This window comes from Mangrovimonas futianensis (assembly GCF_021245805.1).
In the GTDB taxonomy this organism is placed as follows: Bacteria; Bacteroidota; Bacteroidia; order Flavobacteriales; family Flavobacteriaceae; genus Mangrovimonas; species Mangrovimonas futianensis.
On sequence record NZ_JAJJNF010000004.1, the window covers coordinates 288,358 to 403,700 of the forward strand.

Here is a 115,343-nt window from a genome sequence, read left to right on the forward strand (position 1 = left end):
GTAAAAGCTAAATGAATCCATTCATTTGTGGTTGGATCCACATCAGCGGCTGAACCACCATCAAACCAAGATTCACCATCACCAGTACCCACATTCAATTTGAAACGTTGCATACCTCCTGCATCTTCTCTGAAGAATCTGAATCCGCTTGTTCTGTTATTTTGGGCATCTGGATTATCCTCATCTGGAGGTCCAACTGTAAGTATACCAGCTCTGTTTGGATTTGCATCTACTTTATACCAAAAAGAAGCCGTAAACTGGCTACTTAATAAGCCTTCAGTAGGAACCGTCAAATAAGAATCAGTAGCTCCGGCATAGGCATTATTCCCTGCATAAGATTCACCTGCAAAACCTGGAGATCCCACTGTTGTGGCAGGCATAGAATTCACTAGGTTAGTATAGTCCCCATCAAAAGGCATGTATAGCATTTCACCTTCATATAAAGGCACATATGGTGGCTCTTTTGTGAAATTTGCCGTTACAGTTGTTGTATTTCCAACAAGGTCTGTTGCAGAAACTGAAACAACATGGTCTCCAATAGTTACATTGTCATATGTTAATTCTCTAGTTACAATACGATAATCGGTAAACTCATCATAACTAGCAATTTGATTGCCGTCAACCGAAACGGTTACTAATGCAAGTTCAATGTCATCTTCTGCCTCTAATTCAATATCAACTGAAGATGTTGGATTTGGATCTGAAATAGCCAACCCCTCTGTTGGCTTAACAATGGTAACAATTGGCGCTCCCTCATCTTGACCTGGATCTACTGCCGTAATCGGATCTATTCCATCATAACAGGAATACATGAGGATTCCAACAAAAAGAACTGTAGTATATCTTAATATTTTTTTCATATCACTGTAAGTTTTATTCTATTAATTTTCTAGAGGTAACGCATCTACCTGTCCTTGCGGATAAGGCAATAATTCCTTATCTGCAGTAAAGGTTCTACCATCATAACTCAATTCATCATACCAGTCTAACCTGATCATATCGAAATAACGCACACCCCATTCCATTGCTAACTCAGCTAGTTTTTCATCCATAACTGTCTCAGTGGTAACACCAGAAATATTTCCTAAACCGGCTCTAGATCTCACCATATTTACAGCTTGATCAGCTGACATTCCATTACCGCTAGCCCCATGAGTTAAGGCCTCAGCATACATTAAAAGAATTTCTGCATATCTAAAAACAATATAATTTTTACCAGCTCCATAATTATTTCTTCCTTGAATAATTTGATTGGATGGTAAATAATGTTTACCACTAAAGAAATCAGCACGAGGAGAATTATTAATAACATCTCCATCTGGAGTGGTATTAGTAACAAACCCTGGAAGGTCAGCATAATTTGGATCACTTTGAATTTCATTGATTCCATCAGGAGTAAACAACACGCTAGTTTCAAGTCTAACAGTTTCCCCTCTATCCAACATAAATTTTATATACTTCATACTAGGCTCAAAGAATCCCCAACCACCAGAAGCATCTGGTCTCGCTGGCACATAAGCTGTAGGTCCAAAAGGTGCATATAAATGATAGAAGGTATCTCCAGTAGCATTTCCGAAATCGGAGAACTGAATTTCCCAAAGGTTTTCATTGCTTACTTCACCATCTGTTTTAAACAAATTATAATAATCAGGATAAAGCATAAACTTGTCTGAATTGATAATCTCACCAGTGACATTGGCCACCTCTTGATAATTCTCCAATTCTTGATAGGCCATTGCCTGTAAAGCCATTGCAGCATATTTGGTAATACCTCCATAAATGTCCATTCTTTCATTAGGGCGTGCATCCAAAAGGTTTGGAATTGCTTCATTCATCTCTGAAATCACATATTCCATGACACCATCTTTACTAACGGTTCCATTGATATATTCTGTATCAGGCTCTGTGGTGTTTATAATAAATACATTTCCCCAGTTTCTGGCTAAATTAAAATGCAACCACGCTCTCATGACTTTAATTTCTGCCAAATATTGGTCAGCTTCGTCATAATAACTAGGGTCTGCATAGCTTCGGTATTGATTGATCAATTCCATTGCGGTATTTAGACCTACTATATCAGAATAGTGTAAAGCAAATAGAGAATTGTACATCCAATAATCTTTGTTGTAGATAAATTGGTCTGTATCCCAGAATGGTTGTTGGTCTCCCAACCCTCCAGAGTTTACATCATCTCCACGCACAGATAACAAGAGTGGTTCCTCCCATCCTCTGGTACCAAATATCTGATAGGCTCCCACAAGTGGATCAATCATATCTTCGGTATTTGTATAATCTAAATCGTCGGCATTTAACTGCCCCTCTTGTTCATTAATCTTATCCGAACAGGATACCATTCCAAGGGACAAAAGAATGGCCCAAATGGTTTTGTTTATTAATTTTTCTATTCTTTTCATATCTCTTTTTTTATATTTTCACATTGATACCTACCGTATATACTGCTGGAATTGGATAGGTTTGTCTATCCACACCGTTTGGAACTTCAGGATCAAATCCATTGTACTTGAAGAATGTAAATGGACGATCTGCAGTTAATGTCAAACGAGTTTCTGGAAATTTCCCATTAAGTAATTTACTTCCCTTGATAGTATAAGACAATTGAATATTTTGAATTCTGAAGAAGTCCCCATCTTCAATCCAAAAATCACTTAATCTTTGGTTCCATGATTTTCTCAACCCAGCAGATGACGGATATTCATTACTTGTACCTTCCCCGTGCCATCTATTTTTTGCTAAATCAGCATCCATATTGGTATCATTGGTAAAGATGATTTCTCCTCTTTTACGGTTTAGGATTTTGTTTCCTGATTGACCATAGAAACTAGCAGAGAATCCCCAATTTTTATAATTGACTTCAATATTTCCACCATAGGTAAACTTAGGTAAGAAAGAGCCAAGAACAACTCTATCCTCATCTGTAATTTGCCCATCACCATTCTGGTCTCTATAAATTAAATCCCCTGGTTGGATATTTTGTCCTGCATCGATAGCTGCCTGAGCCGTAGGATCGGCATCAATTTGAGCTTGATTTTGATAAACTCCAATTCTTTCATAACCGAAGAAAGCCAAGATAGGTTCTCCTTCCATCGTTCTTTGACGGAATTCAGCAGATCCAGAATCAATATATCCTCTTGAATCTTCAATGCTTATAGTTTCATTTTTCAAAGTGGTAAAATTGGCACCAATACTATAACTGAAATCCTCATTTACAGATTCATTCCAGTTAAGGACCAATTCTAAACCTGAATTTCTAATTTGACCTGAGTTTCTCTGTAAAGTCACATTAGCAATTGGAATGTAAACAGGCATAATAGCATCATGAGTGTCTCTGATGTAGTAATCTGCATCAATTGACAGCCTGTTATTTAAGGTTATCATGTTTAAACCAAAATTCTTTTCTTCAACGACTTCCCATGTATTATTGGTAAAAGTACTTGTAGCTGTAACTCCAGATAATGGATCGTTACCAGCAGCGATAATTACTTCGCTTGTGGTATTGGCACCAGAACTTGGAGCCACATTATCATTACCTAATTTACCCCAAGCAGCTCTTAATTTTAAGAAATCGAAAATGCCATTATTTTGCATAAACCCTTCTTCTGAAATCACCCAACCGGCTCCAACTGATGGGAAATATCCCCATGGATCTTGAGTAAATTTAGATGAACCATCTGCTCTAATCGTACCATATAACAAATACTTCCCTTTGTAGTTATAGGCCGCTCTAGCAAAATAGGACATCCCATAATAACGTCTTCCGTTCTCAGATACAGTACGAGTTTCTGGATCTGGATCTGAGAAATCCAAATACCACGAAGACTCTAATTGAATACCTCTAATATCACCACCAGAACCTGATAAACCATTGTATGCTTCATCTCTAAAAGAGGCTCCTCCTAACAAAGTAATGTTGTGATCCCCAAAATTATCTTCATAAGTAAGCGTGTTATCCCAAATTTGATTAAAATAGGTATTGTCAGATCTTGAAATACTAGAGATTCGTTGATCTCCATAACCTATATTGAATGGGAGGTTCACGTTTCTTTGTTCAATAGCAGCTAGATTGGCGTTATATACCGTTTTAAAGGTTAATTTTTCAGGAATAATTTCAGTTTGCACATAAAAATTAGTCTGAACTTTTCTAATTTTCTGTCTGTTATTATTATATCTCAAATCTGGAAAAGGGTTTTGAGAACTTCTATACCCAATTGCTCTTGCATTTGCAAAAGGAGTTGGAGTCGCATCTGTATTTTGAAAATCATAAACAGGCAAAATAGGCACTGCAAAATACGCCTTGAACCAAGCAGAATTCTCTGGCAGGTATTTAGTGGCATTACTAAAAACCAAGTTTGAACCAATTTTGAATCGATCTGACAAATCCACATCCACTTTAGTACGGATGTTAAATCTTTCGTACTCATTTTTCATATCCAAGATACCCTCTTGAGAAAGATAATTGGCCCCAACAGAATAAGCCACATTCTCTCCTCCACCACTAGCACTGATACTATGGTTAGATATCAATCCCTCTCTCATTATCTCATCATACCAATCGGTATTTACATTAGGAACATTTGGATTTACTCTACTACGCCCAAAACGTTGCATAGCGTTCAATACAAATTGGATATCTGCTTCAGATCCCGATTCGTAGGCCATGGTCACAAATTGCTCAGCATTGGCCATTTGAACCACATTTTGAGCAAATTGAACTCCAGAGTAACCATCATATTCAAAAACTGGTTTTGAATTTTTTCTACCCGTTTTGGTAGTAATCAACACCACCCCATTGGCTGCTCGAACTCCGTATATTGCGGAAGAAGAGGCATCCTTAAGGACATTAATTGATTCAATATCTTTTGAGTTTAAGAAATCGATGTTATCATAAAACATTCCATCTACTACATATAGTACATTAGTCCCAGACCCAAAAGTCCCAAGACCTCTAATCCTAACTGTAGGAGAATCCCCTGGAGTACCAGCGCTTACAATTTGCACCCCTGCCACTTTACCTTGCATGGACTGCATAACGTTGGCTGCAGGTGTTTTTTCAATTTCTTCAGCTTTAACAGTTGCTATTGACCCTGTTAAATCTGCTTTCTTTTGGGTTCCATACCCAACTACAACCACTTCATCTAATGCCGCTACATCCGTTTCCAAAACCACATCAATTGTAGAGCTACTCCCTACAGTGACCGATGCGCTTTTAAAACCTACAAAACTAAACTCAAGGACATCTCCCTGATTAGCTTTTAAAGTGTAGTTCCCATCAAAATCTGTACTTGTTCCTCGAGCTGTTCCGCTAATAATTACACTTACCCCTGGTAGAGGCATATTATCTTCATTGCCCGTCACGGTTCCACTCACTTGTATTTCTTGAGCAAAGCCGATTGAAGATATCATAAGCAACATTAAAATTAGCCTAAATCTTGTTTTCATACGTAGTTTGAATTTTGAAAATAATTAGTCGAATCTAAATTAAGATGTATTTGAAACTGAGTGAAATAATCAATTACATTTTAATTACGCCATTTTCCAAAAAAGTACCCAAAAGTGAAGCATGACGTACTTTAAATATACATAAAAATGCTTCTAACTCGTTACGAAAACGTTAGATGACGTATTTTTGACGTAGTAAAAACTACGATTTTAACATAAAAGCGAAGTGTTTACTGAATATTCATCAAATAATCAGTCAAGGATTTGTCATTATCTAAATCAAGCTTCTTTTTAAGCCTGTATCTATGTGTTTCTACGCCCCTTACAGAAATGTTCATTAATGGCGCTATTTCTTTAGTAGTTAAATTCATCTTAATGTAGGCACAAATCTTGAGATCTTTTTGCGTAAGTACCGGATGCATCCTTTTCAATTCTTTAAAGAATTCTTCATGCACTTGATTGAAATTATATTCAAAAATTTCCCACTCATCATCATGACCTATGGATCCGTCAATACGCTTCACCAACTTTTTATATGCAAAGACATTTCCAAATTCCTTTTTATTAGCCCCTAACTCCTTTTTAAGATCTTGGAGTGTTTCATTTTTCTTGACCAAGGCCATTGCTGTATTTGCTAATTGTTTGCTTTTCAATTTAACTTCATTCTTCAATGTTTGATTTTTTAACTCTACCAAGTTCTTTTCATTTTCTAATGCCTTCTCCTTTAACAGCTGCTCTTGTTCCAATTCAAACTTTTCCTGCATTAATCTCTGTTCCTTCGAGACTTTTCGACGATGGAAAAAAATGATAAACCCAATTATGACCAAAATGAGAATGACGTACAATCCAAACCCTATAGAGCTCTTATACCAAGGAGGAAGTATGACAAAGGAGACTTCAACAGGTTCCGATTCATCTCCAAAACTATTTACCGCTTTCACAAGAACGGTATGCTTCCCATCTGGTAAACTTGAAAACTCCAAAAGCTGATTTTCCAATTCGTACCATTGATTTTCATCATTGTTTACCCATTTATAAGCGAAGAAATAATCCTTTGAACGTGGAGAGGTAAATGCCAACGAGATATTAGATTTAAACGGAAAATCAAAATCCCCCTTATCAACATCAACTAGTTCTCTGTTGACGCTAAGTGTTTCTAATTGCGGTTTATCAACATCATGATTGGCTCTAAATTGTTGCTCATTTATCATTAAAAATCCATCATTCAAATTAAGAGCGGAAATGGAGTCATTTATTTTTGAAATCTTCTCATAGCCCACAATTAATCGATTTCTCAAAAAAGAACTGGTAATAGAAAGTTGATTTGCCTCTCCTAAAATAGATTTGAAATGAATGACATCCCTTCCATCTTTGATAACCAAATCCTCTTGATCATCTTCGGAAATAATATAGGCATCTTGACCCAATTTATCTTCCAAAACTTTATAGGGAACAATAGAATCTAACAAAGGTTCATATTTCTGCCAACCACGATTGGTCTTAAAAAAAATATCATTTTTAATCCTATAAATCCTTACATTATAATCAGAAAGTAAACCTTTATTACTATAATCCGTTATATTTTCTATGGTATCAAAAGCACTATCAAATTGGACCTTATATAATCCTTTATAAGCATGAGCGACCCAAGCACTATTTGAATTTTCAAATACTAGAAACCTCGTAGGAATGGTGGTCCTTCCTAAATGTTTCACATCCCATTTTTCATCACCAAGCCTCCTATATCGGACTAGACCCGTGTAAGTACCTTGTATATATAAATCATTTTTTTCAGGTACCTTTTTAATTACCCACCCCCCAGTATGATTTGATAAGGGAATAATAGTCTTATTGTCTACTAAAAAAGTTCCATTATTATGACCACAAAATAGTTGACCTTCAATTTCTACAAGATCCCAAACTTGACCTTGGGAATCTTCAATAAATACCAATTCCCCTTTCTCATCTAAATAAAATAGCCCTGTATTACTACCTACATATATTACGCCCTCATGCTCAATGACATCGTATACAGCACCAAGTTTTCCAGTTATATCCTTATAAAAATAAGCATTGGCATTAAGTTCAACATAAGACAATCCATTATCCAACCCGCACCACAAACCAAAGCTACCATCATAATCCAAGCTTAAAACGGTATTATTAATAAACCCATTTTCTTTATTAATATGAAAAAGCACGTTCCCCCTATCATCGGTTATATAAAGGCCATTTTTTATTGTACCAAAAATCATTTGACCGTTGGTATCTTCCGTAAATACATTTAACTGATGTTGCTCCAATAAATCATTGATTTCTGAATTCCATGGTTTAAGAACTCCGTTGGAATAAATGAAACAACCTTTGAGTCCAGTAAATAGATATAATGAAGCCCCTTTCTTTAAAATGGAGATCACTTTGGTATCAACCAACAAAGGGTCAAAAATTTCAGGCACCAGAACATTATTATCCAATATAAAAACACCTCTTTTTAACGTTGAAACATAAACTTGACCCTCAACAATATCCATTGATATTAGAGTGGAACTAGCATTTTTCTTATCAACCTTAATTAATTCACCATCTTTATAGATATATATGTTGGTAAAGGATTGAAATAGCACCTGACCATTAATCGACAAAATCTTCCAAAATTCCTGATCTTTATAAGTTTCCTCCTCCAAGGAAGAACTTAAGGAAGTATAGGCCAACACTCCAAATTCATTCTTTTCCCAATAACCAAATTCCTCATACGATCCAGTGAAAATTTTACCATCAGCAACATGAACAGACCTTATAATGGTTTTGTTGGGCATCTCATAAAATTTCCAAACCATTCCATCAAACTCTAACAACCCTTCATTATTTGCTACATAAAGTTTACCGCTATTCCCTTTTGCAACTCCCCAATTTTGATTACCAGCACGATAGTCTGAAATAGAATAGTTTTTAAAGTAAGGCGTATACTGAGCATGAGAAAAAATGGAAACCAAAAACAAACTAAAAGTAACCAGACACAATCTAAAGTTCATTTTATAATTTGATGTCAATGCTAACATTTTACAAGGATATTATTAAAGAATGGAATGAATTTATATATATGTTCAATTTAAAAAAAATCAATTGAAAATTCTTCGTAAAACTAATAATCCTCTCCCTTATAAACCCCTTATTCTCTCTTGTTTGTTCAAATAATTATTTAATTTTGCACATCAAATTTTTTTCAATGTTTAGAAGTCATACTTGTGGTGAATTAAGAGCATCACATATTAATACAGAAGTGACCCTATCTGGATGGGTCCAAAAAGTCAGAGACAAAGGATTTATGGTTTGGGTAGATTTAAGAGACCGCTATGGCATCACCCAATTGATTCTTGACGAAGAACGAACTCCTGAATCCATTATGGAAAAGGCTCAAAAATTGGGTAGGGAATTTGTTATCCAAGTAACGGGGACCGTTATCGAACGAAGCTCAAAAAATCCAAATCTGGCTACTGGTGACATTGAAATTTTAGTTAAAGAATTAACCATATTAAATCAAGCAAATCTTCCTCCATTTACTATTGAGGATGAAACAGATGGTGGTGAGGAATTACGAATGAAATATCGTTATTTAGATATTCGTAGAAATCCTGTCAAGAATAGCTTGATTTTTAGACATAAAGTAACACAGGAAGTTAGAAATTATCTTTCTAAAGAAGGTTTTATTGAAGTTGAAACGCCATATCTAATTAAATCTACTCCAGAAGGCGCCAGAGACTTTGTTGTTCCGTCAAGAATGAATCCTGGTGAGTTTTATGCTTTACCTCAATCACCACAAACCTTCAAACAATTGTTAATGGTTGGTGGCATGGACAAGTACTTTCAAATTGTAAAGTGTTTTAGAGATGAAGACCTACGAGCCGATAGACAGCCAGAATTCACCCAAATAGACTGTGAAATGGCTTTTGTGGAGCAAGAAGACATTTTAGATGCTTTTGAAGGTTTGACTAGACACCTACTTAAGGAAATTCATGGTATAGAAATAAATAAGTTCCCAAGAATGACTTATGACGAAGCCATGAAAAAATATGGAAACGACAAACCAGATATTCGATTTGGAATGGAGTTTGGAGAGCTGAATGAAGCTTCCCAACACAAAGATTTCAATGTTTTTAACCAAGCTGAATTGGTAGTAGGGATTGCAGTTCCAAATGGCAATAGCTATACCCGCAAGGAAATCGATAAACTTATCGATTGGGTAAAACGACCACAGATTGGAGCCCTAGGAATGGTTTACTGCCGTTACAATGAAGACGGGACTTTTAAATCGTCAGTCGATAAATTTTACGATGAAACAGATTTCGAGCAATGGGCTCAATTAACGGGAGCCAAACCAGGCGACCTAATCTGTATTCTATCTGGTGACAAAAATAAAGTAAGAGCGCAAATGAGTGCCCTAAGAATGGAATTAGCAGAACAACTTGGATTAAGGAATCCAAAGGAATTTGCTCCATTGTGGGTTGTTGATTTTCCGCTATTGGAATGGGATGAAGAAACCGAAAGATTCCATGCAATGCACCACCCATTTACATCTCCAAAACCAGGACAATTGGAATTATTGAAGACAAAACCTGGAGAAGTAAAGGCCAATGCCTACGACCTTGTTTTAAATGGAAACGAAATTGGAGGAGGATCCATCAGAATCCATGATAGGAAAACACAGTCCCTAATGTTTGATTATCTGGGATTCACTGAAGAAGAAGCCAAGGCTCAATTTGGCTTTTTAATGAATGCTTTTGAATATGGCGCACCACCTCATGGAGGTTTAGCTTTTGGATTAGACAGATTAGTTGCTATCTTAGGGGGACAAGAAACAATTAGAGACTTCATCGCATTCCCTAAAAACAATGCCGGTAGAGACGTAATGATTGATGCTCCTGCTCCTATTGACAACATGCAACTAGAGGAACTAAGTCTAAAAGTTAAACATCATGAAAAATAAGGTACATAAAAAACTAAATGAGCTAGAATCAACAGCCATTTGTGGAAACGATATTAGCTCATCTGTTTTATATGTATCTGCTTTAGCCATTGCTTATGCTGGACAATATGCCTGGATTACCTTGCTTATTGTTTCGTTGGTCCTATTTTTATTCCGCCGAATATATGGTGAAGTCGTTGGAGCCCTTCCTTTAAACGGAGGAGCTTACAATGCCCTTTTGAACACCACTAGTAAATTCATGGCATCTTTTGCAGCAACGCTCACCATACTTTCATATATGGCTACAGCCGTTATTTCTGCAAACGAAGCCATACATTATTTGCACCATTTGGTTCCCGCAATGCCCATTATACTATCAACCGTGGGTTTGTTGGGAGTCTTTGCATTATTAACTATTGGAGGTATTACAGAATCTTCCAAGGTTGCTATTGGCATCTTTCTTTTTCACTTGATTTCTTTACTGATTCTTACTGGTTTTATAGCTTTCTATTTATTTCAAAATGGCATTTCCATATTTTTTGAAAATTGGAATTTTGAATTAGCCGGAGGCAGTATTTGGATTGCTATTTTTCTTGGATTTTCTGCATCCATGTTGGGTGTTTCGGGGTTTGAAAGTTCTGCAAACTTTGTTGAAGAACAACAAAAAGGAGTCTTTCCTAAGACTTTAAGAAACATGTGGGGTATTGTTAGCATTATCAATCCTCTTATGGCTTTGTTTGCCTTGGCATTGTTTACAATCCCCGTTTTGAGAGGTGATGATTATCAAAATACCTTATTAGTTGAAATGGCTAATTTAGTTGGAGGGAATTGGGTCGCCATTCTCATTTCTATTGATGCCTTTTTGGTTTTGAGCGGAGCTGTTCTTACAAGTTTTGTGGGTGTTTCTGGATTGTTGGAGCGTATGACCCTGGACAGAATCATGCCTCAGTTCTTCCTCAAAAAGAATAAAAAAGGAAGTTCTTACCGAATCATTATTATGTTCTTTCTACTTACCGTTTCGGTTTTAATGATAACCCAAGGCGAAGTAAGTCTTTTAGCCGGTGTATATACAATTTCCTTTTTATCTGTTATGGCCTTGTTCGGGATTGGAAACATTTTATTAAAGGTTAAAAGAGAATCCCTTCCTAGGCCAGAGAAGGCTCGATGGCCGGCGGTATTCATTGCTATTTTAGGTGTTCTAATAGCCTTACTTGGGAACATTTTAATGAATCCAAAGGAAGGAAATCCAAGCAACGTAAACGTATTTTTAAGCTATTTTATACCCTTCATGATATTCATCATCTTCATGTTGAATAGAACCTTAGTTTTAAAATTGCTACTTAAATTTATCCACTACATGTTTGACCCAATTAGAAGAGGCGTCTACAAAATGGATAGAAATATTCTCAACTTCATAGACAAAATAAACCAGCAGGAATTTGTCTTTTTTACCAGGGGAGATAACATTGCCGCTTTAAACAAAGTCATGCTCTACATTACAAAAAATGAGCACACTCGAAAAATCAAAATTGTTCATGTAGTGAAACCGGGACATCAAGTTCCAGAAAACTTGGCCGTTGAAATTGACTTTTTAGATAGGGAATATCCTAAAATCAAATTGGAACTAATCATTGAAGAAGGAGAATTTAACCCTGAACTCATTCAAGAATTATCAAAGCGCTGGAAAATCCCAGTCAACTTTATGTTTATTGGTTCTCCTGGAGACAAATTCAGTTATAAGGTTGAAGAATTAGGAGGCGTAAGACTAGTGATTTAAATATGGCACAATTCTTTAAAAAAACCTTGACAACCTTTTTGTTTTGGAGAATCAAGCATATCTCTAACAAACAGTTCATATACCTTTTAAGCATGCTGGTGGGGTTTACCTCAGGAGTAGGTGCCGTCTTATTGAAGAACTTCACCCACTTTATACAACATATATTAGAAAGTAATATCATTCAGTATTACCATCATGCCTTTTATTTCTTGTTTCCAATAATTGGGTTCGCATTGGTTTACCTTATCATAACTTACGTGATTAGAAATCGGGTAAGTCATGGTATTCCTTCAACCCTTTATGCTATTGCAAAGAGAAAAGGTATTATGAAGCAATACCAAATGTTTGGTTCCCTTCTTACAGCTCCAATAACAGTAGGGTTTGGTGGATCGGTGGGATTAGAAGGACCAACTGTTGCCACTGGAGCAGCTATTAGCTCCAACATTTCCAGATTATTTCACATGAACCAAAATGCTAGGAATTTGCTAATTGGTTGTGCCGCAGCTGGAGCACTTTCTTCCATTTTCAAAGCCCCTATTGCTGCCATCATATTTGCGATTGAAGTTTTTAGTCTTGATTTAACCATTACCTCCTTACTTCCATTACTTTTAGCATCCTTGTCAGCCATTTTAACTTCCTATTTCTTTTTTGGCAATGATGTTTTGTTGCCGTTTAGAATTACTGAAAACTTTGATTTGAAAGACATCCCCTTTTTCCTCATCCTAGGTATCATAAGCGCTTTGGTTTCCATGTATTTTACAGAAGTATATGACCGAATACAGAAGCTCTTTGATCAGATTAACTCTAATGTTATGAGACTCATCATTGGGGGGGTGATTATTGGAGTTTTAGTTTACTTCATTCCGCCACTTTATGGTGAAGGTTTCGACGTGATGAACAATTTAATTGCTGGTGATCCAGAAAAAGCACTTCAAAACAATTTTTTAGGCCTGGACCTGACTGAATTTTGGGTTGTTATTTTCCTAATGGCTGGATTGGTTATGTTTAAAATTATTGCTTCAGCGGTAACATTTGGAGCTGGAGGTGTTGGTGGAATTTTTGCCCCTACCCTATTTATGGGAAGTATTATGGGAAATTGCATAGCGCGTATTATTAACAAATTTGAGATTTTCGGATTACAAGTATCAGAAACCAATTTCACATTGGTAGGAATGGCAGGACTGATGGCTGGTGTCTTACACGCGCCACTTACCGCTATATTCTTAATTGCTGAAGTCACTGGAGGATATGAGTTATTCATCCCCTTGATGCTTACTTCAACGATTTCTTTTGCCTTGACCAAATACTTCTATCCACATTCTGTTTACACCATGGAATTAGGCAGAAAAGGAGAGTTAATAACTCACGACAAGGATCATGCAGTATTGAGTTTGATGGACATTGATAAAGTAGTAGAAACAAACTTTATCCCAGTTACGGGCGACATGACCTTAGGACAAATAGTTCACGAAGCTGTTATTAAATCTAACCGTAATATTTTCCCTGTGATTCACAGGGACACTAAAAAATTAAAAGGCATCATCCTCTTGGATGACATACGCCCAATCATGTTTGATCGATCACTTTATGAAGAGGTGATTGCTAAGGACATCATGCAGATTCCTCCAGAAGTTATTGACCTTAATAAAGACAAGATGATATCCATTATGAAAAAGTTTCAAGACAGTAATGCATGGAATCTCCCTGTCACAAAAGATGGCGAATACATTGGCTTTATTTCCAAGTCGAAATTACTTACTGTTTACCGAAGAAAACTAATTGATATTACCCATTAAATGAAACCCATTAAAATCATCACTTTTATCTTTTTTGTAGCCTCCTTGACAAGCATTCTATGTGGCTTTATACTAGATGTGGATTATTCCCAAAAATTAATTGGATTTGGATGCCTTGGGTTATTTTTTATTGTCTTTCCACTCTTCTCTTATTACCGATGGAAGGACAAGAATATGAAAGACTATATGCTGACCAAAGAAAATATTGACAAAATGCGGGAATCGCAAAGAAGAAATAAACACTAATTCAAATTTCTTTTTTCTATAAAAAACCGCTTCATCAATTTTGCCGCTTCATCAGCCAGAATACCTCCTTCCATTTTGGTTTTAGGATGTAATTTCGTTTTTAGATTGATACACCCTCTTTCTTCATCCCGAGCACCAAAGACAATATGACCTATTTGGCTCCAATATAGAGCTCCTGCACACATTTGACATGGCTCAAGGGTCACATATAACGTGCAATTGTGAAGATATTTACCTCCAAGGAAATTTGATGCCGATGTGATGGCCTGCATTTCCGCATGGGCAGTCACGTCATTTAATAACTCAGTTAAATTGTGGGCTCTAGCAATAATTCTATTCTCTATTACAATAACCGCTCCAACAGGTATTTCACCTTTTTCAAAGGCGACTTCAGCTTCTTGAAGTGCTTTCTTCATGAAATATTGATGATCAAACAAACCTTCCATAGGATAAAAATAAAAAAAGGCAGCTAAGAATAAGCTGCCTTTTTTATAAATCTAAAGTTCAATTTACTTTTTAACGATCTTCTTATTTACATTTAAAGAAGTACCTTTTATATTCAATATATAAATTCCAGATTGTAATTGACTCATATCCATATGAGCTGCATCTACTAAATTAGCTTGTTGCGTCAAAACTGATCTACCATTCATATCTGTTAAGGTAAGGGTTACATTACCTACGCTTGTGGCAGTTTTAATGTAAAGCATGCCATTAGTTGGATTAGGATACACATTAAATTGATTAAAGTTGAAATCTTCTACACTTAAGGAAGTACAGTTTTGAAGCGTTTCATCATTTTCATCAGGCATTGAGAAATCTTCAACTTGATCTGTCATCAAGAAAGGCAGCCCTTGTGAAGCTCCTGCTCCCAATCCTCTATTAGCAAACACTTCCCAAATCAAACATTGATCTTCACCTCCAGTAAGAGCCATATCAGCTTGTAAAATAGCATTTCTTCCAGTAACAAATCCAGGATTACAAGGCTGTAATTTCATTCCATCCATTACTACTTGCATCACTTTATTATTTCCACCATCACCATTCATTAGGTCAGGATCAAATCCATACTTGTCCACATATGCCCATGTTAAATCCCATAGCATCGTAGCCCATACAAAACCTATATTATGAACAATCTCATTCCAGGACACTTCTTCTCCGTTAATGGTACCAAGAACTGTATCATCATTAGTAGCGCCATAGGTAAAGTCATTAATAGCAAAATCTGTACTGTATGGAGCTGGTCTCAAACCACTACCATCTGTATCTTGAGCCAAAACAAAAGTAGCAATAGCCTTTGCATCTGTTGGTTGATCTGTTGACGTCATTGTCATCATCAATGCTACCCAGTCAGACCATCCTTCACCCATTTGTTCCGCATTACCTAAACAACCTGTGTTATTAGCTCCACCTGTAAGTCTATTTGAAATTCCATGACCATATTCATGTGCCATAACGCCATTATCAAAGCTACCGTCAATATTAAATACCTCATCCAATACGATTGTAGCATTGATAGTTTCTCCTCCTAACAAGGCATCAATAATTGGCTGACCATCTGCATTGTTAACAAAGATTGAAGGAATCGTGAACGCAGGAACAGACTGTCCAGCCATTGTTACATATTCTACATAATCTGGATCATTAGTTGGATTGTTATGATTTACCATAATCACGGCAACCGCACCAGCATCTTGAGCGTTTTGAATTTTATCAACAAACGTACAGTTACCTCTTTTGATAACCGCAATTTTACCTGTAACATCAGCTCCATTTACTAAGGCATTACATCCCTCTGTAGGAGCCCCAGTACCATCATCAACAACTACAAGGTCTGCTGTAACTGGAATAGAACTTGGTCCTGTAATGTTGTTTCCTGGTCCCGTAGCTGGTAAAGCAGCAATGTAACCTCCAGCTAAATCACCGGTATTAATAGTAAGTGGTTGGGGAATGGCATTATCTGCACTATCCCATAAAAACATTCTCATAGAAGGATTGGATCCATCTGGAGGTGTTCCAAATGTAGCATTGTTCATTCCAGAACCATCTTGACCATCTGCAAAAACATAATCATTACCTGCTCCTCCATTTCCGTAGTTATTACTTTGGAAGTTTCCACTTGCTTCATCAAAACCATAATGATACCAAACATCGTGCATCATATTATTGGCGTAAAACAAATTGGTAATTGCAGCGTCTACATATCCTGCAGGTTGTTGCTCAAAATCAAGTGGAAAATCAAAAGATAAGGTTTCCAATCCATCAGGAGCGTATCCCGTTCCATTATTACCATCTTGATCCTCTTGGGCCCAAACATTGTTTCCTCTAGTAATTGTGTATTCTGCACCAGCAACACCATCGGTATCATGCCATCCATAAGGAGATGCAATATCATTAGAAGGCTCAGACAATAAACTTCTTGAACCATGATTAGGGCTTTCTACAGGGTAAGGATAAACATTATATTCAGATCCATCTGCAGTTAAAGTTGCTGCCTTAAATAATGAGAAGGCCTTTTCGTTTGTTCCTTTTCCATGAGCAGCGGCACTGTGATTTACATGCTCTCCAAAATTACAGCTTAAAACCCAATCAGCAGTATCCAAAATACTTCCATCCTGTGCATCTACACGAATACTCCACCAGTGATTACCATCCAAAGCTTCAACACTTACATCCCAAGCCAACTTTAACTCATTTGCTTCTTGGTTGTAGAAGTATACCAATTTCACTGGAATGTTAGATCTAGAAATTCCTGCATTATTGAAAGTAATCTCATTTTCCAATGCTCCTATCTCTTCAAGTCCTTGTAAATTCCCAAGGTTAAATTCCATAGCTACTTTTTGCAAAGCTGCCTGAGCATTAATGCTTGGATATTGTGCATTAATTTTTTGAGCAATGTCCCCAATTAAATTATTTGCATAATAAAAAACTGAATTATCCCTTAATGCAACACTAGAAATGGCATTAAAAATTTCAATTCCCTGATATCTTTGATTAAGATATAAATGCGTTAAATTAGATTTTTTAGAATATACCTCATGATTGATGTATAAATCAGAAAAATCATTGGCTGTAAATCCATATTCACCCTTAATGTTTTCTAGGTAAGAATTTACAACCGCATTGTAACGGGAATCCGCTAATCTCTTTTGTCCAAATGTCAGATTAAAACTGAGGCATATCAACAAAAAAGAAAAGAATCTTAAGTAACTTTTTTTCATTTTTAATTTTGTTTTGTTCCTTTTTTAGTTGAGAATGAGCAAATATAAGGGATGATGTATCTAATTTTATAATTTCTTAACAAAAAATATTCAAATTTAACTTTAATCCTTTTATTAGACTTCCCCTAAATTTGCATTTACAATTATCCATTGAAACCAAATGATTTTAAATCAACTTCATAATATTGAAGATTTAAGGAATCTTTCAAAAGATGAACTTCCTACCTTAGCCAAGGAGCTCAGACAATATATTATACATGCAGTTGCCACCAAGGCAGGTCATTTGGGTGCTAGCCTAGGAGTAGTTGAGTTAACCATAGCCCTCCATTACCTGTTTAAAACACCTAAGGATAAATTAATATGGGATGTAGGCCACCAGGCTTACGGACATAAAATACTAACTGGAAGAAAAAATGTATTTGATACCAACAGGCAACTACATGGTATCAGTGGTTTTCCTAAAATATCAGAAAGTCCCTTTGACGCTTTTGGAACAGGCCATTCATCAACTTCTATATCTGCCATTCTTGGAATGGCAAAAGCAGCCCAACTAAGAAATGAGAATAGACAACATATCGCTGTCATTGGAGATGCTTCCATTGTCAGTGGAATGGCATTTGAGGCTTTAAATCATGCTAGTGTGTCTGGAGCCAATGTACTAATTATTTTGAATGACAATGGCATTGGGATTGACTGGAGTGTAGGTGCTCTAAAAGAGCATTTTAAAAACTTATCCCCAAACTCCGATCAAAACATTTTCAAAGCACTTGGGTTATTTTACACTGGGCCAATTGATGGTCATGACCTACCTGTATTAATGACGGCACTGGAAGATTTAAAAAATATTCCAGGCCCTAAATTATTACATGTCAAAACTGTAAAAGGAAAAGGCCTAAAGCAAGCTGAATTAGACCAAGTAACCTATCATGCTCCAGGAAAATTTGACTCGGTCACCGGTGAATTATTTCAAAAGTCAAACCTTCCAACACCCCCCAAATTTCAAGATGTTTTTGGCTATACGCTGTTAGAACTCGCCAAAACTAATGAAAAGATTATTGGAATCACCCCAGCAATGCCTTCAGGCAGTTCTCTAAAATATATGATGGCTGAAATTCCTGAAAGAGCCTTTGATGTAGGGATTGCTGAACAACATGCGGTCACCTTTTCCGCTGGTTTAGCAGCAGATGGTTTCATACCCTATTGCAATATTTATTCAACATTTTTACAGCGAGGATACGATCAAGTCATTCACGATGTAGCCTTACAAAATCTTCCAGTAATATTTTGCTTGGATAGAGCTGGACTGGTAGGAGAAGATGGAGCAACCCACCATGGTATTTTTGACATAGCTTATCTAAGAAGCATTCCGAATTTAATATTTTTTGCCCCTAGGAATGAAGAAGAACTACGCAATATACTTTTCACGGTCCAGTTGGAGTTAAAAGCTCCCATCGCCATAAGGTATCCTAGAGGAAGAGGAAGAAATATTAATTGGGAAAGCCCCTTCCAATCCATCGAAATAGGAAAAGGAATTTGCTTAAGGCAAGGAGAAAAACTAGCTATCATATCTTTAGGAACTATGGCATACAATGTGGAGGATGCCCTTTCTGATTTAACCAATTTGAATATCGGTCATTATGATATGCGTTTTATAAAGCCTTTGGACACAGACATTTTACATGAAATATTCAATAAATTTCAATCCATTATCACTGTTGAGGACGGCATTATATCTGGAGGATTTGGTAGTGCCATTTTAGAATTTGCAAATGAACATGACTATACCAATCGTATAAAAATTTTGGGAGTTCCAGATCAATTTATTGAACAAGGAACGATTCCAGAACTCCAAAAAATATGTGGTATTGATACTGAATCCATTAAAAACTGCATCTTGAAAGAACTAAATTACAAATAAGTTCCTTTTATCTTTTTGTGAGTCAGAATGGCATTACTATCTGATAGTTTTGCTACATAATTACAAACCATCATCAACATTTCATAAGTTGTCATGTTCTCATGTAATGAAAGATGTTTTTCTAAAGTCTTTAGAATAAGTTTATCATAATTGGATGTTTCCCCTTTCATAAAGTTATCTAACGCCTTGGTGTAGACAGTTAAAAGATCATTCAAAACTTCATACCCTGCTATCTCCTTCCCGATAACTTCCTCGGATTGATAAACTTGTTTTACACTTAATTTAATAATGTCGGAAATTTGGGCTTCATATTGACATTTATCCAACAGGGAAACACCGAACTCATTTTTTAATATGCTTTCCTCGTTTTTCACAAAGACATCCACGGCCTCATTGATAAGTGTATTAATTGCTAACGCTCTTAAATAACTAACCCGATCCTTGGTATTGGTTAGTTGGTGGTACTTATTGGCATTTATGGAATCCCTGACCAAATTAATCAAATATTCCAAAGCATATTCTTCTTGAATAAGCCCCATATTTATTCCATCTTCAAAATCAATTATAGTATAGCAAATATCATCGGCTGCCTCAACTAAATATGTTAATGGGTGGCGTCCAAAACTGACTGTGGAACCAGTTCTAGTTTCAATCAAACCTAAATCACTTGCCACATCCATAAAGGCGTCTTTTTCGCTCTGGAAAAAACCAAACTTTTTATCTGCGATATGCTTAGTAGGCCTTTTAGGTAGAGATTCTTTTGGGTACTTCATAAATGCACCCAAAGTAGCATAACTCAACCGAAGGCCTCCTTCCCTACCGGCTCTACTTTCAGTTAGTATCTTGAAACCATTGGCATTTCCTTCAAAATCACATAAATCTTGAAACTCCTTATCACTTAATACCTCTTTAAATCGAAATCCCTTACCAGTTTTAAAAAATTCCCCGATAGCCTTTTCACCCGAGTGTCCAAATGGTGGATTCCCAATATCATGAGCCAAAGCGGCAGCTGCCACAATAGCACCAAAGTCATTCGCTTGATATCCATGTATAGTAGTAAGATGGGGGTACTTTTCTATAATCTTTGCTCCAACTCTCCTACCCAGGGTTCTTCCTACCACGCTTACCTCCAAACTATGAGTCAATCTGGTATGAACAAAATCTGTTTGTGACAATGGTATCACTTGGGTTTTATCTTGAAGACTTCTAAACTCTGATGAAAATATAATACGATCATAATCCACTTCAAATCCCAACCGGGTTTCATCCTGCTCATTCCTGAGCCTTTTATTTGTGTCTCCAAAACGTTTTAAAGAAAGTAATTGCTCCCAGTTCATATTAAAGATTTAATGCATCGCAATATAGCCATTACCATGTTAAAAAATTGTTTCGAAATTTAAAAAATATAGGCTTTACCTAACCTTTAGGTAACATTTTAATGAAGGATGTTTAACCTGTGATTAACTTAAACTTTACATAATCGAGGTTTCTTTGCCCCATGAAATTAAACCGAGAAATGAAACGACTTATATTCGTATTTACCTTATTAACTTCCATATTTACCTACGCTCAAGAATCAGGTTCTATCGTTGGTAAATTGACTGATAAAGAAGCTAATGATGAGCCATTGGTTTTTGCCAATGTATTAATTAAAGGGACCATTAAAGGAACAACTACTGATTTTGATGGTTTATATGCTTTAGAAAACATAGATCCTGGAACCTACACCTTGGTGTTTAGTTTTGTTGGTTATGAATCACAAGAAATCACTGTAACTGTTGAACCTGGAAAAGTAACAGAACTAAATGTACCTATGGGAGCAAATGCTGCTGCCCTAGACGAAATTGTAATCACTACAACAACAAAAAGAGAAAGTGAGGTTGCCTTACTTTTAGAGCAAAAGAAAGCTGTTGAGATTAAGCAAAGTATAGGAGCCGAAGAACTTTCAAGAAAAGGGGTGAGCGATGCCGCTGCTGCTGTTGCTAAAATATCTGGTATTTCTAAGCAAGAAGGTTCAAGTAACGTTTATGTGCGTGGTCTAGGCGACAGGTACCAAAACACCACAATGAATGGTTTGGCATTACCATCAAATGATGTTAACAAGAAAAATATCAATCTAGATCTTTTTTCTTCAGATATTATTGAAAATGTATCCATTAGTAAAGCTTATTCAAGCAAGTACTACGGCGACTTCTCTGCAGGTAATGTAGATGTTACTTCTAAAAACTACAAAGGCGATGGCATGCTAGAAGTATTTGTTGGAAGTGGATTCAATTCTAATGCCATCGATAAAAGCTTTGTAAGAAGTGAAGGAACAGGATATTTTGGATACTACGGAAGATACGAACACAATCCATTTGCCATTATTCTTTCTCATGGTATTGACCCAGTAGATGCAGGAACCCCAATTAATGTTACCTATGGTGCTTCGGGAGGTAAATCATTCGACTTTAAAAACGGTTCACGCTTGAGCTTGTTTGTTACCGGTTCTTTTGGAAACAATTTTGAATACCGTAAAGGTTCTAACATTGATTATACCTTAACAGAGAAAAAAGCCTTTGAAGATAGTGCAGAAGAGTATGAATATACCACAAACACTACTGCTATGGCAAACCTTAATTACCGTATTGATGACAACAATAAATTATCCTATAACTCTTTATTTATCAACAGTTCTTCAGACGTTGTTGGATACTATGGAATAGATGGTTTAGGAAGAAACCGTGATGGTATTGCTGATACAGATAAAGGATTTTATCAAATGAATGTTCAATTTGACCAAAATCAAATTTTTGTAAATCAAATCTTAGGAGAGCACACCTCTGGAAAAGTTGATTTAGATTGGGGATTGGGCTATAATGTTGTTTATGCCAAACAGCCAGATAGAAAACGTATCAGTTTAGAAAACTATGATTATGCTTTGGACAATGATCCAACTACTAATCCCATCTTCTATAGCAACGTTGCATTTGACAACCAACGCTACTTCCAAAACATTGAAGATGAAGAGTACAATGGTCGATTAAACCTTGCTTACAACATTTCTGACAAATTCAAATTAAACTTTGGGTACAATGGAAGAAGCAAAACAAGAACATTTAATAACATACGCTACGGATATGACATTCTAGATAGTAATTATCAAATTACCAATGTAAATAATTTCAATGCCATTTTTACCTTAGATAACTTGAGAATTAATCCTGCTTCTGAAGAAGGCATATACGATATCAATGTTTTAAATCCTTACCCAGGATTATCAAACACCAACAGACCAGGTTTACCAGAAAACACTTATAAGGGTCTATTGAATATTCAATCTGGTTATTTAAATGCAGAAATCAAGGCTGGAAAGTGGTTATTTGTTCCAGGTGTAAGACTAGAATCTATTGATCAAAGTATTGAATACGATGTGATCAACTTAGGTTCAAATGGGGAAGACACAAAATCATTTTATGATAATTTCTTTCTACCTAGTTTAAATATTAAATATGCTTTAAATGATGATATGAACCTTAGACTTACAGGAAGTCAAACCATATCCTTACCAGAATTTAAAGAAGTTGCTCCATTCGTTTATGAGGATGTATCAACGAGAGTTGGTGGTAACCCAGATCTTTTAGAAGTAGGTTATTCAAAAGTTTACAACATCGACTTAAAGTACGAATGGTTTTTCAGTAAAAGTGAAATCTTTTCTATGGCAGGTTTCGCCAAAGAAATCAACGACCCCATCAACTTAGTGGTTGGTGCAGACGCGACAGGTACTCAACGTTACTTTAGAACTGGTGATAAGGCCCGCGTATATGGTGTTGAATTAGAGGTGAAGAAAAATTTAATCGCAGATGCTGATGATGAATCCATTCTATCTATGGGAATGAATGCCACCTACATGCATACACAACAAGATTTGTATTCTGAAATTGACGGCGACACCTATAATGTTGGATTCTCAAACCGTACTGAAGACGAACTACAAGGAGCCTCTCCGTTCATTATTAATGCAGACATCAGTTTTTCACCTAATTTCAGCGCAAGTTATAAACCGGTTGCCAATTTAGTATTCTCATATTTTTCTGATAGAATTGATGCATTAGGATCTGGTCAATTAGGAAATGTTATCGAAAAAGGTGTTCCTACTTTAGACTTTATCTGGAAAAACACCATTAATAAAAATTTTGAAATCAATCTTAGCGCAACCAATCTTTTAAATCCTAACATCGGATACTTCAGAGAAACAACTTTAGGAGATATTACTGTTAACTCGGTAAATGGGAAAGGTGTTTCAGACTATAAACGAGGTATGAATGTTGGATTACAACTTAAATACAATTTTTAACAACCCATAATTTTAACAATAGAAAAATAATTAAACTCGAAAAAGATGAAAAATAATTTTATTTTAGGATTAGCAATTATTTCAATGCTATTCTCATGTACGACAGACGACACTGCGGATATCGTGATCAATGATAACAGTGACAACAGCACCACAATTGAAGGTGGTAACGGCGGAAACACTGGTGAAACTGTTTACTTATCTGGTACTTATACTTCAGATTTAACTTTAGACATTAATAACAATTATGTAATTAATGGCCCACTTATCATGGCTTCTGGAACAACTTTAACTATTCCTCCATGTATGACTATTGAAGCTTTAGCTGCTGGCGCTAATGTATATGTTGCTATTGCTCAAGGCGCTCAAATTGATGCTAACGGTACGGCAGATTGCCCAATTGTGTTTACATCAAATGCAACTAACCCTGCAGCTGGAGATTGGGGAGGACTAATCTTATTAGGAAGAGCTCCTATCAATTCAGTTACTGGATCTGCAACTTCAACTTCTGAAATTGCAAGTTTACCTTACGGTGGAACCAATGAAGCTGATAACTCTGGATCATTACAATATGTTCGTGTTGAATATGGTGGTGGTGCTGCAGATGGTCAATCTGAAAACAATGGATTTTCTTTTTATGGTGTAGGTAATGGTACAACTGTTAATTACATTCAAGGTTATGTTGGAAAAGATGACGGTATTGAGTTTTTTGGTGGAACTGTAAATGCAAGTCACATTTCAATGATTGGTATGGAAGACGATTCAGTTGATTGGACTGAAGGATTTTCTGGCACACTAACCGATGTTTACATTGAGCATATGGGAGACCATGATAAAGGTATTGAAGCTGATGGTTACAATACTGATTATAGCAACGCTGCTGGTTACTATTCCAAGCCAACTATCAATAATCTTCACATTGTTGGATTAGGATCTGAGACTGGAAATGAAGCTGTTCGTTTAAGAGCTGGTACTCAAGGTATCTTTAACAATGTTCTTATTGAAGGTTTTGATGAAGGTTTTGATTTAGACGGTGACTCAGGAGACAATCCAACAGGAGCTGGTGTAATTAGTGGTGACTTACATATTACTGATGTTACTTTTAACGATGTTACAACTAAAGTTAAAAATGATACAGGTGTGACCTTTACTGAAGGTGACATCATCACTGGTGATGGTAATGGTACCGGAACTGATTATACTTCTTGGGGAGCAGGATGGACTCATGAATAATTAGAAAGTGAACTATAAATAAAAAAGCACCCTAAACAGGGTGCTTTTTTATTTTATTAGAAGATTCTTTTAGAAACCTAATCTCTAGAAGCTATATGAGCTTTATTTGTCCATTCGCTTACACTGGCAATGGTATTATTGCTGTAATCTACTTCCTTTAAAGATGTTTCTGTCCAGAAAAACCACTTGCCTACTTTTTGGCCATTATCATATTTACCTTGAGCAAGTTTGTTTCCTTGAAGATCAAAGCTCGTCCAAGTGCCTTGTAATTTGCCCGCTTGGTTAAAATATCCTGTTTGGCTCACTACACCATTATCATGGTAATACGTCGCCTCATACAATTTATTTGACTTTTCTATCTTAGACCCTAATTTACTTTGTGCAAATGATGTAACTCCAGCCAACATCATCACTAAAATCACTAATTTTTTCATGTCTGTTTGGGTTTATTATTTTGTTTCTTACTCAAATATAGTCAATAATTTACTTTCAGGAAACCTTTTCTTAACACTTAGATAACATTAAACGCGTATTTACCTGTTTTTCAATTACTTACCCAATGTTAAGTTTTTAAAATGCGAAGAATTTAACATTCTTAATATTAAATTAATATTATGATTACATAGAAGTTAACATTCTAAAGGATATTTGTAGCGTTGTTATAAACACTACGAATAGTTCATATGAAATATTAGTTTTTGTCGACTACCAATAGTATGTTCTATGGAAACTGCCTCGTTGGAGGCAGTTTTTTTATACTTAAACTTAATATTAAGGAAACATTAAGTTAACATTAGAGTAAGTTCTTTGCAGCGACAAAAACTAATACATAATAATGAACAAGAAAATAATCGCAATAGCGCTAATGCTATTTGCAATACACTTTTCTAGTAGCCAAACAATAGAGACTTCTACCTTTGGCAAAGGCCTTTTAAATCTAAAAGCAAAAGATAGCTCATGGACCATGAAACTTGGAGCAAGATTTCAAGTACTCTCTTCGTCCTCATGGGATTATTCCTACCAAAAACTTTCGGATCAAACCACTAATACTCTTATTAGAAGATCAAGGTTAAAATTTGATGGATACGCATTTTCGCCAAAACTTGTTTATAAGCTTGAAATAGGCTTGTCAAACAGAGACATCTCAGGAGGTTCAAAATACACGGGCAATACGCCTCGATATGTAATGGATGCCGTTCTAAAATGGAAATTCTATGAGAATTTTGTACTTTGGTTCGGACAAACCAAATTACCGGGAAACAGGGAAAGGGTTATTTCCTCTGCCAACCTTCAATTTGTAGACCGCTCCATTTTAAATTCTCGATTTAACATTGATAGAGATATTGGATTACAATTACACCATAAAACAGCCATAGGAAATTCTCTTGTCATGAAGGAAATTGTATCTATTTCACAAGGAGAAGGAAGAAATGTAACCACAGGGAATCAAGGAGGCTATCAATACACGGGCCGATTAGAGGTCTTTCCATTTGGTGAATTTGATAAAAAAGAAGATTACATGGGGAGCGACTTGTTAAGAACTCAAACCCCAAAACTATCGCTAGCAGTCACCTATGATTACAATCAAGATGCGGTAAGAACTCGAAGTAATATGGGCTCATATATGGAAAATGATTTAGGTTTATATCAAACCAACATCTCTACAATCTTTGCCGACTTCATGTTTAAGTATAAAGGTTTATCTATCATGGGGGAATATGCCAAAAGAAATGCCGATGACCCAATCGCTAAAAATTCTGATGGCACAGAAACCGGGGATATTGTTTTAATAGGAAAGGGGTACAACATTCAGTCGGGCTATTTATTAAAAAACAATTGGGAGTTTTCTGGTCGTTATTCAAACAATGAATTTGAAGAAATTACCAATGCAGATAGAATGAATTCTTATACCTTAGGAATATCAAAATATTTTGTTGGACATAAATTAAAGTTACAGACGGATTTCTCATATTTGAATTCCGAATCAAATGATAGTGTTTTAGCCAGATTACAGGTAGAAATTCACTTTTAAAATAAAAAATAACAATAAGGTAACATGTCTAAATAATACACTATAGATATTTGCCTCTATTTCTTAAAACACATGGATAATATTTATTTATTAATGGTTATTGCCTTAGCTACCTTAGCAGTTATTGACTTGGTAGTTGGGGTTAGTAATGATGCTGTAAACTTTTTAAATTCAGCAATTGGTTCTAAAGCAATCTCCTTTAAAACCATTATGATTGTTGCCAGTATTGGTATCGCGGTGGGAGCCATATTCTCCAGCGGTATGATGGAGGTTGCTCGAAAAGGGATTTTTAACCCTCATGAGTTTATGTTTGACGAGATCATGATTATTTTCATGGCTGTCATGATAACCGACATCTTACTTCTTGATTTTTTTAACACGGTCGGGATGCCTACTTCAACTACGGTTTCTATTGTATTTGAACTATTAGGTGCTTCTGTTGCAATGGCTCTTATTAAAATTGCCCATCAAAACGGAGATTTTTCTGATGTAGTAAATTACATCAATACCTCCAAAGCAACCTCAATTATTTTTGGGATTTTACTCTCGGTGGTTGTAGCCTTTTCAGTAGGGGCTATCATTCAATGGGTAACCAGATTATTGTTATCCTACAATTTTTTAAACAAATCAAAATGGGTAGGTGCAGTATTTGGAGGATTTGCATTAGCGTCTATTACCTATTTTATCTTCTTAAAAGGTATTAAAGGGACTGCTTTTGCAGGTCAAGAATTGGATATTCTAGGTGGAATGAAAATCAGTAAATTTCTTGAAGAAAAAGTACTGATCATTGTCGCTTTAAGTTTTGTTCTTTGGACTTTAATATCCTATGCTTTAATGATCATTTTTAAAACCAATATCTATAAATTAATCATTACAGTTGGAACCTTTGCTTTGGCCTTGGCTTTTGCAGGAAACGACTTGGTTAATTTTATTGGTGTTCCTATAGCTGGTTACCAATCCTACAACGCTTGGGTAAGCTCTGGAGTTTCAGCTGATGCTTTCAGTATGGGTGTCTTGGCTGAAAAAGTGCCAACACCTACTATAATGCTAGTTATCTCAGGATTGATAATGGTAGCAACCTTATGGTTGTCTTCAAAAGCAAAAAAAGTTACCGAAACAGAAATCAACTTATCAAGAGAAGGTGATGGCAAGGAACGATTCCAACCAAATTTCTTATCACGTGGTTTTGTAAGATCGGCTATAGCGATGTCTCAATTTTCTAGCTATTTGTTACCAGGTTCTTGGCAAGAAAAAATCGAAAAACAATTTACCAAACCTACTGCCGCCGTTTCTAAATACAAAGCAGAAGATCAACCGGCTTTTGACATGGTTAGAGCAGCCATTAACTTAACAGTAGCTGCCGCATTAATTTCATTAGCAACATCCATGAAATTACCTCTTTCAACTACCTATGTAACCTTCATGGTTGCCATGGGAACGTCTTTAGCAGATAGAGCTTGGGGAAGCGAAAGTGCCGTTTATAGGGTTGCTGGAGTTCTTAACGTCATTGGAGGATGGTTCTTCACCGCATTCATGGCGTTTATTGCCGCAGGCTTGATTGCCTATTTGATCAATTGGAATGTTAAAGTAATGGTTCCGGTACTTCTTTTACTAGCGCTTATTTTAATTGCTAGAAATTACATTACTCATAGAAGACAAAGTTCTGAAACTAAGGCCGAAGATAGCTTGACTTATTCTGAAAATAGCTCTATCCAGGGTGTTATTCACGAAAGTGCAAAAAACATTGCAAATGTCGTTAAGAGAGGAAATAAAATTTATAGCAATGCTATAAATGGTCTCGCTAAACAAGATTTGGCTTTACTTAAAAAGAATAGAAAGCAAGTTTTGAAATTATCTAATGAGATTGATGAACTTCGAGACAATATTTTTTACTTTATTAAAAACTTAGATGAATCTAGCATTGGAGCAAGCAATTTCTACATTCATGTTCTAGGTTATTTGCAAGACATGGCTCAATCATTGGAATATATTTCAAAAGTGAGTCATAAGCATATCAACAACAATCATAAAAAACTAAAATTCAGCCAAATAAAAGAACTTAAGGAGGTTGATGATAAATTTGAAATTTTATTCAATGATACCAAAGATGCCTTTGACTCGGGGTCATTTGAAAAAATTGGAGCTATATTAAGTAGTAAAAATGAGGTATACGCCCTGGTAAAGGAGAAAATTCAGCATCAAGTAGAAAGAACAAGATCTGAAGAATCAAGTCCAAAAAATACCACCTTATACTTTAGCATCCTTCTAGAAACTAAGGACCTCTTGACTGCAACCATGAATTTAATGGAGGAGTATTATCATTCTCATGATGATTCAGTAAAACCTGCTAAGCCAAGAGCTACAAATGAGGAAGAATAAAATCTTCTTTCTTCTAATACAAAAAAAAGCATCTCGAATTGAGATGCTTTTTTTATTAACACTTTTTAAAAAATTAAGATCCACACATTAAGCAATCATCACCTTCTGACTCCTTTGCTTGAGATATAAGAGCTTTTAACTCTTCTGGTGACATTGGCTCCACTTCGGTGGTTTCTTGGGCAAATTTCGCAGCTGTTTTAGCCGCCTTATCTTTCTGTTGAGCTACTACCTTTTCATCTATAATCGGCGCTTCCGTTTTTTGCTCTTTTTTGGTATTATCCAAAGTAAACTTAATAGCATCTACAGCACTCTTCGTTCTTAAATAGTACATTCCCGTTTTCAAACCACTTTTCCAGGCATAGAAATGCATAGAGGTTAGTTTTGCCATGGTAGCACCTTCCATAAACAAGTTTAAAGATTGGGATTGATCAATGAAGTATCCTCTATGGCGGGACATATCAATAATATCCTTCATACTTAACTCCCAAACTGTCTTGTAAAGCTCCTTAATGTTTTGTGGAATAATGTCAATATCTTGAATTGAACCATTGGCTCTCATGATTTCTTGTTTCAAGCCTTCATTCCATAGACCTAACTCAACCAAATCTTCCAATAGGTGCTTATTAACTACAATAAATTCTCCTGACAAAACTCTACGAGTGTATATATTTGAAGTATAAGGCTCAAAACATTCGTTGTTACCTAAAATTTGAGACGTTGAGGCAGTTGGCATAGGCGCTACTAATAAAGAGTTTCTTACACCATGTTTTTTGACCTCTTTTCTCAATTTCTCCCAATCCCAATTTCCGCTCAATTCATCATCTTTAATTCCCCAAAGATTGTGTTGGAATTCTCCTTGACTGATAGGAGACCCTTCATAGGTTTGATAGGCGCCATCCACTTTAGCTTCTTCCATACTAGCAGTAACGGCTGCGTAATAAAGCGTTTCAAAAATATCTTGATTCAATTTTTTGGCCTCATCACTGGTAAAAGGCATCCTCAATTTAATAAAGGTATCTGCCAATCCCTGCACTCCTAACCCAACTGGTCTGTGACGGAAGTTTGAATTTTTAGCTTCTTCTACCGGGTAGTAATTTCTATCGATGACACGATTTAAATTTTTTGTAACTCGCTTAGTAATCCTAAACAACTCTTTATGGTCAAATTTGCCATCCTTCACAAACATAGGCAATGCAATAGACGCCAAATTACAAACGGCTACTTCATCAGGCGCTGTGTACTCCAAAATTTCAGTACATAAATTAGAAGAACGAATGGTTCCTAAATTCTTTTGGTTTGACTTGCGGTTGGCTGCATCCTTATATAACATATAAGGTGTTCCGGTTTCAATTTGAGATTCCAAAATCTTCTCCCAAAGTTCACGAGCCTTCACGGTCTTTCTTCCCTTTCCTTCTTCCTCATACCTTAGGTATAGAGCTTCAAATTCTTCACTATGAGTATCAGGCAAACCAGGACATTCATTTGGACACATCAAAGTCCAAGGACCATCTTCTTGAACTCTTTTCATAAACAAATCTGGAATCCACATGGCGTAAAACAAGTCACGCGCACGCATTTCTTCCTTACCATGGTTCTTTTTTAAATCCAGAAAGTCAAAAATATCGGCATGCCATGGCTCCATATAAATCGCAAAACTACCTTTACGCTTTCCTCCTCCTTGATCTACATAACGTGCGGTATCATTGAAAACCCGCAACATAGGCACGATTCCATTACTAGTTCCGTTAGTTCCCGCAATATAACTACCTGTAGCTCTCACATCATGAATAGACAACCCAATACCTCCAGCAGATTGGGAAATTTTGGCTGTCTGCTTTAACGTATCATAAATACCATCAATACTATCTTCCTTAACGGTTAATAAAAAACAAGAAGACATTTGTGGTTTTGGCGTACCCGAATTAAATAACGTTGGTGTAGCATGCGTAAAGTATTTTTTGGACATCAACTCATAAGTTTCAACAGCAGCTTCCAAATCATCCATATGAATTCCCACGGCTACACGCATCAACATATGCTGCGGACGCTCTGCTATCTGTCCATTTATTTTTAAAAGATAAGATCTCTCCAAGGTTTTAAAACCAAAATAGTCATATCCAAAATCTCTATTATAAATAATAGTTGAATCGAGAACTTCACGATTATCCATGATCACTTTATAAACCTCATCAGATAACAAAGGAGCTTCCTTTCCAGTTCTTGGGTTTACATAGGTATATAAATCATGCATGACCTCACTAAAGGTCTTTTTAGTATTCTTATGTAAGTTAGAAACTGAGATTCTAGCCGCTAAACGCGCATAATCTGGATGTGCCGTAGTTAATGTAGCTGCAATTTCTGCTGCCAAATTATCCAATTCGCTGGTGGTAACACCATCATACAAACCTTCAATAACTCTCATGGCTACTTTAACCGGATCAACGAGCTCGTTTAATCCGTAGCATAACTTTCTTACTCTAGCGGTGATTTTATCAAACATCACCGGCTCTTTACGACCGTCTCTTTTTACTACATACATAATTTAGTTTGTTTTTATTTTTCTGATACGCCTTCAGAAAAAGGGTTAATTAGCTACTGTCCGAATTTCAAGAATTTAAAATCCAGCGGGTTTATTTAAAGAATTTGGGATACAGAACACAAGTTTCAACACCCCGATATTTATATGTTTGGAAATTAATACCGACTAGAAATCAGCATCAAATTTGAATTTATCTTCTTCCTCCTCCTTATTTAGGACGCCTGCCTTTTGATATTCAGACACGCGCTTTTCAAAGAAATTAGTTTTTCCTTGTAAAGAAATCATGTCCATAAAGTCGAAAGGATTAGTGGTGTTGTATACCTTTTCACAGTCTAGCTCAGTCAAAAGTCTATCGGTAACGAACTCCAAATATTGGGTCATTAGATTAGCATTCATACCAATCAAACTTACAGGAAGTGACTCGGTAATGAACTCTCTTTCTATATCTAATGCATTCGTCAAAATATCTTTGATACGTTCTTTTGGAACTTTATTCACCAAATGGTGGTTATGAAGATGCACTGCAAAATCACAGTGTACGCCTTCATCTCTAGAAATCAACTCATTTGAAAAAGTCAACCCTGGCATTAAGCCGCGTTTTTTCAACCAAAACAAAGAACAAAAGGCTCCAGAAAAGAAAATACCTTCAACCGCTGCAAAGGCGATTAAGCGTTCGGCAAAACTAGGTGACTCAATCCATTTTAAAGCCCAATCGGCTTTCTTTTTAATAGCAGGAAAATTTTCTATTGCCTTAAACAAAACATCCTTTTCCTTTTCGTCCTTCACGTAAGTATCAATCAGAAGCGAATAAGTTTCACTATGGATGTTCTCCATCATGATTTGAAACCCATAGAAAAATTTGGCTTCACTATACTGAACTTCATTAACAAAATTTTCGGCCAAATTTTCATTTACAATACCATCACTAGCTGCAAAAAATGCCAAAATATGTTTAATGAAATACTTTTCGTCATTATTCAATTTACTATTCCAATCAGTTAGATCTTGATGCAAGTCAATCTCTTCTGCCGTCCAAAAACTTGCTTCCGATTTTTTATACCATTCCCAAATATCATGATGCTGAATAGGAAAAATAACAAATCTATCTTTGTTTTCTTGAAGGATGGGTTCTACGGCTTGAGACATTAGATTTAACTGCTTTTAAATTAGTTAGACGAAAATTTTTGTAGAGATTTGGTCTAACAAATATTGCCAATTGTGATTGAAAAAGAAAGATTTTGAATCAAACGTTTTCAACAAGTTTTTAACACGGCGTTAACGAATAATCTTTAATCGAAAATCAACTAAAAAGCCATAAAACACTGTATATGTGTTTGTTAAATAAAAAATAGTAATAAATTAAAAAAAATAAGATTTACCCTACTAAATCACCTTAAGCAAGCACTATTATTGATAAAAACCAAGCAATTTTTTAGTCCAGAAAAGAAGAAAGTCATTGTTAATAAAAAGACAAAAAATCAAAAAGCCAGTTATAAAACTGGCTTTCTGATTGATTAATAGCATACCAATTTGATTGAATGCTTTTTCCCTTTTAATTAATAGCTGAGACAAATATCATAAATCTTTCAGGTTTTTAGGGCGACAATTGTATAGTTGGTATCAAATTTTGTATAAATGGTAATTTTTTATGTTTTTAAACCAGAAAACACCATAAAATGTACAATTCACACATAAAATATTACCAAATATACAACCCCAAACCCTTTACATTTAATATATTGTTATCTTTGGTTTTATGATAAAAGCAGTGATTGTTGACGACGAACCTAAGGCTATTCAAAGCCTAACTTGGGAACTGGAAAATTTCAAGGATGAAATTAAAGTTGTGAAGTCATTTACTTCTCCTGAACTTGCTCTTGATTACCTGGATGAATCCCCTACCGACTGCTTGTTCTTAGACATCAACATGCCCTCAATGGATGGCTTTCAATTCTTAGATAAATTAGTGCACAAGGACTTTGCAATCATCATTACAACAGCCTATAATGAATATGCTCTAAAAGCTTTAAAAAATGAGGCGATTGACTATCTACTCAAACCCATTGATTCTGATGATTTAAAGGACACTATCAAGAAAGTAAAGAAACACATGACAAGTGCTCTTTCGCTTTCAAGGGTAGAAGAAGTCCTTTTAAATTTTAATACCAAACTAAAACATCAAAAACTGACCTTAAATACCGATGGTAAACTTATTTTTTTGGATATTGATGATGTTTTGTACATTGAATCTGATGGAAATTATAGCACCATTCACTTGAATAACCATCAAAAAATGGTAGTGACAAAAAAATTAAAGGATATTAACGCACTACTACCGGAGAGTGTTTTTTTTAGGATCCACAACTCATATATCATCAACCTAAACAAAATCAAGGAATTTGTGAAAAATGATGGCTATGTGGTGATGACTAGCAACGATAAAATCCCTGTGGCCAGAAAACGAAAATCAGATTTCTTGAATAAATTTTAATGACTCGTCCATATCACATAAAGCGTTTTGTAAAAATCATTTCATTTTTGATCCTTTTCTTTTGTCTGAAAACTTCCATTTGGGGTCAAGAACCTATATTGACTGATGAATTTGTAGCAACTATTGAGAAAATCATTTCTACAAAAACCAAAGATTACGCAAGCATTAACGACCAATTATCTAAACAGAATAGAGACACCCTAAAAATGAAATACTTTTTGGAGCAATCCAAAAAGGCCAATTATTTAGAAGGACAAAGCTATACCCTGAATGCTTTAGGAATTGTTTATAGAAACCTTTCTTCCTATTCCAAGTCTATTGAAATGCACGATAAAGCCAATGAAATTGCTATTAAAGCAAATAATAAAGAGCTTCAAGTCATCAGCCTAAATATGTTAGGAGTTGTATATCGCAGACAAGATAACGTAAGGGCTGCATTAGACTACCATAAAAGAGCTTTAGAGATTTCAGAAAATACAGAAAACCCTTCAGATGAGCTCATCAAAAGTATTGCGGTATCACAAAATAGCATGGGTAATATTTACCTATTGCTACAACAATACGATTTAGCCATAAGTCAATTCAAAAAGTCTTTAAAAATAGAATCTGACACAAAAAATAGTTTGGGACTAGCAATCAATTACCAAAACATTGGATATGCCTTAGAAGAAAAAGGACTTATTGACTCAGCCTTGGTAAATTACAACAAATCACTTAAATACAACAATATTATTGATTCTGAGGTTGGTCGCGTAATTTGTTACAACAGCATTGCTAAAATAGAAATAAAAAAAGGAGACTATGAAAAAGCGCTCCCAATGATTGAAGAAGCTCTTGAAAAGGCTTTAAAGATAAGCGACCAATACTATATTGCCACCAGCTATCTCAACCTTGGTCTTACCCAACTTAAATTAAAGGATTATCAAAAAGCAGAGGGCAATCTCCTCAAAAGCGTAGATCTATGTAAAGAATTCAACTACACATCTTACGAATCTGAAGCCTATAGCTACCTTTCTGAACTACACGAACAACAAGGCAACTTTAAAACCTCATTAGACTATCATAAAAAGTATGTAGAGCTGGATAAAGCTATAACACATCGTAAAAACATCCAGTATGTTAATGACCTTATTCTTGAATATGAAAGTGAGAAAAAGAATAATCAAATTCGTGCATTGGCAGACGAAAATGAAATTGTAAAACTCAAACTTAAACAAAACAAACAAATAGGATTATTAAGTCTTCTTGGAGGATTATTACTTATTGGAATTTTACTTGTACTTTATAGACAACGTAAGCTTAAGAACGAAAAAAGAATTTTTTCTTTAGAGCAGGAGATGCTGAGAAACCAAATGAATCCGCACTTCATTTTCAACTCTTTAAACTCCATCAAACTTTACATAGTCAATAACGAAAAGGAAAATGCTGTTTATTATTTAAACAAATTTTCAAAATTGATGCGTCGCATTTTAATAGCATCCACTGAAAAAGAAATTTCACTTCAGGATGAATTGGATACAATGCAACTCTATATGAATATTGAAAACATGCGATTCTCAAATGAAATTGATTATCGTGTTGATGTAGAACCTGGAGTCAATCCACTATTGATTAAAGTACCTTCACTTCTACTCCAACCATTCTTGGAGAACGCTCTTTGGCATGGATTATCTAACAAAGAAGGCGTGAAACAAATTGATGTCTTTGTGAAAAAGAAAAGCTTTGATCACATAGCAATAACCATCACAGATAATGGCATAGGTAGGGAAGCTTCACAAAAAATTAAAAGCAAGAAAAAACTAAAAAGAAAATCTGTGGGAATTGACCTAACAAAAGCCCGTTTGGAAAATTTCTCTAAATCCTACACCTCCAGTTACCAACTCAAAATAGAGGATTTGGTTGAAAACGGAAAAGCTTCGGGGACACGAGTCACGATTGACATCCCGGTAAAATCAATGGTCTTAAAAACAGCTTAACTCAATAATCCTGAGCTACCTTTTCCAATTCCTCGTACCAATCCTCTCCAAATTTCCTAATTAAAGCCTCCTTAACAAACTTGTAAACCGGCACCTGAAGTTCTTCACCTAAGCTACAAGCTGGGTCGCAAATATGCCATTTATTATAATTTACTGCAGAAAATTCAGAATAATCCTTAACTCTAACTGGATACAAATGGCAAGAAACAGGTTTTTTCCAATCAATGACACCTTTATTGTAAGCCTCTTCAATACCACAAAGCGCCGTACCTTTATTGTCAAAGATCACATAAGCACAATCTGCCCCATCTATCAATGGCGTCTCTAGCTCACCTAAATCGGTTGTTATAAATGTTCCTTGTTCCTCAATCACCTTAATTCCTTCCTCTCTTAAAAAGGGTTTCACCTTAGGGTAGATCTCCTTTAAAATTTGAGTCTCATTCTCCTCTAAGGGCGCGCCAGCATCCCCCTCAACACAACAAGCTCCTTTACATGCCGACAAATTGCAAACAAAATCATTTTCAATGATTTCTTCCGATATTATGGTTTTTCCTAATTGAAACATGCTGCAAAAATAGGTAAAGTTTAACTTTCAAATAACATTGTAAATCAGATATAAACATCTACTTTTGCAAAAAATTTCAAAAACCTCATGGAACTAAATGCAAAAGAAATATTTACGGCATTTATGGTACTATTTGCCGTAATAGATATTATAGGAAATATTCCTATAGTTATCGACCTCAGAAAAAAAGCAGGTCATATTCAAAGTGAAAAGGCATCTGTTATTGCGGGAATCATCATGATTTTATTCTTGTTTCTGGGTAAAAATATTTTATCACTAATTGGTATTGGGGTTAATAGTTTTGCCGTGGCTGGTTCCTTTATTCTTTTTTTCATAGCCCTAGAAATGATTTTAGGGATTACTTTATATAAAGAAGACGAGCACAGCTCCATGACAGCAACTGTATTTCCACTTGCATTTCCATTAATTGCAGGACCCGGAAGTTTAACAACTTTATTATCTTTAAGAGCTGAATTTCATATCGAGAATATCATCATTGCCGTTATTATGAACGTAGTGGTGATTTATATTGTTCTGAAAACTTCTTCAAAAATTGAAAAGTTAATAGGAGCAAGTGGCATTAGTATTATCAGAAAGGTTTTTGGAGTAATCCTATTGGCTATTGCCGTGAAATTATTTGCACATAATATTAAGGAATTGTTCGTTTAACATGAGAATTTTAATCATCATTTTATCTGTGTTGGCCCTCATTTTAATGGCCTTCAATATAACTCAAATCGACTTTGACCATCCTTTTGAAGGCCAAAGTATTATCGCCTTGATAACCATTTTGGCAAGTTTGTGCGCCCTGGTTTTGCTACAAATTTTAAGAATTTCCAAAAAGATCGAAAAACAAATTGGAAAATAAGATGGTTTTTGATGCATTAATCATAGGTGGTGGTGCCTCTGGAATGTCTTGCGCCCTAATTTTAGGTTCTGCAGGAAGCAAACCTTATGCAGAGAACAAAAAGGTAGGTATCATTATGCATCAAAAAACGTCCCATCTTCAAACTGCCCTTTTCAATAATGTTTTGGGTTTGGCCCCAGGTACTACTGGGGAATCTATTCTGCATGAAGGTAAAGCACAATTAAAGGCGCTATACCCACATTTGGAGCAGATTGAAAAAGAAAAAGTACTCTCCATTAATGAAGAGAGTCATTTCTATATCGTTAGGACCAATAAAAACACCTATCAAGCCAAAAATGTAGTCATAGCTGTTGGTTATACTAACTTGTTCTCCATTAAAGGATTGGAAGAATTTGTAGCACCACATCCAAGAGCCAAAGAAGAGAAAAATAGAATTTGGCTTAAAAATGAAAATCATCTCATCAAAAATGGGCTATTTGTATGCGGGTCCTTAGCAGGATGGCGAAGTCAATTTTCGATTGCTGCAGGTAGTGGGGCTCAAGTGGCTACCGATATTTTAACCAAATGGAACAACGGAGAACACTCCCAAGTTCATGACAAAATTTAAGGTTTATCTTGACTTAATTGAATGACCTCATCAATCATGATGTCATTTTGATTGAGAATTTCTTCATAGGCGCCTTTACCGTATAATTGATCAGCTAGATTAGCCTTAATGTATTGCTTAACCTCATCATTATAAGCTATAAAAGTGATATTGGCCCTGGTTTTATCATTTAGATAATTTTGAAACTCCAAGACTAAATCATCATCTGTAACAAAGGAATCAATAAACGTATCACGGTCATAAGCATCATAAGCATGTCTATCTGCCTCTAGATACTCAAAAACAAAATTGCTGATAAAACCACGTCTTTGAAGATAAGTAAGGGTTTCATTTTGCATACCCATATCTAATGGCACAAAAACATCTGGTATGATACCACCCCCGCCATAAACAACCTTTCCTTTAGGCGTTGTGAATTTTAAAGAGTCATGAACCTCTATTTTACTACCATCCAGTAATTCACCACGCTCCAAACGCTCGTAGTATTCATCATAATAATCCTGATTGCCGTTGGTGTAAGATCGCTGAATGGATCTTCCTGTTGGTGTATAATACCTAGAAACCGTTAATCTTACGGCACTTCCATCTCCAAGATCCATTTCTCGCTGAACCAATCCCTTTCCATACGATCGTCTTCCCACAATAGTTCCTCTGTCATTGTCCTGAAGCGCACCTGCCACAATCTCACTGGCAGAAGCCGAATTTTCATCTATTAATACATAAACTTCACCATCTTCAAAATCTCCTTTTTTAGTAGCATAACTCTTTTCAATATCCCCTCGCTTGTTTTTGGTGAAAAGAATGAGCTTGTCATCTTCTAAAAATTCATCAACAATTTGCTCTGCTACCCCTAAAAATCCCCCAGGGTTTTCTCTCAAATCCAAAACCAATTCAGTAATACCTTGATCTTGGAGCTTGGTAAGTTGCTTTTTAAATTCCTTATAAGTGGATTCTGCAAATCTGTTGATTTTAATATATCCCAAGCTCTCTGTTAGTTTATAAGCGGCATCAACGCTTGCAATAGGAATATGATCTCTTTTGATTTTAAAATTTAAGAGGCGGTCTTCATCTTTTCTGTAAACTGTTAAACGAACGGTTGAATTAACTGGACCTTTGAGTTTTCGAATAATATCATCATTTTCAATGTCTTTACCATATAAGGTATCTCCATCAGCCATAATAATTCTATCTCCACCTTTTATACCAGCACGATCACTTGGACCTCCTTCCACTGAGCGAATGACCGTTATGGTATCTCTAAACGTATAAAAATTAATTCCTATCCCCACAAAATCACCTTTCATGTTATCTGTGACCCGTTCCATTTCCTCCTTTGGAATATAAACAGAATGCGGATCTAGATTTTCAAGAATTCCATTAACAGTAACGTCCACAATGCTATCGGTATTGACATCATCTACATATTCATAATCGATGTAATCTATCAACCTGTTTAGCTTGTCTTTTTTACTATTGCTTGAGAATAATCTATCGTTGGCATCAGCATAGTCTAGATTACCTCCAATATAAATTCCAAACGCTATAGCGATTCCTAAAAATAAGGGGATATATGTTTTGTTGAATTTCAAATGTTTTCTTCTAAATCTTCTAATAACTTCAGTTCGATACCAGCTTTTTTCATGAACTGCAACCCTGAATCATCCTTATAGGGTTTTTCATAAACCACTCTAGTAATTCCCGCCTGATGAATGAGTTTACTACATTCCTTACAAGGCGATAGCGTTATATATAACGTAGCTCCTTTACAAGATTGTGTAGAGGATGCCACTTTTAATATGGCATTGGCCTCAGCATGCAGTACATACCATTTGGTATAACCCGCTTCATCTTCACAAAAATTTTCAAAACCAGTTGGGGTTCCATTGTATCCATCAGAAATGATCATTCTATCTTTTACAATAATAGCTCCTACCTGCTTTCTTTGACAATACGACAATTTCCCCCACTCTTTGGCCATTCTTAAATAGGCTTTGTCGTACTTAAGCTGTTTATGTTCTTTCATTAAAATTTATGATTAACTAAGATACTCGGTTGCAAACTGAATTACAACGAGTTGATTAAAGTTTATGAAAAATTTATAGTTAGTTTAAGATAACCAATCGCTGTTCAGAATCATTGGAATGGTTAACCCTACCACAATAGAGGAGAGGACCATGACCCAATCTCTCTTGTTAAATCGGAATAAGGTTTGGGTGAGATATCCCAAAAACAATACGATAAATACAATGATAACTTGAGCTATTTCAATTCCCACAGCAAATTCAACCAAGGTTAATAATTTATTATCATTACCTCCTACCAACATCTTAAATTCCCTCGCAAATCCCAAACCGTGAATTAACCCAAAAAATAAGGTGGTTAAAAACAAGACACCCACTTTTTCCTTTTGAGCTCCTTTACCTGCTGTAAACACATTAAACAAGGCTACAACCATGATGCTTACAGGAATTAAAAATTCTACTAAGGCTCCATTAACTTTAACCACATCATAAGAAGCTAGAACTAATGACAAGGTATGACCTAACGTGAACATAGATACCAAAAGCAATACCCGTTTCCAATCTTTAAAAACATAAGGCACCGTCAAAGCCATTAAAAAAAGTACGTGGTCATATGCATTAATATCCAGAACATGATGGATTCCGTATTCCACGTTAAATAAAAAATCGTCCCACATAGACTCCAATTTTAGGTTGCCTCAAAAGTACAATTTCAAAATGGATAACATGAGTTTTAACGCAACTTTAGAAATATGCTCGTAGAAACACATTAGGGGTAAAGCCCAATGCCTGCTGAACCACCTCATTTATTTGGTTGTCGTTTACTTGATAAAATCGGTTTAATTCATTGTTGTGGTTCAATAAATTCCAAATGGAAAAACCTATTTTAGCCCGAGCCTTTCGATGCAAATGAAAATCATAGGACCCTGAAAGATCAATCCTTAAATAATCATCCAACCGATTGGCATTGGTTTCTCCAAAAATAACTTGGCCATCTGAAATAGATGATTCTGAAAGAGGTTGGGAAATAGGCCTGCCTGTATGCCAATTAGCTCCTGCTGAAAGCATAAATCCTTTATTGGAATAAGTACATCCTAGAGTTACAGCATGAGTGATATCATAATTACTAGGAAAAGACCCACTTTCCAAACTATCAAAATGATAGACATTGTCCATGTAAGAATAGCTTGTCCAAAGATTGATTTTTTCAAATGCCTTTCTAAGTAAAACATCGACTCCCAAAACCTCATAATCGCCACTTGAACTTATATATTCATATTGGTTTTGAAATCCCTGACTTTGTGCTGTAATACCATCCACCTTTTTTGAATAGCCCTCTATACTAATAAGCCATTTATGCTTTTCAAAAGTTAGACCTATTGATCCTTGTTGACTTTCCATTATGGGAATATCCTCATTATTTGCTAGCTGCCACCTTCTCTTTTCTATCCCCAAGAAATCATTTTGAAAATTCACTATCTGTGAGGTACTTTGGTGCTTCATTTCTCCTAAAATCTCTAATGTCAAGCCATTGACAATCTGATAAGAAACATTGAGCCGAGGTTCTAAATAATAGGATTTGAATTTTTCCAAATACTCATACCTCCCTCCCACGGCCAAATTCAACATTCTATTTTTTGATCGATAGCCCCCTTGCAAGAATGCACCATGACTTCTTAATACCTCAGCCACCAATAGCTTATAGGTTGGGTTATCAACATCATCTAAATTGCGAACTTTAGTTTCAACAAAATGATAACCGCCCATCACATTAAACAACTCTTTAAAAGATTTATTGAGTTTTAGTTTGAAGCTAGATTCTGAAACTGAATTTTCTTGTAAAAAACGTTGAGAATCCAATATATTGGCATTAGTCGATTTCAACTTATAATCGGTTTCATAAATTTCAATCTCAGAGCGCAAGGAGTGCGACCAATTTCTTGTATATAGTAAGCCTCCGGCAAAACTATTCTGGGTCAATTTACTTTCCCTTGACTCATTTTGATCATTAATTACTGCGTTTTCATTAAAAAGCAACGCATTATTGACATTCAAAAAATTGAATCGAAGATGATCCTTTTCAGTTACCTGCCACAACCACCTCAACGACGCATCATAAAAATTAAACTGTTTATCAGAGTTGGTTACCAAACCACTTTCTTCAATTTCGGTGTCTTGAGAAATGCGATCAAAAAACTCATTATACGTAGGTGTTTTTATAAAATCACTAATCGATTTTCTACCTGCTATCTGAACGGAGGAATTTTTACTTACAGGAACGTCCAGAAATGCATTGGCATCTATCAAACTCAACCCGAAATTGGCTTTAAGAACAGGCGTAATATTACGATCGGTTTTCATTAAAATTGTTCCAGAAACACCATCTGTATAAGAAGCGTCAGCCGCATTTTTTAATAAGGATACTTCCTCTGTAATTTGTGGGTTATACATAGAAATCAATCCGAAAAAATGCCCTGATTGATACATTTTTATTCCATCCCACAATATAAGATTCTGATCATGAGTTCCACCTCTTATATTGATATTTGAGACTGTTTCATTAACACTTTGAACACCCGGAAAAGCTTGTAATGAGTAAAGTACATCGGCATCTACAATTCCAGGAAGAATATCAAAATCTGTATAATTTATTTGAAAAGATCCATCACTAACCTTATTAACCCCTTGAGTCATAAAATTGGAAATTACCACTTCGTTTAATGCTTGTAAATTTGGTTGGAGCAAATAATTAATACAGTCACCTTCAACCATATCTTTTACAAATCTAACCGAGGAGGTATAACCCAAATGCCTTAAAGCAATCCTTCCAAATTGATCCTTGACCATGAGCTGAAAAAAACCGTTTTCATCACTTACTGCATAATCTATTTCTGATTGTATGGTTGCGCTTTCAATGGCCTCCTTTGTATTGGCGTCAAGTAAGTATCCACAAATCACAATACCCTCCAATTTCTTTATGGAAATAAAATAATCATCTGTTTTGATAAACAATAGACCTGTTTGGTTTTTCAGATAAGCCAAAACTTCATCTAGTGACTGGTTTGAGGGAGGGAGGGCAAGCCTAATCTTTGAAACAACATCATTGGCATAATTAAATTGAACTTGATATTGCTTTTGAACTTCTTGCAGAATATCATGAAGTTCCTTATCCCCTTGAATTTCTTGTGAGAAACTCGAAGGAAATAGAAAAAACATAAAACATAAGAAAGCCCCAAAAGTTTGCCTTTTAATTGGCATGTATAAGAATATGATTATTAGTTTCTATTGAAAAACTCATGTTCATCGGTGCAGTGATTGCCTGTAAGGCCTTACCAAGGTCATCATGCGAAAATCCTCCAGTAAATGAGCGGTGCACATCGACATTCTCAAAGTCCACCTCAACTCCAAATTGCCTTTCTATTTCAGCCAAAACTTCTTTGAAAGGCACATTTTCAAACACACTTTGGTTATCCATCCAAGTGGGTCTACCAAAGTTCACATTTCCTTCTTCTAATTTACTATTTAATATTCTAATAGCCTTTCCTGGAGTCAAAAATCGCTTCAATGTATCCGCAACAACCTGAACCCTCCCTTCAAAACAAACGACTTCAAAGTAATCGTGACGTTGCTTTACATTAAATTGTGTCCCTACTACGGTTACCGTTCCGCTCTGGGTAACCACATCAAAAGTTTTCCCTTTTTCAACTTTAAAATAAGCCTCACCCTTTAACTTAACCGTCCTGGATTGATCCCAATTAGATTCATCAAAAGAAATTTTAGTTTCCGCGTTTAAAGTCACCAAAGACAGGTCGGGCAACTTTATTTCTCTTTGCTCACTTGCCACCGTTGTAACAACTGTTTGACTATTAAACATAAAAGCTGCAAAAAGTCCAAAACCGATTACCAATATCGCAGCAACTTTCCAAATCCAGTTTTTCTTCTTTTTTGAAACTACCCGATTTTTTGCTTTATACTGGGATTCAAATACTTCAAATGAAGGCATCTGATTGTCCGCATCCGATTTAAAATAAGTTGCAGTATCCAAAATTTTCTTGAAATCGGCATATTCTTCCAGCGACTGAAACATTTTGAGCTCCTCAGCATTAAGATCATCATTCAACCATTTTCTCACTAACTCTTCCTTATTCATATTTGACCTATTTATTGATATAACAACTGAGTGCTAAAAAATCCTGATTATTTTATTTTAAAGTGTTCCAACTCCTTCTTTAAGGTATCAAAAGCGGAATAAATTCGATATTCCACCACTTTTTTGGTCACCCCCAGCATTTCTGCAATTTCGGCGTGCTTCTTCCCTTCCACCTTACTCAACATAAAAGCAACCCGCTGATCTTCTGGAATCTTGGATAAAACTTTCTGATATCTTTCGAGGTATTCCTTTTCTTCCAAAACGAATTGAGGCGTTTCAACACTTTGGCGACTAAGTTTTAATTCGGCATGTTTCAAGACTACTTTTTGATGTTTAATTTCATTCAACATCATGTTGTTTGCCACCGTGAAAAGATAGGATTTTGCTTTAGATAAAGTTATCTGCTTACATTGGTTCCAAAGAGTTACAAAGGCTTCTTGAGCCTTATCTTCCGGATTAAATTTCTCTCCATATTTATAATATAAAAAATCATATAAGTCCTTGGAGTATTTATTGTAAATACCTGAGAACACAGATTCTTCACAAATATTTTTATGCAGTTCTTTAGCCAAGTGAATTCATTCTGGTTTCTAAAGGTATATAAATATTTTAAAATTTTTTCAGGAGATTTTAGGACTCAGTTGTTTCATTAATAAAGACATCCTTTAAATCTTATGAAAATTAAATTTTTCCATATTGCATTACTACTCTTGACCATCTTCTCATCCTGCAGAAAAGAGGAAATGGAATTTATAGACACGAGCCCAGAGGATACAATCGAAGCCAATTCAAGTGTAGCCATGAGCATGCAGCGTATAGCCATGAAAGATGGTTCTCCTGATAATATTATTGATCAAGCCAATTGTTTGACAGTTGATTTACCTGTTACCGTGGTAGCCAACGGCACCGAATTAATCATCGCTTCAGAAGATGATTATAGTTCCATCGAAGCCATTTTTGATGATTCTATAAGCGATGTTGATTTTCTTGAGATTTATTTCCCCATTACGGTCATCTTTAGCGATTATTCAACCACAGTCATTAACAATCAAACCGAGTTAACCAATTTGGCAGCCACTTGTACTGGTGAAAATGAAATTGACGACGACATAGAATGCCTCGATTTTGTATACCCCCTAAATCTTTCCATTTTCAATTTGGAGAACGAACTTCTTTATGCCATAACCCTCCTTGATGACAGTGAACTTTACACTTTTATTGCTTCTTTAACACCTGAAATAATAGCGCAGATGCAGTTCCCGATAAGCATTCAATTGTTTGATAACACACAAATGGTTATTAACAATCTCAACGAATTGGAATCGGCCATTTTATCGTACGGTAATGAATGTGATGAAGATGATGATTATGATTATGATGATGACGACTGTATCGGCTGCAACCCCAACTTGATTGTAGAAATATTAACCAATTGTAGTGATTGGAGCGTTGATAAATTAGAAAGGAATGGCAATGACTATGATGATCTTTATATTGGTTATGTCTTTAATTTCTATACAGACGATTCCCTTTCCGTTACTTATGGCTCTAATACGATTTATGGCACTTGGAGTACTGCAGACAATAATGGCACAACTATAGTCGTCATAAATATACCTAGCTTACCATACTGTAACAACGATTGGATCCTACATGAACTAGATGCTCCTCCAGGTGAAACTAAAGTAGACCTTAGACTAGGAGATGATAGAATTAGATATGAAAATTACTGTAATTAAATCCCTTTAAACAAATACGTTATGAAAACCAAACACACCTTTTTTTATGCCCTATTAAGCCTTTTATGTTTTTCACTTATGTCTTCTACCTGTTCTTCAGATGATGATGACAACATGCCTAACTCATCTGTTCAAGATGCCGTTATGGTATCCCAGTCTGGCACATGGAAAATTAGCAGTTTCATTGACTCTGGTCAAAATGAAACCAACCATTTTACTGGGTACACATTCACCTTTGAAGACAATGGGGATTTAACAGCAACCAACGGCTCAAACACCTTAACAGGTTCATGGTCTATTACTAATAGCAATAGTAATGACGACAGCAATGATGATATGGACTTCAACATCTTCTTCCCTGTTGATGAAAGCAGTGCTTTTGAAGACCTTAACGATGATTGGGACATTTCTTCATACAATGAAAACACAATCAACCTCATTGATGTAAGTGGCGGAAATGGAGGAACAGACACCTTAACCTTTACAAGACTATAGAAATGAAAATTGAAAAAGAAAATACCATTGAAGTAAATAGCTGAAAACCAAATACTGCTCTAGTTTGTAGTCTTTTCTGGAGCAGTATTTACAAAACCAAACCTTATGAAAAAAATAATTGTAGTTATTGTCTTGGTTGTCATTGGTATTGCATCCTATTTCTATGTTTCAAAAAACCATAGGAATATTGCAAAGGAAGAAGCCACCTATCAGTTTACGGCTGACGAGCTAGCCTCCCAATTTGCTATAAATCCAGATCAGTCTGAATCCAAATACCTTAATCAAGTCATTAAGGTATCAGGAACCATATCTGAAGCAAATGAGCTTGAATTAGTTTTGGATCATACCGTTGTCTGCTTGTTCCAAAACACACCAAATTTACCTTCTAAAAATAAAATTCTTACCTTAAAGGGACGCTTTATAGGTTACGACAACTTACTGGAACAGTTGAAATTAGATCAATGCATTATTATTAATTAACATCAAAACCTTTTATTATGAAACTAAAATTACTTTTCGTTGCCCTATTTGCTGGAGCTCTGCTCCAAGCACAGACCACTTACAACCTTGACTGGGAAACTGGATTTAACAGTCCTGAAGCTGATTTGACCATTGAAATTGGAGATACCGTAATATGGACTTGGACGGATGATTTACCTCATACCGTTCAGAACGCCGTTGGGAGCTCAGTAGAAAACTTCAACAGTGGTTTTCTAACAGGTGTGGGACAAACGTTTTCATACACTTTTACCGTAGAAGGCGTCAATGATTATATCTGCGGTGTACACTCCAACATGTTTGGAACCATTACAGTTGTTCCCAGTTTAAGTATCAAGGAATTTGATCAAACTTCGTTCAGCATTTTACCAAATCCAACCTCTGAAGAAATTCAAATCAATTTGGTAAATCCTATTATCCTTGGAAGCATTCAGGTTTTTGATCTTCTTGGAAAACAAATGATCGATGAGCCCATTCAAGAATCCAACCAACTTACCATTCCAGTTCAGAGCTGGAAAAAAGGAATTTATCTGGTTAAAATCAATTCTGGAGAAAATACCGCGATAAAACGTGTTGTAATTAATTAGAAGAACTTTTCAATCTGCTTTCAGGAAGATTCCTGAAAGCAGTTAAAAATGACCATATGAGATTATTTTGTTTTTTTCTTTTGTTATTCCCTTTAGCTATATTTTCTCAGGAAGAAGATGATTTATTAAGTGAAATCGATACCTCCATTGACTCAAATCAAGTGGTTCAAGCCACTTTTAAAGGACTAAAAATTGTCAACTTTGAATCCACCAAATTGGTAGCTAAAAATGAATTGACTCTAGTTGTCGCCCATAGATTTGGGAGCATTAAAAATGGTTTTGACACCTTTTTTGGATTGGATGATGCCGTAACCAGATTAAATTTCATTTATGGTATCTCTGACGCATTCAACATCAGCGTTTCCAGAAGCTCTTATCAAAAAATATATGAAGGTGCCATTAAGTATCGATTACTGCAACAGGAAACCGAAGGATTTCCGTTTACTATAGTGGGATACCAATCTATACTGGTCAATACCTCTTTAGAAAAAGACAACCTCCCAAAATTAGAGTTTAAGCATCGTTTAGGTTATACTGTTCAATGTTTGATTGCTCGAAAAATGAACAAAAATCTCTCTTTAGAAATTGCCCCTACATTTTTTCATGACAATTATGTAGTTGTCAATAATCAAGACAACTCCCAGTTTGCTTTGGGATTTGGAGGACGGTACAAGTTGGGTAACCGGTGGTCTTTAAACATGGACTATGGCTGGCATATGAATAGAGCAGATAATTCACCTTTTAAAAACCCGCTTTCTATTGGAATTGATTTGGAAACGGGCGGACATGTTTTCCAGATGCATTTTACCAATGCCCAACCCATGAACACCAACATGTTTTTAGGGCAAGCTACTGGTGACTGGAGCGATGGTGATATTTATTTCGGATTTAATCTTAGTAGGGTATTTTAAATAAAAAGAAAACTATGAAAAATGTATTTCCACTTTTACTCCTTATGGTGTGTATTCTTTCCTGTACAAATGCAAGTGAAGAAGACCTCATAGACCATACACCCATAGACGAATCAGAAACCATTACCTATAACAACCACATAAAAACCATTATTGATTCTAACTGCATTAGCTGTCATGGCGCACCCCCTATTAATGGCACTTCGCTATCACTGACTACTTATCCACAAGTAAAATCAGCGGTTGAAAACAACAATCTGATAGGAAGAATATCTTCCCAAGATCCTAGTTTTTTGATGCCATTAGGAGGTCAACGCTTACCTCAAAATTTGATAGACTTGGTTATTGCCTGGGAAGACGATGGTTTAATTGAATAAAAACAAATCGTTATGAAAAAGCTCATTTTATTAGTCGTATTGGTCTCATTACAAACTTTGGGGCAAAACAAGTATTTAACCAAGACAGGATATTTAAAATTTGAAGCCTCGGTTCCTTCCTTTGAGGAAGTAAAAGCCGAAAACAAAGCAGTTACTGCTATTCTAAATACTGAAAATGGCGAGTTTGCTGCCTTGGCATTGGTGAAAGGTTTTCGTTTTAAAAATGCGTTGATGGAAGAACATTTTAATGAAAATTATGCCGAGCCTGAAACCTATCCAAAAGCAACTTTCAAGGGTAGTTTTAAAAATTTTTCTGTGGATGATTTAAATAGTAACAAATCGTGGACCATCACAGGTGAGTTAAATTTTCACGGAAAAACCAAAACTTTAGAAGGAGTCGCTGTTCAGATCACGCAAAAAGGGGAGCAATTGATTCTTTCGGGAACATTTGAGGTGCGCTCATCAGACTTTAATATTGACATACCAAAAATTGTAAGAAATAAGGTTTCAGAAACTGTTGAGGTTTATTTTCTTTTCGAACTCACCAAAAAATAACTATTTAACAGGTTCCGCCATTCGCGGGTCTGGTTTCAAGGCCAATTTTCTGCTTCTTATGACTTCAATGCTACAAAACCCAAAGTCCTCAACGACTTTTCCGAAGCATTCATAAACACCAATACCATGAATGGGATATTGATCTACCGTATCATGAAAATGAACCGTATCAAAATAATGCCCCTCAACATCAACAAAAGTGCAAAAGCGCATCACCTTACCATTTGATGCTTTATGGAATCTTGTGTTGACCAATTTCCCATAGAGCAAAACGGGCTTATTTAAAAACATTTCCATATCACGAGCCTTAACATGTGGTTTTAAAGGCTCTTGTATTAAATCAAAATAGTCACACAAAGGAAAATCCAACAGTTCCATCTGGTCATAGGCATCTTCAATCCACGTTGTTTGAAGTTGAGGCAAAGAAAAATGTTTTTGTGGCGCTACAAACAAAGCCTTTTGAGCTGATCTAGATTTAGTTGCATTCAACTTAAAAATAGCCTGCCAAAGCAATTCTTTTTTTGAAACCCCCATAAACCGAAAAGCATCAATGCGTATTAAAATTGTTAATTGCTCAATCCCAATAACCACGCGATCCACAAAGTCATCCAAAGACTTAAAAACTCCATTTAATTGGCGTTCACTAAGCAGTCTCTGAATGGTAAAGCTCTCTAGGTTTTTTAAATTCCCAAATCCTAAAAAAAGATGCTTCCCCTTAATAATATTTGGATGATCACTCGTATTAATACAAGGAGCTTCAACAATTCCCCCCAACATTTTTGCCTCATGAATGTAGTGTTCCTTGCTATAAAATCCGCCACCATTGTTCAACACGGCCACCATGAATTCCAACGGAAAATAGCATTTTAAATACAAGCTTTGATAGCTTTCAACCGCATAAGACGCCGAGTGACCTTTTGCAAAAGCATAGCCTGCAAAGCTTTTGATCTGCTCCCAAACCTCAAAAATGAGAGTGTCTTCATAGCCTCTTTCCCGGCAATTAGCAATAAACTTTTGTTCAACAGCAGTAAACTCTGCCCTTGACCTAAACTTACCACTCATACCCCTCCTTAACACATCGGCCTCTCCCAAATTTAGTCCTGCAAACAAATGGGCTACCTTGAGCACATCTTCTTGATAGACCATTACCCCATATGTTTCTGGCATAATATCCAATAAAACAGGGTGCGCTTGCTTTCTCAATTCGGGATGCCTCTGCCGTTTTATATATTCATGCTTCATGCCAGAACCAGAAACCCCAGGTCGAATGATAGAACTAGCAGCTACCAATCCCAAATAATCTTGAGTTTCCAGCTTTCTCATAAGCCCTCGCATTGCAGGAGACTCTACATAATAAGCGCCGGTTGCCCTTCCTTCCTTAAGCAGCGTATTTACCTGAACGTCTTTCTTAAACTTTTCAACCTCTGTAATATCTATTGGTGGTAACTCAGGTCTGTTATACCTAATAATTTCTAAGGTATCTTGAATTTTGGCCAGCCCTCTCTGACCTAAAATATCAAACTTAAACATCCCAGTATCTTCAGCAATGATCATATCAAATTGCACCGTAGGAAACCCCTTGGGCGGCATATCTGTAGCCGAAAAATAATGAATAGGCTTATCTAAAATCAAAATACCACAAGAGTGTACACTCAAATGATTTGGAAAACCTTTAATGAGTTCCCCATATTTAATTACCAAGTTCCCCAACTCATCCAATTCTCTTTTCTCATATTTACCAACACTTATTTTATCGATTTCTTCTTTAGGCATTCCAAACACCTTCCCTAGTTCCCTTACTACCGCACGATATTTAAATGTATTGTAGGTTGCCAATAAGGCTACATGTTCAAACCGATCAAAAATATATTGGGTCACATCATCCCGATCCTTCCATGAAAAATCAATATCAAAATCTGGAGGCGAGACCCGATAAGGATTAATGAATCGTTCGAAGTATAAATCCAGTTCAATGGGATCTACATCGGTTATCCCAATAATATAAGCTACAATACTATTGGCGCCACTTCCCCTACCCACATGTACATATCCCTTTTGTTTGGAATGATGGACAATGTCATAATTAATCAAGAAATAGGATACAAAATCCATCTCCTTGATAGTTTTAAGCTCTTTAGCCAATCTATCCATCACCTGTTTGGACGGATTGGCATATCGCTTAGATATATGATCTACACACAATTGCTCCAACATGGCATAATCTGCTTCTTTAGAAGTAGAATACACACTTTGGTTTTGGGTAATGCGTTCCCCATCAAAAGCAAATTCAATGGAACATGCTTCTAACAAAATCCTAGTGTTTTCAATAATATGTGGATGCCATTGAAAAGCTTGCTCTAGCTCCCCTACTGGAATCATCACGTCTTGCTCACTACATTCTTCAGATTTGGGTAGTTTACTCAACAATGTATTGTTATCTATAGCTCTCAATAAACGATGCGCATTAAAATCGCGCTTGCTCCTCACCGTAACTTGTTGCTGTATCACCAACTTGTCTAGGTACTCTTTATAAATGGTAAAGGGAAGCTTTCTCAAATCACGTATAGAAACCCCTATAAACTCATAATCTTTAAACTGTTTCTTTTCCAATTGCATGACTTGCTCAAAAGGATACACCACAAAAGCCTGCTCAAAATGAGGTGTTGTTTTTGGCAACGTTTTTTTTTGATGTGAATGATGGGACAAGAACCTGTTTAATTCATAAAATCCGTCATTATTTTTAGCCAATCCCACAAATCTCTGCTCTGCTCCATCCCTAAAATCAATTCCTAAAACAGGTTTAATTCCCAAGGATTTTGACTTCCTAACAAAATTCAAACAGGCAGAGGTGTTATTAATATCTGTAAGCGCCAAACAAGACACCTCATTCTTTTGGGCCAATTCCAAGAGATCTACTTCAGAAAAAGTCCCAAACCTTAAAGAATAATATGTATGGCAATTCAAATACATTATTGATTTCTATGTGCTAAAACAATGGGCGGCTCCCCATTAAAAGGATTGTGAAATCTCCCTATGGTTTTAGCTCCCATAGCTGCAGCCTTTTGGACACTCATCTCCCCAAATCGCAACCGAATATGATCCATGGCATTATACAGACGTAGCATTTCCTCAGTATCATCAAACAAATTGATTTGATAGTTACCACTCACCAAATCACTAAACTTAACCCCGACCAAACGAATCAACAACCGCCTTTCATATAGCTTTTCAAACAGCTCCAATATTTTAGGAACAATTACATGATCTGCACTCGTGTATGGAATCTTGATTTGCTTGGTATAGGTGTTAAAATCAGAATATCTAATTTTAACCGAGATACAAGAAGTCAACTTGTTGCCACGTCTCAATTGAAAAGCCAGATTCTCTGCCATAGCAAAGATGGTCGTTCGTAGTTTTACCATATCAATGGTATCTTTATTAAAAGTGCGTTCTGTTGAAATGGATTTCCTTTCATAATATGGAACAAGCGGTGTGTTATCAATACCATGGGCACGTTTCCAAATAGTGGCTCCATTTTTACCTAAGACACTCACCATCATTTCCAACGGCATTTGCTGTACCGTTTGTACCCTATCTACCCCCAGATTTCTTAAAACCTGATACGTCTTTTCACCTACAGAGGGAATTTTTCTGATAGAAAGCGGTGCCAAAAAGGATTTTTCAAAGCCCATATCTATTCGCAATTGATTGTTGGGCTTCGCTTCTCCTGTAGCCACTTTTGAAACCACCTTATTACCGGAAAGACCAAAAGAAATAGGCAATCCTGTTTCCTTGATTATCTTCTGTCTAAGTTCAGAAGCATATCTATAGCTCCCAAAGAATTTATCCATGCCACTCAAGTCTGCATAAAACTCATCGATACTCGATTTTTCAAAAACAGGAACCTGCTCCTTGATGATCTCTGTCACAGCCTGTGAATGCTTCGTATAAATAGAAGCATTTCCTCTTATGACTACTGCCTCTGGACACAACCTTCTAGCCACTTTCATAGACATTCCAGAGTGTACCCCAAAAGGCCTCGTTTCATAACTACAGGCCGCCACCACACCTCTGTCGCCCGTACCCCCTACAATGAGAGGTCGCTTCTGCAACCGACTATCAATTAAGCGTTCGCAAGAGACAAAAAACGTGTCTAAATCCAGATGTAAAATTTGCTGATTCATAGACTACAAAATTAGCTACATTTTTAAGCAATTATTGCTTATATTTGTAGCAAATGAAATACATCACAAAAAATATTCGTCACTTAAGAAACTTAAAAGGAATCACCCAAGAAGCCTTTGCCGAAGACTTAAAAGTGCCAAGGTCACGAATAAGTTCTTATGAAGAAGGAAGGTCCATTCCTAATGTGGATATGTTGATCAAACTCTCAGATTATTTTAAAATTCCTATTGACATTCTCATTAAAAAAGACCTTACCAAAGCTAAGGACACCTCCTTTATAGAAGTGGGCAACAAACGGATTCTATTCCCGATAACTGTCGATGAAACCAATGAAAACCTTATTGAAATTGTTCCCACAAAAGCCTCTGCAGGCTATCTGGCCGGGTATGATGACCCAGAGTATATTGAGCAATTAGACAAAATAAAACTGCCCTTTCTACCCACTGGGAAACACCGCGCATTTCCTATAAAAGGAGACTCTATGCTCCCCATGAAAGATGGTGCTTATGTGGTAGGAAAATTTATTGAAGATCGAAGTGACATCACCAATGGAAAGACCTATGTATTGCTGACCCTTAATGATGGGATGGTATACAAAAGAGTATTTAACCAAATTGAATCACAGAATAATCTGCTTTTAGTTTCAGACAACCCTCATTACGAACCTTATACGGTCCCTATTGATGAAGTATTGGAATTATGGGAATTTACTTGTAGCATCAACACCCAGGAGTACAATGAGGAAGAACTAAAAATAAGCAGTATTATAAACCTATTTCAGTCTTTGGGAGTTGAATTGCAAGCCCTAAAGAAAGTGGTTAAATAAAATCAATCTCCAGCTAGTATTTACCATCCAATTAAGCATAAAAAAAGTCCTTACAAATATTTGTAAGGACCTTACGTACTTGAGGTGGGAATCGAACCCACACTCCGAAACCGGAACTGGATTTTGAATCCAGCGCGTCTACCAATTCCGCCACTCAAGCAATTTTGGACTGCAAAAGTAAAAAATAAATTTATACCAACAATCAAAAATTACAGCTTTTATTGTTTTTCTGTTGAAATAAATTCATAAATTTGCACCTCGTTTAAAGAAACCGTATTAAATAGTTACTAAACAACCTATTAACCATGCCCAGAGTTAAAACCGAAGCGAAAATTTTTGCTTGTACCCAAAGTCAAGTATTAGGTGAAAAAATTGCAAAAGCCTTTGGTGAGCCTTTAGGCAACGTTATAACCTCTACTTATAGTGATGGTGAATTTCAACCATCCTATGAGGAATCTATTAGAGGCGCCAGAATTTTTGTAATAGGTTCCACACACCCTGGACCTAGCAATTTAATGGAAATGTTGTTAATGCTAGATGCGGCAAAACGAGCATCGGCTAGACACATTACGGCTGTAATGCCCTACTTTGGTTGGGCTAGACAAGACCGTAAAGACAAGCCAAGAGTACCTATTGCCGCCAAATTGGTAGCAAAAATGTTGGAAGCTGCGGGAGCAACCAGAATTATTACAATGGATTTGCACGCAGACCAAATACAAGGGTTCTTTGAAAAACCGGTTGACCATTTATTTGCTTCAACCATCTTTTTACCTTATCTAAAAAGTTTGAATTTAGATAATTTGACCATTGCTTCCCCTGATATGGGAGGTTCTAAAAGAGCTTATGCCTATTCAAAGGCCTTAGGAAGTGATGTGGTAATTTGTTACAAGCAACGTGCCAAAGCCAATGTTATTGAGCATATGGAATTGATTGGTGACGTTACAGGTAAAAATGTGGTATTAGTAGATGACATGGTTGATACCGCTGGAACATTGACCAAGGCAGCAGATTTAATGATGGAGCGTGGTGCTGAAAGCGTAAGAGCTATTTGTACTCACCCTATCTTATCTGGAAATGCTTATGAAAGACTTGAAAACTCCAAACTTGAGGAATTAATCGTCACAGATTCTATTCCATTAAAACAAGAAAGCAAGAAAGTAAGAGTTTTAAGTTGTGCCGATTTATTTGCCGATGTGATGTACAATGTACATTACAACAAGTCAATCAGTTCTAAATTTGTTATGTAATTTAATAATTAATTATAAACGCGAAAAATGAAATCAATTACAATCAACGGATCTCAAAGAGAAAGCGTGGGCAAAAAATCAACAAAAGCCTTACGTAATGCTGGCCAGGTTCCTTGCGTGTTATACGGAGGAGACAAACCAGTACATTTTGCAGCTGATGAAATTGCATTCTCACACCTGGTTTACACCCCGAATGCTCACACAGTTGTAATTAACTTGGAAAACGGAGAGTCTTTCAACGCAATTATGCAAGACATCCAGTTTCACCCTGTAACTGACAAAATCTTACACATAGATTTCTATCAGTTATACGAAGACAGACCTATCACTATGGAAGTTCCTGTTCACTTTGTAGGAAACTCTAGAGGTGTTAAGGCTGGTGGTGTGTTACGTAAAAACTCTCGTAGACTTAGAGTTAGAGCTATCCCTAGCTTATTACCAGACTTCATTGAAGTAGATGTTACTCCAATGAGAATAGGTAACAAACTTTATGTAACCGCTTTAGAAAATGACGATTACAAAATCATGCATACTGAAAATACAGTTGTTTGCCAGATTAAGAGAGCAAGAGCTGCAATGGCATTGGCCGGTATGGATGAAGATGATGAAGATGAGGTTGAAGGAGAAGAAACTGCAACAGCAGAAGGAGCTGAAGCAACTGAAGCTACATCAGAAGCACAAGAATAGATTAGGTTTTACCTATTTATATAAAAAGCATCCTAACATAAAGGATGCTTTTTTATTTTTACAAAAAAGAGAAACGTGCTATCCTTCTTTAAGAACTTATTCAAGCAACAAGACATACAAATATCTGAAGAAACTGATCCCATGAAAAAATTTTTGATCGTTGGTTTAGGCAACATTGGTGAGAAATATGAAAATACCAGACATAATATTGGTTTTAAAGTTTTAGATTATTTGGCAAGTACAGAAGACCTTACTTTTGAAACACAAAAATTAGGGGATGTCACCACCTACAAACTAAAAGGAAGAACTTTTATCCTCCTTAAACCAAGCACCTATATGAATTTGAGTGGTAAAGCTGTTCAATATTGGTTGACCAAAGAAAAGATTCCATTAGACAACCTTTTGGTTATAACCGATGATCTCAATTTACCCTTTGGCACCTTAAGATTAAAAACCAAAGGAAGTGACGGCGGGCATAACGGTTTAAAGGACATTCAAGATAAATTGAACACAAATAAATACAATCGCTTTCGATTTGGCATAAGCAATGATTTTGGTCAGGGCAGACAAGTCGATTATGTTTTGGGTGAGTGGAATGAAGAAGAACTTGACAAATTAAAGGAACGGCTCGAGACCTCCTCTAAATTAATTAAATCATTTGGCCTCTCAGGTGTTTCAAATACCATGAATACTTTTAATGGAAAATAAAAAAGGGAGCATTATTTAGCTCCCTTTTTTATTTGTAGCCTATCGTGCGTTCCTATTAATTCACAATAATCTTTTTAGTAACCTTTTGGTTTCCAGTGGAAATATTTAATAGATACATTCCTGACTGGACACTTCCTAAATCAATGGTTGTACTGAAATCTGAATTGTTGCCATTCACTAAATCATTATAAACCTTTCGCCCCCTGATATCATAAACATCGATATTGATATCCCCCATAACACCATTAAATTGAACGGTAAAGCTTCCATTATTTGGGTTAGGGAAAACGCTAAAACTATTCAAATCAAATTCTCCAACACTTAAGGAAGGTAATACAGTAACGGAATAGTCCTCAACTTCGGCGTCATGATCGCTATCACAAGCTAAAGGGAATTGAGCATATTGAGTAACTACTCGTAAAGTGGTGGTTCCAAGCACTGCGTCACTAGGTACAATAACAGATAAAGGCGACTCACTTGTTTCTCCATCTGAAACATTTTGAGCAACACCCATATTATACTCTTCACTCGCTTCAAAAACACAATTCTGGTTCCAATCTATCCACACCATGGTTCCTAAAGCATAATTCCCATCGGTATTTACTCTTACCGATAAGTCATAAGCTTCATCTCTATTCACCTCAGTTCCTATATCAGTGTAATCACTATATCCCGATGGTTTCCCTGATGAATTATCAATGGTATTAAATGTTAAATTAGTCACACTCGTATCCCAATCCATATTAGCTACCGAAGTACAAACGCCATTGGTAAGTATTAAATCTATTTCAATTTCTTTGGTTAAAGATGCTGAAGAACCTGTAATAGTAATTGTATAGGTTCCACTATCTACAGAGCTTAATCCAGTCAAACCAGCTGTAAAGGCGCCATCAGTAGTTAAAGTTTCTGGACTGATAGTTAAAGTAGTCCCAGCGGGATTCCCACTTGCCGTTAGCGTTGTGGTTTCATTAAACCCATTGGTCACCTGATAATAGAGGTCTAAGGTCACCTCATCTTCAGAACACCCCAATGCTGGTGAATTTACTAATGATATTCCAAAATCTGGTTCGTTAGATATGGAAAAGGACTCACTAACAGCATAAAAAATATTGTCGGCTGCCTCAACCAATAACCTTGCGTCGTTATCTACAATAACATCTGGAACGCTTATTTCTTCCGAACCATCATTGGCCACATTTGATGCTACCTCAGTAAATGTAGCTCCTCCATCTAAGGACAATAAAATGTTAACCGTTTGACAATTGATACTTGCATTTGTAGTAGAACCGACATTCCAAGTAACTGTTTGCGTAGAATTTGGTTCCCAAGTTGGCGGCGTGCCCACGGTAAATGGAGCTACATCCTCCACGGTAATAGTCATTAAATCAAAACTTGACTGTCCATTAAGGCCAACAGCCGTGGCATCCCTATCCCTTACAGTAAGAGCCCAATTCAAATCCCTGGCCACATTAACAACTGTTTCCCAATCTCCATTTAAACCAGGAAACGTTTCGGTTAATTCTCCGTCAAGAACCCTGCTAAATTTCGGAATGTATCTATCTGGTGAATCGGTTGGCATTAAAGATCTGGTTGTTGTCCCTGCAAATAGGGACGGTCCAAAATTGGATGCAATAACTTGTCCGCTATCTGTTTGTTCCCAACAATAAGACAAAACATCACCTCCATCAGGATCTGTTCCTTCTCCTTTTAGCACATAAGCGGTCCCCCTAGGGATGTGATAGTCATTTCCTGCGTTTGCGAGAGGGGGATTGTTGGTAATAGTAGTTGTTACCGCACAATTATTAGGGGCTGTAGCTATATTATTCATAATTTGGTTGATGCTGTGATAGTGAAAATAAGCATCACTATGCATCTGTAAATTTTGACCAGATACAATCCCAGCATAAGCCATAATAGTAGAACCACTTCCAGGTTCTGAGTTCACTCCTGTTCCTTCCGTGCTGAAAGCGAAGGTATGATTTGCTCCCATTTGATGACCCAACTCATGAGCTACATAATCAATATCAAAATTATCCCCTTCTGGAATGCCATCAGCTGGACTAGTTATTCCACTTCCTTTAGAACCATCTTCACATACACAACCAATACATCCTGCATTTCCTCCACCTCCAGTAGCACCAAATAAATGCCCAATATCATAGGCAGCTTCACCAATAGTATTAGTTAAAGTATTTTGAAGCTGTCCATTCCAGCTTCCCATACCAGATGCTGGAGAATATGGATCATTGAAAGGATTTGTATAAATCAATTCAGGGGCATCTACAACTAAAAAGGTTATAGCCATATCTGTTTCATATACTTCATTTACTCTTGTTATAGAAGCATTAATAGCTGCCAAGGCACCTTCTACCGTTCCACCATGATAAACAGTATATTCTCCAGTTACTGACATAGCTAGACGATAAGACCTTAAAGTTTGATCATTGGCGTCAAATTGATTGCTTTGTTGAGTCAATTTATTGGCTTCAACCATTTCATCAATGGTAGAACAAACAAATTCATCTACAAAATCATTTTTTGAGCTTTTCTTATAAAGTACGTACTTGGAAGAACCATGCGAAACAGGCATTAAAAAATAAGCTTCCCTGTCCATATATGTAATCATGGTTTGGACACCTTGAGGACTAACACTCATACGAAGTTTTGCGCCCCGATTTGTCACCCCAAATCCAACATAAGATTTAATTTGAGGAAATTTCAAAGACAAAGATGGTGAAAATACAGGAGCCTCATAAATAAGAAAGGATTCAAGATTTCCATTATCACCTGGAACTTCTATTACCGTATTTGAACTGATTCCTTGTCCTCTTAAAGGAGCAGAAACCAAACCTTGCCTAAACGCATTAGCATTCAAGTCAAAGATACTTACCTCGTCATTTTTCAAATGAAACTTAGAGATAGCCAACCTTTCATTTTCACTAGTAAGCGTTGACTTGCTCCAACCATTGCTTTGGGAGAATGAAGAGTAGCCAAACAAAAAAACCATTAGAGAAAAGGCAAAATGTAGTTTTGTTTTCATAAAAAATTGTTTTTTAGGAGTTTATCAAATATAATTTTTTGAATTTAATGAAACAATTTTATCGTGTTCAAAAAAGAATTTGAGAACAAGCCTATTTTACGTCAAAATCTCCACTATCAATTCCACTTTTTATATTCGCCTATTTTTTAACTAGTTAGATCTTTTAAAAACAAAATATTTTTTCACAATATACCCCGAGAATTCTTGTTTGGCCCACACTTTAAATTCAAAATACCATTCCATTTTTGAAATATTCTCCTTTTAAATCAAAATAAAACTTACATATTATCACAAAATCAATCTTTTTCTTAAGTTTTTTGTACATTTAGCGCCGATTTTACCCTAAACTGATTAAGATATGAAAAAAACTACTCTGTTAAGTTTAATATGCATTATCAGCGTATTAATCACAGAATCAATGCATTCCCAAGAAAAAAGACCTTTATCAAATAAGGTTTTTAATCAAAATTACACCCCTCAAAACCTAAAAGGTCTTCAGGATTATGGAACCATCAAATGTGTGACTGATGAATATGAACTATCGCTTCAAGAAAAATTCCCTAACAGATCAACAGAAGCAGAATTTGAAAATTGGTTAGCCCCTAAATTAGAGGCTAGAAAGAATAAGGTCAAAACTCAACGAGATGTAAATACCGTTATGACCATACCTGTCATATTTCATATATTCACAGACGGATCAGGCTCAGAAAATGTATCAGAAACATTAATAAATGCTCAAATTGAACAATTAAATATTGACTACGCTAATTTAGCAGGTAGTTCATTTGATGTAGCCGCTGATACCGAAATACAATTCTGTTTAGCTCAAGTAGATGAAGAAGGTAATCAACTGGATGAAATCGGAATTAATAGAATTACAGATTTCGGACAAGGTCCTTTTTCAACAGGAGAAGTTGAAACAAATTTAAAACCTGCTACTCAGTGGGATCCCAATCAATATTTTAATATTTGGGTAGCCGACATTTCTGGAGGAATATTAGGTTATGCTCAATTTCCTAGTGATTCTGGATTATCTGGCCTAAATGTAAATGGAGGTGATGCCAATACTGACGGTGTTGCAGTAACTTACTATGCAATAGGCTCTATGGACACTCCAAATCCTAATGGTGGGATTTATGGTTTTGGTAGAACACTTACGCATGAAGCTGGTCACTGGTTAGGGTTAAGACACATATGGGGTGATGGTGGTTGCTCTGTAGATGATTACTGTGCTGATACACCTGCTGCTGCAGATTCAAACTTCGACTGTGTAACGACAGACTCTTGTACATCCGATTCTTTAAATGATATGATCGAGAATTATATGGATTATACCAATGACGAATGTATGGATACTTTTACAGCAGATCAAAGTTCAAGAATTGCAACCGTTATGGAAAATAGCCCAAGAAGGTTAGAACTATTAACTTCTACAGCTTGTGAGCCAGCCATGGTTTATGATTTGGACGGTAGAGTTAAAATTGATGCATTAAACATTGACAATTGTGAATACTCCATTTCACCGGATATTACCTTAATCAACCAAGGGAACAATGCGCTAACCTCTGTAACCATTGAATTTGATATAGATGGGGCGACTTCTGACTCTTATTCTTGGACTGGAAACCTAGTTAATTTTGGGGACTCTGAAACTATTACATTAAGTGCGATGTCAATTAGTGAAGGAGAGCACACCTTTAACGTATCACTTGTTGATGCAAATGGTGCCACAGATATGAATGTTAATAATGATAATGACTCAGAAGATTTTGTTTCAGCTACCAATTTAGAAACAGGTTCAGAAATTGTATTGAACGTACAACCTGACATCTATGGAAGCGAGATTACATGGGAATTAACTGATGAATCTGGAGCTGTTTTATACAGTGGTGGACCATATGAAGATGGTGAATTCACTCAAAACCCTTGGACTGGAGAAGTTACCGTTACGTACATGGATGAATTAGATACTCAAGCTTTCACTTTAGGTGATGGTTGCTACACTTTTTCAATCTACGACTCGTATGGAGATGGTATATGTATTGGTGGGGACGCTGTTCCAGATGTAAACGGATACTACGCTTTAAGCTCCAACGGAGAAGAATTTGCCAATAGTTGTGATTATGGAAATGGCGAATCATTGACATTTACAATCAATGCTTTAAGTACTCAAGAATTCCAACTAAATCAAACTATTTCGATATACCCGAATCCTTCAAAAGGAATCTTAAATATCAAAACAACCAGCGATTTACCAGACAACTACACCATCTATAATGTATTAGGTCAAGTTGTTTCTAGTAAATCCATCAGATCAAATGCTGACTTAATGATCAACACATCAGAATTCAGCAATGGTATGTATTTCATTAAAATCAATAAAAACGATCAAGCTATTTCTATTCCATTCATTAAAGAATAGTTTGTATACATATGATTTTTCACAAAGAGGATTGACAAATGTCAATCCTCTTTTTTATTTTTGAAAAAATTCTCATTCTTGGAAATAATTAACACGTCATCAAAAAAATTTGAAGACCCTTCAGTGGTCACTATTGGAACTTTTGATGGTGTTCATATTGGTCATCAAAAAATTATTGAGAAATTGGTTGATTCGGCCAAATCCAATCATTTGAAATCCATTGCCCTTACATTTTTTCCACATCCCAGAATGGTTCTCCAAAAAGATGCCAAAATCAAACTAATCAATACCATTAATGAAAGAGCTCAATTAATGGAGGGTTTGGGCTTAGACTACCTTTACATCAAAAAATTTGATTTAGATTTTTCAAGATTGACAGCCGAAGAATTTGTGTCGCAAGTGTTAGTGGCAGAACTACACGCAAAAAAAGTCATCATTGGATACGACCACCATTTTGGGAGAAATAGAAATGCCAATATTGAAGATTTGAAAGTTTTTGGAGAGGAATTCGGATTTGAGGTGGAGGAAATTTCTGCGCAAGACATCGATGAAGTAGCTGTTAGCTCTACCAAAATAAGAAATGCCTTAAAAGAAGGTGACGTTCAAACAGCCAACACCTATCTAGGCTATGAGTTTATGCTTACAGGAGAAGTTGTTAAAGGAAAAGGCCTTGGAAAAGACCTTCAATATCCAACAGCCAACATACAAATTCCTGAAGCTTACAAATTGATTCCCAAAATAGGTTCATATGTCGTCAAATCAACTATTGAAGGCCAAACCTATTTCGGCATGATGAACATAGGACTTAATCCCACAGTAAAGGATGATGAAAAGGAATCTATTGAAGTTCATTTTTTTAAATTAAACCAAGACCTATATAACAAAACACTTACCATACATTTTTTGACCAGAATTCGAGATGAAGAAAAATTTGATGGATTGGATGATTTGGTGCAACAGCTGGATAAAGACAAAGCTTTTTCATTAGATTTTATAAAAACCTATGATCAATAATTTCCTATTTAAACAAGTAGATAACAGTTCGCTTATCGTCTTTCGAATTATTTTCGGATTGCTATGTTTTTTGGAATCAGTCGGTGCCATTTTTACTGGCTGGGTAAAGAAGGCTTTTATTGATCCAGATTTCACCTTTTCATTCATAGGGTTTGAATGGCTTCAACCGTTGCCAGGTTATGGCATGTATGCTTATTATGTGCTCATGGGATTCTTTGGGTTGTTCATTATGGTTGGTTTTAAATACAGATTTTCAGCTTTGATGTTTACTCTCATGTGGTTGGGTTGTTATCTCATGCAAAAATCATCTTATAATAACCACTATTACTTGCTCATCCTTTTGAGTGCCATCATGGTCATTATGCCTGCCCATAAGCATACCTCCTTTGATGCTAAACGCAACCCAAATTTGCAAAAAAATTCTATGCCTAATTGGTGTCGATGGGTCTTTATACTTCAGATGTTTATTGTATATAGCTACGCATCCATCAATAAAATATATCCCGATTGGCTAGATCTAACCGTTATGGAACTGCTCATGAAAGGGAAACAACATTATTATTTGGTTGGAGATTTATTACAGCATAGATGGGTTCATTATTTTTTAACCTATGGAGGCATCCTTTTTGACGGACTTATTATTCCATTGTTACTTTTTAAACCTACCAGAAAATGGGCCTTTTTTGCGTCTATATTTTTTCACCTCTTTAATTCCTTTATTTTTCAGGTTGGTATTTTCCCTTATTTATCCTTAGCATTTGCCCTATTTTTCTTTGAACCCAAAACCATTCACAACTTGTTTCTTAAAAAGAAGCCTTTTTACGAAGGCTCAGAAATTGAAATTCCAAAATATCATAAGCTGTATTTATCCCTCTTTGGCCTATATTTTCTATTTCAAATAGGGTTCCCAATAAGGCACCATCTCATTCAGGATGATGTTCTATGGACAGAGGAGGGCCACCGAATGTCATGGCGCATGATGTTAAGATCTAAACAAGGGATTGCCACCTACAAAATCGTAGACCAAGAAAAAAACCAATCGCAAATAGTCAAATTAGATGATTTTCTTACTAGAAAACAAATGCGTTTGGCTACAACAAAACCAGATGCCATTTGGCAATTTGCGCAGCATCTTAAAAAGCAATATGAGAAAAACGGACAAGAAATTGAGGTTTATGTGGATTGTAAAATAAGCGTAAACGGAAAACCTTACCAACAGCTGACCAATCCAGAAATTGACCTCGCTAATACCCCATGGGAGCCCTATAAACATGCTAATTGGTTATTACCCTCAAAATAGGCTCGCTTTTATTTCCTGCAACCTAAAATCTTCTTAATTTTGTGCTTCAATTTCAGATGGTAATACCCATCAACTAAATATTATCCTATGTTACAAGTACCTTTTATTAGAGAAAACAAAGAAGAGGTTATTAAGCGACTGGCCAAAAGAAATATTGACGCCAGTGAAATGATTGAAAATGTAATTTCGGCCGATGAGGAAAGAAGAAGTCTTCAGGCAAACCTGGATAATATTTTAGCAGATTCCAATGCCATCTCGAAAGAAATTGGCTTATTATTTAAATCAGGACAAGCTGAAAAAGCAAACGAATTAAAAGCCAAAACATCTGAATTAAAAGAGACATCCAAACAGCTCAACGACCAACTCAACCAAAAGGTTCAAGAGCTCAATGAGTTGTTATACAAAATACCTAACGTTCCAAATGACATTGTCCCAGGTGGTAATTCTGATACTGACAACGAGGAGGTATTTAGAGAAGGTGATATTCCGCAATTGAGTGAGAATGCCTTACCTCACTGGGAATTGGCTAAAAAATATGATATCATTGATTTCGAATTAGGAAATAAAATTACTGGAGCTGGATTTCCTGTTTACAAGGGAAAAGGTGCTAGACTGCAACGAGCTTTAATTGCCTATTTCCTTGATAAAAATACCGAAGCAGGTTATACAGAATATCAGCTACCACATTTGGTAAACGAAGCCTCTGGATTTGGTACAGGCCAATTACCAGACAAAGAAGGACAAATGTACCATGTCACAGAAGATAATCTGTATTTAATACCTACGGCTGAAGTTCCTGGAACCAATATTTTTAGGGATGTCATCTTGAATGAAACGGACTTACCTATTGGAATTACTGGATACACCCCTTGTTTCAGAAGGGAAGCCGGAAGTTATGGAGCTCATGTAAGAGGGTTGAATAGGTTACACCAATTTGACAAAGTGGAAATACTAAGGGTCGAGCATCCTTCAAAATCGTATGATGCCCTAGACAACATGGTTAATCACGTAAAAGGTATTTTACAAGAATTAGAGCTGCCTTATCGTATCCTTAGATTATGTGGAGGAGATTTAGGCTTTACCTCGGCATTGACTTATGACTTTGAAGTCTTTTCTACAGCTCAAGAAAAATGGTTAGAGATATCATCAGTTTCTAATTTTGAAACCTTTCAAGCAAACAGGCTAAAACTTCGATTTAAAAATTCTGAAGGAAAAAATGAATTGGCTCACACCTTGAATGGAAGCTCATTAGCTTTACCTAGAGTTTTAGCGGGTATATTGGAAAATAACCAAACAGATAATGGCATTATGATTCCAAAAGCACTAATTCCTTACACTGGTTTCGAAATGATTGATTAACATGTAGGTTTTTTCCTATTTTGACGATAAAATGACAAAAAAATTAGTTGTAATCTATTTTTTTGTCATTTTTTTTTGCTTTTTTAAGATTTTTTTAGCAAGTTAGCATACCATAAAAAATCAAACCTACTTATAAATGAAGAATATCCTTCGCATATTATTAATTGCAGCCATGGTCGTTCTTGCCGCCAAGTTTCTAGGAGATGACTTCTTGAAACTGGATCAACACCCAAATCAATCATCTGCTGCCATATATACAGAATAACTGAGGTTTAAAAATAAAGCCCCAATCAAGTATTTGAATCATGTTTAATTCAAGCATTGATTAATAGCACATTTATTTTGGTTGGCAAAATGCCTATACTTGCCGTATAGGCATTTTTTTATATTACCATTGGCAATATCCCAAGAATGGATTTGTTATATTTACCCAAAGTAAGGTTATGCGGGTTTTGATTGTTGCTTTCTTGCTATTATCTTTTTCAGGCTTTTCTCAGGAAGATGCTCTGGCTAGAGAGTATTTCAAAAATGGAGATTTTGAAAAGGCGGTTGTTAGCTACAAACAACTTTATGACAAATCGCCCAACAATTATAATTACATCCAATATCTTATTAAATCCTACCAACAACTGGAGCAATATAATAAAGCGGAAGAGATACTTACTTTTCAACTTTCCAGATCCAGAAATCCAGCTTTTTTAGTTGAATTAGGGTATAATTACCAGTTAAAAAATGACATGGAAAATGCCAATAAATATTACCAAGAAGCCTTGGCGTTTATTGACCAAACCCCATCCTATGTTTATACGCTGGGTAAATCTTTTGAAGATAAAGCCCTTTTAGACCTAGCCATTGCCACTTACGAAAAAGGCATGCAAATAAATCCCGGGCTTGACTTCAATATCCAATTGGCTAGAATCTATGGTGATCAAGGTAATATTGAAAAAATGTTTGATAGCTATTTGGATTTTGTAGAGAAAAATGATTCCTATGTCAATACCATCAAAAGAAATTTTGGCGAATTTATCACCGATGATTCTGACTCTGAGAATAATCAAATCCTGAAAAGGATTCTTCTAAAAAAAATCCAAACCGAGCCTAACCTGCTTTGGAATGAAATGTTAAGTTGGTTATTTGTTCAGCAAAAAGAGTATCATAAAGCTTTTGCACAAGAACGTGCTATTTTTAACAGAAAACCAGAAAGCTTTCATAGAATAAAGGAATTGGCCCTAGTAGCAGATGCAGACAAACAGCATGATAAAGCTATTGAAATTTTCACTTACATATCAGAAACTGCCCAAGACTTAGAGACAAAATTAGAAGCCAATTACTATCTGCTAAAAATTCAGATTGAAAACTCAAAGCCTTCAGACTACGCCAAAATCTCACAACAATTTCAACAAATTTTTGACCTTTATGGCGTGTCTCCCCAAACTTTAGAACTCCAAATTCTACACGCTCATTTCACTGCCTTTTATCTGCATGATACGACACAAGCTATTTCCTTATTAAAAGGAAGCCTAGATATGACTTTATCTGGTTTTCAAGAAGCCAAAATAAAAATGGAACTGGCCGATATTTTAGTTTTTGAAGAAAAATTCAATGAGGCCCTAATATATTATACCCAAATTCAAAGAAACTTAAAAAACAGTACGCTATCCCAAGAAGCCAGATATAAAGTTGCCAAAACAAGCTATTACAAAGGAGATTTTAAATGGGCAGAATCACAGCTTACCATTTTAAAATCATCTACCTCACAGTTAATTGCAAATGACGCTTTGGATCTTATGCTATTAATACGCGATAACAAATATGAAGATTCAACGCAAACAGCCTTAAAACTTTATGCAAAGGCAGACTTGTTGGCATTTCAAAACAAGACCAATGAAGCCATTGAGCTTTTGGCTAACATTCTTGAAAATCATACGGGAAAAAGTATTGAAGACCAGGCTTTGTTTAAACAAGCGCAGCTTTATGAAAAAACAAATCAATATGATTTGGCCGTTGCCAATTATCAATCTATCATTACCAATTATGCAGATGATATACTGGCGGATGATGCCTATTTTCATCTAGCTCAATTATACAACCAGGTGCTGGATCAACCTGAAAAGGCTAAAGATTTATACGAAAACATAGTCTTTAATCATCAAGATAGCATTTACTTTGTAGACGCTAGAAAAGCCTATCGCCGCTTACGAGGTGATGACATTAATTAACCCTTTAATTATTTTTTATGTTGATATATAATGTGACTCTCAATGTGGATGAAAGTGTACACGATCAATGGTTATTATGGATTAAAAATCACATACCAAAGGTTTTGGCTACTGGGCACTTTACTGCAGCAAAACTTATAAAAGTTTTAGTGGATGAAGAAATGGGAGGTGTCACATATTCAGTTCAATACCATGCCAAATCAAGAACCCATTTAGAGAATTATTACGAAAATGACGCTCCTATTCTTAGGCAAGAAGGCCTCAAATTATTTGCTGATAAAGTTTTGGCCTTTAGAACAGAACTGGAAGTTCTTGACGAGTATTCTGTAACGTTTAATTAAGTCTATGTCGGTAAGAGCCAAAAAACATTTAGGTCAGCATTTTTTGACTGATGAAAATATTGCAAAAAAAATTGCAGATACCCTTTCTTACAAAGGATATCAACATGTTTTGGAAATTGGCCCGGGTATGGGGGTCTTAACCAAATATCTTTTGGAAAAAGAAACAATTACCCATGTTATTGAAATAGACACAGAATCTGTCGAATACCTAAAAACCCATTATCTAAATCTAGCCGATAGAGTCATTGAAAAAGATTTCCTAAAATATGATTTAAAAGAAGTTTTTAAAGATGAACCTTTTGCTATAATTGGTAATTTCCCCTATAACATTTCCTCTCAAATAGTCTTTAAGATGTTGGAAATGCGTGATCAAGTTCCAGAGTTTTCTGGTATGTTCCAAAAGGAAGTCGCTCAACGAATTTGTGAAAAATCGGGAAGCAAAACCTATGGAATTTTATCTGTTTTAACTCAAGCATTTTATGACGCCACCTATTTGTTTACAGTCCCACCTACCGTTTTCAACCCGCCACCAAAAGTTGATTCTGGTGTTTTATTACTCACACGAAAAGAAAACTTTGCTTTAGACTGTGATGAAAAACTGTTTTTCAGAGTAGTCAAACAAGGGTTTCAACAAAGAAGAAAAACCCTTCGTAACAGTTTAAAAACCTTTAATTTATCAGATAAATTAAAAGCAAATGTTATATTTGACCAAAGACCGGAACAGCTGAGTGTAGAGCAATTTATTGAGCTCACCCAACTAATTGAAAATGATTTAGAATAACCCAAAAAAACCTTGCTATTTGTCTGAAGAATTAGAACATATCCAATTTGAATTAACTGACGAACTTCTTGAAAAAGTAGAACTCCTAATCGAACAAAAAAGTGATAAGGAACTCAAAACTTTTTTAGATGATTTTCACTATGCGGATATTGCCGAAATTCTGGATGAATTAGACCAAGAAGATGCGGTCTACATCATTAAGCTTTTGGATTCTGAAACTACTTCAGATGTCTTAATGGAAATGGATGAGGACAACAGGGAAAAAGTCCTCGAGAATTTATCTGCCAAAGAGATTGCCAATGAAATCTTAGAGTTAGATACCGATGATGCTGCCGATATCATTGCTGAATTACCCGAAGAGCGACGTCATGCCGTTATTTCAAATATTGACGATGAAGACCACCGTGCAGAAATCAAAGAGCTATTGGCTTATGACGAGGATACTGCAGGGGGATTAATGGCTAAGGAGCTGGTTAAAGTATATGAAACATGGACCGTAGCTGGTTGTTTACGTAGAATAAGAGGACAAGCAAAAGATGTTACCCGCGTTCATTCCATTTATGTGGTGACCAAAAAGGAAAAGCTGATTGGCCGATTATCTCTTAAAGATCTTATTGTAGCCAAAAGTGATCAAAAAATATCGGACATCTACATTTCTAGTGTAGATTATGTGAATGTAGAAGAAAATGTAGAAGAAGTAGCCAAAATTATGGCTAAATATGACTTGGAGGCCATCCCAGTAGTAGATGATGAAAAAACATTGTTGGGTAGAATTACAATTGATGACATTGTTGACGTATTAAGAGAAGAAGCCGACAAAGACTACCAATTGGCTGCTGGTATTACCAATGACGTTGAAGCGGATGATAGCATTTTTGAACTCACACGTGCCCGTCTCCCATGGTTATTGATTGGAATGTTTGGAGGCTTGGGGGCGGCTACCATCATCACAGGTTTTCAAACCGTCATGGAAAAATATGTGATATTACTTTCTTTTGTTCCTTTAATTCAGGCAACAGCAGGAAATGTAGGGGTACAATCTTCTGCCATTGTGGTGCAAGGTTTAGCCAATGACTCCATAAAAGGTGAAATTTTGACTCGTTTATTCAAGGAGTTTTTACTGGGTTTAGTTAATGGTCTTGCCATTGCATTGGTCGTGCTACCTGTGAGTCATTTTCTTTTTGAAACCCCTTATTTAGTTTCTGCAACCATCTGTATTGCCCTAGTTACTGTCATTGTCATTGCCGCTTTAATAGGAACCTTTATTCCTATATTTTTAGATAAAAAAGGCGTAGATCCAGCTGTAGCAACGGGTCCCTTTATTACAACCAGCAATGATATTTTTGGAATTTTGATTTATTTTTTGATTGCCAAAGTCATTCTCGGATTTTAGTATTTTATCCAAACAAAATTTCTTTTCGAAATGAAAATTCTGCATTTAGACACAAACCACCCTTTGTTAATCGACCAATTGAATGATTTAGGATTCCAAAACGATGAAGATTACACCTCTGCCAAAATAGATATTGAAAGGAAAATTCATCTCTACGATGGTATCATCATTCGAAGTCGATTTACCATTGACCAAACCTTTCTAAACGCGGCAATCAATCTAAAATTTATTGGACGTGTCGGTGCCGGATTGGAAAATATTGATTGTGACTACGCACAAGAAAAAGGAGTTTATCTCATATCTGCCCCAGAGGGTAATAGAAATGCTGTGGGAGAACAAGCCCTAGGTATGCTGTTATCGCTTTTCAATCATTTAAATAAGGCTGATAGTGAGGTGAGGTCTGGACTTTGGTTGAGAGAAGCAAACCGAGGGGTGGAATTAGATGGTAAAACAGTTGGAATTATCGGGTATGGAAACATGGGTAAGGCTTTTGCAAAGAAACTAAAAGGCTTTGACGTTGAAGTACTTTGTTTTGATATCAAGGAAGGCGTTGATGATGAAAATGCCAGACAGGTTTCTCTCGAAGAATTTACTGAAAAAGTAGACGTGATCAGTTTACACACTCCTCAAACGCCGCTTACGCTGAAGATGATTGATAAAACATTTATAGACTCTATTAAAAAACCGTTTTGGTTTATTAATACAGCAAGAGGTAAAAGTGTTATCACCGAAGATTTAGTAGAAGGTTTAAAATCTGGAAAGATACTTGGTGCGGGATTGGATGTCCTAGAATACGAAAAAGCTTCCTTCGAATCTCTTTTTGAAACCGAAATGCCCATGGCTTTTCAATATTTAATCCAGGCAAAAAATGTTCTTTTAACCCCACATATTGCGGGATGGACTATAGAGAGCAAAGAAAAACTTGCCCAAACCATCGTAGATAAAATCCGAGCCAAATTCATAATGAAAAACTAGATAACTTCTAGTTTCACCTTTCAATATTCAGACAACCAATAAATTAAAAACAGTTTATTTGTAGCTATCTTCTTATATTTACAATAAGCTTCATCAAAATTTTGGTTGACTTTGAGACTAAGAATGGTTCTTTTATGGTTTTTCCTTCCCTTTCAATTTATGTTTTCACAGAATGAAAACTTAAGTAGCGAAGAGGCGTTAATACAGTTCCAGAAACTTCAATCTGAAATCAACTTAGAATTTCCAGAAGATGATATTAAAACTTACCAAAGAAAGTCCTTTTCAGAAAATCAACTTCAATCTTATCTGTCAAAACACTTTCAATGTCTTGACCTTTTACCTCATATCAAAGGAAATTACGCCTTAAAATTAGACACCTATTTACACTCAGGGAATTGGTTTTACAATATTGGTTTCTCTCAACAAACCATTAATTCCTATCAAAAATTCTTTAAAAAATATAAGGAATTTGAATCCCATTTGACTTCCTCAGAAAAGGAAAAATATATTGAAATGCGCAACTATGCCTATTCTGTCCTAGCAGAAAGCTACGCCAAACTAAACAAGCTTGATAGTGCAAAAATAACACACCTTCAAAACATAAATTTTTCAAAAACCTTGAAAGGTATTTATTATCCATCTGCGCTTAACAATTATGGCTTATACTTTTATTGGGACAAAAAAGATTTGTCAAATGCTTTAATTTATTTCAATAAAGCATATGAAATCACCCAAGATTCGTTCCCCAAGCATACCTTAATTGGAAGTATTAGGGATAATATCGCCGATATTTATACAGATCAAGGCTTCGTGGTTAAAGCACTCCCCTTATACCAATCCAACTTCTCTTTTTATCAAAAAACTCCTAATGAAAAAACACAAAAAATAGACCTACCCAGATTGATAAGTGCAGGGGCGCAATTGGTTCGTTCCCATCTTAAGTTGAACCAAATTGAGCAGGCGGAACAGGCATTTCTACAATTAGGAGAATTAGCCAAGAAAAACGAATTGAATTTGAGTGATAGCTCGAAGTTAGAAATTCTAAAAACAGAAGAATTATTATTTCTATCACAAAATAAAATAAAAGAGGCCTATGCCACCTCAAAGAAGGTATGGAGTCTTTCTGATAGTATTTTGACAGCATCCAAACGAGCAGATACCAAATGGAGGAATGAACTAAACAATGTCACCTTAGATAGGGTGGCCTTAAACTTCAAAATTGAGAGATTACAAAAAGAAAACAGACTAAAAAACCAAAGGTTGAAATGGTGGATCATCACACTAATTCTTTCTATAGGAATCATTCTACTTACTTCCCTAATTCTAAGGAGAAGACAATATGTAATTAATGCAAAAAACAAACAGCTTTTAGCTGAAAAGACTCTGGAAAACACCTCTCTGAAAGTTCAAAAACTAAATTCCGAAATCAAATCTAAGGAGCGTGATTTAACAGATTTTGCTCTCAATTTATCCCAAAACCAAGAATGGGCAGAACTATTAGCTCAGAAAATTGAAACCTTAAAACAATCGCCAACAAAAGAACGAAGTATCTTAATAGATGAATTGGAAAATGAGGTTAAGAATAAAATAACCTTTGATAGTAACACCAAGGATTTCTTTGAAAGACTGGATAAATTAAGTGATTCGTTTTACAGCAAATTGACTAAAAGATTTCCAAACCTTAGTAAAACTGAAATTAGACTTTGCTCCCTCATTAGACTAAAAATTGATAGCCGAAGCATTGCTTCCCTTCAGAATATAACCTTAGCTTCCCTAAACACGAGTAGGTATAGGCTGCGTAAAAAACTACATCTACCTGAAGATGTTGACCTAGATCAATTCATTCAAAGTATGTAACTTTTTAAGTGTCATAAACATTTTTGTCTATTGTTTGTCTATTGGTCGTTCATTACATGTCTATCTCATATACAGTGTTTTACAAAAACCTCTTTGTAATTTAGTATCGTTGTCAAAAACAATACTCTCTCCCTAAATAGTACTATTACCAGCAAGCCTTTTTGTTAACTAAAAACCTCTATTATGAAACATTTAATCTTTGGTTTAATAGTATTAGGAATGACCAACCTAGTAATTGCCCAGAATGAAATAGCCATGGTGTCTAACACTTTAGACCGTGGTCCTTCAAAAATGAATTATGCAAAGAAAACAGCTTTTGAGAAAACCTTTGAAAATAAGAAATTACCAGTCGTCGTAGAAAAAATGCACTCCATGGTTGCTGCATTTGATATCAAAAGTTTAGACATTTACACACCTCATGAAACAGCAAATTACAACGTAAAATTTGATGAGGGGAATTATATGATTGAAGCCAACTATAATGATTCAGGCACCTTAATTTCAAGTAAAGAAGAGTTCAAAAATATTCCGCTTCCTTTTTCTGTAAGTCAAAATATTGCCAAAAACCACCCAGGTTGGGTAATCAATGCCACCACTTGTAAAATAATCTATGAAAATTCAGAAATCACAAAACTTACATATAAGGTCACCCTCAAAAAAGGGGATGAAGAAAAAACAATACAAATAAATAGCTAGCTAACCAACCAACCAAATTCTTTATACCAGGTGGTTTCCATGTTTAGGAAGCCACCTTTTTTTTATTCATTTGGAATCCCATTCTATTTATCAGTTAGAATTCTTATTTTTAATCTGACAGTAAATTTAGTTTTCAACCATGAAATATAGTGCAGCAACTCCCGAGGAATACATTTCTCAAGTTCCAATAGAACGCCAGGATACCTTAAAAAAGTTAAGAACTACCATTTCGGAGCATTTGCCTTCTGGCTTTGAGGAAGGCATTCAATACAACATGATAGGATACTATGTGCCGCATGACTTATACCCTGGCGGATATCATTGCAACCCTAAAGAGCCATTGCCTTTTATGAGCTTTGCTTCCCAAAAGAATTCCATCAATTTATACCATAGTGGCATTTATGCTGTACCCGAATTAAATCAATGGTTTGTAAAAGAATACCCCAAACATTGCAAGACTAAATTGGACATGGGAAAAAGCTGCATTCGATTTAAGAAGCTAGATGATATTCCTTTTAAACTTATAGGTGAATTATGCACCAAGTTAACCCCACAACAGTGGATAGACATTTATGAAACTAATCTAAAAAGAAAATGAAAAAACGCGTAACAGGAATAGGTGGTATGTTTTTTAAAACGAAAGACCCTAAAGCAACAAAAGAATGGTACCGAAAACATTTAGGCTTCAACACAGATGATTATGGTTGTACTTTCTGGTGGAAGGACAAAGATGGAAAAGAGTGCTCCACCCAATGGAGTCCATTTGCGGAGGATACATCCTATTACCAACCCTCTAAAAAGGATTTTATGTTTAACTACCGAGTGGAAAACCTTAAGGAATTATTGGAAACTTTAAAGGACGAAGGCGTTACCATTGTTGGCGAAATGGAAGAATATGACTACGGCAAATTTGGATGGATTATGGACAATGATGGAAATAAAATAGAGCTATGGGAACCAATAGATCAAGCCTTTAAATAAGCAATAGAGTTTTTATTTATCTTTATAGAACTAACCGTAAACGAGTTAAATAATGGATAATAAAAAAGATTTAAGAGACGAATTGGATGATCTGATAGGCGACTTTAAAGAAGGGGCCAAAAAAGCCTCTGACAAAGCCGATGAATTCTCTAAAGATGCCAAGGAAAAAGCAAAAGACTTTGCACATGCAGCAGATGAAGCTTTTGATCGAGCCACTGGAAACAACAAAAAAGTACTCGCCGGAATCTTGGCTATCTTATTAGGAGGGTTTGGCGCACATAAATTTGTATTAGGTTACGTAAAAGAAGGCATCATCCTTTTGATGATCACCTTGGTAATTTCCATTATGAGCTTTGGTTTTCTAAGTTTTTTGGTTTGGATTTTCACCTTAATAGAAGGAATAATTTATCTAACAAAAAGTGACGAAGAGTTTTACATGACCTATCAAGTAGGAAAAAGACCTTGGTTTTAGACTTATTTTTTATCGGCTTCAAAATTCAAGGGAAGGCTATCCCCTATTCTTTGATTTGCAAAATATCCGGTAAACATGACTGCGTCTGCGGGCATATGGTTTCCAAATTCATCCACGTAAAAAATATCCTCTTTAGTGGTTATGGATGATTGGTTGTTAAAATTATTGTTGTAAACAATCAGAAGCGGTTGTTTAAAAATCTTTATTTCCTTGATATTCGTTTTATCAGTATCAGAAACTGCAAAAACGCCCGTTTGAGCGATTTCTGTTTTTTTATAGAAAATTCTGAAGCCTTCCTCATGAAGCTTCCCTTTTACCAAGGACCTCATGAAATGTAATGAGGAACCAAAATAGACCTCTTTTCTTCGGTTTATAATTTTCTTGGAACCATCCCAGTTTTCATCGGTTTGATAATAGGACGTCCCAGCGTAATAAACTGAAATAGGAAATACTTGTCCGAAGGTATCATTTTTCTCATACTGAATGTTGAAATCCTGAAGATCATAAGATATCCTGTATTTCAATCTTTTGTTCTCGATAATCAATGGTTCTTTGGAGGATGCCACTAACTGGTTACTTTTTCCAAGGTATCTGAGTATTAAAGCATCTTCATTCTTAATTTCACAGGAAAGAGCATTTTCACTGTTTCCCAAAAAATACCTTTTAAAAGCCTGAAGCTTTTGCTTTCTTGTCCAACCATCATTAAAACTGAGATTGACTTCGTTCAAGGAAGCGACATTTTCAGTTAATTGAATTTTTAAAATAGAGCCTGGCTTGTATTCTTCCATGACTACCTTTTCGTAACCAATAAAAGAAATGATCAAGGCTGATCTTACCGATTCATCTATATTCAAGGAGAACTCTCCCTTTTCATTAGTAGTAGTGCCAATTGTAGTATTATCAAAATATACACTAGCACCTTCTAAGGGCTCACCGGTTTCTGAATCAAAAACAACTCCTTTGATATCCTGAGAAAAACCTACAAGATGTAAAAAAAAGAAAAGAAGAAATAGTTTATTGATTCTCATTTTGTTCAGATAACTTGCGTTCCAATTCTTCCTGAAACTCTTCCATAACTGGTCTAACCGTACTTTCTGGCAAGTCAGCAATTTTGATATACATCAATCCGTCAACGGAATTGTTAAATAGTGGATCAACATTAAAGGCCACCAACTTGGCATTTTGCTTGATATACTTTTTAAGAAGCACAGGCAACCTAAGTGCTCCAGGCTCAACCTCATCAATAATTTTATCAAACTTATTTAAATCGGCCTCAGTTTCATCAAAAACAAAGTCCTTATCCTCATCCTTTAACCTCACCTTAAACTCTTTCTTTGGTCTCACAAATTGTGCCAAATAAGGATCGTAATAATGGGACTTCATAAACTCAATCATCAATGATTTTGAGAAATTGGAGAATTGATTACTAATACTTACACCTCCGATGAGGAATTTATGCTCTGGGAAGCGTAAAGTAGTATGAACAATCCCCTTCCAAAGCAAAAACAATGGCATGGGTTTTTGCTGGTATTCCTTAATAATAAATGCCCTTCCCATTTCTATGGATTCGCTCATCATCTTATATAGCTCTGGCTCAAACCTGAACAGGTCTTGAAGGTAAAAACCATTAATCCCATACTCTGCATAAATTTTTGAACCCAATCCCATACGGTAAGCCCCGGCAATCAATTTAGCATCTGAATCCCATAAGAACATATGGTGATAATAGTCGTCAAACTTATCCAAATCAATCGATTCATTGGTCCCTTCTCCTACTTCCCTAAAGGTTATTTCTCTCAGCCTTCCTATTTCACGTAAAATGTTAGGGATATTTTTGGCTGGTGCTAAGAAGACTTCATAATTTTTACTTTGAAGCAAACGCAGGTCTAATTCCCTTAACTCTTCAACCTCTTTATCCATTACCTCTGGATCTATGGGAGTGGCAATCCTTTTTGGAGGCTTGGGTAGTTTAAGTGTGGATGAAAAATTGGACAAGAACCTTCCTTTTTCATCAAAAGAGTTAGCCAAAATATAAGTCTTCCTCCTGATAAATTCAGTAAATGAGTCTAATGTTTCATGCTCCTTTTGATCTGTAACAGAAATAGGCCTACCTATCCTAACCTTAATAACCCGTCGTTTTTGGGTTAACAATTCCGAGGGCAATTTGGCTGTCCTTAGTGTATCGCTAATCTTGGAAAGCTTATAAAAAAGTTTACTATTCTTGGCGTGAAAATAAATAGGTACGACTGGAACCTCTGCCTTTTGAATCAACTTCATGGCAGACTCTTCCCATGGTTTATCGACCATCAATTTACCGTCTCTATAGGTGGAAACTTCTCCTGCAGGAAATATTCCAAGCGGATGTCCTTCCCTCAAATGATTTAGGGCTTGCTTAATACCAGAAATACTGGATTTGGCATCCTTTCGTTCCTCAAAAGGATTCACAGGCATTATAAAAGGTTTCAAAGGCTCAATACGATGCAAAAGGAAATTGGCAATGATTCTAAAATCGGTTCTTTGAGTCAACATCAATTTTAAAAGCAAAATACCATCAACACCTCCTAAAGGGTGATTGGAAACCGTGATGTATGCGCCATCCTTAGGTAATCGTTTTAAGTCCTCTTCTGGAATTTCAAATTTCACCTCAAATTCATCAATAATTTTATCCAAAAATTCCAAGGAATCCAGATGTGCATTCCTTTTGTAAATTTTATTTAAGGTAGATATTTTTAAGACCTTCATGAGCGTCCATCCAAAAAATGTACCTACAAAACCATAGTTGTCAATTTGTATGGCTTTCGCCACTTCTTTTGCGGATACCAATCCTGAATTAAGTTGTTTGCTCATAACAACAAAAATAGTAAATTGTTTATTTAGTAACTATTTGCACGGTTTCTGGTGTTAACTGCTTTAAAAGCACTTCTTTACCATTCTCCAATTGATTTATCGCAGCATCATTATAATGCCTAATGGTGTATAAAGACACCCCTTCATGGTAGTTTACCTTGAATTTTGACTTCAGTTCCTTTAATAACGTTTCAAGACTGTTATAAAGATCATCCACACACACCGAAAAACTAATGGCAGAGTTTTGAATCACATCCACCTTCATTTTCTTGTGATGCAACAGCTTAAAAATGTCACTGATATTTTCCTCAACAATATAGGAGAAATCTAAGGAAGATAGAGAAATTAACACCAAATTTTTCTTGACAATAAAGCAAGGAACATGGGGCTCAATCCCTTGTCCTTTTTGTACTACGGTCCCTTTATTTTTTGGGTTCATAAAGGATTTTACAAAAAGTGGGATTTCTTTTCTTTGAAGCGGTTGTAACGTTTTTGGGTGAATTACAGAAGCCCCATAAAAAGCTAATTCTATCGCCTCCCTGTAAGAAATACTCTGCAACAACTTGGCGTTCTCAAAATACCGTGGATCTGCATTCAACACACCCTCCACATCTTTCCAAATAGTCACACTACTAGCATTGAGACAATAAGCAAAAATAGCAGCAGTATAGTCACTTCCTTCTCGTCCTAAAGTAGTTGTGAAATTATTGGCATCACTCCCTAAAAATCCTTGGGTAATATTGAGTACATTTTTCTTTAAACCCTTAGAAATATTAGCTTGGGTAACGTCCCAATTCACTTTGGCATATCTGTAAAAATTATCTGTCTTGATAAACTCTCTGACATCTACCCAAGTATTTCTCAACCCAATCTCATTCAAGTATTCACTTATTATAGTAGTTGAAATTAATTCCCCAAAACTCACTGCTTGATCATACACAAAATTGTAATCTGGAGATTTATTTCTTCCGAAGAAATCGCTTAATTCTTGAAATAATTGAGCTACCTTTTTATAAACACTATGCTGTTCATTTTCGAACAAGTCCAAAAGAATACCGTTATGGTATTTCTTCACCTCCTGAATGGAACTTTGGAATGTCTTTTTACTATGAAAATAATTTTTGACCACTTCTTCCAAAGCATTAGTGGTCTTCCCCATCGCAGACACAACAACCAAAGTGTTTTTGTAACCTACTTCCTGTAAAACTCGGACCATGTTTTTGACCCCTTCAGCATCCTTTACAGAGGCCCCTCCAAATTTAAAAACTTGCATACTACAACTTGGCTAGATAATTTTTTATTCCGTTTTGATTTAGGTGTACCACATCCCAATCACGCTTTACATCGGCACCTTTACTTTGATAAAAGGAAATGGCAGGCTCATTCCAATCCAACACTTCCCAACTAATCCTTTTTACTCCTAATTCATTTCCATGTTGCACCACTTTATCCAATAACTGCGTTCCTATACCATGTCCTCTCATTGATTCTTCTACAATTAAATCTTCTAAATGAAGTACTTCACCCTTCCAAGTGGAATATCTTGTATAAGTCAATGCAATTCCTACAATCCGTCCTTCCTTTTCAGCTACAAAACATTGAAATTTTGGTTTCGGGCCAAACCCATCATATTCCAAATCACTAACGGTAATTTCCACCGCATCGGGTTCTTTTTCAAAAACAGCCAACTCTTTGATGCGTTCCAAAATTTGAGACATATCATTTTTTTCAGCCTTTCTGATGTGAATCTTCATAAATTCTCCTTTATTTTCAAAGATAATCTAAACTTAACCATTTAATCAGATTTTCTTACCACGAAAACGATGTAGTTGGATAAAAAACCACGATATTTGTTCTAAACTTAATTCATCTTCATGTCAGTAAAGAATCAAACTCTCGGTGAGTTTATTATTGAGAACCAAGCATCCTTTAAATATAGTTCTGGAGAACTTTCAAGATTAATCAATTCCATTAGACTTGCAGCCAAAGTTGTAAATCACGAAGTCAACAAGGCTGGCTTAGTGGATATCATTGGGAGTTCAGGTGAGAACAATATTCAAGGTGAGGATCAACAAAAATTGGATGTTTACGCCAATAATAAATTCATCCACACCCTAACAAACAGAAATATTGTATGCGGTATTGCCAGCGAGGAAGAAGATGATTTTGTTTCCATCAACAGTCAAGATGAAAACCATCAAAACAAATACGTGGTATTGATAGACCCTTTGGATGGCTCTTCTAATATTGACGTTAATGTCTCTGTGGGAACCATCTTTTCAGTATACCGAAGAGTTACCCCCATTGGCACACCAGTGACCATAGAAGATTTTCTACAAAAAGGAGATCAACAAGTGGCTGCAGGTTATGTCGTTTATGGAACCTCAACCATGTTGGTTTACACTACCGGTGACGGGGTTAATGGTTTCACTCTGAACCCTGCTATAGGTACTTTCTACCTATCACATCCCAACATGCAATTCCCAGAAGACGGAAAAATCTATTCTGTCAATGAAGGGAACTACATCCATTTTCCGCAAGGTGTGAAAGATTACATCAAATATTGCCAAATGGAAGAAGGTGACCGCCCCTATACCAGTAGATATATTGGATCTTTGGTTTCTGATTTTCATCGTAATATGATCAAAGGAGGTATTTATATGTACCCTAAAAGCTCTACCAGTTCCAATGGAAAATTGAGATTGCTTTACGAATGCAATCCCATGGCCTTTTTAGCAGAACAAGCAAATGGTAAAGCTAGTAATGGTACCCAACGCATCATGGATATTAAACCAACTGAATTGCACCAACGAGTTCCTTTTTTCTGCGGAAGTAAAAACATGGTCTCTAAAGTCGAAGAATTTATCAAAAAATACGAATAAAAAAAGCGAGCTTTTAGCTCGCTTTTTTTATAATGATATTAGATAAGTTTCTTATCTGTTCATATGTTTTATCTCTTCAATAAACGTGTCCAAATCAACCTCAAGGTGTACCAGCTTTAAAGCTTTGTCAGTAATATACTGAGCATTTTCAGGATGAAAACCAAGACCTACACATAATTTCTCTAACATACTTACTTGATCTTCTCCTTCAATATGATCTGCCCAAACCATTCGTGCTAAATCATATAAACGTTCTAAACGATCGTCATAAGCAAGTGGCGGGTTAATAGGATGTGTTTGGTAATCCTTTAAAATTTGCGTGTAATCGGCTTCACTAATATGAAGGTTATGAGCTAATCTATCAAGAAACTTCTTCTCTGCATCATTAATCACACCATCGCTCATAGCAATTCTTACAATGGCAGCAAAGTGGTCTTGATTTCTTTTTCTAAAACCGAAATCAAATAAATCTGAAATAGACATCGTATACTAATTTTTTAAAGTCGTGCAAATATACTACTCTTAATAGTTTTTTAAACACAAACTCTACAACAAAATTTTATCTTTGCATCAAATAAATTGCTTTGAGCCACAATACCCTCTCGCAAATCTTTACACAGACTTCGCAAACGCAAAATCTGCAAGCTGCTATTTCCCAAACCCAAGGAAAAACGCATCTGAAAGGTCTGGTAGGATCTTCGCTATCACTAGTTTTAGCCGAAACCTTTAAAAATGCTGAAAAACCGTTTCTTCTTATTTTCAATGATAAAGAAGAAGCTGCTTTTCACTTGAATGATTTGGAAATTCTGTTGAATGATAAAGATGTTCTTTTTTACCCTGGAAGTTATCGCAGACCCTATCAAATTGAAGAAACAGACAACGCCAATGTACTGCTAAGGGCCGAGGTTTTAAACAGGATCAATTCCAGAAAGAAACCTGCCATAATTATCACCTATCCCGATGCTTTATTTGAGAAAGTAGTGACTAGAAGGGAGTTGGAGAAAAACACTCTAAAAGTAGCTATAGGCGAACAATTATCCATTGATTTTATCAACGAGGTTCTATTTGAGTACAAATTCAAAAGAGTTGATTTTGTGACAGAACCAGGGGAATTTTCCGTAAGAGGTGGAATCGTAGATGTCTTTTCATTTTCAAATGACGAACCCTACCGTATTGAGTTCTTTGGAGATGAAGTAGATAGTATTAGAACCTTTGATGTGGAGACTCAGTTGTCAACAAATCAAATTAAAAAAATCAATATCATTCCTAATGTGGCCAATAAATTCATGGAAGAAACCAGGCAAAGCTTCCTCGAATATATGGCTCAAAAAACGGTGGTTTTCCTCAATAATGCCGACCTTCTTTTTTCAAGAACCGATGCTCTTTTTGAAAAAGCCAAGGAAGCCTTTGAAAAACTTTCCAAGGACATCAAACATGCCCAACCAGAGGAATTATTTTGTCATTCCAAATTACTGAAACAGCAATTATTGGATTTTAATTTGGTTGAATTTGGAACATCATCTTTGTTTTCAAACCAAGCAGACCCTATTCTATTCAACACGTCACCACAACCCTCCTTTAACAAACAATTTGATTTGTTGATTGAGAATTTGGATGAATATCATCGAAAAGGGTACACCAATTATATTGCCTGCGTCAGTGAGCAACAGGCCAAAAGATTTCATGATATTTTTGATGACATCAGTGCCCAAAACAACCAAGAGATAGAGCAAAACATTCATTACAAAACCATTGTACTCTCTCTATACCAAGGATTTATAGATCATGACAATAAGATAACCTGCTACACAGACCACCAAATCTTTGAGAGGTATCATAAATTCCACATCAAAAATGGCTATGCAAAAAAGCAAGCCATTACATTAAAGGAATTAACCAATCTGGAAATTGGGGATTATGTCACCCATATTGACCACGGAATTGGACGCTTTGGAGGGCTTCAAAAAATTGATGTCGAGGGCAATAAACAAGAAGCCATCAAATTAATTTACGGGGAACGGGATGTTTTATATTTGAGTATCCACTCTCTTCACAAGATTACCAAATTTAATGGCAAGGATGGGAAGCCTCCTAAAATCTATAAATTAGGTAGTGCTGCTTGGAAAAATCTTAAACAAAAAACTAAAACGAGGGTAAAAGAAGTTGCTTTTAACCTGATAAAATTATACGCCAAACGAAAGCTTAAAAAAGGACACCAATACAATCCAGATAGCTACATGCAACATGAGCTAGAGGCCTCGTTCCTTTATGAGGATACTCCAGACCAAAGTAAAGCCACCGCCGATATTAAAATGGACATGGAAAGCGAAAGACCTATGGACCGTTTGGTATGTGGTGACGTAGGATTTGGAAAAACAGAAGTAGCAATCCGAGCTGCGTTTAAGGCTGTGGATAATGGCAAACAAGTAGCCGTTTTGGTTCCCACAACCATCTTAGCCTACCAACATTACAGAACATTTAAGGAACGCTTGAAAGACTTCCCGGTTACGGTAGATTATGTAAACAGGTTTAGAACAGCTAAAGAAAAACGAACCACCCTAGAAAAGTTAGAAAGTGGTGAAGTAGATATCATTATCGGCACCCATCAACTGGCCAACAAAACCGTAAAGTTTAAAAATCTTGGTTTGCTGATTGTGGATGAAGAACAAAAATTTGGAGTCGCAGTCAAGGAAAAATTAAGAACCTTAAAGGAGAACATTGATGTGCTAACCTTAACCGCAACCCCTATTCCAAGAACACTTCAATTTAGCTTGATGGCCGCCAGGGATTTATCGGTAATTACCACACCTCCACCAAATAGATACCCCATTGAAAGCCACGTTGTCAGGTTTAATGAAGAAACCATAAGGGATGCTGTTAGTTATGAAATTGAACGTGGTGGGCAAGTGTTTTTTATTCACAACCGTATTGAAAATATCAAGGAAGTGGCAGGCCTCATCCAAAGATTGGTTCCAGATGCCAAAGTAGGTGTGGGACACGGACAAATGGATGGTAAAAAATTGGAAAGCCTCATGCTTGCCTTTATGAATGGTGAATTTGACGTTTTAGTCAGTACCACCATCGTAGAAAGTGGTCTGGATGTGCCTAATGCCAATACCATATTTATCAATAACGCCAACAATTTTGGACTCAGCGACCTGCATCAAATGAGAGGTCGCGTGGGACGAAGCAATAAAAAAGCGTTCTGTTATTTCATCACACCAGATTATTCGGTGATGACCGAGGACGCCCGAAAACGAATCACAGCCTTGGCACAATTCACCGAATTGGGAAGCGGATTCAACATCGCAATGAAAGATTTGGAGATACGCGGTGCTGGAGATTTGCTAGGTGGTGAGCAAAGTGGTTTTATAAATGAAATTGGTTTTGATACCTATCAAAAAATATTGAACGAAGCCATTGAAGAGTTAAAAGACAACGAATTCAAAGACCTCTATCAAGACGACAAAAAACCAAAACAATATGTGAAGGAAGTCACTATTGATAGTGATTTTGAACTGTTATTCCCAGATGACTATGTCAATAACATTACCGAGAGGTTAAACCTTTACACCAAACTCAATGAGATTAAAACAGATGATGAGTTAGAAAAATTTGAAACGGAAATCATTGATAGATTTGGCGATATGCCGACCTCCGTTTCTGATTTGTTTGACAGTGTTCGTTTAAAATGGCTGGCTGCCAAATTGGGACTGGAAAAAGTAATCATGAAAAATGGAAAACTTGTAGGTTACTTCATCAATGACCAAAAAAGCGGCTTTTATCAAAGTGAAGGATTTACCAAACTATTACAATTTGTGCAAACCCATCCAAGAGCCTGTAAAATGAAAGAAAAACAAACAAGAACCGGATTGCGATTGTTATTGACTTTTGAAAATATCAAGAGCGTCAAACAAGGGCTTTCAGTATTAAAACCCATCTTGGCTCAATAATTGAATCAACTTAAAAAAAGACTTATGAGACCATTAACATACCTCTGCTTATTGCTTCCGTTTTTCATGCTTGGACAACATACGATTTCTGGTAGTTTTTCCCCAGCTGAAGAATTCTCGTATGTATTGTTGTACCGAGCCACCCCAAGTAAAACTGATTATATTGGTCAAGCTAAGTTATCAGATGATGGTGCTTTCTCTATAGAGTTGGATGCCAACCAACCTCCAGGCATCTATAAAATTGTTTACGCCATTCCGCAGGAGGAAAACAACTTTAACTTAATCTACAATGGAAAAGAGGATATCGTAGTCCATTACGATCTAGAAGAAGGCGTGACCGTTTCACAGTCTCAGAACAACATCCTTTGGCTTGATTACATGTCTCATATGATGGCTATTAACCAGCATATAGGTGCACTGTATTCAAAAGAACCTGTAGATAAAAAAGCCCTTGAAGAGGTATTTGAGGAACAAGGAAATATTCAAGAAACATTTGAAAATAAATCTAATGGGTTATTGGTGGAAGCTTTTATCAAGGGGAATAAAATGTATGTCCCAAAAACATATGAGCCCATTTCAGAATATGGAACGCATCTAAAGGCAGAATATCTAAACCATATTGATTTTGAAAATCCGTTGATTCAAAGTTCCGATTTCCTGTTGGACCGTCTTATGGCCTATGTTTTGGAAATGACCCCAGAAAATCCCGATGCCTATAAAAAGGCTATTGACGAAGTAGTTGGAAAAGTTGGGAACCATCAAGAGGTCAAAAAAATCATATTAGAAATGCTCTGGCAAAGTATGACAGAAAAAAGTCAAGATGACGTAGCCAACTATATTTCAGACCAATATTTGATGGCAATCGCCAAACAGGAAAAAGACACTTACCTTTTAAAAATATTGTCTGCCTATAAAAATACCAGTGTTGGTAAAGTTGCCAAAGATTTTAATATTTCCTACGGATTAAATAGTGAATCAGTAACAATCACGCTACATGATTTATCGGGTTACGACTCCTATTTATTAATATTTTGGAGCAGTGGCTGCGGGCATTGTTTGGCCGAGTTACCACAAGTAAAAGCCTTTATGGAAAGCCATCCCAAGGTGGGAGTGGTGGCCTTTGGTCTGGAAGAAGGCTATGCTGATTGGAAAAGTGAAATCAAAAATTATCCGCACTTTTTCCATGCCATTGGTTTAGGACGATGGGAAAATCCTACTGCCATAGAATATGGTATCAGTTCAACCCCTACTTATTTTGTATTGGATCAAGATAAAAAGGTGCTTTTCAAACCTTATGATTTGGAGGCTGTAAAAAACTATTTTAGCAATCAATAATAATCCACACACTAAGTATCAATCATTAGTTTAATTAGCCACCAATACACCAATATTTATCTCTTTTACAGGACATACATTTATGAATTTGTGACCATTAAGGCTCTATAAAGAAAAAAGCAACTAATATTTTCCAGCCATTACGGATAAAACCGTAACGCTTGTCACCACTTTTCGATGAAATGCATAAAAACACTAAAAATACTTTGAAAAAATCTATTTTTTTTTTGGTTTGAAGTGTTGATAATGATTATCAAGGTTTGGAAGCCCTAAAATGATTGTTTGAGACAACCCGATCGATCACCAACCAGCGCTGGTTTTTTTATTCTCCCTCAAGCGCTAATATAATAGCAAAAAAGCTTCCAATCGCTTCCTAAAATCAAGCTTCCAATAAAAGTTTATTCTAAATTAATTATTTTAAAATGAAACAAAATTTATTAAAATTAACTTTCCTCTTACTAGTCTTTTGTAGCTGTGATGGAGATTTAAAAGAAACTATTATTGAGAGCAATCATATGGATTCAGAAATAAGTCAATATTTAAGGGTTAAACCAGAAGTTACTGTTACCGCTAAATTACATAGAGGAAAAAAATGGAGTGATGCACACAATGTCCCTCCTTGTTCACAAGGTTTTGGACTTTGCAATCTTAGTGTTTCAGTCTCATTGGAGACTAGTGCTAAGCTAAAAGAAATTGATTCAACTAAACTTAGAATATCATTTTTAGAAAATGTTGGTGCTAACCAAAATGACATTTTCATTTCTTCTGAAGATGATTATTTTGATTTCCCTAGGGATGTAGCAGATGAATTAGGATACAATTCTATCACCATTTTACCCGAAGATTATGTTACGGAATTCACAAATGAATATCCATATGGATACGTGGATTTAGAATTTATAGGTATATTAAAATGACAAAAAAAATAGTTTACAAATTATTAAGAACATCAAAATTAACATGGATGTTCTTAATAATTTTTTCTTGCCAACCGATTATTAAAGTTATAACCGGGGTGAAAAACCCTACCATACTACTAGATAACTCAGAGAGACTTAAATATTACAGCCCCTTTTTTGAAACTCATTCATATCCAATTAAAATTTATGCTTTAAAAGATACTACTGCACTTAAAAATGGATTCTCAACATTTAAAAGTTATCCACAAATTTATCTTAATCATCGAAAAACCAATACCACCTACTTTTTAAATTGTTATGATGACCTTGAACTATACATAAAGGAAGACATTAATGAAAAAAAATATGAAAATTTATATCAAGTAGCCAATGATAGTTTAACAAATTTAAAAGATTTCATTGAAGAATATTCAACAATAGTATATCAAAAAGAACATCTTAATTCTAATTCTAATGTTTGGGATGTATTTATAGTTTCTGGAACTTTTTTAGGAAATAAAATACGTAGAAAAAGTTTACCCTTAACGCAGATCGAAGACCTTAACTATATGTATATTTTAGATTTAAGCATTAATAAAAATGAAATCATTCAAAAATGATAAAAAGCATCTAATATTTTAAGCCATTACGGAAAAAACTGTAACGCTTGTCACCACTTTTCGATGAATTACACAAAAACACTAAAAATACTTTGAAAAATTCTATTTTTTTTTTTTAGGTTTGAAGTGTTGATAATGATTATCAAGGTTTGGAAGTCCTAAAATGATTGTTTGAGACAACCCGATCGATCACCATCCAGCGCTGGTTTTTTTATTCTCCCTCAAGCGCTAATATAATAGCAAAAAAGCTTCTAATCGCTTCCTAAAATTCAAGCTTCCAAAAAATGTTTGTTTAATATTTAAAATTTAACACCTTGAAAAACATAAGATTTATTTACTTGCTATTTATAACTATTTTATTACTAAACTGTTCAAACGAAAATGACACAACAGATACAGAAATTAATAGTATTCATAAAAGTGAAGCAGAAATGGCTCAACCTAATTTTAGGGACTTGCTTTTAAATGGTACAACTGCAAAATACGCCCCTCCAACCATAAGAACCGAAAGCGATTTGGTTGGGGTAGACTCTCCAGGGTGTTACAATGTGAATGTAAGGGTCTATATATCGGTTGACGGCGGCAATGAATATTTAGTTGCCAACGACAATGTTTTAGTTGGAGACTGTAATAATGGAAACAGAGGTTCTTCCGATCCAAAATGCAATGGTTACTTACCGGATGGTAATTATGTATATGAAAATGGAACCCAAGAAGACATTTGCTTGTATGAACTATTGATTGAAAACGAGACGGCATACAATCAATATCTAGCATCTGTTAGCCGGTTTTTAAATTAATTCAGCAAATAAAAAAGTATGAAACCGCCAACGCACCTATTGTTTTGGCGGTTTTTTTTCTTGTAGTGAAGCGGTCTTTATTCTTATCAAAAATGATAAAAAGCATCCTTTAAATGTTCCAAGTCAAAGATTGATCCTTGCTTGACTATGGCAATGATATCAAACCGTACTTCGACATCCAACCCATTTTCGGTAACATATTCATCAACAGCTTTTACAAGGTTTTTAATTTGTTTGGGTTTGACAAAATCCTGAGGATTTCCAAAATCGGTACTGGATCTTGATTTCACTTCAACAATCGCCAGAACACTCTCTTTTCTTGCAATAATATCCACCTCTGCTCGATCAAAACGGTAATTGCGTTCTAAAATAGAATAACCCTTCCCTAGCAGATAATCTACAGCGAGTTGCTCTCCCTTTTTTCCTAGTTCGTTATGTTTTGCCATCACTTACAAATTACCATTTTTCCTGAAAACAAAAAAGGTACATGAAATCATGCACCTTTTCTTATTTTTAGGTTCAACAGATTAAGTTGGAATTTGCCCACCGTTATCTCCGTTGTCGCCATCATCCTCGCCATCATCTTCCGATTCACAATCAGACAAGTTGAACTCCTCATACATAGCCCAACTGTTGCCGTCGAATTGGTCTCCTAAAGCCCAGGCAGTTTCCCCACCGGTAGGACCTTGTACCTCAGCATGTGCTGCAAAACAGTAGTTGTCTCCCACTTCAGAAATAGGAATGACATAAACCACTTCGGTTGACGTTTGTGACGTAGGCTCGGTAAATTCAAATTGACCAATCTGCGGATTTCCTGCGCCATTTAAAGGCACCCAATCTGATTCACAAATACCAATACTTAAATGGGTCGTTCCGATGGTCCAATCCTCGTTAGTCGTATAAGTAAGGATCAGTTGGTCACCATCCACATCAATAGTCACCGAACCAGCTACATGGGTTTGACCAGCAATCAGGTGTGTCATAAAACAATGTTCTCCATCGTTCTCAGGCTCATCAAAAGGAGTTGTTTCCACCTTTTTGGATTTCTTCTGGGAAGCTCCAATGTTCTCATCACCTAGAGACTCATTGGAACAACCAAGGACTAGGCTTAAAGACATAGCAGTTAACATCAAAGTAATTTTTTTCATGGTAGTAGATTTTTGGGTTGTAAGCCTAAGGTACACAACCCAATAGATGTCATGAAAATTTTTTCGATGAACCGTACTAATTATAACGTTTAGTGTAGGATTTTTCTTTTACAAATCGTTAAAATACAATGTTTTAGAAAATTCAACTAACTGTCATTCACTTTTAAAGTTTAAGGTAGATCCGTTTTTGCTCACTGTAAGTTCAACTGTTCTTCCCAAAATAAGCGCCCTATTATCATCTTCGTGGCCCGAAGGCATATTAAAGGCAATGGGGAAATCATAATCGGATAAAGCATCCAAGATTAACTGTTCAATAGAAGTTCCCCAAAGGGTTGTATTCTTTTTTAATTTGGTCATATCGCCTACAACCACACCCACACATTGATCAAAATATCCAGCGCGTTTGAGACTTTGAAGCATTCGATCAATATGGTACTTATACTCGCCTATTTCTTCAATAAAAAGAATTTTTCTTGAAGTATCAATACTTGTTTTAGAACCCAACATGGTATGAAGCATAGTCAAATTACCTCCTACCAAAGGAGCCGTGACCACACCCTCCTGATTGTATTGGGAAGCATCCAAATGATAACTTAATGACTCCCCAAACAAAGCTTTCTTGAAGGTTTCAATGGTTTGATCCAAATCTGTCTGGTCTGCTGTGAGACTGGTACACATCATAGCGTGAATACTTTCTACACCCAAATTATGTATAGCATTGTGGAGGGCGGTAATATCACTATAACCTATAAGCCATTTGGGATGGGCCTTAAACTTAGAAAAGTTTAATTTATCCAAAATCCTCACTGTGCCATATCCGCCTCTGGCACACCAGATAGCACTTATGGATGGATTATCCAAAACTTTCTGTAAATCTTCACAGCGTTCATCATCGGTACCGGCAAAATGATTGGCTTGGCTAAAAACATGTTTACCCACCACAGCATGAAGTCCCCAACTTTGAAGTAGCTTCTTGGCTCTATTTATCTCAGCTTCCCGGTTTTTTAATATTCCTGATGGGGCCACAATAGCAATGGTGTCCCCTACTTTTAAATAAGGTGGTTTTATCAAGGTTTGTGTTTTTAAGTTTGTTGTACTTTGTGCTTTAACTTTTGGGATTCCAAAAGAAAATACCACACAAAACACACTTAAGATTAGGGCTTTTTTTGACATATGGTAAATGTACATTTTTTTTCTAAATCCCTCTCAAAATGCGTACTTTTGCTCTTCTTTAAAACGATTGAACATGTCAAAACGATATACCATTACAGCAGCTTTACCATACACCAACGGACCCATTCATATAGGGCATTTAGCCGGTGTATATGTGCCTGCTGATATTTATGCAAGATACCAACGTATGGTCGGTAATGATGTTGCTTTTATTTGTGGAAGTGATGAGCATGGAGTTCCTATCACTATCAAAGCAAAAAAGGAAGGTGTCACGCCTCAAGATGTGGTAGATAAATACAATGCAATCATCAAAAAATCTTTTGAAGACTTTGGTATTTCTTTTGACAACTATTCACGTACTTCAGCACAAATCCATCACGAAACGGCACAAGAATTCTTTAAAACCTTGTATGATAAAAATGAATTTATTGAAGAGGTTACTGAACAGTTATATGATGAAGAGGCACAACAGTTTTTGGCAGACCGATTTGTAATAGGAACCTGCCCTAAGTGTGGAAATGAAGAAAGCTATGGAGACCAATGTGAGAAATGCGGAACCAGTCACAACGCCACCGATTTAATCAATCCGAAATCGGCCATTACAGGGAACACTCCTATTTTGAAAGAAACCAAACACTGGTTTTTACCACTAGATCGCCATGAAGCATTTTTGAAAGAGTGGATTTTAAAAGGTCATCAAAAAGATTGGAAACCCAACGTTTATGGTCAAGTTAAATCATGGATTGACGATGGTTTACGTCCGCGTGCCGTCACCAGAGATTTGGATTGGGGAATCCCGGTTCCTGTAGAAGGAGGCGAAGGAAAAGTACTTTATGTTTGGTTTGATGCTCCTATAGGATACATTTCATCCACCAAAGAATGGGCCCAAAGGGAAGGAAAAGACTGGGAGCCTTACTGGAAAGACGAAGACACCAAATTGGTTCATTTTATTGGTAAAGACAATATTGTTTTTCACTGCATTATTTTCCCAAGTATGTTGAAAGCCGAAGGAAGTTATATTCTTCCCGACAATGTACCAGCCAATGAGTTTTTAAATCTAGAAGGGAATAAATTATCTACTTCTAAAAACTGGGCTGTTTGGTTACCAGAATATCTAGAGGAGTTCCCAGACAAACAGGATGTTTTAAGGTATGCCTTAACCGCCAATGCACCAGAAACTAAAGACAATGATTTTACTTGGAAAGATTTCCAAGCAAGAAACAATAACGAATTGGTAGCCATATTTGGAAATTTCATCAATCGTGTGGTGGTCTTAACCAACAAATATTACCAAGGTGTGGTACCAACACCCGCACATTTAACTTCCATTGATGAAGAAACTTTAGCAGCTGTTAAAGCATATCCAGCAGTTATTGCCAGCTCCATTGAACGCTACCGTTTCAGAGAGGCCAGTCAAGAATTGATGAATTTGGCCCGTCTTGGAAACAAATACTTGGCAGATGAAGAGCCCTGGAAAAAAATCAAAGAAGATGAAGAACGCACCAAAACGATCATGTTTGTAGCACTTCAAATTGCATCTGCTTTGGCTGTAGTTAGCGAACCCTTCTTACCTTTTACCTCTGATAAATTAAAGAAAATATTAAAGGTGGAAACTGGTGACGTTCAAACCTTATGGGATGAGATCGTTAACAAAGACATTTTAATTCCTGCCGGACATCAAATTGGAGAAGCAGAATTGCTTTTTGGAAAAATTGAGGATGCCGAAATCCAAAAACAGTTAGACAAATTGGAAGCCACCAAGAAAGCAAACGAGGCTGCTAATAAAACAGTAGAACCTCAAAAGGAAGAGATCACTTTTGATGATTTTACCAAATTGGATTTACGCGTTGGAACCATCCTTGAAGCAGAAAAAATGCCTAAGGCGAAAAAGTTATTGGTTTTAAAAGTAGATACTGGGATTGATGTGAGAACCATTGTTTCGGGAATAGCCGAAAGTTTCACTGCTGAAGAAGTGGTTGGAAAAAAAGTGACTGTATTAGTTAATTTAGCACCACGTGCCTTAAGAGGGGTTGAAAGTCAAGGAATGATTTTAATGACCGAAAATGCTGAAGGGAAATTGGTATTTGTCAACCCAGATATGGATCAAGTAGAAAATGGATTGCAGATCAGTTAAAAAATGGATTACAAATCACATTGGAATAAGGTTTATAACAACAAAGTAGATGAAGAACTGGGTTGGTTTGAATCTGATCCAAAAATGACCTGGAAACTCATTGAAGCTTGCCAATTAGACAAGCATGCCCGAATTTTAAATGTTGGCGCAGGGACTTCCAGACTTATTGATTTACTCATTGAAAATGGTTTTGATAATATCTTTGCCAATGACCTTAGCGATTCAGCTTTAAGCAAGCTTCAAAGGCATATTTTAGATACATTTCAGGTCCATCTTGAATGTATTGTAGACGATTTAACGGCACCTGAAAAACTAACTAAAATAGCACCGGTTAATCTTTGGATAGACCGTGCTGTTTTACATTTTTTCCGGGCACCAGAAGAACAAGATTCCTATTTTAACCTGATCAAAACCCTAGTAGCGTCAAAAGGTTTTGTCATCATTGCTGTTTTCTCATTAGATGGAGCAGACACATGTAGCAACCTACCATTACACCGCTATGATGCCCATATGCTACAGGAAAAATTGGGAAGTGAATTTCAACTTCTTTCCAGTTTTAACCATACCTTTATAACACCTAGTGGTGCTGAACGCCCCTATATTTATACCTTATTTCAAAGAAACTAATGTCTGTTTTAAAATACATTACACAATTAACCAATCTTCCAGAAGTTTCGGTTAAAAATACGATTTCCCTTTTAGAAGAAGATTGCACGATTCCCTTTATATCAAGGTACAGGAAAGAACGTACAGGAAATTTAGATGAAGTTCAAATTGCTGACATTGTCAAATTCAAAGAGCAGTTTGAGACTTTAGAAAAAAGGAAGGAGACCATTTTAAAAGCTCTAATAGAGCAAGAAGTCCTAACTCCTGAATTGGAGCAGAAAATTAAACAATCTGAAGACCTTACCACTCTGGAGGACCTTTATCTTCCGTATAAAAAAAGTAGAAAAACCAAAGCTGAGAAAGCCAGACAAAACGGTTTAGAGCCCCTAGCTAAAATGATTATGGCCCAAAACACCCATGATCTGGACTATACGGCTCAGAAATTTGTAAACGGAGATATCCAAGATGTGGAAGAAGCCTTGGAAGGTGCCCGACATATTATTGCCGAATGGGTAAACGAACGAACCGGTTTTCGAAATCAAATCCGGTATCAATTAGAGCGGTTTGCCAGCATTACAACCAAGGTTATTAAATCTAAAAAAGAAGACGAAAACGCACAGAAGTTTAGAGATTACTTTGATTGGAATGAGTCCTTAAGTCGTATTCCATCCCATCGGTTACTGGCTATTTTAAGAGCAGAATCAGAAGGCTTTATTAGAATAAAAATTGAGATAGATGATGAGCGGGTTTTGGATAACATGGAAAGCCGATTGATCAAATCAAAAGGGGATTGTTCGCAACAAATTGAATTGGCCATTGCTGACGCCTACAAGCGCCTATTATTCCCATCGTTATCAAATGAAGCACTTCAAAATGCGAAAGCCAAAGCTGATGATGCTGCCATTACCGTCTTTGCCAAAAACTTAAAGCAATTATTATTGGGGTCACCGCTAGGTGAAAAACGGGTTTTGGCTATAGATCCTGGGTTCAGGACCGGATGTAAAATTGTGTGTTTGGACGAACAGGGTAATTTGAAACATAATGAGACCATTTACCCCCATCCGCCCAAAAACGATTTTACAGGAGCCATCAAAAAAATAAGCACGCTCTCTGAAGCTTACAGAATTGAAGCCATTGCCATTGGAAATGGTACGGCTTCACGAGAAACCGAAAGTCTTATTAGAAAAATTAGGTTTAAAAATGACATGCAAGTTTTTGTAGTAAGTGAAGCCGGAGCAAGTATATATTCGGCATCAAAAATTGCAAGGGACGAATTTCCAAATTACGATGTTACCGTAAGAGGAGCCGTTTCCATTGGTCGTCGCCTTCAGGATCCATTGGCTGAATTGGTTAAAATTGAGCCTAAAAGCATTGGCGTTGGTCAATACCAACATGATGTAGATCAAACCAAATTAAAACAGGAACTAGATCGCGTAGTAGAGAGTTGTGTAAACGCCGTTGGGGTAAATATCAATACCGCCAGTAAATCCTTATTGAGTTATGTCTCAGGAATTGGCGAAAAAATGGCTGAAAACATTGTGAATTACCGTTCTGAAAAAGGAGCCTTTTCAAGCAGAAAAGATATTTTGAATGTCCCTCGATTGGGAAATAAAGTCTTTGAACAAGGCGCTGGATTTTTAAGAATCAAGGATGGTGATAATCCGCTGGACGATTCTTCAGTACACCCAGAAAGTTATGGGATTGTTGAACAAATGGCCAAGGATTTAAATAAAACGGTCAAAGATTTGATAGGAAACACAGCCTTAATCAAACAGATTATACTCAAGAACTATATCAAAAAAGACATTGGTTTACCTACCCTAGAAGACATTGTAAAAGAATTGGAAAAACCAGGTTTAGACATTCGTGAAGAAGCTAAAGTCTTTACCTTTAATCAAAATATCAAAACCATTGATGATCTACAGGATGGTCAGCTACTACCGGGAATTGTTAATAATGTAACCAATTTTGGTGCCTTTGTGGATATCGGCATTAAGGAAAGTGGTCTTATTCATATTTCCAATCTTTCTGATGGGTATGTAAGTGATGTGAATGAATATGTGCACCTTCATCAACAAGTCATTGTCAAGGTTTTGGAGGTTGATAAATCAAGAAAACGTATTCAACTAAAATTGCATAAATAAGGCATGTTAAAAATTGCTTATCATCCTATTTATAAGCATCCTTTACCTAAAGGCCACCGGTTTCCTATGGAGAAATATGAATGGCTTCCCGAGCAATTATTACATGAAGGCACCTGTACCCCAGACAATTTTTTTGAGCCTTCAGACTTGGAAAACCATAATCCAATTTTAGCGGTTCACGATGCCGAATATTTCTATGATTTATTGAATGTTACCTTAGACCAACGAGCTGCGAGAAAAATAGGCTTCCCTTTAAGTCGAACCTTGGTACAAAGGGAAATCATGATAGCGGACGGCACCATTAAGGCCAGTCAATTTGCTTTAAATCATGGAGTAGCCATGAATATTGCTGGAGGAACACATCATGCTTATTCTAATCGAGGAGAAGCCTTTTGTCTACTCAACGACCAAGCCATTGGCGCACAATATTTATTGAATCATCAATTGGCAAAACGGATTTTGATCGTTGATTTGGATGTACACCAAGGTAACGGTACAGCCGAAATATTCCAGAATGAACCAAGGGTCTTTACCTTCTCCATGCATGGAAAAAACAATTATCCATTTAAAAAAGAACGGAGCGATTTGGATATTGAATTGGAGAATCAGACAGGTGATAAAGCGTACCTGAACATACTCAAGCAAACCCTTCCCCAACTCATTGAAAACCATCAACCCGATTTTATATTTTATTTGTCTGGAGTCGATATTATAGCTTCCGACAAACTAGGTAAATTAGGCATAAGCCTTGAAGGTTGTAAAGCAAGAGATCGATTTGTTTTGGAAACCTGCAAACAATATCAACTTCCGGTGATGTGCAGTATGGGAGGCGGTTATTCTCCTGATATTAAAATCATTGTAGAGGCTCATGCCAACACCTACAGGTTAGCTCAAGAACTCTTTTTTTAGCTTTTAATTTAAATTTATTCTAACAATTTGGGGCATAAAAATTATGTAACTTTACTTAAAACAAGATGATATGCTTACTAAAAACATAGAAAAGGCCCTAAACAATCAAATTAAAATTGAAGCAGAATCCTCACAAATATATTTGGCAATGGCATGTTGGGCCGAGGTAAAAGGTTTGGAAGGAGTTGCTGGTTTTATGTATAAACAATCTGATGAAGAGCGCGAACACATGCTTAAGTTAGTAAGGTTTGTCAACGAAAGAGGTGGTCATGCACAAATTTCTGCCTTAAAGGCTCCAAACGTAACTTTTAATTCTTTTAAGGAAATGTTTGAAAAACTGTTTGAACATGAAGTTTTTGTATCTGAAAGCATCAACGAACTTGTTCATATCACCCTTCAGGAAAAAGACTATTCCACGCATAACTTTTTACAATGGTATGTTTCTGAACAAATAGAGGAAGAAGCCATGGCGCGAACTATTTTAGATAAGATCAACATGATTGGAAATGATAAAGGTGGTTTGTATTTATTTGACCGAGACATTCAACAATTAACAGTGAGTTCAGCATCTTCCACATCACCTGAATAAATTTAACATTTAAATTTATTTAGATTTAATCAAAATAAATTAGATTTGCCTCGGAATTAATCATTTGCATTATTGTGGGGAAAAAGAAGGAGAAGAAAAAGCAGAAAAAAGCGCTCAAAAAACTTCATGAAGCTGGTATTATTAATGCCAACAAAGTAAAGAGCAAATGTTGTGAAAAATATAAAAAAGGAGAAAAGAAAAGGTGCTCGAAATGCCCCTGTTTTGATCTCTTAAAAAATGTCGCATAAATTAAAAGAGCCTTAGAAAATTCTAAGGCTCTTTTCTTTGAACACCTACTTTCCTGAAAAGATTTCCTTCAACTGGGTAACCACATTTCCATTTCCAGATACTGTGATTTCACCAATCTTATCGGCAATCTTTTCAACGTATTCCATCTCCTTTAACTTGAACAACATCTCGTTCTCTTCCATCAATTTCGCTGTGTTGAGCAAGCTTCGGGTTGCAGCAGTTTCTTCACGCCTTGTAATAACATTGGCTTGCGCTTTCTTTTGTGCAACCAATACTTGGTTCATGATATCCTTCATATCACCTGTCAGAATCACATCCCTGATACCACAGTTCAAAAGCATAACACCTAGTTTGGCCGCATCTGATTTAACACTCTCAAAAACAGCTTTCGCAATATTCTCTTTGCGTTCTAAAAGTTCATCCAAGGTGTAAGCACCTACATAAGCTCTCAACGCCAACTGCATAATCACATACAATTGCTTTTCATAATCTTTGTTTTCCAACAAGGCCTTTTCTACATCTTTAACTTTATACTGTGTATAAAAGTTAATACGGATGGCTGCCTTGTCTTTGGTCAACAATTCCTGACCAGAAACTTCCAATTGTAATTGACGCATATCGACTTTGGCAATTTTGATTGAGGTGTCGTTCCTCCAGAATCTATAAGTACCACCCGCAAGTGTCTTTACATATTCATCATCTACCAAAAGCACTGCTTTTTCATAGGCCGCTACATCAAATGTTCTAATGTATTTGTTTACCTCTAAATTGCTGAACAAAGCCTTATCTATCTTTTCTGTGATATAGATCTTGCTCAAATCGGCACGTACAAATTCACGTTCAATCAAACCTTTCCAGTACACATAACGTCCTGCTGCATGAAGGGTTTTGAAATTTCCGTTTTCATAAACTAGCACCAATTCGCCATCTTTAACTTCTACTACTTCCAAAAGCGCCTCCAAAGTCTTGTCTTTAAGTAAGATTTCGAGTGCTATTGGAGCAGAAAAGATACTAGCCAGGTTATATACAACCACTTGCTGTCTAAATCCTACCCAATGGGTTCCCTGAGTGATTACACGAAGATAATCACCATTTTTAAAAACCAAACCTACCTTACCGGCATTGATTCTTACTCGTTTCATGTTCATTCATTTTTAAATTAAACAACTGATTTTGACAAATCCCGTAACGGAGGCTGTCCACTTCAATCTCACGTTGAAGTTTATTTTCAATTCATTTTTTCTTTTTTTAAAAACAGTAGATAGCAAATCATCTATCGGGCACGGAATAAAAAGTGGGTACACGGTTGGAAGTTCGTTTTTCGGCATTGGGAAATTTCAAACATTCCAAAAAGAATGGTTTCTATTTCTGAACACCTTAAAGGAACAACCACTCGGAGTAACCTATCCAATTATTCAAAGTACATTCAAGATTGCTTGTTAACCCTAAAGTTTTAAAGCCAACTTGCCATCTACCTTTTTTGGTTATCAGTTTTACAAGATGATAAGCTTTGGTGTTGATGGATTATAAGTCCATAAACTACATTAAAAGTGTAGTGCTCTGCCGTTGAGCTACAAAAGCCATGGATGTCTCCAAGCTTAAGACCGGACTCGAACCGGCACCCTCTAAAGAGCTAATGTTCTAACCAGACTGAACTACGGAGCCATTTTAAAATATCTTTGTGGCTCCGGTGGGATTCGAACCCACGACCTATAGCGTGTCAACTATTTTTTGGTTAATAGTCAAAACCTCCAAGTCTGGTTGGATATAAAAGAGTCATACGAAACCGCAACCTTCTATACAATAGTGCCATACAGAAACACCCAACAAGACCAGCTTGATATTATTTCCTGCGTAGGCAGGAAGTTTTTCAATGAACTATTCATTTAAGGAACATACAGGAATTGAACCCGCCACTTTCCGAGAGACAGGCGGGTGCTCTACCTTTTGAACTACAGTCCTATTTTTAGTGTGGGAATTGAAGGATTAGTTCGCAAGTCTTCTATCTATTTTCCAATCGTGCTCATGAATGCTTTGCATTTCGAACCTCCTAAGCAAAATGCAACAAGTTTTAACTCAAAATCAATATTTAATATTATTGATTCGCTGAATGCATAAATGCATTTGAGACAGTTTCAGCTCTCCAACGCTGACGTATTCCCGAGAATTCCCCAGCACTTAGGCCGGGGATTACAACAAGCCGTTTAGTCTATTTTTAAACCAACCGTTTGAAGCTTCTTTTTCCTTTTCTAACTCTTTTTTCTCTTCATTTTCTTTAACACGCTCTTTATTATTTCTCTCCTTTCTTTTTTTATCTACACGTGTTAAAACGTCATCTACATAGTAAGAAAAATCATTATTCATGCTTAGTTGCTTCGCTTCTTTCAAAGCATCTTGAGCAGCTTCATAGTCTTCTTGAGCTTCCATGATATAGCCTTGATACAAGGCTATTAATGCTCTATCAATACCTTTAACGTCTTTAGCATAATCAATCACTTTTTGAGCCACATCATAATCATGGTTGTTAATTAAAACCATGATGTAATCAGGGTATACATAAGATGCTTCTATATTGATTGCGATAGCCTTTTCAAAATAACTTTTGGTTATCTCATAGTCATTTAATTGCTCACTGTAAACTTTACCCATTAGGTGTAACCCTCGTACATTTTCTGGATCATAGGCCAGTGCATAATTTAAAGCCTCCACTGCTTTCTCCAATTCATAGGGATAATTCTCTATGGCTCGAAACAGATACATGTTATTTAAATTTGTTTCCATTTTCTTTAGTTTTAATAATAAATACTTCTGCAAGCTTACAGTACAAATACTGTAAGGTACTTACTGTTTGGATAGTTGTATCCTAAAATGAATGCGTAGGAAATCAATCCGAAACAGTAATTCTATTTGCTTCGGATCTCTTGTGGAAAGTTCTACAGAAAATACCGAAGCCAACTGAATGATCCATGATCACCCTTTTGTATTGTAATTGCTATAAGCTTTAACATGGCTTCTTAAGTTTTTATAAATATTATTTCTTTTGACAGTTTGTTTATTGAAAACTGCGGTGCAAAGATGAAAACAAATTTTTAAAATCCAAACAATTTTTTGATTTTAATTTACTGATTATCAATGTTTTATATTGCTTTTAGACATAGTTATTCCTGTCCGCTTATGGCAGATATTTAGAGCTTACCGGCAACATACTGTCTCTCAATTGCTTACTCTTCAATTGCTGTATTCTTACTTTTTAAAATCTTGTTCCAAATTCTTCAAAAATTTTTTCATAAAAAAAGCGCCCAATACCTTGGACGCTTCTAAATCTATATATGTTTCTAACTTAAGTCAATAAAAAAATCAGTTTGAAATAGATACATAACGCCCTTTTCTTTGTGGATTACTTGATTCAATCCCACAAAAATCACACTGCTGTAAATACAGCGGTCCAGTTGCTTTATGTATACTTAAATTTCTCATTAGTTCTGCAAATATCATAAAAATCAGGATACTTACAAATTTATCTTTCTAAGCTGAGTTTCTACTGGCATTGATATTCCCAAATAAGGAACGGGTCACCAATTTTTCGAAAACCTCTATTTTCTCTTTATCTGGCTCTCCCTCTTTCTGCATTTCTTGAATCTTTTTCAGGGCGTATTGCTGTATGGTCAAAAGAGGTAATACAATGGATTCCCTTATGGCTATAGAAGCCTTCCCAGAAGGTTCTTCCTGCATTAATTCTGAATACCCTGTCAACTTCAAAATAAGTCGCTTGGAGGTTTCAGATTCCTCATAGATGATTTTCCAAAATTCCCCAAACTCAGGATCATCAGCCATGTATTTGGTTAGATCAAAAAAGGATTTGGATAAGGACATCATACTGTTTTCAATCAATGTTTTGAAAAAGCTAGATCCCTTATATAATTCCACGACTTTATCAAACTCACCAGCGTCTTCATAATGTTTCAATGCTGTTCCAACTCCATAAAATCCGGGAACATTTTGTTTTAACTGACTCCAACTACCTACAAATGGAATAGCCCGTAAATCTTCAAATACCAGTTCAGAAGACTTTCCTCGCTTGGAAGGTCTACTTCCTATATTTGTTTTGGCATAATATTTAAGTGTACTCATGCGCTCCAAATAAGGTACAAATTTTGGGTGCCCTTTAAAGTCGGAATACGCCTTATAACTTCTTTTTGCCAAATCATCCATCACTTCGATATGTTCTTGTGACATCGCTAAACTTTCACCGTGCAATTTATTCTGGATACCAGAACTAATTAATTGCTCCAAGTTATACTGGGATGAATCTAAAGTTCCAAAATTGGAACTGATGGTTTGTCCTTGAATGGTTAACTGTACTTCCTTGTCCTCAATAGTTGGCCCCAATGAAGCATAGAATTGATGGGTTTTACCTCCACCACGAGCTGGTGGTCCACCACGACCATCAAAGAAAATCACCGTTACATCATACTTTCTTGAAACCTCTGTCAAACGTTCTTTAGCTTTAAAGATTCCCCAATTGGCCATAAGATATCCACCGTCTTTAGTACCGTCAGAGAAACCTAACATAATAGTTTGCTTATTGCCTCTTTTCTTTAAATGTGCCGCATATTGCGGATTGGTATAAAGTTCCTCCATAACTGCAGGCGCATTTTCCAAATCCTCGATTGTTTCAAATAAAGGTCCAATATCTACTGTGAGGTCATCATGGAAAGCCACCAATTTTAACATAGCCCAAAGTTGCATCACATTCAGGGTAGTCTGGTTGTTACTGATGATATATCTATTGGCTGCCCTTTCCCCATTTTCTTCTTGAATGGCTTTGATAACCTTCATCGTCTCCAATGTTTTCAATACATCTTCATCTTCAAAAATGGACAAATCAATTTTTCCCTTGATATTGGAGAGAATTTTTACTTGTTCCTGTTCAGTTAAATCATGGTAATTCTTCGGGAAAATATCACTTCCTGTTTCAAGAAGTTTATCAACCATATCGTTGAATACCTTTGCGTGTGCTCTACTATCTTGGCGAATGTCTAAATTGGCAAAATGGAAACCGAAAAGATGTACTTTATTGATCAAACTGTTTACCTGATCGATATACAAGCTTTGATGCTCCTTGATTAAAGTCTGTTTGATGTTTTGTAGAATGGATTTAAACTCCTGTACATCCATAGCTTTTGGGTTCTTACCCTCACACATAGGAATGATTTTACTTTCCAGTTCTGACACCTTATCTTCCACACCTCTAAAAGTCAAGCGTCTTTTTAACCTACGAACATCTTTATAGTAATTTCTTAAAATACTCTCTTTAAGCCTTTGAGCGACTTTCAAAGTAATTTCTGGAGTTACAAATGGATTTCCATCTCGGTCTCCCCCAGGCCAAAACCCTATGTTGATGACTTCATTTTCTAAAACCTCATCTTCAAAAATATTCTGTTGGATGTAGTCATATATCTTTCCGAAGGAATGATAGAATACATTCTGTAAGTACCACATCAAGCTTACGGCCTCATCATAAGGTGAAGGTTTGTGGTGTTTAAAAAATGGTGTTTTACCCAACTGCGCCAACAAGTCATTTATCTTCAATAAATCGTTTTCTTCTATGGCTTCTGAAAGATCTGTGATAATTCCCAATACCTCGCCAGGATAAAATTGCGTAGGATGCGCTGTTAAAACAATACGCACCTTAAACTCGCGAAGGTATTTTTTTAGTTCCTCCAACTTGTTTTCAGCACGGGCAGATCCTTTTAAACTTCTTAAGGTACCTATTCCATCCATGTTATTTACAATGGGAAAAGCAGCATCTTCAATGGCATCAAACAAAACCACTTGTCTTTCGATATACTGAATGAATCTGAAAAGTAAATTTAATTGGCTTTCTTCATTTCTTCTACCTTGATACTTTTTGAAGAAGGTCTCAACAATTGTAGTTGGATTATCTCCATTCTTAAACCCTTTTTCACAGGTTTCATGAAACAACGGTAAGAGGACTCCCGTTTTTGAAATGGTATCAAAAGGCAGCGTCATAAAAATACTGTTGTAAATATGATATTTGGATAAGACGTTTTGTTTAAAGCGTGTTAATTTTGGTTGTTGTGTAGACATAAAATATGCTTGGTTTTTCATAAAATTAAGAAAGCTTTGGCAAAGGCTCAAGTCGATTTAAATATTTTAAGTATAAAATAACGTTACAACGATTTCGAAACCCGACTTAGAAATAAAAAAGGAGGCCCTAAGACCTCCCTTTCATTTAAAAATAACATACGTCTATTTACTAAGCATCAATAATTCATTGCACATTATTTCTGTAATATACCTCGTTTCGCCATCCTTCGTTTCATAACTTCTCGAGGTTAATTTCCCTTCAACAGCAATTTCCTGCCCCTTGTTTACATAATTTTCAACAACTTTTACGAGTCCATTGCGAACTACCACATTATGCCAATAGGTGCGTTCTACTTTGTTTCCCATTTTGTCTTTGTAGCTATCATCTGTAGCCAAAGAAAATTTTGCCATTTTAGCTCCATCACCAAAAGTGATAATTTCTGGGTCTTGCCCTAATCTACCAATCAACTGTACTTTGTTTCTAAGTGAGTTCATAATAATTTAATTTTACGGTTAAACAGTTAATACTATCGAGTTCTTATGTTTCGACAAGGCAAAGATGATTTGATTGATAGTGATTATACGGTAGTTACCTATTTAAATTCGTTTGTAAATGTTTGTAGTCGTTTGTAACCGATTAAGTTATTGTTCTAAAATTGTACTTTAGCCACATGAAACGCTGGTTAAGCTATATTATTCCCTTTACCAAAAAGGTGTCATCTTCTCATAATGGTATTTTGGAAATTACTTGGTATAATGGAAAAAAACATCTCAACACCCAAAACACCAATTACTCTTATGGCTCTTTGCAACGTATTTTAAAAACCGGATTACGGCAATTAAACATAGAAGGTTGCCAACATATTTTATTACTTGGTTTGGGAGGCGGCTGTGTGATAGGAACCCTTCGAAAAGACTTTGACTATCAAAACAAAATAACAGCGGTTGACATCGATCCGACCATGATTTCCATCACCAAAGAAGAATACGACTTGCAGGAAAATGAGTTCTTGGAATTGATTTGCATGGATGCACATGAATTTGTTTTGAATGCAACTTCAAAATTTGACCTAATCATTGTTGATATTTTTGTCGATGATCAAGTACCGAAACTATTTTTAGAACGCCCCTTTTGGTCAGAACTAGTCCATCGTTTTTCAAAACACGGACAATTACTATTCAATGCCTCCTTGAACGGAAATTCCAAGAATTTAAAAACCATAGAAGAGATCTTAAATTCCAATGGTTTCCATTGCCAATGGTTAACCAAAGTTAACGGCACAAACACTTTACTATTAGGGAAGAAATAGTTTAGGAAAATTCGCTATCTTGAATAACTAAACGCGTTTCCTCCATGAAAAAATATGGTCTTCTATTTGCTCTTTTGTTTACGTTTCATTTGAGTGTTAATTCGCAATCAAAAGTAACCACGGCAGATTCTATTACTTCATACTTAGAAAGAATTGTTAAAGAGAATAACCTGCCTGGAATGAATTTCACCTATGTGAGTGATGATGGATGGCATCATGATTTTTCAGTAGGCTTGACGGACGTTGAAAAAGAAATTCCATTAACTACTGAAAACACTTTTTTTTCTGGCAGCATTGGAAAAACCTATGCAGCAACCATCATTTTCCAATTGATTGACGAACAAAAACTGGCATACAACCAGTTGTTTAAAAGCTATTTTCCTGAAATAGATTGGTTATCTAAGCTACCAAATATCGATGAGATTACCATCGAGATGCTTCTTACCCATAGTAGTGGTTTGCCAAGATATGTTTTGCTTCCCGAAATATGGAACCAACTTCATGAAAACCCTGATAAAGTATGGAACTACGAAGATCGCTTATCAGTTATTTTTGATAAGGAACCTATTCACGAAGCTGGAAAGGGATTCGCTTATTCAGACACCAATTACATCTTATTAGGAATGCTTATTGAAAAGTTAACCAACAAGCCCTATTACGAACTCATTCAAGAAACCATTTTGACACCTTATGAATTAAGCTCCACTTATCCATCCCTACAAAGGGACATGCCAAATTTGGCAGTGGGCTATTCTAAAATGCCCAAAAGTTTTATGGTTCCCAACAAAACAGTAACCGATGGTTTCTATATTTTTAATCCGCAATTTGAATGGACAGGAGGCGGATTTGCAAGTACCGTTTCAGATTTAGCTCAATGGGCAACCATCTATTATACGGGTAAATTATTTTCTGACCTGGCTTTGAAAAGAATTCAAAACTATTCTCCAGAGGATTTTAAGAATGGGAAACCCATGGTCTATAGTATGGGAAGCTTTGTCTTCAACACACCTCATGGCATCGCTTATGGCCACTCGGGATTTATGCCCGGATTCAATTCCATTTTTATGTATTACCCCGAATTGAAAATAGGCGCTGCCATCCAAAGCAATTGTGACTATGTTGAATCCAAAATCCGATTGCATGACTTAATGAATCAATTGATTGGAATTGTAAAATCTAACTAGATATGGCAAAAAACTGTTTGGAATGTGATGAAAAAATTGTGGGACGCATCGACAAGAAGTTTTGTAGTGATGCCTGCCGAAATGCCTACAACAACAAACTGAACAAGGACTCAAAAAACCTCATCAGGAATGTCAATAACAGATTGAGAAAAAACTACCGTATTTTGGAATCCTTGAACCCCAATCAAAAATCAAAAGCCTCCCGCTCAAAACTCATAGAAAAAGGATTTGATTTCAATTACGTTACCACCATCTATACTACCAAAGCTGGAAAAACCTATTATTTTGTATACGATCAAGGATATTTGCCATTGGAAGATGATTACTATGCCTTAGTAAAAAGAGAAAATTAGATTGTAACAAATAGACAAAAACAATCACTTATCCTAAAAATACCACCAATGAAAATCTTTCTTTCTGGAACTCCTTGGCCTGTTATAATCATTATCGCTGGTTTCGTTATTGCTATTATCTTAACACAAGTATTTAGCGCCAAAAATGTCATTTTAAGAACCCTTAAAAAACTTCCAAGTAGATCAATTAATGGTGTTAAATCCAATGAATTTGTAAAAATACATGGCAAAGCACTCCACGCCAACGAGCCCCTTTTGGCACCATTAAGCCGAAGGAAATGTGTCTTTTATAGTATTAAAATTGAGCAGAAAAAAGGTAGTGGCAAAAACTCCCATTGGAAAACCTTGGTGCAAGAAGAACGCTATCAGGATTTTTTTGTTGAAAAAAATGGTGAATTACTGCTTATAAAGCCCACGAAAAATCCTCTAAATTATATCAATTATTTAGTTACGGATAAAGAAACAGACTCTGGAACTTTTAATGATCCAACCCCTGAATTTGAAAGGCTACTATCTCAATACGACATTAGCAGCACAGGGCTATTTGGTTTCAATAAATCACTAAGGTATACTGAAGGAATTATATCAGTGGGAGAACGCATTACAGTAGCGGGGAAAGTTTCATGGAAAACACTCAATGAGCCCATTCCAGAATATCCCTATTCAAAAATTGCGCAATTAGAAGCTGATGGCAAACAAAAAATAATCATAACCGATCTACCCGAAGCACAAAAAACGACTATCTAAACAATAGATCATTTCCAATTATGCCCCCTTAATTTCATGGCGGCTTTTAGGATGTCTTTTTGGCTAATTTGACCAACCAATTTTCCACCTTCCAATATGGGGAATCGTCTTACTTTAGAATCCAAAAACTTTTTAGCCGCATCAAAAACATCCATATTGGCATCAATGGTTTCTACTTCAGTCACCATTCTGCTTCCAACATCATCCTGCATCATAGGCATGTTATAATATCTGCTGTCACTTATCTGTTTTAGACAATCTCCTTCTGAAATAATTCCCACCAATTCATTGTTGTCATTTACTACAGGTCCCCCCGATATTTTATGAACAATTAATGCTGAAATAACCTCCTCAACAGATTGCTCTGGCCTGAAGGTTACAAGCTCTTTGGTCATGTAATCACTCACCTTGATAGGGTCCTGTAACATCGTGTTTTGTTGTTCTTTTTGGGTTTGCCTTCTTGCCCCTTGAAAACTTTTAATTCCCATAAGTCTGATTTTGAGTTTCTTAAATATACCTTTTTTTTTTGAGCATTCCTAAGAAATATTATTAACAGCCATTTTGTCTATAATTTCCTTATTTTTATAAGAACTAACTTTCATTCCACCCATGTTAAGAAAAATCATTTCCGTTCTTCTGATAGCTTTGGCTATCTATTGGAGTTTTAAAGCTTTGTTACCTAACACCATTTCAGCAAAAGATGCCGATTCCAATCAATTTTCAACGGCACGAGCTTTAGAAAAGTTAAAGCCCATGAGCTTAGCGCCACACTTTTTAGGAAATAAAGAGCATGAAAGTGTGAGAAACTATTTAGTGAACGAGTTGAGAGCCCTTGGTTTAAAACCAGAAATTCAGGAAGGTTATTCCATGAGCCAGTGGGGCAATCTAGCAAAGGCAAAAAACATCCTAGCTAGGATAAAAGGCTCCCAAAACACCAAGGCATTGTTATTGTTAAGCCATTACGATAGCAACCCCCACTCTTCCTTAGGGGCCAGTGATGCCGGTTCTGGAATTGTAACCATCCTGGAAGGTATTCGAGCTTACATGGCTGATGGTAAAAAGCCAAAAAACGATATTATTATTCTTTTTTCAGATGGAGAAGAGCTTGGATTAAACGGCGCCGATATTTTTGTCAACCAACATCCATGGGCCAAAGATGTAGGGTTGGTTCTCAATTTTGAGGCTCGAGGTAGTGGCGGTCCTAGCTATATGCTGGTAGAGACTAATCAAGGAAATAGTCAATTAATGAAAGGTTTTGTGGAAGCTCATCCCGAATATCCCGTGGCAAACTCCCTCGCATACAGTATTTATAAAATGCTTCCTAATGACACCGATTTAACTCGGTTTAGGGAAGATGGAAATATTGATGGTTTCAATTTCGCATTTATAGGGGACCATTTTGACTATCACACTGCATTGGACAATTTTGAAAGACTGGACAAAAATACCTTAGAACACCAAGGCAGTTATTTGATGCCGCTTCTATCCTATTTTTCTCAAGCAGATCTCACCCAATTAAAAAGTAACGACGACCACATTTATTTTAATGTTCCCTTTTTGAAGACTGTTACTTACCCTTTCTCATGGATTTTCCCTATGTTAATTATTGCCTTTGGGCTCTTTCTATGGCTTTTAATTTATGGCTTTAGGAATCAAATGCTATTTGGTAAATGGATTGGAAAAGGTTTTTTGGCCTTTTTTGGAAGTTTGACCCTATCTGGGGGGGGCGGTTTTTTTCTTTGGAAACTTCTGCTATCCATTTACCCTCAATATGGTGAAATTCTTCATGGATTTACCTATAACGGCTATACCTATATTGCAGCATTTACTTCTTTGGCAATGATGATTTGTTTCTTTATCTACTCTAAGTTTCATACAGAAACTAAATTAGCTAGTTTGTTCGTCGCACCTCTAACCTTTTGGCTCTTAATATGTACTATAGCCGCCTTTGCCTTAGAGGGAGCAAGCTTCTTTATTATTCCTGTTTATTTCGGCCTTTTAAGCCTCTTTATCATGCTCAGGCAACAAAAACCAAACCTCATACTATTGGCGTTACTGACCGTTCCGGTGCTCATGATTATGTCACCATTTGTAAAAATGTTCCCAGTAGGTTTGGGCTTAAAAATTCTTTTTTTAAGCTGTATTTTGACCGTCATGATTTTTGGGTTGGTTGTTCCTGTTCTGGGATCCATAAAACATAAAAACAGGTTCACAATCGTGTTTGGGGTACTAACTCTATGGTTTTTATTCTCGGCTCATTTTAACTCTGACTTTTCTGAAGATAGACCTAAACCTAATAGTTTAGTATATTTATTGGATTCTAACACACATACAGCCCAATGGGCCACCTATGACCATTTGCTTGATGACTGGACGCAAAACTACATCTCTCAAGAAAAAACGGAGGTTCAATCAGAAAACCAAAATGTATTTGCGAGCAAATACAGCACGGGTCTAACTTATTCACAAAAAGCTCCAGTAAAAATGATTCCAGAACCTACTATTGAGTACATTCAGGATACGATAATAAATGGCTTTAGAAATATTGAACTCATTATGATTTCAAATAGATCTGCCGAGAGAATTGAAGTATTCTCAGACTCCAATTCTGTTTTCAAAAACACCAAAGTCAACGGAGTCTTAGCGTTTTCAGACTCTTTAGGATATAATTTCTCTGAGAGGAAAAACAATCGCCTTTTTAGTTACTATGTATCTGATGAAGAACCTTTGAAACTTTCCTTTTCAGTGCCTGAGAATCAAGCGACAACCTTACAGTTTTATGAAGCTACTTTTGATTTATTAACCAATAAAAAATTTACAATACCACAACGAAAATCCAACATGATACCAAAACCATTTGTTTTAAACGATGCTGTGATTATTAAAAAAACCGTTCAAATTAATTAAGTCCCTTACTATGGCGAAATAAGGGAACTTTTAATTTTTCTTTATCGGTTAATTTAATGTTAAACGGATTGTTTATTTTACTGTAAAATAAACCGTTACAATAATTTTAACGCCGTGAAGATGATAAAAAATACCCGCCTTCTAGTTTTCCTGTCTGTGTTTACTTTAATAGCACTAACGGGCATACAGTCCTATCTTATCTTCAATACCTACAAATTAAAAAAGAAGGATGCTATAAACAATGCCAGAATTTCTTTAGCGAAGGTATATACCACAAAGAATATCGATTCACTTATGTGGATTTACAGAAATGATTTTCTAGTTCAGCTTGAACAATTTGAGCAAGGAAAAATTTCTAAAGATCAAGTTTTAAAAAACCTCGAAATTAAAACTGAAGAAGTTAATCCTGTTTTTAGAGAAGCCTACCAAAATGGATTAAAGGACCAAGACCTACCATTTACGGTTAAGTTCAATAAAAGTGCCATATCCATATTTGTAAAAGATAGTTTAGATCAAACCACGTCCTTTTTATCTCAAAGCGATGCCCCCATATTTTTATTAGGAGACAAGCTAGGACCAGACGAAGAATCCATACTGGTAAACAACAGCTCATGGAATAAAGACCATGAAATTATAATAGATGGTCAATCGCAAACTTTTCTATTAGACTTTAAAACTCAAATCTATATGAGTGTGGAAAACTGGAGAATGTTTGTTGCAAAGCAAATGACCATCCTTCTGCTTTTATCTTGTCTTCTATTTCTATTCATGACGGGTTTATTTTATTACTCGATTAAGAGCCTAATGAAACAAAAAAAACTGTCGGAAATCAAAACAGATTTCATTAATAACATGACTCATGAATTAAAGACGCCTCTATCAACTTTATCCATAGCCACTCAAAACTTAACAGACAATTTTGATCACGATGACAAATCTATGTCTGCAGAAATCATTAACGTCATTAACAGACAAAATATTAGGTTACAAAAATTGATTGACCAGGTGTTGAATAGCAGTCTGGGATATCAAGAAATTGAGTTAGAAAAAGAGGAAATCGAATTCGTCGCTTTCATGGAGGAGCTCATAGATGATTTTAAAATCCCTCTTCCAGACAACATTGAAATTAGATTCCTTTCTGATTTAAAGTCTGCCACTATGGTTTTAGACAGATTTTATATCAGTACTGCCATTTTAAATGTTTTAAACAATGCTGTGAAATATGGTGGTACGGTTGTCGACATACATTTTTCAAAAGATACATCAACCAATTCCTATTTATTGAATATTCATGACAATGGTATTGGTATTGACAAGAAACACTTACCAAATCTTTTCCAGAAGTTTTATCGTGTGAGTGAGAAGGACCAACATAATTACAAAGGCCTGGGCTTGGGTCTATATTATGCAAAGCAAATTATCACGGCACATAAAGGGACTATTTCAGTAGAAAGCTCTAGAAGAACAGGAACAACATTCACCATTAAATTACATCATCCATGAAAAAAATATTGCTAGCAGAAGATGATATCGATCTAGGTACCATGCTTAAGCATTACTTAGAAGGAAACGGATATTTGGTGGATTGGGCTCAAGATGGAAATCAAACTTTGGATGCATTCACAACAAAAAATTACGATCTGTGCATATTGGATGTGATGATGCCCAAACTAGATGGGTTTAATGTGGCTAAAAAAATGGTTTATATCAACCCCGAAATCCCTTTTCTATTTGTCACAGCCCGAATAACCGGTGAGGATAAAATAAAAGGATTAAAATTGGGTGCCGATGATTATATCACCAAACCATTTAACGCTGAAGAACTTTTATTAAGAATAAAAAATATTATTAAAAGAACAGAACAGCAGCAATTTGTTTTAAAGGATATAGAAGACAAAAATATCATACAAATAGGCTCTTATGCTTTTGATTTTAAAAATTCACTTCTTAAATCTAAAGACGAATCCTTTAACCTAACTAAAAAAGAAGCGCAATTAATTTACCTCCTATACAGCCAACAAAATCAATTAATTAGAAGAGAAGATATTCTAACAAAAATTTGGAATAGTAATGACTTCTTTTCAGGCAGAAGTATGGATGTATATATAAGTAAAATCAGAAAATACTTTAAAGATGACGAAAGCATTCAAATCAAAAGTATAAGAGGATTGGGCTTAGAATTTCAGATAAATAATATTTAATTAAAAACTAATTTCATGAAACACTTCAACCTTTTAATTTTAATGGCTATTTTCTTGGGACAATCCGTTTGTGCCCAAGTCTACAATCAGACCAACACTTTTGGTCAGGCAGGACTTACCTTCCCATTTGGAAGAGCTTATGACAGTCAAAATAATTATTATACTGTAGGTTTCCATCAAGGATCATTTACCTATGGAGATACAACGGCATCCTTTGCCGGAGGGAATCAAGATGTTTTTTTAACAAAAACAGATGCCAATGGTAACCCGGTTTGGGTGAAATCATTTAATGGCGGTGCAGATAATGCTGGATTAAATATTACCATTGACAACAATGATAATATTTATCTCACTGGTTTTTTTCAAGGAGCTGGATCCAATGCTTTTGATGCAGACCCAGATCCTAATACTGAGTACTTTTTAGCACAAACTTCCTTTTTATTATCACGTGATGCTTTTATCATCAAATTAGATAGTAATGGTGATTTTTTATGGGCAAAACAATTTAGCAATGCCTACGGTGCAGCCAATGAAAATGGTAAAGGTATTAAGGTAGACTCAGAAGGTAATGTTTATGCCATTGGTGAGTTTATTGTTGCAGATTTTGATCCAGGTTCTTCAGAATATGCGCTTTGCGCGAATAACGGAGCTGGCACCTATACAACTCAAATTGATTGTGTTTCTACCAGTGAATCACTTTCTCAAGATGCCTATATTGTAAAATTGAATGCCAGTGGTGATTTTATATGGGCAAAACAACTAAAAAGTCTTGGGACCAACCAAAGCACTACAACTGCTGAATCTATTGATATTGATGATGCAGACAACCTTTACATAGCTGGAACTTTTAACCAAACTATTGATTTAGATCCTTCCTCAGAATCTGAAGACCTTCATGTTAATGTCGGAAGCTTTGATTCTTATATAGTAAAACTTACCAATGATGGTGATTTTGTTTGGGGACACACTTTTGGAAATGCCTCTCTTGATGATGTACAATCTGTCATTTGCATCAATGAAAATGTTTATGTAACAGGTCAAGTTTGGGGGAATACAGATTTTGACCCAACCGAAGAAGAAAATACTATATCCATTCTAGGTGGTACTGCCGGATTTGCATCAAAATTTAATCAAGATGGCACCTATTTAAGCACTTATATAGTTGATGGAAATGATGCAAGTGGAACCAGTGAGATGATTTATTCAGTGGGCTTAAATGGCAGCAATCTTTATTTCGCTGGAGTTATTCAAGGTGAAACAGATTTCGATATTGCTACAGAAGGTGTGGTATCAGAAACATCAAACAACAATTCTGAGGATGCCTTCTTGCTAGTTATTGAGGAAGCGACTGGAAATTATGTTGAACATTATCTAATAGGTGGCACAGGAGATGAAGAAAAGATTTGGGCAGATGTATTAGATCTAAACATATTTTTGACTGGAACTTTTAGAAGCGCAACTGTAGATTTCAACCCTTTTGAAGGAGAAGATATCCAATCAAAATCAGCTGGACAAGCAGACTCTTACGTTTCGGTTTTTCAATTAAATTCTTTGAGTATTGACGAATTCGATGGTTCTACGGTACTTACTCTTTATCCTAATCCTGCTGTTGACGAAATTAGAATTTCTGGAAATAATCCAATTAATAAATTCGAAATCTATTCCATCACAGGTCAGTTAGTAAATAAAGGTGATCTAACCTCAAATACCATTGACATTTCTCAACTATCAAAAGGAACCTATCTCCTAAAATTAGTTGGAAGAAATCAAGTGTTTGCAAAAAAAATCATCAAAAAATAGGTCATGTTTAAACAGTTTATAAAATACAGGCTACAGGTAGCTTTAGCTATTTTATATCTCTTAATAACGATTTGCATCTTTTTATGGGTCATTGAATAATCAATTCATGCTCTATTCTCAAGCAAAAAGGCCATCATAATGATGGTCTTTTTATTTATATATTGACTTAAAAGCTAATATTTTTACTAGATTTGGCTCA

Annotated in this window: 92 protein-coding genes and 1 tRNA gene (1 of these 93 running past the window's edge); 59 read left to right on the forward strand and 34 right to left on the reverse strand. The window is 35.9% G+C overall.

Annotation, left to right across the window (positions count from 1 at the left end; all coding sequences use genetic code 11):
* From LOK78_RS08510 to LOK78_RS08525, 4 genes are all read right to left on the reverse strand, one after another.
* Positions 1–860, reverse strand: the start of a protein-coding gene (locus tag LOK78_RS08510; RefSeq protein WP_232634588.1) for a LamG domain-containing protein. The gene continues 886 nt to the left of window position 1, outside the view; 860 of the gene's 1,746 nt are visible here — the first part of the coding sequence; it begins with the start codon at positions 858–860; the stop codon falls past the left edge of the window.
* A 21-nt stretch (positions 861–881) separates the two neighbouring features.
* Complete coding sequence (locus tag LOK78_RS08515; RefSeq protein ID WP_232634589.1) at positions 882–2,414, reverse strand: RagB/SusD family nutrient uptake outer membrane protein; 1,533 nt, start codon at positions 2,412–2,414, stop codon at positions 882–884.
* Between the two features lie 10 nt (positions 2,415–2,424).
* Positions 2,425–5,421, reverse strand: coding sequence for a SusC/RagA family TonB-linked outer membrane protein (locus LOK78_RS08520; RefSeq protein WP_232634590.1), 2,997 nt, complete (start codon positions 5,419–5,421; stop codon positions 2,425–2,427).
* A 266-nt stretch (positions 5,422–5,687) separates the two neighbouring features.
* Positions 5,688–8,516 (reverse strand): helix-turn-helix and ligand-binding sensor domain-containing protein, encoded by a 2,829-nt coding sequence (locus tag LOK78_RS08525; protein ID WP_232634591.1) that lies wholly within the window; start codon positions 8,514–8,516, stop codon positions 5,688–5,690.
* Positions 8,517–8,683: 167 nt separating this feature from the next.
* On the opposite strand from LOK78_RS08525, the gene aspS reads away from it, so the two are divergent.
* The 4 genes from aspS to LOK78_RS08545 are packed head-to-tail and all read left to right on the forward strand — an operon-like array spanning position 8,684 to position 14,239.
* Positions 8,684–10,441, forward strand: a complete 1,758-nt coding sequence (aspS, locus tag LOK78_RS08530; RefSeq protein WP_232634592.1) for an aspartate--tRNA ligase — start codon at positions 8,684–8,686, stop codon at positions 10,439–10,441.
* Entirely contained in the window at positions 10,431–12,197 is a 1,767-nt protein-coding gene (locus LOK78_RS08535; protein ID WP_232393443.1) for an APC family permease, read from the forward strand. Before aspS ends, LOK78_RS08535 begins: the two co-directional genes overlap by 11 nt.
* Before the next feature lie 2 nt (positions 12,198–12,199).
* Positions 12,200–13,993, forward strand: a complete 1,794-nt coding sequence (locus LOK78_RS08540) for a chloride channel protein (RefSeq protein WP_053970546.1) — start codon at positions 12,200–12,202, stop codon at positions 13,991–13,993.
* The gene (locus LOK78_RS08545) at positions 13,994–14,239 is read left to right on the forward strand and encodes a hypothetical protein (protein WP_082316514.1); all 246 of its coding nucleotides are present in this window, start codon (positions 13,994–13,996) and stop codon (positions 14,237–14,239) included.
* On the opposite strand, the gene LOK78_RS08550 is transcribed toward LOK78_RS08545, so the two are convergent.
* On the reverse strand, positions 14,236–14,685 hold the full coding sequence (locus tag LOK78_RS08550) for a nucleoside deaminase (RefSeq protein ID WP_166956247.1): 450 nt from the start codon (positions 14,683–14,685) through the stop codon (positions 14,236–14,238). The genes LOK78_RS08545 and LOK78_RS08550 overlap by 4 nt on opposite strands.
* A 63-nt stretch (positions 14,686–14,748) precedes the next feature.
* Positions 14,749–17,463, reverse strand: a complete 2,715-nt coding sequence (locus LOK78_RS08555; RefSeq protein ID WP_232634593.1) for a T9SS-dependent M36 family metallopeptidase — start codon at positions 17,461–17,463, stop codon at positions 14,749–14,751.
* A 160-nt stretch (positions 17,464–17,623) separates the two neighbouring features.
* On the opposite strand from LOK78_RS08555, the gene LOK78_RS08560 reads away from it, so the two are divergent.
* The gene (locus tag LOK78_RS08560; protein WP_232634594.1) at positions 17,624–19,381 is read left to right on the forward strand and encodes a 1-deoxy-D-xylulose-5-phosphate synthase; all 1,758 of its coding nucleotides are present in this window, start codon (positions 17,624–17,626) and stop codon (positions 19,379–19,381) included.
* Here the strand turns inward: LOK78_RS08560 and dgt are convergent.
* Positions 19,372–20,718 (reverse strand): dGTP triphosphohydrolase, encoded by a 1,347-nt coding sequence (gene dgt / locus LOK78_RS08565; RefSeq protein ID WP_232634595.1) that lies wholly within the window; start codon positions 20,716–20,718, stop codon positions 19,372–19,374. The two genes, LOK78_RS08560 and dgt, sit on opposite strands and share 10 nt — an antisense overlap.
* Before the next feature lie 179 nt (positions 20,719–20,897).
* On the opposite strand from dgt, the gene LOK78_RS08570 reads away from it, so the two are divergent.
* Both LOK78_RS08570 and LOK78_RS08575 read left to right on the forward strand, forming a co-directional pair.
* Entirely contained in the window at positions 20,898–23,717 is a 2,820-nt protein-coding gene (locus LOK78_RS08570) for a TonB-dependent receptor (RefSeq protein ID WP_232634596.1), read from the forward strand.
* Between the two features lie 45 nt (positions 23,718–23,762).
* Positions 23,763–24,950, forward strand: a complete 1,188-nt coding sequence (locus tag LOK78_RS08575; RefSeq protein WP_053970551.1) for a beta-helix domain-containing protein — start codon at positions 23,763–23,765, stop codon at positions 24,948–24,950.
* Between the two features lie 77 nt (positions 24,951–25,027).
* Here the strand turns inward: LOK78_RS08575 and LOK78_RS08580 are convergent, their stop codons facing one another.
* The gene (locus LOK78_RS08580; RefSeq protein ID WP_166956261.1) at positions 25,028–25,384 is read right to left on the reverse strand and encodes a toxin-antitoxin system YwqK family antitoxin; all 357 of its coding nucleotides are present in this window, start codon (positions 25,382–25,384) and stop codon (positions 25,028–25,030) included.
* Between the two features lie 401 nt (positions 25,385–25,785).
* On the opposite strand from LOK78_RS08580, the gene LOK78_RS08585 reads away from it, so the two are divergent.
* Positions 25,786–26,982, forward strand: a complete 1,197-nt coding sequence (locus LOK78_RS08585) for a porin (protein WP_232634597.1) — start codon at positions 25,786–25,788, stop codon at positions 26,980–26,982.
* A gap of 72 nt (positions 26,983–27,054) precedes the next feature.
* A complete protein-coding gene (locus LOK78_RS08590) occupies positions 27,055–29,361 on the forward strand; it encodes an inorganic phosphate transporter (protein ID WP_166956267.1) in 2,307 nt (768 codons plus the stop codon).
* Positions 29,362–29,434: 73 nt separating this feature from the next.
* Here LOK78_RS08590 and LOK78_RS08595 read toward each other — a convergent pair whose 3' ends face one another.
* Both LOK78_RS08595 and LOK78_RS08600 read right to left on the reverse strand, forming a co-directional pair.
* On the reverse strand, positions 29,435–31,900 hold the full coding sequence (locus LOK78_RS08595) for a ribonucleoside-diphosphate reductase subunit alpha (RefSeq protein ID WP_166956270.1): 2,466 nt from the start codon (positions 31,898–31,900) through the stop codon (positions 29,435–29,437).
* A gap of 165 nt (positions 31,901–32,065) precedes the next feature.
* The gene (locus tag LOK78_RS08600) at positions 32,066–33,046 is read right to left on the reverse strand and encodes a ribonucleotide-diphosphate reductase subunit beta (protein ID WP_232634598.1); all 981 of its coding nucleotides are present in this window, start codon (positions 33,044–33,046) and stop codon (positions 32,066–32,068) included.
* Between the two features lie 610 nt (positions 33,047–33,656).
* On the opposite strand from LOK78_RS08600, the gene LOK78_RS08605 reads away from it, so the two are divergent.
* Positions 33,657–34,391, forward strand: coding sequence for a LytR/AlgR family response regulator transcription factor (locus LOK78_RS08605; protein ID WP_232634599.1), 735 nt, complete (start codon positions 33,657–33,659; stop codon positions 34,389–34,391).
* A complete protein-coding gene (locus LOK78_RS08610) occupies positions 34,391–36,367 on the forward strand; it encodes a tetratricopeptide repeat-containing sensor histidine kinase (RefSeq protein ID WP_232634600.1) in 1,977 nt (658 codons plus the stop codon). Before LOK78_RS08605 ends, LOK78_RS08610 begins: the two co-directional genes overlap by 1 nt.
* A gap of 1 nt (position 36,368) precedes the next feature.
* Here LOK78_RS08610 and LOK78_RS08615 read toward each other — a convergent pair whose 3' ends face one another.
* Positions 36,369–36,932, reverse strand: a complete 564-nt coding sequence (locus LOK78_RS08615; RefSeq protein WP_053970558.1) for a DUF3109 family protein — start codon at positions 36,930–36,932, stop codon at positions 36,369–36,371.
* An 87-nt stretch (positions 36,933–37,019) separates the two neighbouring features.
* Here LOK78_RS08615 and LOK78_RS08620 point away from each other — a divergent pair, with 87 nt between their 5' ends.
* The 3 genes from LOK78_RS08620 to LOK78_RS08630 are packed head-to-tail and all read left to right on the forward strand — an operon-like array spanning position 37,020 to position 38,407.
* The gene (locus LOK78_RS08620) at positions 37,020–37,601 is read left to right on the forward strand and encodes a MarC family protein (protein ID WP_053970559.1); all 582 of its coding nucleotides are present in this window, start codon (positions 37,020–37,022) and stop codon (positions 37,599–37,601) included.
* A gap of 1 nt (position 37,602) precedes the next feature.
* Positions 37,603–37,800: a hypothetical protein gene (locus tag LOK78_RS08625; protein ID WP_053970560.1), complete on the forward strand. Its 198-nt coding sequence runs from the start codon at positions 37,603–37,605 to the stop codon at positions 37,798–37,800.
* A 1-nt stretch (position 37,801) separates the two neighbouring features.
* Complete coding sequence (locus LOK78_RS08630) at positions 37,802–38,407, forward strand: FAD-dependent oxidoreductase (RefSeq protein WP_232634657.1); 606 nt, start codon at positions 37,802–37,804, stop codon at positions 38,405–38,407.
* Here the strand turns inward: LOK78_RS08630 and LOK78_RS08635 are convergent.
* The 6 genes from LOK78_RS08635 to LOK78_RS08660 all read right to left on the reverse strand — a co-directional run bounded on the left by LOK78_RS08635 (position 38,404) and on the right by LOK78_RS08660 (position 45,150).
* Positions 38,404–39,996, reverse strand: coding sequence for a S41 family peptidase (locus LOK78_RS08635; protein WP_166956282.1), 1,593 nt, complete (start codon positions 39,994–39,996; stop codon positions 38,404–38,406). The genes LOK78_RS08630 and LOK78_RS08635 overlap by 4 nt on opposite strands.
* Positions 39,993–40,430 carry a deoxycytidylate deaminase gene (locus LOK78_RS08640; protein WP_232634601.1) on the reverse strand — a complete coding sequence of 146 codons (438 nt, stop codon included), beginning with the start codon at positions 40,428–40,430 and terminating at the stop codon, positions 39,993–39,995. The genes LOK78_RS08635 and LOK78_RS08640 overlap by 4 nt, the downstream gene beginning before the upstream one ends.
* An 84-nt stretch (positions 40,431–40,514) precedes the next feature.
* Positions 40,515–41,105, reverse strand: a complete 591-nt coding sequence (locus tag LOK78_RS08645) for a HupE/UreJ family protein (RefSeq protein WP_232393453.1) — start codon at positions 41,103–41,105, stop codon at positions 40,515–40,517.
* A gap of 67 nt (positions 41,106–41,172) precedes the next feature.
* Positions 41,173–43,644: a TonB-dependent receptor gene (locus LOK78_RS08650; RefSeq protein WP_232634602.1), complete on the reverse strand. Its 2,472-nt coding sequence runs from the start codon at positions 43,642–43,644 to the stop codon at positions 41,173–41,175.
* Between the two features lie 31 nt (positions 43,645–43,675).
* The gene (locus LOK78_RS08655) at positions 43,676–44,578 is read right to left on the reverse strand and encodes a FecR family protein (RefSeq protein ID WP_232634603.1); all 903 of its coding nucleotides are present in this window, start codon (positions 44,576–44,578) and stop codon (positions 43,676–43,678) included.
* 47 nt (positions 44,579–44,625) lie between these two features.
* Positions 44,626–45,150 (reverse strand): RNA polymerase sigma factor, encoded by a 525-nt coding sequence (locus LOK78_RS08660; RefSeq protein WP_232634604.1) that lies wholly within the window; start codon positions 45,148–45,150, stop codon positions 44,626–44,628.
* Between the two features lie 102 nt (positions 45,151–45,252).
* On the opposite strand from LOK78_RS08660, the gene LOK78_RS08665 reads away from it, so the two are divergent.
* The 7 genes from LOK78_RS08665 to LOK78_RS08695 all read left to right on the forward strand — a co-directional run bounded on the left by LOK78_RS08665 (position 45,253) and on the right by LOK78_RS08695 (position 49,740).
* Positions 45,253–46,317, forward strand: a complete 1,065-nt coding sequence (locus LOK78_RS08665; protein WP_232393457.1) for a hypothetical protein — start codon at positions 45,253–45,255, stop codon at positions 46,315–46,317.
* 21 nt (positions 46,318–46,338) lie between these two features.
* Complete coding sequence (locus tag LOK78_RS08670; protein WP_231628630.1) at positions 46,339–46,812, forward strand: hypothetical protein; 474 nt, start codon at positions 46,339–46,341, stop codon at positions 46,810–46,812.
* 105 nt (positions 46,813–46,917) lie between these two features.
* A complete protein-coding gene (locus LOK78_RS08675) occupies positions 46,918–47,292 on the forward strand; it encodes an OB-fold protein (protein ID WP_232634605.1) in 375 nt (124 codons plus the stop codon).
* A gap of 17 nt (positions 47,293–47,309) precedes the next feature.
* The gene (locus LOK78_RS08680; RefSeq protein WP_166956300.1) at positions 47,310–47,897 is read left to right on the forward strand and encodes a cupredoxin domain-containing protein; all 588 of its coding nucleotides are present in this window, start codon (positions 47,310–47,312) and stop codon (positions 47,895–47,897) included.
* A 56-nt stretch (positions 47,898–47,953) separates the two neighbouring features.
* A complete protein-coding gene (locus LOK78_RS08685) occupies positions 47,954–48,808 on the forward strand; it encodes a DUF5777 family beta-barrel protein (RefSeq protein ID WP_232393459.1) in 855 nt (284 codons plus the stop codon).
* 14 nt (positions 48,809–48,822) lie between these two features.
* On the forward strand, positions 48,823–49,185 hold the full coding sequence (locus LOK78_RS08690) for a hypothetical protein (RefSeq protein WP_232634606.1): 363 nt from the start codon (positions 48,823–48,825) through the stop codon (positions 49,183–49,185).
* Positions 49,186–49,197: 12 nt separating this feature from the next.
* Positions 49,198–49,740 (forward strand): YceI family protein, encoded by a 543-nt coding sequence (locus LOK78_RS08695; protein ID WP_232634607.1) that lies wholly within the window; start codon positions 49,198–49,200, stop codon positions 49,738–49,740.
* On the opposite strand, the gene LOK78_RS08700 is transcribed toward LOK78_RS08695, so the two are convergent.
* Together LOK78_RS08700 and dinB are read right to left on the reverse strand one after the other, a co-directional pair.
* A complete protein-coding gene (locus LOK78_RS08700; RefSeq protein WP_232634608.1) occupies positions 49,741–52,710 on the reverse strand; it encodes a DNA polymerase III subunit alpha in 2,970 nt (989 codons plus the stop codon).
* Positions 52,710–53,924 carry a DNA polymerase IV gene (gene dinB, locus LOK78_RS08705; protein WP_053970574.1) on the reverse strand — a complete coding sequence of 405 codons (1,215 nt, stop codon included), beginning with the start codon at positions 53,922–53,924 and terminating at the stop codon, positions 52,710–52,712. Before dinB ends, LOK78_RS08700 begins: the two co-directional genes overlap by 1 nt.
* 53 nt (positions 53,925–53,977) lie before the next feature.
* Between dinB and LOK78_RS08710 the strand changes: the two genes are divergently transcribed.
* A complete protein-coding gene (locus tag LOK78_RS08710) occupies positions 53,978–54,751 on the forward strand; it encodes an XRE family transcriptional regulator (protein ID WP_053970575.1) in 774 nt (257 codons plus the stop codon).
* A gap of 76 nt (positions 54,752–54,827) precedes the next feature.
* Here LOK78_RS08710 and LOK78_RS08715 read toward each other — a convergent pair.
* A tRNA-Leu gene (locus LOK78_RS08715) sits at positions 54,828–54,911 on the reverse strand.
* 145 nt (positions 54,912–55,056) lie between these two features.
* On the opposite strand from LOK78_RS08715, the gene LOK78_RS08720 reads away from it, so the two are divergent.
* The 3 genes from LOK78_RS08720 (at position 55,057) to pth (ending at position 57,393) form a co-directional block, all read left to right on the forward strand.
* Entirely contained in the window at positions 55,057–55,998 is a 942-nt protein-coding gene (locus LOK78_RS08720; RefSeq protein ID WP_053970576.1) for a ribose-phosphate pyrophosphokinase, read from the forward strand.
* Positions 55,999–56,025: 27 nt separating this feature from the next.
* A complete protein-coding gene (locus LOK78_RS08725) occupies positions 56,026–56,685 on the forward strand; it encodes a 50S ribosomal protein L25/general stress protein Ctc (protein WP_053970577.1) in 660 nt (219 codons plus the stop codon).
* Positions 56,686–56,826: 141 nt separating this feature from the next.
* Positions 56,827–57,393, forward strand: coding sequence for an aminoacyl-tRNA hydrolase (gene pth / locus LOK78_RS08730; RefSeq protein ID WP_232393484.1), 567 nt, complete (start codon positions 56,827–56,829; stop codon positions 57,391–57,393).
* A 55-nt stretch (positions 57,394–57,448) separates the two neighbouring features.
* Here the strand turns inward: pth and LOK78_RS08735 are convergent, their stop codons facing one another.
* Entirely contained in the window at positions 57,449–60,433 is a 2,985-nt protein-coding gene (locus tag LOK78_RS08735; RefSeq protein ID WP_232634609.1) for a zinc-dependent metalloprotease, read from the reverse strand.
* A gap of 358 nt (positions 60,434–60,791) precedes the next feature.
* Here LOK78_RS08735 and LOK78_RS08740 point away from each other — a divergent pair, with 358 nt between their 5' ends.
* From LOK78_RS08740 to LOK78_RS08805, 15 genes are all read left to right on the forward strand, one after another.
* On the forward strand, positions 60,792–62,855 hold the full coding sequence (locus tag LOK78_RS08740; RefSeq protein WP_232634610.1) for a T9SS type A sorting domain-containing protein: 2,064 nt from the start codon (positions 60,792–60,794) through the stop codon (positions 62,853–62,855).
* Positions 62,856–62,933: 78 nt separating this feature from the next.
* Complete coding sequence (locus tag LOK78_RS08745) at positions 62,934–63,869, forward strand: bifunctional riboflavin kinase/FAD synthetase (RefSeq protein ID WP_232634611.1); 936 nt, start codon at positions 62,934–62,936, stop codon at positions 63,867–63,869.
* Positions 63,859–65,169, forward strand: coding sequence for an HTTM domain-containing protein (locus tag LOK78_RS08750; protein ID WP_232634612.1), 1,311 nt, complete (start codon positions 63,859–63,861; stop codon positions 65,167–65,169). Before LOK78_RS08745 ends, LOK78_RS08750 begins: the two co-directional genes overlap by 11 nt.
* A gap of 87 nt (positions 65,170–65,256) precedes the next feature.
* Positions 65,257–66,528, forward strand: coding sequence for a serine--tRNA ligase (gene serS, locus LOK78_RS08755; protein ID WP_232634613.1), 1,272 nt, complete (start codon positions 65,257–65,259; stop codon positions 66,526–66,528).
* Between the two features lie 136 nt (positions 66,529–66,664).
* Positions 66,665–66,793, forward strand: a complete 129-nt coding sequence (locus tag LOK78_RS16680; RefSeq protein ID WP_255349985.1) for a hypothetical protein — start codon at positions 66,665–66,667, stop codon at positions 66,791–66,793.
* Between the two features lie 178 nt (positions 66,794–66,971).
* Entirely contained in the window at positions 66,972–68,747 is a 1,776-nt protein-coding gene (locus LOK78_RS08760) for a tetratricopeptide repeat protein (protein ID WP_232634614.1), read from the forward strand.
* Between the two features lie 17 nt (positions 68,748–68,764).
* Positions 68,765–69,088: a DUF4286 family protein gene (locus tag LOK78_RS08765; RefSeq protein WP_053970585.1), complete on the forward strand. Its 324-nt coding sequence runs from the start codon at positions 68,765–68,767 to the stop codon at positions 69,086–69,088.
* A gap of 4 nt (positions 69,089–69,092) precedes the next feature.
* On the forward strand, positions 69,093–69,869 hold the full coding sequence (rsmA, locus tag LOK78_RS08770) for a 16S rRNA (adenine(1518)-N(6)/adenine(1519)-N(6))-dimethyltransferase RsmA (protein WP_232393491.1): 777 nt from the start codon (positions 69,093–69,095) through the stop codon (positions 69,867–69,869).
* A gap of 19 nt (positions 69,870–69,888) precedes the next feature.
* The gene (gene mgtE, locus LOK78_RS08775; RefSeq protein WP_082316517.1) at positions 69,889–71,262 is read left to right on the forward strand and encodes a magnesium transporter; all 1,374 of its coding nucleotides are present in this window, start codon (positions 69,889–69,891) and stop codon (positions 71,260–71,262) included.
* 30 nt (positions 71,263–71,292) lie between these two features.
* Positions 71,293–72,237 carry a 2-hydroxyacid dehydrogenase gene (locus LOK78_RS08780; RefSeq protein WP_232634615.1) on the forward strand — a complete coding sequence of 315 codons (945 nt, stop codon included), beginning with the start codon at positions 71,293–71,295 and terminating at the stop codon, positions 72,235–72,237.
* Positions 72,238–72,396: 159 nt separating this feature from the next.
* Positions 72,397–74,094, forward strand: a complete 1,698-nt coding sequence (locus LOK78_RS08785) for a hypothetical protein (RefSeq protein ID WP_232634616.1) — start codon at positions 72,397–72,399, stop codon at positions 74,092–74,094.
* Between the two features lie 183 nt (positions 74,095–74,277).
* Positions 74,278–74,790, forward strand: a complete 513-nt coding sequence (locus tag LOK78_RS08790; RefSeq protein ID WP_232393494.1) for a hypothetical protein — start codon at positions 74,278–74,280, stop codon at positions 74,788–74,790.
* Between the two features lie 139 nt (positions 74,791–74,929).
* Positions 74,930–75,388: a DUF1801 domain-containing protein gene (locus LOK78_RS08795; RefSeq protein WP_232634617.1), complete on the forward strand. Its 459-nt coding sequence runs from the start codon at positions 74,930–74,932 to the stop codon at positions 75,386–75,388.
* Positions 75,385–75,771 (forward strand): VOC family protein, encoded by a 387-nt coding sequence (locus LOK78_RS08800; protein ID WP_232634618.1) that lies wholly within the window; start codon positions 75,385–75,387, stop codon positions 75,769–75,771. The genes LOK78_RS08795 and LOK78_RS08800 overlap by 4 nt, the downstream gene beginning before the upstream one ends.
* A gap of 52 nt (positions 75,772–75,823) precedes the next feature.
* The gene (locus LOK78_RS08805; protein ID WP_053970592.1) at positions 75,824–76,243 is read left to right on the forward strand and encodes an NINE protein; all 420 of its coding nucleotides are present in this window, start codon (positions 75,824–75,826) and stop codon (positions 76,241–76,243) included.
* Positions 76,244–76,245: 2 nt separating this feature from the next.
* Here LOK78_RS08805 and LOK78_RS08810 read toward each other — a convergent pair whose 3' ends face one another.
* Genes LOK78_RS08810 through LOK78_RS08825 form a run of 4 tightly spaced genes read right to left on the reverse strand, consistent with a single transcriptional unit; the run spans position 76,246 to position 80,844 of the window.
* The gene (locus LOK78_RS08810) at positions 76,246–77,271 is read right to left on the reverse strand and encodes a carboxypeptidase-like regulatory domain-containing protein (RefSeq protein WP_232634619.1); all 1,026 of its coding nucleotides are present in this window, start codon (positions 77,269–77,271) and stop codon (positions 76,246–76,248) included.
* Entirely contained in the window at positions 77,258–79,090 is a 1,833-nt protein-coding gene (locus LOK78_RS08815; protein WP_232634620.1) for a GNAT family N-acyltransferase, read from the reverse strand. Before LOK78_RS08815 ends, LOK78_RS08810 begins: the two co-directional genes overlap by 14 nt.
* Before the next feature lie 22 nt (positions 79,091–79,112).
* Positions 79,113–80,363 (reverse strand): aspartate kinase, encoded by a 1,251-nt coding sequence (locus tag LOK78_RS08820; protein WP_232634621.1) that lies wholly within the window; start codon positions 80,361–80,363, stop codon positions 79,113–79,115.
* A gap of 1 nt (position 80,364) precedes the next feature.
* Positions 80,365–80,844, reverse strand: coding sequence for a GNAT family N-acetyltransferase (locus LOK78_RS08825; RefSeq protein WP_232634622.1), 480 nt, complete (start codon positions 80,842–80,844; stop codon positions 80,365–80,367).
* Between the two features lie 120 nt (positions 80,845–80,964).
* Between LOK78_RS08825 and fbp the strand changes: the two genes are divergently transcribed.
* Positions 80,965–81,972 carry a class 1 fructose-bisphosphatase gene (gene fbp / locus LOK78_RS08830; protein ID WP_053970597.1) on the forward strand — a complete coding sequence of 336 codons (1,008 nt, stop codon included), beginning with the start codon at positions 80,965–80,967 and terminating at the stop codon, positions 81,970–81,972.
* Between the two features lie 51 nt (positions 81,973–82,023).
* On the opposite strand, the gene LOK78_RS08835 is transcribed toward fbp, so the two are convergent.
* Complete coding sequence (locus LOK78_RS08835) at positions 82,024–82,455, reverse strand: TerB family tellurite resistance protein (RefSeq protein WP_166956367.1); 432 nt, start codon at positions 82,453–82,455, stop codon at positions 82,024–82,026.
* Between the two features lie 101 nt (positions 82,456–82,556).
* Here LOK78_RS08835 and mfd point away from each other — a divergent pair, with 101 nt between their 5' ends.
* The 5 genes from mfd (at position 82,557) to LOK78_RS08860 (ending at position 89,579) form a co-directional block, all read left to right on the forward strand.
* Complete coding sequence (mfd, locus tag LOK78_RS08840; RefSeq protein WP_232634623.1) at positions 82,557–85,925, forward strand: transcription-repair coupling factor; 3,369 nt, start codon at positions 82,557–82,559, stop codon at positions 85,923–85,925.
* 24 nt (positions 85,926–85,949) lie between these two features.
* Complete coding sequence (locus LOK78_RS08845) at positions 85,950–87,260, forward strand: TlpA family protein disulfide reductase (protein WP_232634624.1); 1,311 nt, start codon at positions 85,950–85,952, stop codon at positions 87,258–87,260.
* Between the two features lie 422 nt (positions 87,261–87,682).
* Complete coding sequence (locus LOK78_RS08850; protein ID WP_232634625.1) at positions 87,683–88,177, forward strand: hypothetical protein; 495 nt, start codon at positions 87,683–87,685, stop codon at positions 88,175–88,177.
* A gap of 47 nt (positions 88,178–88,224) precedes the next feature.
* Complete coding sequence (locus LOK78_RS08855; RefSeq protein ID WP_232634626.1) at positions 88,225–88,779, forward strand: hypothetical protein; 555 nt, start codon at positions 88,225–88,227, stop codon at positions 88,777–88,779.
* A 314-nt stretch (positions 88,780–89,093) separates the two neighbouring features.
* Entirely contained in the window at positions 89,094–89,579 is a 486-nt protein-coding gene (locus LOK78_RS08860) for a hypothetical protein (protein ID WP_232634627.1), read from the forward strand.
* 86 nt (positions 89,580–89,665) lie between these two features.
* Here the strand turns inward: LOK78_RS08860 and LOK78_RS08865 are convergent, their stop codons facing one another.
* The 3 genes from LOK78_RS08865 to LOK78_RS08875 all read right to left on the reverse strand — a co-directional run bounded on the left by LOK78_RS08865 (position 89,666) and on the right by LOK78_RS08875 (position 91,900).
* Entirely contained in the window at positions 89,666–90,025 is a 360-nt protein-coding gene (locus tag LOK78_RS08865; RefSeq protein ID WP_232634628.1) for a YraN family protein, read from the reverse strand.
* 81 nt (positions 90,026–90,106) lie between these two features.
* Positions 90,107–90,727, reverse strand: a complete 621-nt coding sequence (locus LOK78_RS08870) for a hypothetical protein (RefSeq protein ID WP_232634629.1) — start codon at positions 90,725–90,727, stop codon at positions 90,107–90,109.
* Positions 90,728–90,880: 153 nt separating this feature from the next.
* Complete coding sequence (locus tag LOK78_RS08875; protein WP_232634630.1) at positions 90,881–91,900, reverse strand: S66 peptidase family protein; 1,020 nt, start codon at positions 91,898–91,900, stop codon at positions 90,881–90,883.
* 7 nt (positions 91,901–91,907) lie between these two features.
* Between LOK78_RS08875 and metG the strand changes: the two genes are divergently transcribed.
* From metG to LOK78_RS08900, 5 genes are all read left to right on the forward strand, one after another.
* Positions 91,908–94,034: a methionine--tRNA ligase gene (gene metG / locus LOK78_RS08880; protein WP_082316520.1), complete on the forward strand. Its 2,127-nt coding sequence runs from the start codon at positions 91,908–91,910 to the stop codon at positions 94,032–94,034.
* A 3-nt stretch (positions 94,035–94,037) separates the two neighbouring features.
* Positions 94,038–94,661, forward strand: coding sequence for a class I SAM-dependent methyltransferase (locus LOK78_RS08885; protein WP_232634631.1), 624 nt, complete (start codon positions 94,038–94,040; stop codon positions 94,659–94,661).
* Positions 94,661–96,784 carry a Tex family protein gene (locus tag LOK78_RS08890; RefSeq protein WP_232634632.1) on the forward strand — a complete coding sequence of 708 codons (2,124 nt, stop codon included), beginning with the start codon at positions 94,661–94,663 and terminating at the stop codon, positions 96,782–96,784. The genes LOK78_RS08885 and LOK78_RS08890 overlap by 1 nt, the downstream gene beginning before the upstream one ends.
* Positions 96,785–96,787: 3 nt before the next feature.
* Positions 96,788–97,693: a histone deacetylase family protein gene (locus tag LOK78_RS08895; protein WP_232634633.1), complete on the forward strand. Its 906-nt coding sequence runs from the start codon at positions 96,788–96,790 to the stop codon at positions 97,691–97,693.
* A 70-nt stretch (positions 97,694–97,763) separates the two neighbouring features.
* Positions 97,764–98,282 carry a ferritin gene (locus tag LOK78_RS08900; protein WP_053970606.1) on the forward strand — a complete coding sequence of 173 codons (519 nt, stop codon included), beginning with the start codon at positions 97,764–97,766 and terminating at the stop codon, positions 98,280–98,282.
* 293 nt (positions 98,283–98,575) lie between these two features.
* Here LOK78_RS08900 and LOK78_RS08905 read toward each other — a convergent pair whose 3' ends face one another.
* The 4 genes from LOK78_RS08905 to LOK78_RS08920 form a co-directional block, all read right to left on the reverse strand.
* On the reverse strand, positions 98,576–99,673 hold the full coding sequence (locus tag LOK78_RS08905) for a slipin family protein (protein ID WP_232634634.1): 1,098 nt from the start codon (positions 99,671–99,673) through the stop codon (positions 98,576–98,578).
* A gap of 1,048 nt (positions 99,674–100,721) precedes the next feature.
* Positions 100,722–101,312: a tetratricopeptide repeat protein gene (locus LOK78_RS08910; protein ID WP_232634635.1), complete on the reverse strand. Its 591-nt coding sequence runs from the start codon at positions 101,310–101,312 to the stop codon at positions 100,722–100,724.
* Positions 101,313–102,056: 744 nt separating this feature from the next.
* A complete protein-coding gene (locus LOK78_RS08915; RefSeq protein ID WP_232634636.1) occupies positions 102,057–104,642 on the reverse strand; it encodes a phosphoenolpyruvate carboxylase in 2,586 nt (861 codons plus the stop codon).
* A gap of 162 nt (positions 104,643–104,804) precedes the next feature.
* Positions 104,805–105,137 (reverse strand): single-stranded DNA-binding protein, encoded by a 333-nt coding sequence (locus tag LOK78_RS08920; protein ID WP_232634637.1) that lies wholly within the window; start codon positions 105,135–105,137, stop codon positions 104,805–104,807.
* A gap of 176 nt (positions 105,138–105,313) precedes the next feature.
* Between LOK78_RS08920 and LOK78_RS08925 the strand changes: the two genes are divergently transcribed.
* The 4 genes from LOK78_RS08925 to LOK78_RS08940 are packed head-to-tail and all read left to right on the forward strand — an operon-like array spanning position 105,314 to position 108,236.
* Positions 105,314–105,952, forward strand: coding sequence for a methyltransferase domain-containing protein (locus tag LOK78_RS08925; RefSeq protein WP_232634638.1), 639 nt, complete (start codon positions 105,314–105,316; stop codon positions 105,950–105,952).
* A 44-nt stretch (positions 105,953–105,996) separates the two neighbouring features.
* The gene (locus LOK78_RS08930; RefSeq protein ID WP_232634639.1) at positions 105,997–107,136 is read left to right on the forward strand and encodes a serine hydrolase domain-containing protein; all 1,140 of its coding nucleotides are present in this window, start codon (positions 105,997–105,999) and stop codon (positions 107,134–107,136) included.
* 2 nt (positions 107,137–107,138) lie between these two features.
* Positions 107,139–107,489 (forward strand): hypothetical protein, encoded by a 351-nt coding sequence (locus LOK78_RS08935; protein WP_053970611.1) that lies wholly within the window; start codon positions 107,139–107,141, stop codon positions 107,487–107,489.
* Positions 107,490–107,537: 48 nt separating this feature from the next.
* Positions 107,538–108,236, forward strand: a complete 699-nt coding sequence (locus LOK78_RS08940; RefSeq protein WP_232634640.1) for an E3 ubiquitin ligase family protein — start codon at positions 107,538–107,540, stop codon at positions 108,234–108,236.
* 8 nt (positions 108,237–108,244) lie between these two features.
* Here LOK78_RS08940 and LOK78_RS08945 read toward each other — a convergent pair whose 3' ends face one another.
* Positions 108,245–108,724 (reverse strand): CBS domain-containing protein, encoded by a 480-nt coding sequence (locus LOK78_RS08945; protein WP_166956418.1) that lies wholly within the window; start codon positions 108,722–108,724, stop codon positions 108,245–108,247.
* A gap of 121 nt (positions 108,725–108,845) precedes the next feature.
* Here LOK78_RS08945 and LOK78_RS08950 point away from each other — a divergent pair, with 121 nt between their 5' ends.
* From LOK78_RS08950 to LOK78_RS08965, 4 genes are all read left to right on the forward strand, one after another.
* Entirely contained in the window at positions 108,846–111,143 is a 2,298-nt protein-coding gene (locus tag LOK78_RS08950; RefSeq protein WP_232634641.1) for a M28 family peptidase, read from the forward strand.
* 120 nt (positions 111,144–111,263) lie between these two features.
* Positions 111,264–112,646, forward strand: a complete 1,383-nt coding sequence (locus LOK78_RS08955) for a sensor histidine kinase (RefSeq protein ID WP_232634642.1) — start codon at positions 111,264–111,266, stop codon at positions 112,644–112,646.
* Complete coding sequence (locus LOK78_RS08960) at positions 112,643–113,344, forward strand: response regulator transcription factor (RefSeq protein ID WP_053970616.1); 702 nt, start codon at positions 112,643–112,645, stop codon at positions 113,342–113,344. Before LOK78_RS08955 ends, LOK78_RS08960 begins: the two co-directional genes overlap by 4 nt.
* 15 nt (positions 113,345–113,359) lie before the next feature.
* Positions 113,360–115,144, forward strand: a complete 1,785-nt coding sequence (locus LOK78_RS08965; protein ID WP_232634643.1) for a T9SS type A sorting domain-containing protein — start codon at positions 113,360–113,362, stop codon at positions 115,142–115,144.
* Positions 115,145–115,343: the final 199 nt, after the last annotated feature.

What these genes read in the sequence shown, in the direction of transcription:
- LOK78_RS08515 (WP_232634589.1), bottom strand. Translation starts at nt 2,414, where the DNA reads ATGAAAAGAATAGAAAAATTAATAAACAAAACCATTTGGGCCATTCTT.
- LOK78_RS08520 (WP_232634590.1), bottom strand. Translation starts at nt 5,421, where the DNA reads ATGATATCTTCAATCGGCTTTGCTCAAGAAATACAAGTGAGTGGAACC.
- LOK78_RS08525 (WP_232634591.1), bottom strand. Translation starts at nt 8,516, where the DNA reads ATGTTAGCATTGACATCAAATTATAAAATGAACTTTAGATTGTGTCTG.
- aspS (WP_232634592.1), top strand. Translation starts at nt 8,684, where the DNA reads ATGTTTAGAAGTCATACTTGTGGTGAATTAAGAGCATCACATATTAAT.
- LOK78_RS08535 (WP_232393443.1), top strand. Translation starts at nt 10,431, where the DNA reads ATGAAAAATAAGGTACATAAAAAACTAAATGAGCTAGAATCAACAGCC.
- LOK78_RS08540 (WP_053970546.1), top strand. Translation starts at nt 12,200, where the DNA reads ATGGCACAATTCTTTAAAAAAACCTTGACAACCTTTTTGTTTTGGAGA.
- LOK78_RS08545 (WP_082316514.1), top strand. Translation starts at nt 13,994, where the DNA reads ATGAAACCCATTAAAATCATCACTTTTATCTTTTTTGTAGCCTCCTTG.
- LOK78_RS08550 (WP_166956247.1), bottom strand. Translation starts at nt 14,685, where the DNA reads ATGGAAGGTTTGTTTGATCATCAATATTTCATGAAGAAAGCACTTCAA.
- LOK78_RS08555 (WP_232634593.1), bottom strand. Translation starts at nt 17,463, where the DNA reads ATGAAAAAAAGTTACTTAAGATTCTTTTCTTTTTTGTTGATATGCCTC.
- LOK78_RS08560 (WP_232634594.1), top strand. Translation starts at nt 17,624, where the DNA reads ATGATTTTAAATCAACTTCATAATATTGAAGATTTAAGGAATCTTTCA.
- dgt (WP_232634595.1), bottom strand. Translation starts at nt 20,718, where the DNA reads ATGAACTGGGAGCAATTACTTTCTTTAAAACGTTTTGGAGACACAAAT.
- LOK78_RS08570 (WP_232634596.1), top strand. Translation starts at nt 20,898, where the DNA reads ATGAAACGACTTATATTCGTATTTACCTTATTAACTTCCATATTTACC.
- LOK78_RS08575 (WP_053970551.1), top strand. Translation starts at nt 23,763, where the DNA reads ATGAAAAATAATTTTATTTTAGGATTAGCAATTATTTCAATGCTATTC.
- LOK78_RS08580 (WP_166956261.1), bottom strand. Translation starts at nt 25,384, where the DNA reads ATGAAAAAATTAGTGATTTTAGTGATGATGTTGGCTGGAGTTACATCA.
- LOK78_RS08585 (WP_232634597.1), top strand. Translation starts at nt 25,786, where the DNA reads ATGAACAAGAAAATAATCGCAATAGCGCTAATGCTATTTGCAATACAC.
- LOK78_RS08590 (WP_166956267.1), top strand. Translation starts at nt 27,055, where the DNA reads ATGGATAATATTTATTTATTAATGGTTATTGCCTTAGCTACCTTAGCA.
- LOK78_RS08595 (WP_166956270.1), bottom strand. Translation starts at nt 31,900, where the DNA reads ATGTATGTAGTAAAAAGAGACGGTCGTAAAGAGCCGGTGATGTTTGAT.
- LOK78_RS08600 (WP_232634598.1), bottom strand. Translation starts at nt 33,046, where the DNA reads ATGTCTCAAGCCGTAGAACCCATCCTTCAAGAAAACAAAGATAGATTT.
- LOK78_RS08605 (WP_232634599.1), top strand. Translation starts at nt 33,657, where the DNA reads ATGATAAAAGCAGTGATTGTTGACGACGAACCTAAGGCTATTCAAAGC.
- LOK78_RS08610 (WP_232634600.1), top strand. Translation starts at nt 34,391, where the DNA reads ATGACTCGTCCATATCACATAAAGCGTTTTGTAAAAATCATTTCATTT.
- LOK78_RS08615 (WP_053970558.1), bottom strand. Translation starts at nt 36,932, where the DNA reads ATGTTTCAATTAGGAAAAACCATAATATCGGAAGAAATCATTGAAAAT.
- LOK78_RS08620 (WP_053970559.1), top strand. Translation starts at nt 37,020, where the DNA reads ATGGAACTAAATGCAAAAGAAATATTTACGGCATTTATGGTACTATTT.
- LOK78_RS08625 (WP_053970560.1), top strand. Translation starts at nt 37,603, where the DNA reads ATGAGAATTTTAATCATCATTTTATCTGTGTTGGCCCTCATTTTAATG.
- LOK78_RS08630 (WP_232634657.1), top strand. Translation starts at nt 37,802, where the DNA reads ATGGTTTTTGATGCATTAATCATAGGTGGTGGTGCCTCTGGAATGTCT.
- LOK78_RS08640 (WP_232634601.1), bottom strand. Translation starts at nt 40,430, where the DNA reads ATGAAAGAACATAAACAGCTTAAGTACGACAAAGCCTATTTAAGAATG.
- LOK78_RS08645 (WP_232393453.1), bottom strand. Translation starts at nt 41,105, where the DNA reads ATGTGGGACGATTTTTTATTTAACGTGGAATACGGAATCCATCATGTT.
- LOK78_RS08650 (WP_232634602.1), bottom strand. Translation starts at nt 43,644, where the DNA reads ATGTTTTTTCTATTTCCTTCGAGTTTCTCACAAGAAATTCAAGGGGAT.
- LOK78_RS08655 (WP_232634603.1), bottom strand. Translation starts at nt 44,578, where the DNA reads ATGAATAAGGAAGAGTTAGTGAGAAAATGGTTGAATGATGATCTTAAT.
- LOK78_RS08665 (WP_232393457.1), top strand. Translation starts at nt 45,253, where the DNA reads ATGAAAATTAAATTTTTCCATATTGCATTACTACTCTTGACCATCTTC.
- LOK78_RS08670 (WP_231628630.1), top strand. Translation starts at nt 46,339, where the DNA reads ATGAAAACCAAACACACCTTTTTTTATGCCCTATTAAGCCTTTTATGT.
- LOK78_RS08675 (WP_232634605.1), top strand. Translation starts at nt 46,918, where the DNA reads ATGAAAAAAATAATTGTAGTTATTGTCTTGGTTGTCATTGGTATTGCA.
- LOK78_RS08680 (WP_166956300.1), top strand. Translation starts at nt 47,310, where the DNA reads ATGAAACTAAAATTACTTTTCGTTGCCCTATTTGCTGGAGCTCTGCTC.
- LOK78_RS08685 (WP_232393459.1), top strand. Translation starts at nt 47,954, where the DNA reads ATGAGATTATTTTGTTTTTTTCTTTTGTTATTCCCTTTAGCTATATTT.
- LOK78_RS08690 (WP_232634606.1), top strand. Translation starts at nt 48,823, where the DNA reads ATGAAAAATGTATTTCCACTTTTACTCCTTATGGTGTGTATTCTTTCC.
- LOK78_RS08695 (WP_232634607.1), top strand. Translation starts at nt 49,198, where the DNA reads ATGAAAAAGCTCATTTTATTAGTCGTATTGGTCTCATTACAAACTTTG.
- LOK78_RS08700 (WP_232634608.1), bottom strand. Translation starts at nt 52,710, where the DNA reads ATGTATTTGAATTGCCATACATATTATTCTTTAAGGTTTGGGACTTTT.
- dinB (WP_053970574.1), bottom strand. Translation starts at nt 53,924, where the DNA reads ATGAATCAGCAAATTTTACATCTGGATTTAGACACGTTTTTTGTCTCT.
- LOK78_RS08710 (WP_053970575.1), top strand. Translation starts at nt 53,978, where the DNA reads ATGAAATACATCACAAAAAATATTCGTCACTTAAGAAACTTAAAAGGA.
- LOK78_RS08720 (WP_053970576.1), top strand. Translation starts at nt 55,057, where the DNA reads ATGCCCAGAGTTAAAACCGAAGCGAAAATTTTTGCTTGTACCCAAAGT.
- LOK78_RS08725 (WP_053970577.1), top strand. Translation starts at nt 56,026, where the DNA reads ATGAAATCAATTACAATCAACGGATCTCAAAGAGAAAGCGTGGGCAAA.
- pth (WP_232393484.1), top strand. Translation starts at nt 56,827, where the DNA reads ATGAAAAAATTTTTGATCGTTGGTTTAGGCAACATTGGTGAGAAATAT.
- LOK78_RS08735 (WP_232634609.1), bottom strand. Translation starts at nt 60,433, where the DNA reads ATGAAAACAAAACTACATTTTGCCTTTTCTCTAATGGTTTTTTTGTTT.
- LOK78_RS08740 (WP_232634610.1), top strand. Translation starts at nt 60,792, where the DNA reads ATGAAAAAAACTACTCTGTTAAGTTTAATATGCATTATCAGCGTATTA.
- LOK78_RS08750 (WP_232634612.1), top strand. Translation starts at nt 63,859, where the DNA reads ATGATCAATAATTTCCTATTTAAACAAGTAGATAACAGTTCGCTTATC.
- serS (WP_232634613.1), top strand. Translation starts at nt 65,257, where the DNA reads ATGTTACAAGTACCTTTTATTAGAGAAAACAAAGAAGAGGTTATTAAG.
- LOK78_RS16680 (WP_255349985.1), top strand. Translation starts at nt 66,665, where the DNA reads ATGAAGAATATCCTTCGCATATTATTAATTGCAGCCATGGTCGTTCTT.
- LOK78_RS08760 (WP_232634614.1), top strand. Translation starts at nt 66,972, where the DNA reads ATGCGGGTTTTGATTGTTGCTTTCTTGCTATTATCTTTTTCAGGCTTT.
- LOK78_RS08765 (WP_053970585.1), top strand. Translation starts at nt 68,765, where the DNA reads ATGTTGATATATAATGTGACTCTCAATGTGGATGAAAGTGTACACGAT.
- rsmA (WP_232393491.1), top strand. Translation starts at nt 69,093, where the DNA reads ATGTCGGTAAGAGCCAAAAAACATTTAGGTCAGCATTTTTTGACTGAT.
- LOK78_RS08780 (WP_232634615.1), top strand. Translation starts at nt 71,293, where the DNA reads ATGAAAATTCTGCATTTAGACACAAACCACCCTTTGTTAATCGACCAA.
- LOK78_RS08785 (WP_232634616.1), top strand. Translation starts at nt 72,397, where the DNA reads ATGTTTTCACAGAATGAAAACTTAAGTAGCGAAGAGGCGTTAATACAG.
- LOK78_RS08790 (WP_232393494.1), top strand. Translation starts at nt 74,278, where the DNA reads ATGAAACATTTAATCTTTGGTTTAATAGTATTAGGAATGACCAACCTA.
- LOK78_RS08795 (WP_232634617.1), top strand. Translation starts at nt 74,930, where the DNA reads ATGAAATATAGTGCAGCAACTCCCGAGGAATACATTTCTCAAGTTCCA.
- LOK78_RS08800 (WP_232634618.1), top strand. Translation starts at nt 75,385, where the DNA reads ATGAAAAAACGCGTAACAGGAATAGGTGGTATGTTTTTTAAAACGAAA.
- LOK78_RS08805 (WP_053970592.1), top strand. Translation starts at nt 75,824, where the DNA reads ATGGATAATAAAAAAGATTTAAGAGACGAATTGGATGATCTGATAGGC.
- LOK78_RS08810 (WP_232634619.1), bottom strand. Translation starts at nt 77,271, where the DNA reads ATGAGAATCAATAAACTATTTCTTCTTTTCTTTTTTTTACATCTTGTA.
- LOK78_RS08815 (WP_232634620.1), bottom strand. Translation starts at nt 79,090, where the DNA reads ATGAGCAAACAACTTAATTCAGGATTGGTATCCGCAAAAGAAGTGGCG.
- LOK78_RS08820 (WP_232634621.1), bottom strand. Translation starts at nt 80,363, where the DNA reads ATGCAAGTTTTTAAATTTGGAGGGGCCTCTGTAAAGGATGCTGAAGGG.
- LOK78_RS08825 (WP_232634622.1), bottom strand. Translation starts at nt 80,844, where the DNA reads ATGAAGATTCACATCAGAAAGGCTGAAAAAAATGATATGTCTCAAATT.
- fbp (WP_053970597.1), top strand. Translation starts at nt 80,965, where the DNA reads ATGTCAGTAAAGAATCAAACTCTCGGTGAGTTTATTATTGAGAACCAA.
- LOK78_RS08835 (WP_166956367.1), bottom strand. Translation starts at nt 82,455, where the DNA reads ATGTCTATTTCAGATTTATTTGATTTCGGTTTTAGAAAAAGAAATCAA.
- LOK78_RS08845 (WP_232634624.1), top strand. Translation starts at nt 85,950, where the DNA reads ATGAGACCATTAACATACCTCTGCTTATTGCTTCCGTTTTTCATGCTT.
- LOK78_RS08850 (WP_232634625.1), top strand. Translation starts at nt 87,683, where the DNA reads ATGAAACAAAATTTATTAAAATTAACTTTCCTCTTACTAGTCTTTTGT.
- LOK78_RS08855 (WP_232634626.1), top strand. Translation starts at nt 88,225, where the DNA reads ATGTTCTTAATAATTTTTTCTTGCCAACCGATTATTAAAGTTATAACC.
- LOK78_RS08865 (WP_232634628.1), bottom strand. Translation starts at nt 90,025, where the DNA reads ATGGCAAAACATAACGAACTAGGAAAAAAGGGAGAGCAACTCGCTGTA.
- LOK78_RS08870 (WP_232634629.1), bottom strand. Translation starts at nt 90,727, where the DNA reads ATGAAAAAAATTACTTTGATGTTAACTGCTATGTCTTTAAGCCTAGTC.
- LOK78_RS08875 (WP_232634630.1), bottom strand. Translation starts at nt 91,900, where the DNA reads ATGTCAAAAAAAGCCCTAATCTTAAGTGTGTTTTGTGTGGTATTTTCT.
- metG (WP_082316520.1), top strand. Translation starts at nt 91,908, where the DNA reads ATGTACATTTTTTTTCTAAATCCCTCTCAAAATGCGTACTTTTGCTCT.
- LOK78_RS08885 (WP_232634631.1), top strand. Translation starts at nt 94,038, where the DNA reads ATGGATTACAAATCACATTGGAATAAGGTTTATAACAACAAAGTAGAT.
- LOK78_RS08890 (WP_232634632.1), top strand. Translation starts at nt 94,661, where the DNA reads ATGTCTGTTTTAAAATACATTACACAATTAACCAATCTTCCAGAAGTT.
- LOK78_RS08895 (WP_232634633.1), top strand. Translation starts at nt 96,788, where the DNA reads ATGTTAAAAATTGCTTATCATCCTATTTATAAGCATCCTTTACCTAAA.
- LOK78_RS08900 (WP_053970606.1), top strand. Translation starts at nt 97,764, where the DNA reads ATGCTTACTAAAAACATAGAAAAGGCCCTAAACAATCAAATTAAAATT.
- LOK78_RS08905 (WP_232634634.1), bottom strand. Translation starts at nt 99,673, where the DNA reads ATGAAACGAGTAAGAATCAATGCCGGTAAGGTAGGTTTGGTTTTTAAA.
- LOK78_RS08910 (WP_232634635.1), bottom strand. Translation starts at nt 101,312, where the DNA reads ATGGAAACAAATTTAAATAACATGTATCTGTTTCGAGCCATAGAGAAT.
- LOK78_RS08915 (WP_232634636.1), bottom strand. Translation starts at nt 104,642, where the DNA reads ATGTCTACACAACAACCAAAATTAACACGCTTTAAACAAAACGTCTTA.
- LOK78_RS08920 (WP_232634637.1), bottom strand. Translation starts at nt 105,137, where the DNA reads ATGAACTCACTTAGAAACAAAGTACAGTTGATTGGTAGATTAGGGCAA.
- LOK78_RS08925 (WP_232634638.1), top strand. Translation starts at nt 105,314, where the DNA reads ATGAAACGCTGGTTAAGCTATATTATTCCCTTTACCAAAAAGGTGTCA.
- LOK78_RS08930 (WP_232634639.1), top strand. Translation starts at nt 105,997, where the DNA reads ATGAAAAAATATGGTCTTCTATTTGCTCTTTTGTTTACGTTTCATTTG.
- LOK78_RS08935 (WP_053970611.1), top strand. Translation starts at nt 107,139, where the DNA reads ATGGCAAAAAACTGTTTGGAATGTGATGAAAAAATTGTGGGACGCATC.
- LOK78_RS08940 (WP_232634640.1), top strand. Translation starts at nt 107,538, where the DNA reads ATGAAAATCTTTCTTTCTGGAACTCCTTGGCCTGTTATAATCATTATC.
- LOK78_RS08945 (WP_166956418.1), bottom strand. Translation starts at nt 108,724, where the DNA reads ATGGGAATTAAAAGTTTTCAAGGGGCAAGAAGGCAAACCCAAAAAGAA.
- LOK78_RS08950 (WP_232634641.1), top strand. Translation starts at nt 108,846, where the DNA reads ATGTTAAGAAAAATCATTTCCGTTCTTCTGATAGCTTTGGCTATCTAT.
- LOK78_RS08955 (WP_232634642.1), top strand. Translation starts at nt 111,264, where the DNA reads ATGATAAAAAATACCCGCCTTCTAGTTTTCCTGTCTGTGTTTACTTTA.
- LOK78_RS08960 (WP_053970616.1), top strand. Translation starts at nt 112,643, where the DNA reads ATGAAAAAAATATTGCTAGCAGAAGATGATATCGATCTAGGTACCATG.
- LOK78_RS08965 (WP_232634643.1), top strand. Translation starts at nt 113,360, where the DNA reads ATGAAACACTTCAACCTTTTAATTTTAATGGCTATTTTCTTGGGACAA.